Origin of the sequence: Streptomyces sp. E-08 (genome assembly GCF_049913095.1) — a bacterium.
Classification (GTDB): Bacteria; Actinomycetota; Actinomycetes; order Streptomycetales; family Streptomycetaceae; genus Streptomyces.
Genome location: NZ_CP183971.1, coordinates 8262507 through 8374301, shown reverse-complemented (window position 1 = coordinate 8374301; position 111795 = coordinate 8262507). Strand labels below are relative to the sequence as shown.

Below are 111795 nucleotides of genomic sequence, written 5' to 3'. Positions count from 1 at the left end.
GCGACCAGCTGATCGGCAAGGCGCTGCACGGCATCGTCGGCGCGGGCTACTACCGCTACGGCGCGGACAGCGACGTGACCCACCGCTACCTGGAGGCGCTGGCCGCCGTTCGGGCGGACACCGCGGCCACCGCGCTGCCGGGCCGGCTGCACTTCGACCTGCCGTCGCTGCCCTACAGCGGGCTGCCGTTCGTCTCGCTCCTGGACGACCCCGCCGCGATCGCCTACCGGGCCGTCGCGCCCGGCAGCGACCCGGCCCACCGGGCGGCCCTGTTCGGTGTCCTCGACAGCATCGACGAACTGGGGCTGGCCTCGACGGCGGCCTCGGCCGGTCACTGGCGCCGGGTCCTGGTCCATCTGACGTCGCCTCACCTGCACACGCCGGACGGACAGGAGCGCAACGCGTCGCACCGCAGTGTGCTGCCCCTGGGCGGCGGCGCGGCGCTCGGCATCACCGAGCACCATGCGAGCGTCGCCGACGGGCGGGAGTTCGGTGCGCTGCTCCACGATCCCAGCGGCCGTTTCGAGGTGCCCGGCCCCTACACCCTGCGCGGTGCCGCGCCGGTGGGCGACCGGGTGCGCGGAGCCGACTGGCTGACGCTCTTCCTGCGGGAGGCGCGCTCCCGTGCCGAGGCTCCCTTCCTGCCGGAGGCCGCCGACGAGTTCAGCCGCCTCACCGGTGCCTCCGGGGCGCTGGCGAGGATCGTCCTCGCGGGCATGCCCGACGTGGACAGCTGGGAGAACAACTTCCTGCCGACCGAGCTGCGCAAGACGCTCGGTCTGAAGGTCGCCGAGGCGGGACACGCCCGGGACGAGCTGCGTGCGGTCGGGGTCGAGGTGCGCCGGGCGGTGCTCGCGGCTCTGCTGCCCGACGACCCGGCACGGCTGTGGACCGAGGGCCCGGACGTGGCAGCCGCGGCGGCCGTGTGGAACGAGAAGGTGGGACGGCGCCGACAGGTGCCCGACTGGCTCGCGGCGGAGGCCGCGCGCGGCGCGCGCAGCGGCTGGCCCGTACACCGGGCGCTGTCGGCGATGCTGGACCCGGCGTCGTCGCCGGAGCTCGGTGTCGACGTGGCGTGGCGCATCGAGGGCGACCGCCCGGCGACGGTGGCCCCGGCCGACGCGCCGTTCACGTCGGCGGTGCTGGCCGGCTCGACGAGCCTGTCGGCGTGGCTGGCCCACCGGCTGCCCGCGGGCGATCCGGTACGGGCGGCGCTGCCGGGTGCCCTCACCGCCGTGCGGCAGCGGCTGGCGGGTCCCGAACTGCTGCTCTCCGTGGGCCACTACACGAGCCTCGCGGACTTCCGGAAGGTGGCCGGCGCTCCGACGGAGACGGCACCGGACCACGAGCGGTACGGCGCGGTGCTCATGGCCACGCAGGACGGCCAGCCGCAGCCCGCGGTCCGGCCCGCTCTGCTGGACTCCACCGGGTCCGACCCGTATCTGGTGGCGCTGCGCGGCGCCGATCAGCAGCCGACCGGGGTCGAGACGGCCCTGCGGCGCGTACACGACCCGGCGTTCGCACGGCTGCTGGCAGATCCGGGCGCGCCCGTGGCCGGCGAGACGGACGACGAGGGTATGTGGTGGCCGCAGGATCCGTCGCGTTCGGTGCCGGAGCTGGTGGCCGAGGTCGCCGGGACCCACGGTCTGGGCGCCGACGCGGCGACGCTCTACCTGATGCTGCTGGCCATGCCGGACCCGACGGACCGCAACACCGCGCGGTGGACGGGGTGGAAGCCGGCCCGTCTCAAGGCGGCGCGGGCGGAACTGGCGGAGGGCGAGCTGGTCGTGTCGGCCGTGCGGACTCGGGCGGGACGCTCCCTCTTCCTCCCCGGCGCCTGGGCCGAGCAGAGCTCGCCGCTCCTGCCCGTCGAGCAGTGGAAGCTGCCGATGTACGGCGTGGTCACGGGCAGTCGGCCGTCCCTGGGCGCCCTGGTGCCGATCGAACCGGCCGCGGAGCTGTTCGCCCGGGCGTGGCGGCGGATCCTCGACGGCGACGTCCCGCGCTTCGAGGAGCTGAAGGTCCGGCGCACGAGGCGCCGCCGGTGAAGCGCCGCCGCGGAGCGGCTCCCGCTGAGGCATAGCCGCAGGGGAGCCACGGCTAGGGCGCCACAGCTGAGGCACCTCTCGCAGGGCCCTCCGCCGAGGCACCGCCGAACCCCACCTGAGCCGCCGCTGACCGGCCGCCCCGTCGTCAGTACGGTGCGGCGCGCCCACCCCGGGAGCGCCGCACCGGCCCCACCCCACCCACCCGTACACGCACGTCGCACCACGACGAAGGACACCCGAATGACTGTCACCGAACAGACCACCCCCGTCCGGCAGGGCATGCCCGTCGAGGAGCGGCACACGGTCGAGCTCGCCTTCCTCGCCGCCCAGGACCCCGGCCCGCGGCCGCCCGGCTGGGCCCTCACCCCGCGTGCGGTCGTCACGTTCGTCTGCGGCAGCGACGGCGTGGAGCTGACCCTGCCCGAGCGTCACGCGGACCTGCCGTCCACGCTCGTGATCCCGCCGAAGTTCGTCGGCGAACGCGCCCTGGTCGAACGGTGTGTGGTCACCCTCGCCGGAGAGCGCGGGCTGCTGCTCACCGGAGAGCCCGGTACGGCCAAGTCGATGCTGTCGGAGCTGCTCGCGGCCGCCGTCAGCGGAACCAGCGCCCTGACCGTGCAGGGAACGGCCGGCACGACCGAGGACGCGTTCCGCTACGGCTGGAACTACGCGCTTCTCCTCGCCCAGGGCCCCACCCCGCAGGCCCTGGTGGACTCCCCCGTGCTCGCCGCCATGCGGGCCGGGCGAGTGGTCCGGATCGAGGAGATCACCCGCTGTCTGCCCGAAGTCCAGGACGCCCTCGTCTCCCTCCTGTCGGACCGCCGCATCAGCGTGCCCGAGCTGACCTCCACCGAGGACGCGGTGGTCCGCGCCGCCCCGGGCTTCACCGTCATCGCCACCGCCAACCTCCGCGACCGGGGCGTCTCCGAGATGTCCGCCGCGCTCAAGCGCCGCTTCAACTTCGAGACCGTGGACCCGATCGCCGACGCCGACGCCGAGGCGGTCCTGATCCGCCGCCAGGCCGTCGCCGCCGTACAGCGGGCGGGCGCGGCCTTCGCCGTCGACGACGCCGTCCTCGACGCCCTCGTCACCGTCTTCCGCGACCTGCGCTCCGGCCGCTCCACCGAGGGCTGGGACGTGGAACGCCCGGGCACGGTCATGTCCACCGCCGAGGCCGTGCAGGTGGCGGCGTCGCTGGGGGTCTCGGCCGCGTACCTGCCGGGCGGAGACGTGCTGGACCTGCTTCCGGGCCACCTGCTCGGCGTGGTCCGCAAGGACGACCCGGCCGACCACGCGCGGCTCCTCGGCTACTGGGACGGCCCGGTGCGCCGCCGCGCCGAGGGCGGCTCGGCGATGTGGCGCCGGCTCTGGGACCTCCGCGGGAGCCTGCGTTGACGACGACCGTCGATCCCCGAGCCGCCGTGGACGCGCTGGCCGCGTCGCGCGCCCCGTACCTGCTGGGAGTACGCCACCACAGCCCGGCACTCGCCGCGGTCGTGCCCGCCCTGCTGGACGAGGCACGGGCCGAAGTGGTCTGCGTCGAGCTTCCGGCCGACTTCCAGCCCTGGCTGGAACACCTCGCGGACCCCGAGACCGTCGCCCCGGTCGCCCTGGCCGGGGCGGGCGGGGGCGGACGGCTGTCCTTCTACCCGTTCGCGGACTTCTCGCCGGAGCTCGCCGCCGTCCGCTGGGCCCGGGAGCGAGGGGTGGAGGTCGTGTGCTGCGACCTTCCCCTGGGCGACCCGGGATGGTCGGCGGAGGACCCCGGACCGATGCGCGAGCCGGACGTGAGTGACGACGTTCGCCGGGACGTCGAGACGTCCGGGGGGACATCGGGGGCATCGGGGGCCGCCGATTCACCGGGCCCCGGCACGGACCCCGGCCTGGTTGCCGGTCCCGGTGACGGGTCGCCGCAGCGGCGGGGCTCGTACGCCGACGGGCTCGTCGCCGCCGGGACCGGCCGTGACGGGGACGACCTGTGGGACCGCGCGGTGGAGGTGCTGGCTCCGGGGTGCGCCCCGGACGCGGTGCGCCGAGCCGCACTGGGCGTGGGCTGGGCCCTGCGTACCGACGCCGTCGTACCCGCCACCGACCTCGCGCGCGAGGAGCGGATGCGGCAGGTCGTCGCCACCGCCGCAGCGGGCGGCCGCCGGGTGGCAGCCGTGATCGGCGCCTTCCACGCACCCGCGCTCCTCGCGCCCACGGAGGAGACGGGCGCACCGTGTGAACAGGTCTCGGCGGCCGTCACCGCCGAGACCGGTCCGGCCCCCGCGCACGGCACAACCGGCCCGGCGGCAGGCACGACCGGGGTCGGCAGCCCCGCGACGCACGACGACTCGGCCGTCACCTCGCTCGTCCCGTACTCCTTCGACCTGCTCGACTCCCGGTCCGGCTATCCCGCCGGCATCCGCGACCCGCTGTGGCAGCAGGCCGTGCTCGGCGCGGCCGGCGACCCGGAACGGATCCTGAAGGCGGCCGCCGACGCGGTGACCGCTCTGTGCCGGGAGATGCGTCGCGCGGGTCACACCGCGGGCACCGGCGAGGCCGCCGAGACACTGCGCCTGGCCTGCGACCTGGCCACCCTGCGCGGACTGCCCGCCCCCGGGCGCGGTGAACTGCTGGAGGCCGTCACCACCGTCCTCGGTCAGGGCGAACCCCTCGGCCGGGGCCGGGCCCTGGCCCGCGCACTGGAGGCCGTGTTCATCGGTACAGCGCGCGGCCGGATCAGCCCGCACGCGCCCCGGTCCGGTCTCGGCCCCTCGGTCGAGGCCGAGCTCGCGGAACTGCGGCTGCCCCGCCCGGACGACCCCGACCGGCGCGACCTGCGTCTCGACCCGCTCCGTTCGCCCCTGGACGGTCGTCGCGAGGTGCTGCTCCAGCGACTGCTGGTGATCGGCGCCTCGTACGGAGAACCCCTCACCGTGGCGAGTACGGGCGACGGCACCGCGCTCGGCACCAAGTGGCGTCTGACGTGGACGCCGTCCGTGCCCGCGCGCCTCGATCTCGCGGGAGTGCGCGGGGTCACCGCGGCCCAGGCCGCAGCCGGCACGCTCGCCGCGACCGCGCGCCGCGAGGTCGCCGAGGGCGGTCCCACCCCGGACCAGATCCTGACCGGGTTGGTCGCCGCCGCACGCTGCGACCTTCCCGAGCTTGTCGACGCGCGCCTGCACGAGGCCTCCTCCGTGCTGTCCGACAGCGCCGACCTACCGGAACTCCTGCAGGCTCTGGACCTGCTGGAGGGACTGCGGCGTGGCCACTACCCCGGCACGACGCAGGACGCCCGCGCGACGGCCTGCGCGCTCACGGAGGAGCTGCTCGAAGCCGCCGTCCGCTCCCTGCCCGGTCTCGCGGGGAGCGACAGCGCCGACGACGCCGGGGCGCTCGTGGCGCTGGCGGACCGAACGGCCGCCCGGCACCTGGGCCTCCGGCTCGATCGGGCCCTCACCGGGTTGGCCACCGACGGCTCCCCGCTCATTCAGGGAGCCGCCCTGGCGGTGCGGGTGCTGCTCGACCTGGACGACGCGACCGGGCTCGGCCACCGCACGGCCGGCTGGATCGACGGTGCCACGACGCCCGAGGCGCGCCGTGCGCTGTCGAAGCGTCTCGTGGGGCTGCTCACGGCCGCCGGGCCCCTCCTCCAGTCGTCACCGGACGCGCTCGCCCCGCTGATGGACCGGGTCGACGCGCTGGCCGACACGGAGTTCCTCGATCGGCTCCCGGCTCTGCGCGGGGGTTTCGACACGCTGGCGCCGGCCGCTCGCGACCGCCTGCTCACGACGGTGACGGAGCGGCTCGGCGAAAGGCTCGACCTGTCACTCGACGCCCCCTCGGAACTGCTCGCCCTGTGGGCGGCGGCGGACGCGGCCGGATCGGCCGCGCTGAAGGCCCTGGGCCTTTCGGGGACGGACGAGGCCGACGGCCCCCGACCCGGGACCCCCGCCCATGGCACCGTCCCCGGATCGACCGACGAAGTCCTCACCACTGGACCCGCGGACGAAGGCCCCGTCACCGGATCCACGGACGATGCGACCACCGCCGCACCCGCACCCGCCTCGTACACCGCGCCCTCGGGCCACGGGGACCGGCGGCTCGGGCCCACCGACCGCTGGCGACTGCTGCTCGGCCGGCACAAGGAACGGCTCACCGGAGAAGCACGCCGCTACGCCCACGCCTTGGACGAGCTCTACGGTCGCGGGCGCGGCGAGGGCGCGCAGGACCTGGACGGCGGCGCACCCGGTCAGGGCGGTGGTCAGGACCCGTCCTTCCCCACCGCCCGGGAGTGGTCGCAGGAGCTGGAGGCCCTGTTCGGCTCGGACGTGCGCGAGGAGGTCCTCGCGGGGGCCGCCGAAGCAGGTCGCGTCGACGTGCTCGCGCAGCTCGACCCGGAGGCGGTACGCCCGTCGGTGGAGCTGCTCGGTTCGGTACTGTCCCTGGCCGGAGGCATGCCCGAGTCCCAGCTCGCCCGGCTGCGTCCGCTGGTGAAACGGCTCGTCGACGAGCTCGCCCGGGAACTGGCCACCCGCCTGCGCCCCGCGCTCTCCGGCCTGTCCACACCACGCCCCACCCGACGCCCCGGCGGACGCCTCGACCTCGCCCGTACGCTCCGGGCCAACCTCGCCCACACCCGCCGCACCCAGGACGGCCGGGTGGTGGTCGTGCCGGAGCGCCCGGTGTTCAGCACGCGGGCGAGCAAGGAGGCGGACTGGCGGCTCGTCCTCGTCGTGGACGTCTCCGGTTCCATGGAGGCCTCGGTGATCTGGTCGGCACTGACGGCCGCGGTCCTGGGCGGGGTGCCTACCCTGTCCACACACTTCCTGGCCTTCTCGACGCAGGTGATCGACCTGACCGACCGGGTCGAGGATCCGCTGTCGCTGCTGCTGGAGGTCCGGGTCGGCGGCGGGACGCACATCGCGGCCGGTCTCGCGCACGCCCGCTCGCTGATCACCGTGCCGAGCCGCACGCTCGTCGTCGTGGTCAGTGACTTCGAGGAGGGCGCACCGCTCGCCGGGCTGCTGGGCGAGGTGCGCGCCCTGGCGTCCTCCGGCGCCCACCTGCTGGGTTGCGCGGCGCTCGACGACACCGGCACTCCGCGCTACTCGGTGCCGGTGGCGCGCCAACTCGTCGCGGCCGGCATGCCGGTGGCCGCACTCAGCCCGCTCGCCCTCGCCCGCTGGGTGGGCGACCGCCTCCGTGGAGAACCCCGTTGAGCATCGGACCCCTGCCTCCCGTCGCCCCCGATGTCCTTGCCGACGCCGTCGAGCAGCTCAGCGCACGGCTGCGCAAGAAGCTCGACGCGGCCGTCGCGGACTGCGCCGACCGGGCCGCCGCCGCGGCCGACGGATCGGTCGAGGTCTGCTTCGGCGAGGACGCCACGGTCACCCTGCGCCCGGGCCCGTCCGGCGCGGTCACGAAGGCGGAACAGGCCGTGTGCACGTGCCTGTTGGCTCCTCGCTGCCTGCACCGGGCCGCGGTCCTGGGGGCGGCTCCCCTCGATGACGGGGAGGCTGACGCGTACGGAACCGACGCCCCGGCCACGGACGGGGCCGCCGGCGCGGGCGCAGGCTCCGGAGAGGACTCGGCCGCCGGCGACGGTCCGGCGGCCATCGCCCCCGGGCAGCCCGTCGACGCACCTACGGACGACCCGCGCCGTGCGGCTGACGCGGCGGGGTCCCAGGTCGGGGCCAGGGTGGCCGAGCCGACTGCTCCGGCCGCCCTCACCCCCGCGCAGGTGCGCGCCGCAGAGGCGCTCTGGGCAGTCTCCGCCGAGGCCCTGGCCGCCGGCGTCACGGCGGGTGGCGCGGTGGTGCAGGCCGAGCTGCTCCGCGCCGCCCACACCGCTCGGCTGGCCGGGCTTCCGCGTGCCGAGGCCGCCGCGCTGCGTGTCGTGCGGGGCCTGAGAGCGGCGCGGGAGCGAAGTCAGGGGCAGCGTCTGAGCGATCTCACGGAGGCCTTCCGTGAGCTGCTGGCCGGCGCCGCGGCGCTGAGTTCCGGGTCGGCCGACGCGGGTGTGACGGGATCCGTGCGCCGGGTCTACGAACAGGGCGGCAGCCTGCGGGTGTACGGCCTGTGCCGGGAGCCCGTGCTGTCCGCGACCGGGTACGGCGGTGTGACGACGCATCTGATCGGTTCGGACCGTGCCGGATACACGGTGTCCGACGTACGGCCCGGCGGCCTCGCCCGCGCGAAGGGCGCGGGGTCCGCGCCCGTGGCACTCGGCGGCGGGGCCCTGGACCACGCCGGGCTGGCGCGCGGGGGTCTGCGGATCGTCGGCGCGAGCGTCTCCGCGGACGGACGGCTCGGGGCGGGGCGGGGTGTCAGTGCGACACCGCTGCGAGGAGTGGACTGGTCCGAGGAACCCGTCGCCGCGCTCTTCGCCCGTCCGGTGCGGGAGGTGATGGCCGCCGTGCCGGCCGACGACGCGTCCGGGGCGGGTGAGGCCGGCCGGACGGCGACGAGCCTGCTGGGCTGCGACGTCGAGGTGATCGGGGCGGCCGGTGACGGTGTCGTCGTTCGCGTCGCCGGGGAGGGACCGCTGGTGCGGCTGCGTGCCGCGCACCCTCATCCGGAACTGCCGTACGCCGCCAACCTGCGCCGGATCGCCCAGTACCCCGGGCTCGCGCTGCGCGTGCTGGGCCGTCCCGACCTGGACCGGGCGGCGACGCTTCGGCCGCTGGCGGTCGGGCCGGTGCCGGGGGCGTCGGCCACGCTGCGGCTGCCGGACGGGTGGAGCGGACGTGCCGACCTCGGCTACGACCGGCTCCAGGGCGAGCACTTCCCCCGCGAGAGGGCGGGGGCCGCAGCCTCCGAGCCGGTGACCGCGGGTCCCGACCCGTTGGCGGACGCGCCGCTGTGGCGCGTACGGCGCCTGCTGGAAGCGGGCGTGGCGGGCGGTCGCCGTGCCGTGGCGGAAGCGGGCCGCGGAACGGACGCGGCCTCGCTCGCCACCCGGCTGACCCGGGCGGGACTCGGCGGAGCGGCACACCTCGCCCAGGCCCTGACCACGGAGGCGGGCCGCCGCCCCCGCGACGCCTTCGGCCGCCTCACGGACGCCTCGGCCGACGGCTACGCAAGGGCCTGGCTCGCCTCGGCCGTCCATCTGGCAGCAGCGGAACGCTCGCTGGTGGCCTGGTCCTGGTCCTGAACCACAGCGAGCGCCCCCCGGGGCCACCCGGCGGGCGCTCGCGACCGCTCGAACACCGGGGGTCCGGGTGAGGTACGCCCCCTCGAGCCGGCCGCACCCGAGGGCGGCGGCCTACCGCCGCCAGACAGGGCTAGCCGGCCACCGCCCGGGTGAAGACGTCGGGGTTGTCGAACATGATGTTGTGGCCGGCGCTCGGGACGGTCACGACGTCCACTCCGGCTGCCCGGAGACCGTCCGCGCCCTGGAGGTCGCCGCTCAGCTCGCCCTGCAGGTAGACACGCGGCACGCGCGCGTGCCGGAACATCTCGCGCATCATGGGGTCGGTGCCCCGCACCAGGTGGGCGGCGGATCGGTGCAGGGCCAGCGGGTCGGCCAGGCGCATCGTGGCCGCCCAGCCGGGGCCGACTCGTTCCAGGACGCGGGCGAAGCCCCCGCCTCGTACGAACTCCTCCTCCGTGTACGACGCGATGCCGCTGCTGCCCGCCGTGGGCACCGGGAACGGATCGAGGTTGCCCTCGGTGACGACGAGCCGCCCCACCAGGTCGGGCCTGCGGTGGGCGAGGACGATGGCGACCGCTCCGCCCATGCTGTGTCCGGCGATCACCGCACCGCGCACGCCTGCCACGTCCAGCGCGGCGGCCAGAGCGTCCGCGTGTTCCTCCAGCGAGTAGCCGAAGTCGGCGGGCCGGTCGCTGATGCCGTGTCCCGGCAGGTCGACGAAGAGCACCTGTCGGCCCGCGAGCTCGGGCCGGGTCCCGATGTGCGCGTGGTACACGGTCGACGCGGCGCCCAGACCGTGGACGAACACCACCGCGGGCCCCTCCCCTGCCGCCTCGGTCCATCGGATGACGCTGCCCCGCTCGTCGAATCGCGCTTCGCGCACAGTCCACTCCCCTCTCGAATACTTCGACATCACAGTACTACGTTGACGTAGTACTACGGCATCGTCGTCATGAGAGAGAATGCGGGCATGCTGGAACTCTCGATCCTCGGCTTCCTCTACGAGGCACCGCTGCACGGCTACGAGCTGCGCAAACGCATCACCGCCCTCACCGGTCACGTACGCCCCGTCGGCGAATCCACGCTGTACCCGGCGATCAAGCGCCTGGAGAAGGCCGGCCTGCTCGTCCGGGAGTCCCAGCCCGGTCCGGCCGCCGCCCCCCGACAGGTCCTCACCCTCACCGCCGCCGGCCGCGACGAGCTCCGGCGCCGCCTCGCGGACGCCGACGGCCCCGAAGTGACGGACGAGAACCGCTGGTTCACGCTCCTGGCCTTCCTGCGCCACCTCGACGAGCCGGCCGCCCAGGCCGCCGTCCTCCGCCGCCGCCTCGCCTTCCTGCAAGAACCCGCCAGCTTCTTCTACGACGGTGAGCGCCCCTTGCGCGCCGAGGACCTGGACGACCCGTTCCGCCACGGCATCCTCACCATCGCCCGCGCCACGACCCGGGCGGAACTCACCTGGCTCCGGTCGACCCTCACCGACCTGGAGGGCGCGTAGGGGCGCCGCCCCTCGCGCCCAAAGTCGCAAGAGGCAACGACTTTGGGCGACACATACGAGCCCTTCGGCCGACGTGCCACCGACCGCGCTCCGAACAGACTCACGACATGACAACAGCACGAATCGCCCGTCGGACCCTGCTCGCGGGCGCCGCGGCGCTCTCCACCGCCTGTGTCGCCGGCAACGTCCATGCCCGGACGACGTCCACCGACGCAGCCCCGTCGCGACGGACCCCCGCATCGCTCACCTACAAGGGCGTCAACTTCGATACGGACCGGGACGTCTGGCGGACGGAGTACGTGCGCCGGGAGATCGGCGCGATCAGGCAGCAGTTGCACGGCAACGCGGTCCTGCTGCTCGGCCACGACCTCGACCGGCTGACGGAGGCCGCGTCCATCGCGGCCGCGCACGGCCTGTTCGTCTGGTTCGAGCCACGGCAGTTCGACAAGGACCCGGAGCAGACCCTCGACTTCCTCGGCTCGGTGGCGCGCGCTGCCGAGCGGCTGCGCGCGCGACGCTCCGGCGTGGGCGTCTCGGTCGGTACCGAGCTGACCATCTTCATGTCCGGCTTGGTGCCGGGCAGCGACTACAACGAGCGCGGCCAGGCGCTGACGCGCCCGGAGTCCGCCGGATTCCAGGAACGGCTGAACGCCTTTCTGGACCGGTCGCTGAAGACCGTACGGCCGCTGTTCGCCGGACCGGTCACGTACAGCTCAGGGGACTGGGAGGAGGTCGACTGGCACGGCTTCGACGTCGTCGGGGTCAATCTCTATCGGAACGCGGAGAACAAGGCCGGCTACGTCGAGCGCCTGCGTTCCCTGAAGCGGCACGGCAAGCCCGTCGTCGTCACCGAGTTCGGCTGCTGCACGTTCACGGGGGCCAGGGAGCAGGGCGGGTCGGGGTTCAACGCGGTGGACTGGGAGCGGGAGCCTCCGCTGGTCCGGGACGGCTTCACACGCAACGAGCGGGAGCAGGCCGACGAGGTCGGGGACCTGCTGGACCTCTACGCGGCCGAGCGGCTGCACGGCGCGTTCGTCTACAACTTCATCGCCCCCGACTCGCCCTACTCCCCGCAGCGCCGCCTCGACCTGGACATGGCCAGCTTCGCACTGGCCAAGACCTTCCCGACCGGCACGCCGCGCGGCTACGCGGAGACCGGGCAGTGGGAGCCCAAACCGTCCTTCCGGACGGTGGCCGCCCGGTTCCGGTAGGGCGGGGACGATCCGGACGCGGGTGCCGCGTGCCGGCGACGCTGACGGGCATCGGCAGCGACGTCTCGCACAGTCCTCCGGAGCAAGATCCGATGAACGGGTGTAGGCACGGGGGTGTGCGGGCAGGACTGGTTCGGGCGTCCGAAGGGGACGCCCGGGGTGGTCCTCATCCGGGCCACCGCTGAATTGACCAGAAGGACGAGCATGGCCAGCGGCACCGTGAAGTGGTTCAACTCCGAAAAGGGCTTCGGCTTCATCGCCCAGGACGGCGGCGGACCGGACGTCTTCGCCCACTACTCCAACATCTCCGGCAACGGATACCGCGAACTGACCGAGGGCGAGACGGTGACGTTCGACATCACCCAGGGCCAGAAGGGCCCGCAGGCGGAGAACATCATCCGCGGCTGAGGCCTGCTCCGGCTGCCGTTGGCGCCTCCACACCGTGGAGGCGCCAACGGGCCTCCGGCCCACCTAGTCCCGTACCGGCTTCAGCCGCAGCTCGTGGTCCTGCCACCGGCGGCGCAGCCATCGGTCGTGGCTCGCCAGAACGATCGCGCCCGGGCCGCTGCCCAGTGCCGCCTCCAGTTCGTCGCACAGGCGTGGTGAGAGGTGGTTCGTGGGCTCGTCGAGCAGGAGCAGTTGGGGTGGCCGGGCCATCAGGAGCGCCAGCGCGAGGCGGCGGCGTTGCCCCACCGACACCTGCCCGACGGGCTTGTCGAGGTCCGCTTCGGCCAGCAGCCCGAGGCGCGTCAGCGGCATCCGCTCGGCTTGCTCCGGGCCCACCGTCCGTGTGTACGTGTCCCGTACCGTGCGATCGGGCCGGGCGAACACAGTGTCCTGCGTCAGCAGTCCCACTGTCAGCCCGGGCCGCCTGCGTACCTCGCCCTCGGCGGTAAGGCGTCCGGCGAGCACCGCGAGCAGGGTCGATTTTCCGGCTCCGTTGACGCCGGTGACCAGCAGCCGCTCGGCCGTCGACACCTCAAGGCCGGGCAGTACGAGCCGTCCCGGCACACGTACGTCCGTCAGGGACACCAAGGGGTCCGTGCCGTCCGGAGCGGGCGTCGCCGGGCGGGGCGCCGCGAACCGCAGCGGGGTCGGCGGACGGGCGACCTGCGTGCGCTCCAGTTCCCCCAGCCTGCGGGTCGCGTGTCGCACGCGGCGGGCGATCTGGCTCTGGACGCGGCCCGCCCGGTGGCCGTACCCCATCTTCTCGTGGTCGCGCGGCCCCCGGTCCGGCGCCAGCCGGTGTGCCGTCACCCCCGCCGCGTGCCGTGCCGCCTCCAGCTCCTCCTGTTCCTCCTCGTACCGGCGCTCCCAGCGGTCACGCTCGGCGTGCTTCTCGCGCACGTAGGCGCTGTAGTTGCCGCCGTAGCGGACCGGTCCGTCGACCGCCGGATCGAGGTCGATCAGGTCGGTGCACACGGCGTCGAGGAAGGCCCGGTCGTGGCTCGCGAGGATCACGGCTCCGGGCAGGCCTCGTACCTGTTCCTCCAGGAAGGCTGCGGCGCCGTCGTCGAGGTGGTTGGTCGGCTCGTCGAGCAGCAGCGCCCGTGGACGGCGCACGAGGAGCGCCGCCAGGGCGAGACGGCCGCGCTGGCCGCCGGACAGCGAGCCCAGTGTGCGGTCGTGGGCGAGTGCCCCGAGACCCAGTCCGTCGAGGACCAGGGCGGCCCGACGGTCGGCGTCCCAGGACTCGCGGTCCTGGGCCTGTTCGAGGAGTCTGCCGTACGCGGCGAGCAGCGCCGGGTGGCGCGGATCGTCCTCCGGGACGCGCGCCAGTTCCTCGCCGAGCCGTTCCAGCCGCGCGAGGTCCTCACGGGCCTCGTGCAGTGCCTCGTCGAGCACGGTGGAGAGGGTGGATCTGGTGTCGTAGGGCAGCTCCTGGTGCAGGAAGCCGAGGTCGGCCGGGCGCGAGACGTTCCCGGCGTCGGGCTCGTCCACACCCGCCAGCACCCTCAGGAGGGTGGACTTTCCGGTGCCGTTCTCCCCGATCAGGCCGATGCGGTGGCCGGGGGAAGCGGTGAGGGACACGCCGTCGAGGACACGGCGGCCCCCCAGGTCACGGACGAGGTCATGAGCGAGCAGAGCGGGCTGGGGCACGGGGAACCTTCCCATGTGTTCGGGGGCAGGCCCGCCGGGCACGAGGCCTCGGACGCGGGCCGCGGCACACACCGGCGGCTCACACGCCAGGAGCTCCTGTCGTCCCGAGCGCTCCGTCGGCCAGCCGCAGCCAGCGGTTCACCCCGATCCCGGCGAGGAAGCGCTCGTCGTGACTGACCACCAGGAACGCGCCCTGGTAGGAGTCGAGCGCGCTCTCCAACTGGCCCACGCTGACCAGGTCGAGGTTGTTGGTCGGCTCGTCGAGCAGCAGCAGTTGCGGGGCCGGTTCCGCACACAGGACGCAGGCCAGGGTGGCGCGCAGCCGTTCGCCGCCGGAGAGCACGCCGACGGGCAGGTGCGCCCGGGGGCCACGGAAGAGGAAGCGTGCGAGCAGGTTCAGGCGCTCCGCCTCGGGCCGCGCGGGCGCGGCGGTGGCGAAGTTCTCGGCCACGGTGCGCTCCGGGTCCAGCAGGTCAAGGCGCTGGGACAGATAGGCGACGCGACCGCCGCCGCGCCTGATCTCGCCGCCGGTCGGCGCGAGTTCGCCGGTGATCAGCCGCATCAGGGTGGTCTTGCCGGCGCCGTTGGGCCCGGTCAGGGCGATGCGTTCGGGCCCGCGTACGGAGAGGTCGACGCCGCCCTGCGCGAAGACGTCCTTCCCACCGTGCCGTACCTGCATCCCCTCGCCGATGAAGAGGTCGCGCCCGGCGGGCACCCGGGTGTCGGGCAGGTCCAGCGTGATGCGCTGCTCCTCGCGCAACGCGCGTCCGGCCTCGTCGAGACGGGATTTCGCCTCGCCGACCCGGGCCGCGTGCATCTGTCCGGCCCGGCCCGCGGACTCCTGCGCGCCCCGCTTCATGGTGCCGGCGAAGATGCGGGGCAGCCCGGCGCTCTTGAGGTTGCGGGCGGCGTTGCTCGCCCGGCGGTCGGCGCGTTCCCGTGCTTGCTGCAGCTCCCTCTTCTCCCGCTTCAGTTCCTGCTCGGCATTGCGGACGTTCTTCTCCGCGACCTCCTGCTCGGCGCGTACGGCCTCCTCGTAGGCGGTGAAGTTGCCGCCGTAGAACCGCAGCCGGGAGCCGCCGAGTTCGGCGATGCCGTCCATGCGGTCGAGCAGGGCGCGGTCGTGGGCCACCACGAGCAGGAGGCCCTTGAAGTCCGACAGCACGTCGTACAGCCTGTGCCGGGCATCGCGGTCGAGGTTGTTGGTCGGTTCGTCGAGCAGCAGGACGTCGGGGCGCTTGAGCAGTTGGGCGGCGAGCCCGAGCTGGACGACCTGACCGCCGCTGAGGGTACTCAGGTGGCGGTCGAGAGCGACGCCGTCGAGGCCGAGACGGTCGAGCTGGGCGCGGGTGCGTTCCTCGATGTCCCAGTCGTCGCCGATGGTGGTGAAGTGCTCCTCGCTGACGTCCCCGGACTCGACGGCGTCCAGGGCGCGGATCACCGCAGCGACACCGAGCACCTCGGCGACCGTGAAGTCACCGGTCAGAGGGAGTTCCTGGGACAGGTGGCCGAGCGTGCCGCTGACCGACACCGAGCCGGTGGAGGGCCGCAGTTCACCGGCGATCAGCTTGAGCAGGGTGCTCTTGCCGGAGCCGTTGGGAGCGACCAGGCCGGTGCTGCCGGAGGTCAGGGCGAAGGACAGGTCGTCGAAGACCGGGGTGTCGTCGGGCCAGGCGAAGGACAGGTTCGAGCAGACGACGGTGACGTCGGACATGGTGAGACCTCAAGAGGGCTGGGGGTGGAGACAGCTCCGCCCCGGGCAGGTGTGGGAGAAGGAGGTACGACGGACGAACCACTCCGGCGGCGCTTCCTCAGCACGCCCAGTGGCCGTCAGATCCGGGTCTCACCCGGAGATGTCGTCGTCACCCACCACGTCTGCGACTCCTCGATACACGGTCTACGTCTCCTGCAGCCTAACAGTCGGCTGGTCCGTCCGGCCTTCGAATTCAGCCCAGGCGTGTCGCCACCGGCCCCGGCCACGTGGCGACGGGCGGCCTGTTCGCAGCCGCACCGAGCGGTCACCGGTCGCTGTGCGCCGCTAGGGCGTACTGCCATGACCGGCTCCGCGCGGCTTCCGCTGCTCTTTCTCGACGTCGACGGGCCGTTCTCCTGGTGGTGCCCTCGCGGACCCGAGTCCGGTTGGTGTCCTGGGACGTGTTTCGAGAGGCATGCGCGGGTGGCGCGCGTCGACAGCGCCGGCACGTGACTGTCAGTGTGTTCGGGTAGGTTCCGTCCGTTCGGCCTGACAGGTGGGTCGTTCGAGTCGAGGGATTCGTCGTAGTGAGCATCCACCTTCACTTTCGTGCCGTGGCTGAGTCTGTGATCAGGGACGACCACACCTGGCTCGCCGCGTTCATGTCTGAGGCTTGGGAAAACCACGAAGACGAGTACGCGGCAGGCATCGCCCACTCGATCGACAAGAGCTGGGACGCCGTCAACGACCTCTGTGCCGCGGCCGATGCCCTCTCTGCGGACGCCCAGGATTCCGGGAACCTGCCGATCTACGGCGGCCGCCCTGTGCCCCACAGCGCCGACGCCGACCCCTCGGATCCCCCGATGATGCTCCTGGAGCCGGCCGGGGTGTCACAGGCCGCGCGGTTCCTCACGTCTGCCTCTTTCGACGAACTGTGGAACGTCGTCGGTGCCAGGTTCAGCGCCCTCGGCCGGCCCAGGCAGGAGTACCTCGAACATCACCGGGACCTCCAGGGGTTCTACGAGCGGGCGGCATCGGCGGGTCACGCCGTGGTCAAAGTGGTGTGGGCTTGAGAGTCGGGATGCCGCCCAGGCGTGATCCGAGAAGAGAGACGGCCTAACCCCGCTTCGTAGCGCGGCGGGCCCGGACGGCGAGGGCCTGGACGGCCCAGGCGAGAAGCGTGCCTACGGCGGCTGTCTTGAGGGCCAGGCTGAAGTGGACCGCCCCCGGGAGTGGTTCGCAGGGGGCGGGGCCCGGGGCGAGACAGCCCAGGAGCCTCACCAGTACGCCCCAGGCCGACATCCCGAGCAGGCCCGCGCCGAACGCGGCCACCGCGCCGCGGGCGAGCGGGAGTGGTGCGTGTCCCCCGCCCGCCCAGAGGGCCGCCGTCACCTGGCCGGCGATGAGCACCCCCACCGTCATCAGCTCCGGGGCGGGGACGCCGGTCCACACGACCAACAGAGCCACCACGGCGGACACCGGCGCCACCGGGATGCCGAAGCGGACGAGGAAGCCCGGCGGTGGCCCCGGCGGGCCGAATCCGGTGAAGGTGTGCCGGGCGCCGGGACGCCACGACACGTACTGCCCGACCAGCGGCAGCACCGCGGCCGTCAGCATCGCCGGCATCAGCTGCGACGTGATCCGGGTGAGCGCCAGCACGCCCGCGCCGCCGACGAAGACCACCGCGCCCGGCAGCGAGGGCGCGATGAACACCGCCGCGTACAGCGTCATCGCAGGAAGCGTCAGGAGGAAGCCCGCCCAGGGCAGCACCCCGGCCGTGGCCACCGCGAGGACCGTCCACAGCACGCGCCGCGGACGGCGGTTGCGGCCCAGGACCGGTTCCCACGCCGTCGCGACGAGCACCAGCCACCGTACGAGTGCCCACCCGCAGACACTCGTCAGGACGAGGTACGGGAGGGCCAGGGACGCCCCGCGCCCGCCCACACTCACCAGGCTGAAGGCCTCCGACGGGGACAGCAGCCGGAACACGCCCAGGCCGAGGCCCAGGCCAAGACCCGCCTGCCGGATCCGTGCCGGGGTCAGGGAGCCGGGGGCGTGCGCCACCGCCTGCCAGAGCACCGTCCCCGCCGCGCCGACCACCAGGGACCCGGCCAGGACCGTCGCGGCGAGCTCCGTCAGCGGTCCCGCCTGGCTGCCTCCGCCGATCGGCCCCAGTCGCGCCATGTCGTAGAGGAAGGCGCCCGCCGCCCCGACCGCGCACATGTCCCAGAACCCGATCTCGTACAGCACCCCGCGGTCGGCCAGTGCCCGGGCCCGCCGCGCGCGCGACGGGTGGACGCGCAGAAGACCACGGCCGTACCGCGCGCCCTGCTGGGCGGGAACGTCGCCGAACAGCCTGCGCAGTCCGTCGGCCGAGCCCTCCCACTCCGTCACCCGCGCGTCGGCGTACAGCTCCCGGCTGCGCAGCACGGCGTTCTTGAGCAGGGTCACCACGGCGCCGAGCAGCACGATCTGGACGGCGAACGCCAGGACGGAGCCCGCGAGCGCGGCCCCGAGGAAGACAGCGGACGGGACCGCGACGACGGTCAGAGCGCCCAGTGTCGGCAGGCTCGCGCGCCACAGGAACAGCGTCAGGAAGGCGATGTCCAGGTCGCGGTTCCTGATGTGTGCCAGTTCATGGAGGACGATGCTGCGGAACGCACCCCGGTCGAGGGAGTACAGCGTGAGCAGCCCGCCGCTCAGGACCACCCGGCGTCGCCCGAGGCGGCCGAAGGCCAGGGCGTGGACCATCGGATTCAGTGGTTCGGCGAGGAAGCCGACCCGTGCGTGCACACCCGACTCGACGAGCAGGGCCGCCAGGTACGCCGACAGCTCGGGCATTCCGGTGAGCGGGCGGTAGCCGCGACGCCGGATCCGGTACCGGGGCAGGGTGACGTAGGCGCCGAGGAGGCCCAGCAGCAGGCTCGCGGAGACGCCGGCGGTGACCAGTCGGCCGGCACCGGCGCGTGGGTCCTCGCAGTCGCCCATGTCGAGTTCGGTCGGGATGCGGATGCCGGAGTCGGAGCCGCGTTCACGGGCCGCCTTCTCCGTCGCCCGCGCATTGCAGTCGCCGTACTCCTGGAGCTCCTCCCACCGGACCGAGGACAGGAGGACGGACGAGGTTCCGTTCACCAGGAGGGCCGATACGGTGGCCATCGCGGCGATCAGCAGAGCGAAGCGCACTGCCGTGCCGGACGGAAGCGTGAACGGACCCGGCCGGCCGCCGGGCTGCGGTCCCGGCGTCCACCGCTTCACCTCGCCGCCCCTTCCGGCCCCTCCCCGCCCGGCTCGTCGGCGCCGCGCGCGTGAGTGTCCCGCTCGTCGGCGTTCGGCCTCGCCTCGGACAGGGTGGCGAGCTCCGCGGTGATCCCGTCCGCGATCGCCCGCGCCTGCGGCTCGGGCACCTGCCAGCGGAGCACCGCCCGCAGGGCCACCTCGCGCAGCCGGGTCAGCTGTTCGACGGTCAGACGCTCCGGTTCCGCGGACACGGCGGCCGGCTCCACGGACGCGGTGGCCGGTCCCGCCTCCGCTTCAAGGGTCCGTCGGGTTCGGGTACGGCGGCGGAGCAGCCTCGGCAGCAGCCGGTTCCGGGTGGTGTCCACGGCGTCCGCGGTGGACTGCTGGGCGAGGTGGTCGAGGACCTGCACCGCGGCGGAGAGCGCCGCGGTGCTGATGAGCGCGGCGACCACGTCGAGGCCTATCGCCAGCGGCTCGTCCCGGTGGACCGGCCACAGGCGGTCCTTCGCCGGCGACTGGTGGAAGGCCTCGGCCGTCATCGGGAACTGGGGCAGCTCGTGCGGTGCCGCCGCGGCCACCGCGCGGCGCGCCAGCCGGGTCGCCGTCCCGACGTCGTAGCGTGCTTCGTACCCTCTCCGGTGCCCGTGTCCCCGCATGTGATCAGACGCCTCCCCCGTCATCCGATCTCGTCAGCAACTCACCATGATGCCAGTGAAGTTGGAGACGGCACGAGGGTGATTCGAGGCACCGGCGTCAAGGAGCGCGACGATCGCCCTCCGCCGCGCCGGTACCGGCGCCGAGGTACGCCTCCCGCACCGCCGGGTCCGTCTGGACCTCGGCCGCCGTCCCTTCGGCGAGCACCCGGCCGAGGTCCAGCACCACGACGCGCGAGCACAGCTCCATCACGAAGGTCACGTTGTGCTCGACGAGCAGCACCGCGCACCCCTCTTCGTCGGCCATGTGGCGTATGACGGCGGCGAGCTCGCGGCGCTCCTGAGGGGTCGTCCCGGACGCGGGCTCGTCCAGGAGCAGGACCCGGGGCGGATCGGCGAGCGCGCGGGCCAGCTCGACCATGCGGGCCTGGCCGACGGGCAGGGCGCCCGCGTACGAGCCGGCGAGCGCGTCGAGCCCGCACTCGTGGAGCACGGCGGCGGCCCGTTCCCGGCGGAGGCGCGGAGCGGGCCGCACTCCGCCCCGCCAGTCCTGTGCCACGACGAGGTTGTCCGTCACGGTCAACTGCTCGAAGAGCTGCTGGCGTTGGAAGGTCCGGCGGATGCCGTGCCGGGCCCTCCAGACGGGGGATCGGCGGGTGATGTCCGTACCGTCGTACGAGATCGCTCCCGCGTCCGGCCGCCGCATCCCCGACAGCACGTCGAAGAGGGTCGTCTTGCCCGCGCCGTTCGGCCCGATGAGGCCGCAGATCTCACCGGGGCCGACGGAGACGGTCACGTCACGCAGGGCGTGGACGCCGCCGAAGCGGACGCCGATCCCGCTCGCGCGGAGCAGCGCGTCGCTCATCGGCGGACTCCCTTCCCGAGGTAGGCCTCGGCGAGCCGGTCCCGGTCCACGTCGGACCGGGGCCCTGACCAGGCGATCTCGCCCTGTGCGAGGTAGGCGACCGTGTCGGCTATGCCGAGTGCCTCGGCCGCCTTCTCCTCGACGAGGACGAGCGCGGTGCCGTGGTCGCGGAGTTCGGTCAGGAGGTGGAAGACCTCGTCCACGACCCGCGGCGCGAGGCCGAGGGAGGGCTCGTCGGCGACGAGGACCGCCGGGGGCCGCTGGAGGAGCGGGGCGAGGGCGAGGAGCTGCTGCTCGCCGCCCGACAGGGACCCGGCGGCGACGGCGCGGCGAGCGGCGAGCGCGGGGAACCGGGCGTACACGGCGTCGCGGTCCTCGGCCTCCGTCAGCTGCAGTGCCAGGTTCTCCTCGATGGAGAGACCGGCGAAGATGCCCCGACCCTCGGGTGCCAGCCGCACTCCGCGGCGCGCACGGGTGACCGTGGCGTCGCGGGTGGCGTCCTCGCCCCGGACCCGCACGAGACCGCCGGCCGGCCGCAGCAGTCCCGCGGCGACCCGGCAGAGGGTGGACTTTCCGGCCCCGTTGAGCCCGAGGAGGACGAGCACCTCGCCGCCGCGCACCGCGAGATCGACGCCGTGCAGCACGGGCGCGCCGCCGTACCCGGCGCGTACTCCGCTCAGTTCGAGCGCGGCCGGCGCCTCGTGGGGGTCGTGGCCCGTGCCTGGGGCGGTGGCCCCAGCACGGGCGGAAGCCGGCTCCGGGGCGTGTGCGTCCCGCCGCACCGTGCGCGGCGCGGGGACGGCACTCACCATGGGTCCGCGCTTCGCGGCGCGCCGGGCCGCGCGCCTCGACGGGAGCGCGGCGCAGTACCCGTCCGGGTCGTTCGCGAGGGCCAGCCCCGCCAGGCCGAAGAGGATCACGGGCAGATGCGCGGAGTCCGTCACGTACGTCGTCAGCAGATGCGGGGCCACCGCGAAGACGAGCCCCGCCACCACCGCGTACTGCGGCCTGCGGACCCCCGCCGCGACCACGACCGCCAGCCACACGAGGCCCGTCATCGCCGTGAAGTCCGTGGCCGTGATCCTGGTGTTGTACGAGGCGTAGAGCACCCCTCCGAAGCCCGCGAGGCCCGCCGACACCGTGAAGAGGAGGAGCTTCGTCCGTACCACCGACACCCCCGACGCCGCGGCGGCCTCCGGGGCCGAGCGGACCGCGAGCACGGCCCTGCCCCAGCGGGAGCCGCGCAGCCAGGTCAGGAGCGCGACCAGGACCGCGCTGAGCAGCACGAGGGCGAGCCCCAGCGCCCGGTCGTCGCCCAGGTCCACCGGTCCGGCCACCGGCCTCGGGATCTCCCACCCGGTGTCGCCGTTGCGGAGCCCGCCGAGCTGGAAGAGCACCTGGTCCGCGAGGAAGGCGAGCGCCAGGGTGGCCAGGGCCAGTGATCTGCCGCCGAGCCGCAGTGCGGGCAGCGCGACCACCGCGCCGAGGAGCGCCGCCGCCGCGGTGCCGGCGGCCGCCGCGGCGACGAAGGGCCAGCCGTGACTCATCAGCAGCCCCGCGACCAGGGCCGCGCCGGTCACGAACGTCGCCTGGGCCAGCGACACCATCGCACCCAGTCCGGTGACCACCGTGAACGACATGAACACGAGCCCGATCGCGAGCCCTTGGGCCAGGATCCCGCTCCAGAAGGGCGTGGTGACGGTGTAGAACGCCGTGCCGAGGAGGACTCCGGCCAGCAGCCACGGACCCCAGCGGCGGCCCCGTCCCTTCCCGGCGAGGTACTCGACCGGCGGTGGGTCCGCGGCCGCCGTCCCGGCAGCGCGGCGGCGGCGCCGCCCCAGGAGGACGAGTCCGGCGAAGAGGATGAGGAACGGTACGGCCGTGCGGAAGCCGGTGATGTCCTCGGCGAAGGACGCGTACCCCGCCACGAGGTTCTGGAGCACTCCGAGACCGAGGCCACCGGCGAAGGCGAGCGGCACCGACAGGAAGCGTCCGAGGACCGCCGCGGTGGCCGAGACGAACAGGAACAGCGTGTAGTCGTGCGCCGAGAGCCCGAGGAGCGGGGTGGCCAGGACCCCGGCGAGGCCCGCGAGACCGGACGACAGCATCCACGCGATCGAGGACAGCCGGTCGGCGCTGATGCCCCGCAGTTCGGTCAGGGCCCGGTTGTCGACCGCCGCCCGCAGCCGGAGGCCGAGCCTGGTGTGCCGCATCAGGACCCACAGGGCGGCTGCCGCGAAGGCGGTGGCGATCCAGGTGATCAGCTGGTCGGAGTCGATGCCGACGCCGTCGAGCGGCTGCCAGGACACGGCGGGGCTCGGCCCGACGCCCGGCAGCCCGTACTGGTTCTCGGCGGGCTCGACCGGGGCGCCCGCCCGCTCCAGGAGTTCGACCGTCCACAGTCCGGCTGCGGGCAGTGCGACGAGCAGCCCGATCGTGGCCACGATCTGTGCCGTCTCTCCGGCCCCGGCCAGCTTTCTGAACATCAGCCGGTCCAGGCCCCAGCCGAGGCCGGGCGCCACCACGCACACCAGGAGCAGGGCGGTGGGGACGGCCGGCCAGCCGAATCCGGAGTGGAGCTCGTAGAAGGCCAGCGCGCACAGGTAGGCGGTGGCGCCGTGCGCGAAGTTGAAGAGCCCGGAGGCGGAGTAGGAGAGCACGAGGCCGGTCGCGAGCAGCGCGTACAGCGCGCCCGAGACCAGCCCGCTCAGGACGAAGCCCAGCAGGTCACCCACGTGACGCGCCCCTCAGCCGAAGGGGATCGGCGGGTAGCACGTGAACGGCACGGCCACCTCGTACCGCCCGTTCCTCAGCCGGACGAGCGCGCCGCAGCCGAAGCTCTCCTTCTTCCCCTTGGGCAGCGCGCGGTCGCCGACGAGCGTTCCCCTGTCGGAGAACCCGTCGGCGGCCTTCTGGAAGGACTCGACGGTGAGGTCCTTGCCGGCCTTCGCGGCGACGGAGAGGAAGAGGTCGGCGCTCATGTACCCCGTCATCATGTGCATGTTGAGGGGGACGTCCTTGCCGCCGGCGGCCTTCTTGATGTCGGCCTTGAACTGCCGCATCGCGGGGGTGTCCGACTCGAAGGGCTGGAACTGCAGCAGCACGTGCACCCCGTCGAGAGCCTGCTTCGTCGCGTCCTTCGCGAGCAGCCCGGGGTCGTAGTCCGTCGGGTCGGAGATGACCCCCTTGTAGCCGGACCGCTTGAGCGCGGTGAACAGACCGATGTTGTACGGGGTCTGCATCACGGAGACGACGGCGTCGGGCGCGGCGGCGCCGGGGCCGGAGCGGAGGATCTCCTTGGTGTACGCCGACCAGTCGCTCGGCATCGAGGTCGCCGGAACCACGGCCTTGGCGTACGCGACCTGGAAGCCCGCGGCCTTGAAGCCCTGGGTGAAGGTACGGATGCCGAACTTGCCGGCGTCGTTGTCTCCGGCGATCAGCGCGACGGACTTGCCGCGCGAGCCGCCGAGGACGGACGCGAGGCCCTCGGGCCAGGTCTGGTTGAGCGTGCCGCCGGGTGTCGGGACGAGGCAGCCGTTGAAGCCGTAGAGGTGCGCCGGCCCGCAGAACGAGGGGAGCGTGCCCCAGCCCACCGTGGGCACCTTCTGGGCATCGAGGAAGTCGGCCCCGGCGAAGGTGACCGAGCTCATCGGAGAGACCGCGAAGACCTTGTCCTGCTGGACGAGCTTGCGGGCCGCCGCGAGGTTCCTCGCGGGGTCCTGGCCGTCGTCCTCGGCCCCCAGGTACTCGATCTTCCGGCCGTTGATCCCGCCCTCGGCGTTGGCCCGGTCGTAGCGGGCTCGGGCGCCGAGGTCGGTGTCCTTCTTGGAGTAGCCGCTGGCGGACGTCATGGAGACGATGCCGCCGACCCTGATCGCGTCGGCGGTGACTCCGCGTACCGAGGACGTGCCGCTTCCTCCGGTGGAGGCGGAGTTACAGGCGGTGACGAGGAGCAGGGCGAACGCGGCGACTGTGACGCGCAACGGTCGAGGCACGGGCGATCCCTCCGTCGGGTGACCGCATTCTGTGACCGGACCGATGAACCGTCAATAACTGATGCAGCGTCAATTGACGATACGTCAGGGAGCTTGCGCATCAGTCCGCCGACGCCACGCCCTCCGTGAGGGCCCGCCGGCGGGCGTAGGTGAAGAGGTGCTCCTCGGGAGCGGCGCGGTCGTCGTCCGGGGCGAAGACCGACAGCGCGTGGTGCAGCACGTCGAGGCCGCAGTCCTCCCGCTGGAGGCGCAGGTACTCCTCCACCGAGAAGCTGGAGACCCTGACCGTGCGCTCCATCCAGACGATCTCGACGTCTTCCACGTCCGCCGGCACGGTCGCGGTGACCAGGAACCCGCCCGGCGCCAGCCAGCCCGCCATGCGCCGGAGGGTGGCGGCCGCCTCGGCCCTGCTCATCATCATCAAGGGGAAGAAGGCGCACACCGCGTCGAAGCCGCCCGCCGGCGCCTCGAAGGCACGGACGTCACACTGTTCGAAGCGGGCCCCGGGCACCTGTGCGCTCGCGAGTTCGACCATCTCGCGGGACACGTCGATGCCGGTCACCTCGCAGCCGGCGCGCACCAGGAGGTCGGCGACGGGGCGGCCCGTACCGCTGCCGACGTCGAGGACCCGGGCCCCCGGGCCGAGACGTGCGGTGAGCCACTCGACCGCCGCCAGCTGGGCCGGCAGCCGCACGAAGGCGCGCTCGTACTCGATCCCCAGGCCGTCGAACAGTTCCGCCGCCGAGACCGTCCGCCCCTTCGTACCGTCGTGGTCCATTCCGATTCCCTTCCGTCGCGGGGTGCGTACGTGGGGTTCGTACCACGGGCGAGCCCGTCCGGCCGAGGCTTTCCGGCGACACGGACACCTGGTGAACAACCTGCGGTCCTCCAGCGGAAGCAGGCCGTGGAAGGGGCCGGCGCCGCTGCGTCCGAGTTCGACGAGGAACTGTCGGTAGGCCGGCCGCTCTACCGACGTCCGGACGCCTCCCCCCTGTGTGCGGGGGATGCGGCACGAAATCGGAGTGCCCGGGACGCCGTCGTCCTGTGATACTGCCGCGATGATCAACGTTCCTGCCGCCGCCCTCGACTCGCTGTCCGGACTCGCCTTCGGTGATGCCTTCGGCGACCGCTGGTTCGGCATCCTGCGCCGCGAGGGCACCGCGGCCCTGGAGGCGCGGGCGCTGCCCCCGGAGCCGGTGTGGCGGTGGAGCGACGACACCGCCCAGGCGCTGGTCCTCGTCCGGGAACTCGCCGAGGGCGGCGGGGCCGTCGACCAGGACCGTCTCGCCCTGCGCCTCGCCGAGGCGTACGCCGACGACACGCACCGCGGCTACGGAGCCTCGATGCACGACGTGCTCCGCCGGATCGGCGCGGGTGAGCCCTGGCGGGACGTGGTGGCCGGGCAGTTCGCCGGCCAGGGCTCCTGGGGCAACGGCGCGGCCATGCGCGTCGCCCCGCTCGGCGCCTGGCACGCCGCCGACCTCGACGCCGTCGCCGAGCTGGCGGCGCGCCAGAGCGCGGTGTCCCACCACCACCCGGAGGCGGTCGCCGCCGCGGTGGCCGTGGCCCTCGCCGCCGCGCTGGCGGCACGCAGCCGCGGGGGGCCCGCGCCGGCACGACCGGACTTCCTCCACGCCGTCGCCGCACGGCTCCCGGACAGCGACGTCCGGTCGGGGCTGCGGATCGCGGCCCGGATGCCGGCGCACACCTCGGTCCGGCACGCCGCGGAGGTCCTGGGCTCCGGCTACCGGATGTCCGGCCCCGACACCGCCCCCTACGCCCTCTGGTGCGCGGCGGGGCACCTCGACGACCTGCACGAGGCCCTGTGGACCACCGTCGCGGGGCGGGGCGACATCGACACCACCTGTGCCGTCGCGGGCGGGGTCGTCGCCGCCCGTTCGGGCACCGGCGCTCTCCCGCCCGCCTGGCACGCGGCCCGCGAGCCACTGCCCCCGCTCGGGCCCGACGGCCCCTAAGGGAGGCTTCAGAGGGGGCCAGTCGCACGGGTCGTGGTCTCACCTGGTCACGGGGTCACCCGACCGCCGGGGCTACCGGGAGCCGGCGGCCACGGCGACGATCGCCCTGACCTGGGCGATGATGTCGAGCCGGTTCCGTACGAATGCGGCGTCGGTGACCGTGCCCGTCGCGGGGTCGGTGTTTCCGGGGCCGAACTCGAGGACCGGCGTGTGCACATGGCCGCCGCGCAGCCGCGTCAGGCCGAGGCGGTCGCGCAGCAGGGTCGCCCGGTAGGCGATCTCGTTGGACAGGTAGTTCCCGCCGCCGCCCGCCCGGGCCGCGGAGCCGGGCGTCGGTCCTCCGGGGCGGACCACGGGGGTGTCGGACCCGGCCGGCAGCTCGGTCACGGAGGTGTTGTCGTACACCGGGTAGCGGCCGGTGGAGGCCGCCGTGATCGCCGCGTACGGAAGGGTGGTGGACGTCCACTGGGGCTGTGTACCCGGATCGGTGACGGGCACGGTCTCCGTGCGGGCCAGATTCTCGTTGTCGGGGAACCCGCCGCGCCAGGCGCCGTTGGTCCGCTCGATGTCGAACCGGCCGGGCCGGCCCTGGCTCACCGTGGTGAAGAGGTCCACCTCCGGCAGGTGCGGACGCAGGGTCCGCTCGACCGTGCCGTCGGCGAAGTCCTGCCAGCGGACGGGGAAGACGGCCGTCTCCACCCGGGCGAGGGAGCCGTCGGAGGTGCGCAGCCAGGTGCCGTCCAGTGCGAGCGCGGTGGCCCCGGAGGGGTTGCTGATCCGGGTGTCGCGGTCGAGCGTGAACGGGTCGAAGCCGGTCAGCAGGATGCGCTTCACGCCCTTCCCCGCCGGGTAGCGGATCGAGTCCTGGCCGCGCGAGGAGCGTTCGAGCCGGTCGAGCAGCCGGGTCCGCCCCTCCTCGGTGATCCCGAATCCGGGCTGCCAGGAACGGAGTTCACGGGTGAGGGCCAGTCGCGACCAGTACAGCGGCCGGTCGTCGTCCCGGGAGAGGCCGCCTCCCGCTCCTCCCCTGCCCTGGGCCCGGTCCACGGCGCGCCGCCAGAGCCCCGATCCGTACCGGACGACCGTCCGCTCGGCCGCCGCGAAGGAGCCGGCGTCGGTGAGGGCGTCGGCGAACCGCGGTGCCAGGGAGTCGAATCCGCTGAGCCGCAGGATCTCCTGGGGTGCTGACCGGTCGAGCCGGGCCTCTTCCACGGAGGCGGCGGTGGCCGTCCCGGCGGCCTGGCCGGGCGGGGTCGCCAGGGCCAGGGAGACGGCGGCGAGAGGGAGGGCGAGTGCGCTGCGTATCGAGGGCACCTGAGTCCTTTCGTACGAACATGGCGTTCCGTCAGAAGCGGACTTCCGCAAAGGAACTCAGGCTACGGCGTCAGGGGCATGCCCGGCGGTTCGTCCGGGGGCGGGTTCAGGACGATTCACCGAGGTGGGCGGCGGGCCCTTCGCCGGGGGTGGCGTCGCCGTCGCCCGCGAGGCGTACGACGTCCGTCGTCAGGTTGGCCAGCCAGGACACGGTCGCGTAGTACGCGCGCGGTGCGCCGGGCGGATCGTCGGCGGCGGCGGTGGCGGTGACGGCCGTGATGGCGGAGACCGTCGGGGGGTGGGACCCTGCCGGTGCCTCCGCGGTGTCCCCGGTGGGATCGATGCGAGCGGAGGTCAGCAGCATGGCCGCCGCGACCCGGTCGCCCGCGCGGACGACGGACTCCGCGGCCTCTCTCCCGAGCGGCGGAACCACGACCGGCTCGGGCGGTACGAGGAGCCGGTCGGCGCCCCACAGCGTGTGGTGCCCGGTGATCAGCGCGGCCTGCCAGTCCTGACCGGCCGGCGGGCGCCCGGGCCCCTTGGGTTCGCTCTGGTACTGCGCGTACGCCGACTCCGCCATGACCAGGGCGTGCTGCAGCGACCGGTGGCCCGGCGCGGTGACCACCGGCACGCGCCGCCCGCCCGCCGCGATCTGCGCCGTCGTGGCCACGACGATCTCCGCGGCGATCCGCAGGAGGACCGCGGCCGACCGCCGCAGCTCGTCGTGGGCGCCCCGGGGCCAGGCCAGCAACCCGAACACCGCGCCGATCGCACTGCCGGTCAGCACGTCGAGCAGCCGGAACTCGGCGAGCTGCCAGGTGGCGGGTGCGAGCTGCGCGAACACCAGGGCGACCACCACCGTGAACAGCGCCTGCGCCCATCCGACGCCCTTCACCGGCCCCAGGGTGAAGGTGACCAGCATGAGCGGCGGCAGTGCGACCGCGTAGACCTCGATGTCGGTGCCGACCAGCGCGAGCAGGGCCGCCGCGACCAGCGCGCCGACGAGAGTGCCGGTCAGCGCGATCCGCTCCGTCCTCCGGGTCTCCCGTACCGTCGTGCGGGTCAGGGTCAGGGTGGCCAGGAGCACCCAGAAGCCGTGCGGGAGCGTGTCGATGCCCGCGATCAACCGGGCCGCTGCCAGGGCGAGGCTGATCCGTACGGCGTTCTGGAAGAACACCGACCGGCCGCCGACGTGGCCCGAAAGGCGCCGCCACCAGAGTCGCGGTGCCCGCATCCGCGCGTACCAGAACCGGCCGGGCGCCGGTGCGTCGGCCGCTCGTCCCCGTACGGCGATGTCGGCGGCTGTGGACATCGCGAGCGCCGCGTCCGTCACCTCCAGGAGGGCCGCGTTGCGCCGTAGCGCGGCGGGGGTGGTGCCCTCGGCCGCCGCCAGTGCCTCACGGGCCCGGCGCAGACGGGCGTGCGCCCGGCCGTCGGGGGCTCCACCCCGCAATCGGACCGCGGTCTCCCTCGCCGCGTCCGCGACCGCACGCAGGGGGTCCATGCCCCCTGGACCCGGCTCCTCGTCCGCCCCGGGCGGAAGCACCACAGCCGCCGGCGGCGGCATGACCGCGAGCCGCCCCAGCAGGGTGCGGGTCGCGAGGCCCGTGTGGGCCAGCGCCCTCGGCCGCACCCCCGCCCCGGCCGGCCGCTCGGCCTCCGGGACCTGGGAGGAACGGAGCCCCGTGCTCAGGGCCCGGGCGGTGCGCAGCACGGCCTCCGGCAGTGTGTACGGGGCGGACCGCAGCCGGTCCGCGCAGTCCGCCGCGCCCTCGGCGGCCCGGGCGGCCCGCTCGCGGTAGGGCAGGGCCGCAGGCTCGGGCATCAGGGTCGCCTCCGCGATGATCAGCAGGACGAGCCCGAAGGTCGCCCCTCCGAGGCGTTCACCCAGCGAACCGGGATCGTAGGGCGGGAACGACGGCAGGATGTACATCAGCTGCAGGCCCGTCGCCGCGCCCGCGAACCGTGGTCCTCCGACGGCCATGAACGCCAGCGCGAACCCGACGACCAGCATGCCGACCACGGCGCTCCACGTCCGCACGGACAGGTAGGTGCCGAGCGTGATCAGCACCCAGCACACCGGCACCACGCCCAGGAGCACCGTGGCCCGCTGGCGTCCGGATCCGGGGATGTGCGAGAGCCCGGCCATGGCGATCGCGCCGAACAGCGCGTACGTGGCGCCGATCGCCGAGTCGAAGCCGTAGAGGAGCACGTAGAAACCGGCCGCGGCGGTGAGCGTGACGCGCAGAGCCTCCCGCGCCGCCGCCCTGTAGGCGGCCGGCAGCCGGTGCGGGAACGCGCCACCCATGCCCCCAGGATCACCCGGCCCGCGGGACCCGGCACGGCGGAGCGCACGGGCCGGCAGGAACCGGGCACCCCGACCTTGGCCAGGGGTGCACACTTGTTTACCCTGGGGGTGAACGCATGTGCACCCCTCCTCTCTCCCGCCTTCGCACCGCCTCTGGAGCACGATGACCGTCGCCGGATCCGCATCGGAACCCCTCTCCGCGTCCCCGCCCGGCACGCCGTCCGGACACACCGGTTCCCGGTTCGTCGTCCCCGTCCTGGCCTTCTGCGGCATGGTCGTCGCCGTCATGCAGACCCTCGTCGTGCCGCTGCTGCCGCACGTCCCCGAGCTCACCGGGGCGAGCGCGGGCGCCGCGGGCTGGCTCGTCACCGTCACCCTGCTCACCGGCGCGGTGTTCACCCCGGTGCTCGGCCGGGTCGGTGACATGTACGGCAAGCGGCGGGTGCTCCTCGCGTCGCTCGGGGTGCTCACCCTGGGTTCCGTGCTCTGTGCACTCAGCTCCGACATCGGCGTACTCATCACCGGCCGGGCGCTCCAGGGCGCTGCTCTCGCCGTGATCCCGCTCGGCATCAGCATCATCCGCGACGAACTCCCCGCCGAACGCGTCCTGCCGTCGATCGCGCTGATGAGCTCCACGCTCGGCATCGGCGCGGCGATCGGACTGCCCATAGCCGCCGTCGTGATGGAGAACTTCGACTGGCACACCATGTTCTGGGCGTCCGCCGCGCTCGGCCTGCTCGACCTCCTGCTCGTGCTGGCGATCGTGCCGGAGTCGGGCGTGCGCTCCCCGGGACGCTTCGACGTGCCGGGCACGCTGGGCCTCGCCGTCGTGCTGGTCGGTCTGCTCCTCGCGATCACGCAGGGCTCCGAGTGGGGCTGGACCTCCGTGCCGACACTCGGCCTGCTCGGCGCCTCGGTGGCCGTCGGGCTGCTCTGGGGCTGGTACGAGCTGCGCACCCCGTCCCCGATCATGGACCTGAGGGTGTCCGGCCGGCCCGCCGTGCTCCTGACCAACGTCGCGGCCCTGCTCATCGGCTTCTCGTTCTACGCCAACTCCCTGGTCACCGCCCAGCTCGTGCAGGAGCCCACGAGCACCGGATACGGCCTCGGCGCCTCCCTCGTCGTCAGCGGCCTGTGCCTGCTGCCCGGCGGCCTCGCGATGGTGGCCCTGTCGCCCCTCTCGGCGCGGATCTCCGCCGCGTACGGTCCCCGCACGGCGCTCGTCGTCGCGGCCGTCGTCATGGCCGTGGGCTACGTGGTGCGCTTCTTCACCAGCCACAGCCTGTGGCTGATCGTCGCCGGCGCCACCGTGGTCGCCTGCGGCACCGCCATCGCGTACTCCGCGCTGCCCGCCCTCGTCATGCGGGCGGTGCCGGTGAGCGAGACCGCGTCGGCCAACGGTCTCAACACCCTGATGCGCTCCGTCGGCCAGGCCTGCTGCAGCGCCGTGGTCACCGCCGTGCTGGCCCGTGTGACGTTCGTGGCGCACGGCCGCACCGCGCCGACGCTCCACGCGTACCTGCTGATCTTCCTGATCGCCGCCGGAGCGGCCCTCGCCGCCCTCGCCGCCACCCTCCTGCTGCCGTCCGACCGGCCGAGCCGGGACAGCGCGCGCGACGGCGACCGGCCGGGCGGTACGGTCACGGTGTCACCACCCACCAGCGCCGCCCGAGGGAACGCATGAGCACCGCCCACGAAGCCACCTCCCCGGCCACCGCCGACGCGGATCGAACCGTCCGCCGGAAGGCCGCCGGCTCTCCCGCGCACCGAGGGGAGGAGGGACCGGACACCGGACGGCACGGAGGGGAAGCCGGCCCGGAGACCGGACGGCCCGGAGGGGAGGAGGGCCCGGAGACCGGACGCGACGCCATCATCCGCGCCGCACGGCGGGCGTTCACGCTCAAGCCGTACGCCGAGGTCACCATGCGCGGCATCGCCGCGGCGGCCGGGGTGAGCCCCTCCCTGATCGTCAAGCGCTTCGGCACCAAGGAAGCCCTCTTCAACACGGTCGTCGACTTCCGCCCGGCCGCCGCCGAGCTCTTCGGCGCTCCGCTTCCCGGTCTCGGCCGGCACCTCGTCCTGACCATGGTCGACCTCCGTGACCGGCTCCGCGGCGACCCGCTCCTGCGCGTGGTCTTCTCCCTCGGCATCGAGGACGAGCGCACCCTGCTGCGCGCCCGATTCCGCGAGCAGGTCACCGACCACCTCACCGGCCTGCTCACCGGCCCCGACGCCCGGCTGCGCGCCGAGCTGATCGCCGGGCAGCTCCTGGGCCTGGGTGCAACGCTGAGTCTCCACCGCCCCGACGGCGCCACCGCCCACACCCCCACCGAACGGCTCGCGGACCTCTACGCCCCCGGCATCCAACACCTCGTCGACGGGCGGTGAGAGGCTCCGCTTCCCCCCTCTCAGGACGTGGAGGGCCTCCCGCCGGGCGCGACCAGCCCCGTTTCGTACGCCAGCACCACGGCCTGCGCCCGGCTGTTCAGGTCGAGTTTCGCCATGGTGCGGTTGAGATGCGTCTTGACGGTCGCCTCGGAGATGAACAGCCGTTCCGCGATCTCCGCGTTCGACCTGCCGGTGCCCGCCAGGCGCAGCACCTCCGTCTCACGGGCCGTGAGCTGCTCGATCTCCGGTCGCCGCTCGACGGGTTCGCCGGGTGCCGACGTACGGGTGAAGGCCTCCACCAGGCGCCGCGTCACGCTCGGCGCGAAGAGGGCGTCGCCTCCCGCGACCGCCGCCACGGCGGCGAGCAGGCGCTTCGGACCCGTGTCCTTGAGGATGAAGCCGCTCGCGCCCGCGCGCAGTGCCCGGTAGACGTACTCGTCGAGGTCGAAGGTGGTGAGCATCAGGATCCGGGGCGGCGGCCCGGCCCCTTCGGCGGCGTCGGCCAGGATCCGCCGGGCCGCGTCGATGCCGTTCATCCGGGGCATGCGGATGTCCATCAGGATGACGTCGGGCCGTAGCCCGGCCGCCTGGGCGACGGCTTCCTCGCCGTCGCCCGCCTCTCCGACGACGGTCATGCCGTCGGTCGCCTCCAGCAGTCCCACGATGCCGGCGCGTATGAGGTACTGGTCGTCGACCACGAGTACGCGGGTCGTCACGGCCGGCCGCTCCCCCTTCATGTGTCGGCCGGCGTCTCTCCTGCCGTGGCGGTGGAGGTCGGCAGTGTCAGCCGTACGTGAAAGCCCCCTTCGGGGCCCGGGCCTGTCGTCACGGCACCGCCGTAGAGCTTCGCGCGTTCGTGCATCCCGATCAAGCCATGACCGCCCCTGGCGTCGACTCTGGCCGGATCCAGGCCCGGTCCGTCGTCCGTGACGCTCACCAGGAGGCGGTGGGGCTGGTACCGCACCTTCACCACGGCACCGCCCGGCCGCGCGTGTTTCAGTACGTTGGTGAGGGCCTCCTGCACCACTCGGTACGCGCACAGCTCCACTCCGGGCGGCAGCGTCCGGGGCCGTCCCTCCACGATCAGCTCGACGGGCACTCCCCCGGCGCCCATCCGGGCGGCCATGTCCGCGAGCCCGCCCAGCGTGGGCATGGGGGCGTACGAATCGGGGGCGCTGTCCCCCGCGCGCAGCAGGGTCAGCATCCGCCGCATCTCCTCCAGCGCCTCGCTGGAGGTGTCGGCGATGGTCCCGAGGGCTTTCCGGGCGGTGCCGGGATCGGTGTCGAAGACGTAGTCGGCCAGCCCCGACTGCACGGCGATCACCGATATGTGGTGGGCGATCACGTCGTGCAGCTCGCGGGCGATCCGCGCCTGTTCCTCGGCCACGGCCCGGAGCGCCTTGGCGTCGCGTTCCTCCTGGAGTTGCGCGGCGAGCTCGGCCAGTCGCTCCCCGCGGCGTTCGGACTCGCGCGCGGACTGGCCGAATCTCACCAGTACGGCGGGGACGACGATCCCCAGTGCCGCGGCCGCCGCCACCGAGCCTTCGGGGGCCACGAACCCCCCGTACAGCCAGATGACGCCGAGCCCCGCGCCGGCGGTGACAGCCGTGCGCGGCGGGCGGGTGGACGCGAGGGTGTAGAGGGCCAGTTGCGCGGCGAGGCTGTTCACCACCGGCCAGTAGCCGAGCGCGATGTACACCGTCCACAGCAGGAAGACGCCGCCCGTCACCGCGTCCGGATGGCGGTGCCGCCAGCACAGCAGCAGGTGGACGGCGAGCGTCAGCAGGCCGCCGGACACGTCCAGCGGCGGGTACCCCTCGCCGGTGTCCTGGCGGCCGAGCAGCAGCGCGCACCCCAGGACCGCCGTCGCGATGCCGGTGTCGAGGAACAGGGGGGATCGGGGGATCGGCACCCGCGGACGCTGCATCGGCGCAGCCTACTCGCGGCCCGCCGGGCCGGCGTCAACCGTACGCCGTACCACGGCCGGTGGAGGCGACGGCCGTGCCGGGCCGGTTCCGCTGCCACGCGGGGCCTACCGCCAGGGTTTACCCGGTGTCCACCAGCGGGTTGACGCCGGGGCGGACGGCTCCCGCGTAGCGTCACGGCCACCGACTTGGCAGATCACCGACAAGCTTGGATCCCCTGTCGACGCCGAGGCGAGTCGATCCACCGGCCGCGATGCCGGCTCCGGCACCACAACCGAAGGAGACCCATGTTCAGCCTGCGTCAGTCGAACCGGACCCGGTCCGGCAGCAAGACCGTCCGCAACGCCCTCGTCGTGGCGGCCGCGGCCGCGTCGGCCCTCGTCCTGGCCGCCCCCTCCGCCGGAGCCGCGGGCGTGCCGGGCGGCGCGGGCAGCGCCACGTGGTACTCCAACGGGGACAAGCTCACCATCTGCGACAACGCCGCGGACGGGAAGTCCGTGGTCGTCCAGGCCAGCTTCACGAGCACCCTGAAGTGGCACACCAGCGGAGCCGGCAAGTGCACCGACCGCTCCTACGGCGACCTCGCCGAGGGCTTCTCCTTCTCCTTCAGGGTCTGCCTCGGCGACTACAGCGAAGGGATCTACTACCCGGCCACGTGCAGCGGCTGGGCCGGAGCCGTCGCCTGACGGTGACACACGGGGGCGGGCGGCCCCGGCGGTCACGACGAGAGCTCGTACGACGAGGCCGGCCCCCTCCAGTCCAACCGGCACGCCGTCGCCACGCTCGCGCCGGGCGGGAAGGATCGACGTCCCGCTGCCCGACGGGAGTCCCTTCCTGAACATCGGCCCCACGCCCGGGGTCACGTTCTGGGACACCGACCTCAAGTCCGTCCGGAGGTTCACCTTCGCGAGGTGACGAGGGGGACGCGGTCGCCGGTGCCGGTCACGCATGACACGGGGCATGACGTGACCGGCACCGGCTTTCCGATGCCCCGGCGGGACCGGAGTTCCGGCGACCCGGTTGGTAGCTTGCGGGCGTGGACGCATTCACATGCTCGTGGACCGCACTGCGCGAGGCCGTCGCCGGTCTCGCCGACGAGGACTTCGCCCGGCCGTCGGGCTGCACCGGCTGGCTCGTACGCGACCTGGTCTGCCACCTCGTCATCGACGCCCAGGACGTCCTGATCACCCTCGCGACGCCCGCCGGAACACCGCCGACACGCGACGCCACGAGCTACTGGGAGGTCGCCGACGCGCCGCCGACCGGGGACGACCCCCTCGACGCGCTGACCGTTCGGCTCGCCGCCGCGTACGAGGATCCGGGACTCCTGAGGTTCCACCTCGACGACGTCGGCTCCGCGGCCGGAAGAGCCGCGGCACTCGCCGCCCCCGGCCTCGCGGTCGGCACGCGGGGAGAGGTGCTGACGGTCGGCGACTACCTCTCCGCGTACGTCCTGGAGTGGACCCTGCACCACCTGGACCTCGTGGCGCGGCTGCCAGGGACACCACGACCGCCCGCGGAGAGCCTGGCCGCCGCGCGTGACCTTCTCGAGCGGATCGCCGGAGTGCCTTTCCCTGCCGAACTGTCCGACACGGATGCCCTGCTCGTGGGAACCGGCCGTCGCGTACCGACCACGTCGGAGCGGGCCGTACTGTCCAGGGCGGAGGCGCGTTTCCCCCTCTGGCTCGGATGAACGGACCGCGCACGGCGCGGACGTCCCGTACGGTCGCTCAGTCCCCCGTCACTCCGTCGGTCCGCTCCCGCAGGAAGTCGGCGTGGCCGTTGTGGCGTGCGTACTCCTGGATCATCAGCGTGTAGACCCAGCGAAGGCTGAGCGGAGCTCCGCCCGGCGAGACGAAGGTCTCGTCGAGCCCGCGTCCGGCCGCCACCGCGTCGCAGGCCTCGACCTCGTCGCGGAACCGTCCGAAGTCCCGCTCCGCTTCGGCCGCGTCGACCCCGGCCAGCCCTTCGTCGCCGTCCGACGGACCGGTGAACACCTCACCGACGACCTCACCCGCGAAGCTTCGCCGGAACCACCACCGCTCCACCTCCGCCATGTGGCGCACCAGGCCGAGGAGGCTGAGTCCGGAGGGCTCCACGGTCGTCCGGGCCAACAGGGCCGGAGAGAGCCCGGCGCACTTGACGAGCAGGGTCTCCCGGTGCCAGCGAAGCCAGCCCTCCAGCATCTGGCGCTCGGTCACGGTTCCCAGGTCGCGCAGCTGCTGTGTGCGTACGACCGACGGCGCTGTCCATGTCATGACCCCACGGTGCCCTGCCGTACGGAACGGATCAAGCGGGCCGCGCGCCGCCGAACCGCAACCTGAACCTGCTCGAACTCTCCGAACTGCGCCCTGACCAGCCCGGCACACCGAACGGCCCGCTCTCGGTGCGAGAGCGGGCCGCTGCCGCGAGCCGTGCGCGAGCACGGCATGCGTGGGTCCTTCCGAGCCGCACCCGTCGCCGGGCGTGGAGCCGAAGGTCAGTGGGCGCCGAGGTAGGAGAACTCCGCGCCCTCTTCCCAGCCCTTCTCCGAACACGAGGCCGTGAAGATCGTTCCGTACACGGAGGGAACGCCGGTCAGCGCGCAGTGCGAGCTGAAGCCGGCGCCGCCCTCGGAGAAGCTTCCGAGTCCGACGCCGTCGTGGGCGAGCGCGGCACCGGCGCCACCGAACAGAATGCCCACGGCCAGAACAGACGCGGCCAGAGAACGCATAACCACTCCTCAAGATGTCTGAATGACGTGCCAGAAATGGCCCGTCGTGCGATCAAACGCCCCATCGGACACCTGGTCACGCATTCTCACTCCAATGCCGGACAGCCGGTCAGGAGCCTGTGGGGGTGCAGAAACGATGCACTTCAGTCGCCCGCTGAAAAACGCCACAACCCCCGAAACGTGAATTCACCACCGCCGCTCAGCACCTGAATGACAAGTGGTATTTGTTCGGGGGTGAAAGGAAGAAGAATCACACTTCGGCCGGTGGCGACGGCGGCTTCGGGAGGCTCTTGCGCAGACGGTCGAGGAGTACCCGAGCCGCGGGGCTCGACGGTCCGGCGGCCCGCCACGCGAGCACGACGCGGGCGCGCATCTCGGGCTGGTCGATCCGTAGGGTGCGGAGCTGTCCACCGAGGGGGGAATCGTCCTCTCCGGCGGGCAGCACAGCGATGCCGAGTCCCCTCGCGGCGAGCTGCGCGAGCAGCTGCGGGGCCGCCGCTTCGAAGGTGACCCGGGGCCGGAACCCCGCCCGTGCACAACCGCGTTCGAGCGCCGCGCGCACCCCCGTTCCGCGAGGGAGGCAGATCAGCGGCCGGTCACGCAGATCGGCGAGCGGGACGCTCGCGCCGTCGGCACGGTCGAGGAGCGGATGGTCGGGCGCGACAGCGGCGACCAGCGGGACGTCGATCACGAGCTGGAACGCCGCTCCCGGCGGGGGCACCTCCTCCGCGGTCCCGAGAAGGGCGGTGTCGAGTTCGCCGGACAGGAGCGCGGCCTGCATGCGCTCCGTGGTGTCCTCGGTGAGTGCCACCTCCACCGACGGGTGGTCCTCGTGGAAGTCCGCGAGGAAGGCGGCGATGTCGAAGGTGTGCCCGGTGGCTCCGGACACCAGCCCGAGGGTGACCCGACCGCGTAGCAGTCCCGTGTACGCGTCCACCGTCTCCCGCACCGCGTCCGCCGCGGCCAGTGCGGCGCGAGCGAACGGCAGGACCGCCCGGCCCACCTCGGTCGGCGTCACCGAACGGCCGGAGCGGTCGAGCAGCGGTTGCCCGAGTTCGTTCTCCAACTGGCGGATCTGGGCGCTGAGGCCCGGCTGGGCCAGATGCAGGCGGGCCGCGGCGCGCGTGAAGCCGCCCTCCTCGACGACGGTCACGAGGTAGCGCAGCTGGCGAAGCTCCATAACCATTGATTCTAGATCGCAGCAGAACTATCTACTGGAACTATCGTTCGGCAGACCGCAGGCTTGATCGCATGGAGAACGCGACGACCCGCAAGGGGAAGCTCACCGTGGTCAGGGACGCGATCGCGGCGGAGCGCCGAGAACTGGCCGATCTGTTCGACACCCTGCGCGACGAGCAGTGGAACGAGCAGAGCCTGTGCGGGAGATGGCGGGTCCGCGAGGTGGCGGCGCACATGTCGATGGGGTTCCGGCTCTCGTTGCCCGCGACACTCGGCGAGTTGGTCAAGGCGCGCGGGAACCTTCATCGCATGACCGACCGGGTCGCGCGCAGGGACGCGGCCGCCCATTCCACGCCGGCACTCGCGGCCTTCCTGCGGGACAATGCCCACCACCCGTGGACACCGCCGGTCGGCGGTCTCGCGGGAGCACTCGGCCACGACGTGGTGCACGGCCTGGACATCACCGTCGCGCTCGGCCTCGACCGGCGCGTGCCCGAGGACCGGCTGCGCATCCTGCTCGACCAGATCCGGCCCAGCGGCCTGAGGTTCTTCGGCGTCGATCTCGACGCGGTGCGGCTGAGCGCCGAGGACCTCGACTGGTCGTACGGATCGGGCTCCCCCGTGTTCGGCACCGCTCAGGACCTCCTGTTGCTGGCGTACGGTCGCAAGCTCCCCGCCGGCCGGCTCCGGGGCGAGCCGAGCGGCCGTTTCACCCGTCGGGCGGACGCGGCATGACCCGTACCCGACCACGCGGAGATCCTGCGCCGCTGGGAGCTGTTCAACGATGCCCGTACCGTCACCGCCATCGCCGCCTTCGCCATCCTGATCTCCGTCGCCCTGCGCCGACAGGCGCACGATCGGCCCACCACCGACGAGTGACGCACGCCGGAAGCGGAGCGTCCCGGGCCGGGACCCGCGCGCCGGGCCGGTCGTCGGTGCCGCCCCGCCGAGAGCGAACATCCTTGGATCCGGGCCCTGTTGTGTGAAAGCTGGGAGGACACATCCCGGATCACGGAGGCCTTCCATGAGCGCCGAGCACACGAACACCCTGTACGAGGCCGTGGGAGGCGCCGACGCGCTGCGCCGGCTCTCCGAGACGTTCTACGAGGGGGTCCTCGCCGACCCCCTCCTCGCGCCCGTCTTCGCCGACTTCACCGCCACCCATGTGAAGCACGTGGCCGTCTGGCTGGCCGAGGTCTTCTCGGGGCCGGCCGAGTTCACGGCACGGCACGGCGGGCACCAGGCCCTGCTCCGCGCCCATCTCGGGCTCGCCATCACGGAGGAGCAGCGCCTGCGCTGGATGGAGCTCATGACGGCGGCCGTGGAGAAGGAGCTGCCGGACGACGCCCTGCTGCGCCGCCGGGTGGTGGAGTACTTCGACTGGGGCACGCGTATCGCCAAGGACGTCTCGGCCTCGGCTCCCGGCACGGACCTCGGCGAGCCCGGCCCCACGCCGCGCTGGGGCTGGGACGGCCTCGCCTGACGGCGCTCCTGCGCCCGACGGCCTTTCGCGTTCGCTCGATCGGCGCGTGACCCGTACGGACCGGCCCGGGCGGGCCGTGGCAGCGGGTGACCCGTGTGGCCGAACATCGGCATGTCGCCTTGAGCCGGCCCGTCCCGGGTCCGAGCGTTTCCTCGCCGCGACCGTGCACCTGATCGGAGAACTCCTTTGGACGCCCCGCCGCTGATGGTGTTCGGTCCGGACCGCTCGGCGGAGCGTGTGGTGCGGCCACGACGTGCTCTCCGTGCGGGTGTCTCCCAGGTGTTCGCGGCCGTCGTGGGGCTGGCGCTGGGACTGCTCCTGCCCGGCATCGACGGCGGGTACCAGGTTGCGGCCGTACGAGTCGTCGACGTGCTGAAGGTCTCGGGCGTGGGCGTGCTGAGCGTCGCGACGCTGATCTTCTCGCTCCTGTTCCTGGTCGTGCAGTGGGCCGCCGGGAACTTCAGCCACCGGCTCATCCTCTTCCGGTCCGACCCGGTGATCTGGCGCGTCTTCGCCCTCGTGGTGGGGCTCCTCGTGTACTCGGTCACCGCGACGCTGGCCATCGGTTCGCACCGAACGGTGTCCGTGGCCGTGCCCACGACCGCCCTGGTCCTGACCGGGGCGGCGCTCGTGCTGGTCCGCAGGCTCCTGCTGAACGCCCTGCGCTCCATCCAGCTCGCCCACGTCCTCGCCGACGTACGGCAGCGGGGACAGAAGGTCCTGCGGGCCCTGTACCCGGACGACTCCGAGGGCGACGCCGGTGAGGCCCGCCGCCTGCCGGACGTCACGTCCAGCGTGGTCTGGGCCGGAGACACCGTCCTCCTGGCTCAGGTGGACGTGCTGCGGCTGGTGCGGACGGCGACGCGTGCCGACGCGGTGGTGGTCCTGAAGGTGCCGGTCGGGACCGCCCTCCAGGCGGGGGACGTGGTGGCCGAGGTGCGCGGTGGCCGTGTGCCGGACGCGGAGGTGCTCACGGCGGTGGTGGGCGAGGTCGAGCGCGTGTTCCACCAGGATCCGATGCTCGCGTTCCGGCTCCTGTCCGACATCGGACTGCGTGCCCTGTCCTCCGCGATCAACGATCCCGCGACGGCAGTCCAGGCCCTGGACGCCACGGAGGGCCTGCTGCGTCTGATCGCCCCGGCGGACCTGGGCGACCGGTCGATCGCCGACGAGGCGGGCGCCGTCAGGGTGGTGATGCGCCTTCCGTCGTGGGAGGACTTCCTCCGGGTCGGGCTCGACGACCTGTGCCGTGCGGCCTCGGACGCGCCGATGGTGCTGTCCCACGTACGGGAGCTCCTCGTCCGGCTGCGCACACGGGCGCGGGAGGATCGCCGTCCTTCCCTGGAGGAGCGACTCGTCTGGGTGGAGGAGGAACTGACGGCACGGCATCCCCCCTTCCTGGGCGGCGGCACCGACCGGTGAGCTGTGGTCGGCGGCGCCGGGGTCGCTGCCGGGGCGCAGGGCGCCGGACTGGATGCGGGCCTGGCCGTCAGGGTTCGGTGCGGTGCTCCGTCGTCGGCAGGAGCGAGGTGGCGGCGAGGACGGCCGAGACCGCGGGCCGGTCGAAGTGGCGGGCGAGCAGGCGGGTGAACTCCTCTTCGCCGAGCTCGGCACGCTGCATGCGCAGGCCGGTGACGTTCAGGACGGAGTTGCCCGGCCTGAACCGCTGGTTGAGGAAGAGGGCCCGTACGAGCAGCGGCACCGCCTCCTCGGGAAGCCCCTGTTCCGCCCGCAGGTTGCCCAGTTGGCCGTAGTCGAGCGCCACCTCCGCCCACGCCCCTTGTGCCTCGTCGATCGCGAGGCACGTGCGGTAGCACTGCTCGGCCAGCTCGCTGTCCCCGCGCAACTGGGCGACCTGGCCCAGGTGGTACGTGCTGTTGGAGACCCCGGCGTCGTTGCCCAGCCGTCTCTTCACGGCCACCGAGGCGCGGAGGTACTCCTCCGCCTCCTCGTAGGCGCCGCGTTTCTGACAGACCATGCCGAGCTGGTGGAGTGTGATGGCCCGGTTGGTCTCGTTGCCCAGCTGTCCGTGGAGGGCGAGGGCCGTCAGATAGCTCCGCTCGGCGGCCTCCAGGTGGCGGGTCTCCAGGTTCACGAGGCCGAGGTCTTCGTGGCACTTGGCGACGGCCTCGGTGTGGCCGGCCGCCTCGCACACCGGCAGCGCGCGCGTCAGCAGCATCCGCGCCCTGCCGTACTCGCCGCGCGCGCTCGCGGCGATCGCCAGCTGTACGTAGGCGCTGCCCAGCGGCGACCGGCTCGCCGAGGAGACGACCAACCGGGTGCACCGCGCGGTGAGGTCCGTGACCTCGTCCGCCGTCGGGGCGTCGACGTGCCGTCGTACGATCCGGTCGAAGGCCTCGGCACCCAGCTCAAGGCGCTGGACGACGAGCCAGTCGAGATCCTCCTGCCCTCCCTCGCCCGGGTGCCCTCCGCACCAGGCGTCGACCGTGCACGGCACCGCGTCCTCCACGCGCCCCAGGACGGTCCGTACGGCACCGAGACTCCGGTTGCACACGGCGAGGTTCTCCCGCTCCCCCAGCGCGGCGAACACGGCGCTCGCGCGGGAGAAACACGACTCCGCCCAGGTCATGTCCCCGAGATCGCGGGACATCTCCCCGAGCAACTGGCAGGTCTCGGCGATGTGCGTGGCGCTCCCGATCTCCTCGAAGATCTCCAGGGCGGTCCGCGCGTGCGTCTGCGCCGCCGCGTGGTCGAATCGCGCGAGGGAGATCCTCGCCATCCTGACCCAGCCGTTTCCCTCGTTCACCCGGTCGCCCAGGGTGATGTGGTGGGAGAGCGCGGCACGCGTGCACCGCTCCGACCTGGTGTAGTCCTTCGCGCGGAACGCGAGGATGCCGATCTGGTGCTGCGCGGCCGCGATCCCCTCCAGATCACCCAGTTCCTCACAGATGCTCAGCGCCTCGATGTACTGCTGTTCCGCGCCGCGGTCGTCGCCCCTGCGGCTGGTGTGGCTCGCGAGCTGGTGCAGGTTGATGGCCACCCGACCGCGCTCGCCGATGCGCTCCGAGATCGACATCGACTGCCGGTAGAGGCGTTCGGACTCGTCGTGGTCCCCCCTGGTCTCGGCGAGCAGGCCCAGGTTGTGCAGCACTCCCGCGACCAGGTCCTCGGCCCCGAGCTCCGCGAAGCGGGCCAGTGCCTCGCGGTAGCGGCTCTCGGCCCGTACGTACCTGCCCCTGCGCGTGTCGAGGCCGCCGAGCCCCGACAGGCACTCCGCGGCGATCAGCGACCCCGGGACGGCCAGCGCCAGTGCCTCGTGACGCAGTCGCTCCTCCCGGGCCCACTGGCCGCTCCGTGCGAGTTCGCGGCAGGCGTGTTCCGTGTGCTCGATGGCCTTGGGCACGCGGGCGCCGGCCAGCTCGTGGAACCTCGCCTCGAGTGCGTAGCCGATGTACGTGTCCCGTGCCGTCGTGGTGCCGCACTTCCACGCCCAGTACGCGCCGGCCCTGCGATGGGCCTCGGTCAGCCGTTCCGGTCCGGCGATGCGCGCCAGGGCGGCGGCGGTCCAGCGGTGCACCAGGTATCCGTCGCCCGCGGGCGCGAGGAGCCCGAGGTGCAGCAGTCGTGCGACGGCCGCGTCCAGGGCGTCCGGCGGCGGGGGCGGCGTCGAGGCGTCGGACGGGCCGGGCTCGGCGGGATCGTCCGAGGTGCCTTCTGCCGCCTCCGCCATCTGCCACGTGAGGCCCGTGCGGTCCACCGGCAGCCGGTACACCGCCGCGCCCAGCAGCAACCGCCGTGCCGCGGGCACGTCGTCGAGCCGGGCGAGCAGCTCCGGCAGGAGCACGTCCTGCGCGATCAGCGCACCGGTCTCCTGAAGCACCCGCCCCAGCCCGCCGCCCGGACCACCGCCCGGCGGGCCGGGCGGCGCGGCCTCACGGCCTGCCAGCGCCGCGCCCAGCCGGGCGCTGACCTCGTCGAAGCGCGCCACACCGTCCCGCAGCAGCGCGTCGAGGTACTCCAGGGACCGGGGATGGCCGCCGAGACGCGCCCACACCTGAGCCTGCTCGGACCGCGACAGGGCGTCGACGCCCGGCAGGCGCCAGAACAGCTTCCGGGTCTCCTGCCAGGTCAGCGGGCCGAGATGAAGGTTCTCGACGCCCGCGACGGGGAAGGGGTACCGGCTGGTCAGCAGGGTGCTGTGGCGCTGGGCCCAGGCATCGAGGAACTCCGCGAGTTCCGTGTCGAGGAGCCGGTGATCCGCGTCCAGGTTGTCCTCGGCGTTGTCGACCACGAGGAGCAGAGGTACGGATACTCCCGCGGGCGTACCGAGCAGCCCCCGCCAGTCCCGCCCCGGCTCATTCAGGGCGATGACCCACTGGTGGAGCGGATGGGTCTCCGTGAGCCCCTTCCGGGCGCAGTGGGCGGCCAGGCCACGGCGCAGCTGCTCCATGATCGTGTCGGTGTCGGTCTCACCGGCCACGGCCACCACGACGCCGTCCGCCGCGGTCGCTGTGAAGCGGCGGACGAGTTCGGCGGCCAGGCTCGTCTTTCCGACGCCGCCGATGCCGTGCAGCAGGACCCGCGGCTCGGTGCCGGCCAGCTGCCGCAGCGTCCTTCGGCGGCCGACGAAGTCGTGTCGCCCGCGGACCGTGCCGTCGACCACGACGGCCGGTGGGCCGGGTTCGGGAGAGGAGGGGGCAGGCGTTTCGGCGGGAGCACCTCCCGGCCGTAACGCCGGATCGGCGAGGAACAACGCCGGCGTCGCCCACTCGGGAAGCGGACGCGGTTCGCGCGCGAGCTCGCGGCGTACCTCCGAGAAGACGGTGAGCAGGTCCTTGTCCGGGGCCGGGGCGAGGGGCGTGTCCGGGTGCGTGTCCGGGTCGGCCTCCGGGCGGCTCGCGAGTCCCTCGTACAGTCGTGCGCACAGTTCGATCGCGTAGTCGTCGCTGACGACGCTGTTCATCGCCAGCACCGCCTGGGCCCCGTGGTCCAGCAGACTCCTGGCCAGTCCCGGCAGCTCGGCGGCCTGCCCTTCGAGGGCCGTGGAACACCCCGCCAGGACGATGAGCGGCACCCCGCCGTCGGCCGGCATGACGTCCCGCACGAAGCGGGCCGCGTCCACCGCGTCCTCCTCACCCGTGGAGGTCTCCAGGAGCAGTGCGCCGGGGCGGGCATGGCAGGAGATGTGCAGCACGTCGCAGGGCTCTGCTTCGAGCGCGGCCCGGATCGCCGCGGCGCTCCCCCACTCCAGGACGCGTACCCGGTGGCCCGTGCGGCGACCGGGCTCCACGGCGTCCAGGATGCGCGCCCATTCCCTTTCGTAGTCGAGGAGTTGACCCGCGCTGTCGTCGGGTGCGGCGACAGCGGCGACGATGCGCAGGGGGCCGCCGGGTGCCGCGGGGGCCGGCGGCCCGCCGGTGTGGGGGGTCGACCGGTACAGGTCCACGCACGGGTCCAGCGCCAGCGGGACGTCGCGACCGGGTGGTACGAGCGCCTCCCAGGGCAGGTCCGCGTCCGCGGGATCGCTCACCTCGACGCCGATCCGGTGCCGTCCCGGCCGGCTCAGCTCTTCCGACAGCGCCTGGCCGGCGTGGCCGTCCAGGAAGCGTTCGGCGAGCGCGACCCCCGTCTCCCGCAGGAGGTCGTCCGACGGTTCTCTGCGGAGCCGCCAGAGAAGATCGGCCGTACGCTGACTCAGCGGCTTCGATGGGTGTGAGGTGCTGACGCCCTCGATGTCACACGTCACGTTCGTGGTGCTGATGGACAGCTTGATCACGTGAGCCCCCGTCGTGTGCGCACCCGCGCCCGGTCGTGTTCGCTCGTACCCCGTCCTGCTCGTGGCCAGGATCTCGGGCGGAGGCCTCCTAGACAATCACGCCAACTGCACTCCCTGTCATACTGAGTTCATGACCGACACCCCGGAAGAGCCCCCGCAGCCGAACGAGACGCGGGTCAACGAGGGCGTGTTGGAGTTCTTCGACGGGGAGGTCTGGGCGGCGTACGTGGACCTGCCGGACGACGATCCCGGTCCGCTGGGTGTATTCCGCAGGGAATCGCGGTGAGCGCCCCGCCGACGGCCGGGGACGCCGGTGGTACGGTCCTCGACGCCCTGCCCTCGCCGCTCGACTCCGTCGCCGACAGCCGGGAGGCCGCGCGGTGGACCCTCGCGTCCGCCGGCGCGGTGGGCGCGCTGCTGCTCGGCGGCGGCCCGCTGCTCGCCGTGGGGCGGATCGAAGACTGGACGCACGCGCTCTGGGCCGGCGGCGGCCTGCTCGTGGCACTGGTCGGCATCGCCTGGGCGATGTGGCAGACCAGCGAGGTGCTCGTACCACTGCTGACCACCCCCGCGATGCTCGCGTCACCGGCCCTGCGCGGCCTGCACGAGCAGCTCGACGCCGCGCCCGACTACTACTTCGGCTCCATGGCCACCGATGTCGAGGGCCTGCTACGGCACCGCCGGGTGGCCCTGGAGATCTCCCGGCGGCTGCCGACCGCCGAAGCGGCCGAACGGGCGGCACTGGAACGGGGACTGGCCACGGCCCACCGCAACATCGCGCGGACGGACCCGTACCTGCGGTGGCTGCTGGCGACGGCTCACGCGTGGATCGTGCGGGAGAAGCTGCGCAAGGCCCGACGGCATACCTTCCTGTCCGCCGTTCTGGTCATCACGGGCGCGGTGGTGTTCCTGGGCGCGACGGGCCGCTGAGACGCCGCGCCGCCCTTCCGCTCCGGGGCCGTTCACGCCTCGGGGCGGAACGGCGGGAAAGTCGGGGGGAAGCGGTCCTACGGATCGGGGGCAGGGCTGTCATCATTGATCAACCACTCGACGAGAGGAACGGCGCGATGCTCGGCTACTGTCTGGCGGTCGTGCGCCGACTGGCCCTGCCCGCGCTGGCGACTGGCATGGCGCTCGCGGCGGCCATGACCGCCGCGGTGGTCCTGGGTGACGGCGCAACCTGGACCGGGGCCGCTCCCGACGCCCTGGCCGCGGGCGCGACGGTCGCCATCGCCTTCGCCGCCGTACTGACCACCACCACAGCAGTGGGCGCCGCCCGCACGGCTCGCCGGTACGGGCTCACGCTCGGCCCCGAAGCCGTGGCCCTGCCCTCCGTCCGCGAAGTGCGGGTGCCCACCATAGAGGGCAGAACCGCCTTCCAGCTGACGGACAGCGTGCGGCACGTGGTCGAGAGCGACCCCGTCCTGCGCGTGGACGAGGTCACCGCATTCGGGCACGGCATCCTGAATCTGACCCTGCGCGGACCGTCGGACACGACGGTCTCCGTACAGGTCCGCGTCACGACCGGGCCAAAGGAGACGGCCGCCGTCGTGGAGGCGCGTCCTGAGGCCACCTACAAGCGGCTCGACGCGGGGGCCTGCTGGGCCGTCGCCCGCGTCGTCGAGGAGCGCGTGGCGCAGGCCCTGCGTGCCGAGGCCGCGGAGGGCGGCACCGCCCACTGACGCCGGTCCACCCCGCAGAAGACTCCGCCCCGGGCTGTGGGCCCGGGTTCGTCGGTGGCTGTGACCAGCACAGTCGTCTCGTAGCGGACCGCGACTTCGTCGAGCCGGGTCGCGACGGCACGGTTCCTCCCTGCTCGACGCCCAGGTGCAGATCGGGCGTGATCAGCACGCACGGAGCGATCGGTCCAGATCCCCGCGCACGCGTCGCATCAGTCGTCCGCGGGTCCGCCGGTAGCGGGGGCAGCCCCTCCGGCCGCCGCGCGCCTCTTGCTTCGTTCTGCCTGCAGCGCGGCTCTCGCCGCGGCAGCCTCCCGTTCGATCCGCTCCCTCAGCAGGCGTAGGCGGGCCTCCCTCTCCGCACCGGACAGACCCGTCAGGCCCAGCCTGGCGTCACGTTCCTCCTGGGACACAGCCCCTCCTTCCCTCGTTGGAACTCCATGCTCCTCGCCGTGACCCCGCCTGCGCCAGCCGCTCGGTGACGGGCCGTCGCCGCGGGTCAGGGGCTCGTGGCGGCTTCCGTTCCGACGGCCGCGGCCCGCAGAGCCGCTTCCAGGCGGCGGACGGCTTCGGTGGGCGGCTGGGGCAGCCGGGCGACGGACAGGCGCCGCAGCTCCTGCGGCCCTCCGCGTACTTCCAGGATGCGTACGCCCGGCGGCGCCGCGGAGACCAGTGAACGCGACACGGTGGTGAGCCCGCATCCCGCGGCCACGAGGTGCAGCTTGGCGAGCCAGTCGCGGGCCGTGTGGACGATCTCGGGGCGTTCGTCCAGGCCCGGCCACACTCCCATGAGCCGGTCCTCGCCGGCGGACTGACTGGCGATCCACTGCTGTCCGCGCAGGTCGGTGACGTCGACGAAGTCCGCGCGGGCCAGCGGGTGTTCGGCGGGGACGGCCAGGCACAGGGAACGTTCCGCGAGGGTCCGGAGCACCAGCGGGGGCGACTCGTCGTCCGGTGCGCGGAAGGGCGGCGCCGATGCGAGGAGTGCGAGGTCGATGCTGCCGGCCCGCAGGGCGCGGGCCAGTGCCGGGGTGGTGCCTTCGCGGCTGATCACCCGCAGGCCGGGGTCGCTGCGACGGAGCGAGGCGAGGGCTCCCGGAACCAGGTGCGCGCCCGCGCTCGGCACCCAGCCCAGGCGCGCGGTGCCGCCGGATTCGGGCAGGCCCGACAGTTCCCGGGCGGCGGCGTCGATCTCGTCGAGCACGACCGTCGCGCGGCGCATGACGACGCGGCCCGCGGCGGTCAGCCGTACGCCCTCGCGCCGCCGTTCCAGCAGTTCGGCGCCCGCGGCCCGCTCGATCGAGGCGATCTGCCGGGACACCGCCGACTGGGTGTACCCCAGCGACAGCGCCGCCGCGGTGAAGGTGCCTCGCTCCGCGACCGTACGGAACACCCGGAGCGAGGTGAGGGACACATCCGTGAAGTCCATGACGTTTACGCATACCACGCGTGCGGAACTTTCGTTGGACTCATGGACCGACCCGTCCCTACCGTTGCAGACATGACAGCTACGAACGCTCCTCGCATCGCCCTCGTCACCGGCGCCAACCAGGGTCTCGGCCGGGCCCTCGTCGAAGGTCTCGCGGCCCGCATGGGCAGCGACGACCTGGTCCTTCTCACCGGCCGCGACGAGCGCCGCGTCACCGAGGCCGCCGGCGAGGTCGAGGGACTGCCGGCCACCCGCGCCCGGGTACGGGGTCACGTCCTCGACGTCACGGACACCGACGCCATCGGCCGACTCGCCGACGAACTGCGCGCCCGGTACGGCGGAGTCGACGTGGTGATCTCGAACGCGGTCGCCCGCCTCCTGCCGGACGAGTCGCAGGCGGAGCGCGCGGACGAGTTCATCGACGTCTCGAACACGGCCACCCACGCCGTCCTGCGCGCCTTCGGTGCCGTCCTCCGTCCGGGCGGGCGGCTCCTGGTGGTCGCGAGCAGCCTGGGCACCCTCGGCCACCTCGACCCGCGCCTGCACCACCTCTTCGACGGCGCGAGCCTCGACCAGGTCGAGTACGCCGTCGAGTCCTGGCGCTCCGCCGTGCACCACCGGACCGCGGAGGAGGCGGGCTGGCCGCGCTGGCTGAACGTGCCCTCCAAGGTGGCCCAGGTCGCCGCCGTACGGGCGGTCGCCGCCGAGCGCCGCGCCCGCGACCTCGCGGCCGGCACCCTGATCGCCTCCGTCTGCCCCGGCATGGTGGACACCGCGACCTCCCGGCCGTGGTTCAGCGACTACGGCCACGCCCAGTCCCCCGCCGAAGCGGCCCGTGCCGTGCTCGACCTGGTGTTCGCCGAGCGGGTCGACCCCGCCCTGTACGGCGAACTGGTCCGCTTCGGCGCGGCGTTGGACTGGCACAGCGGCAAGCCCCCGGTGGAGCAGGACCGCATCCTCACTCCCTGATCCCGTCGCTCCGCTCCCTCGGCGCGGCCCGGGAAGTACCACCGTGAGGACTTCTCCACCACCGCCGCCGACGTCTCCCTCCTGGTCCTGAGGGGTGCTGGAGGAAGGATCAGTGCGGGGGTCTCACGGTGGACGCGAGCGCGTTGCGTGGCCTCAGGCCCTCGGACGGGGCGTTCCGAGGATCGGGGCGAGGGCGGTGAGGAGCCGGGCGCCGAGGTCTCGTCGGGCGGCCAGGGTGTCCGGGTGGGTCTCGTCGAAGCCCGTCCAGTCGACCTCGCGTACCGCGGTCTCGAACATCCCCTGGTTCAGCGGTTCGTTCGGCTGCCCCGGCCACTCGTCCGCCTCGCGCAGCACCGTCTCCAGGAGGTCGCGCGGCAGGGCGCAGCTCTCGGCGAGGAGGACCGCGTCGTACAGGTCCTTGGCCTGCGGGTACAGGTCGCAGCTCAGCCACAGGAGCTTCCAGGCCAGGGACAGTTCACGGTCCGCGGCCTGAAGGCGGACGCCGGCGACCTCGGTCGGGCGGGGCGGGGTCGGGAGGCGTTCCTGGAAGACGAAGTCGAGCTGGACCTGGCCTCCGGGCAGTCCGGGGGCCTGCCACGGCAGGACCAGCCGGTGGCCGGGCACCCGCTCGTACGTCCAGATGTACTCGGACACGGCTCCGGCCGCCGAGAGGGAGAGCCCTGTGCCACTCTCCTCGGCGACGCGTTCGGCCGCCTCGGCGATGCCGTCCAGCATGGCGCGGGTGCGCGGCTCCTCGATGCGCCAGGTCTCGGGGACGACGACGAAGTCGATGTCCTTCGGGGCGCGGGCGGCGTCGCCGAACCACGCGGACATCAGCATGCTGCCCCGCAGCACGAGGGAGCCGGCCCACGGCGAGCCCGCGACGGCCGCGAGGACGAGCTCCAGCGCCGTGCGCCGGGCGGCGCGCCAGCGGGCCAGCAGCTCCGGGTCCTCGACGACGCCGTCACCGGGCCGGTAGGCGTCGTCGAAGTGCTTGAGGGCCGGGTCGAAGACCCGGTGCCGGACGGCCGCGCCGCCGATGCCGGCGGTCAGGGTGCGCGGGAGTTCGGCCTTGCGGCGCACGTAGTCGGCGCGGGGCTCCCCACCGCTGCCCGGCCCGTCCGGGATCGTCGGCGTCGACGGACTCTCGTTCATGCGGTCTCCTCCAGCCAGCCTTCGTCCCATGACAGGTCACTGTCGGAGAGGACGAGTTCCCTCTCCTCCGCGACCGGCTCGTACCCTGCGGCGACCAGCGCGGTGACGAGCGCGTCGCAGGCGCGGCCCGCCGCGTCGGCGGGCCCCGGGTGCCGCTGGGTCACGAAACGCTCGTGCCGTCCGCCGGGGCCCGCCAGGACGCGCCGGGCGTTCCAGGAGACGTGTGCTCCGTGCGGGACGACGAGGGCCTCCAGCGCGGTCCGGTCGTACGCGGCGGGCAGCGCGAGCTTGAGGTGGTGCTCGTAGTAGCCCCCGCCGGGTCCCACAGGCTCCGTGCTCCACGGCACCGTCTCGACCTTGACCCGCACCGGCTCGAAACCGGCCTCGCGCAGCCCGGCGACGACCGCCGGGTGACCGGTCCGGTCGGGCAGCGTCAGCATCGGCTGGACCGGCGTCCGGCCCCGCGCGAGGACGATGGTGGTGACCTTCAGTCCCCGGTCCGCCGCCCAGGCGCCGAGCCGGGCCTGTTCCCCCTCGGTCCGGCACCGGACCGTCACATGCGTCTCGTAGACGCCACCGACCGCATGGTCGTCACAACCCTCGTACACCGCAGCGAGTGTGCCAGACGGGACGCCGGGCGATCATCCGGGTTTCGGGCCCGGGCGGCGGCGTGGAGCCGCCTCGCGCCGGGCCCGTCGGTCCAGGAACTCGATCAACGCGGGCTCGCTCCCCTCCAGGCGTTCCCGCTGGTCGTCGGGGAGCGAGGCCAGCGCGTCGACGAGGACGCGCTTCCGGGGGACGTACACCATCGAGCCGCGGAAGATCCGGCAGCCGGAGCACCACGCGAAACCGATGCACCGCTCGAACAACGAGGACTCGGGCGGGTGGTAGCGGTACTGGTACGAGCGGACAGAGGTCCCACAGGCGGCGCACACGCGCCTGTCTCCGTCGGGGACGGTCTCCCAGGTCCCGACCTTGAGCCATCGCTGACGGTCGTCTCGTGCTCTTCACATCGTCATGTCGAGGATTCTGCCCATGACACGGTTGTCGGAGTCAAGTCCCCCAGGACCGGTTAGTCTGCGCGCCCATGGGTGAGCTGATGGTGATCCGGCACGGTCAGACCGAGTGGAGCCTGTCGGGCCGTTACGCCGGACGGACCGACGTTCCACTGACCGGCGCGGGCGAGGACGCGGCCAGGGCTCTCGCTCCGCGGCTGGCCCGCCGCCGTCCGACGCGTGTGTTCAGCAGCCCGCTGGGCCGCGCCCTGCGCACGGCCGAGCTGGCCGGTCTGACCGGAGTCGAGCCCGATCCCGATCTGCTGGAGTGGGACTACGGCGGCTACGAGGGCCTGACCGCCGAGCAGATCCGCGCGGCGAGGCCGGGCTGGGACCTGTGGCGGGACGGTGTGGTTCCGGGCGGCGCCGGCCGTCCCGGCGAGCGGCTCGCGCAGGTGGCCGCGCGGACGGACGCGGCGCTGGACCGGATCCGTCCGCTGCTGGACGACGGCGACGTCGCCGTCGTCGCGCACGGGCATCTGGCGCGCGTGCTCGCCGTGCGCTGGCTCGGGCTCGACGCCTCGGCGAGCGGGCTGCTCGGCCATCCGCATCCGGGCACGCTCGGCTTCCTGTCCGTCGAGGACGGGCAGCCGTGCGTCTCCGCCTGGAACGTTCCGTAGCGGACCCGGCCCACGGGAGCCGTACGGGACCGGGCCGGCCTACGGGCCCGTCCGGTCCCGCCCGGTCACCGGGCCTACCGCGTCATCAGTTCGCGTTCACCAGGTCGTGCGCGGGGACGGTGACGGTCCGTCGGCCGGGCGTGCCGCCGAGGACGACCTTCCGCAGGGCGCTGTTGTTGTCGAGGTTGGTCTCCTTCAGCCGCTTGGCCGGGTTGGCCAGGACCTGGATGTAGTAGGTGCCGTTGGGCACGTCCGTGATGTCGAAGGACTGTCCCGGCAGGTCCTGGGTGTAGGTGTCGCCGGAGCCGACGTCCAGGACCTCACGGACGGAGATGGAGTTCTCCTGGCCGCAGGCGGTGGAGAGGTCGGTGTTGTACGGGTGCCAGTTGGCGTTCTTCACCGTGTAGTCGACGGCGTCGGTGTTGGCCAGGCAGAAGGCCTCCTTGCCGCTGCGCACCGCTTCCTTCTTGTCGGCCTTCAGGAGCCGGTAGCTGGCGAAGTCGGTGAAGTGCCAGTGCACGTGGCCGGGGCGCGGGTCCCACTCCATGGTGCCGGTCGGGGTGTAGCCGACCTGCTTGCCCCGTGCGTCGTAGAAGTACTGGTACGCGTCCATCTTGGCCTTGCCGGGCGAGCGGAAGCCGTCCACCACGAGCTGGGCCGGGCCCGCGTTCCACACGTTGGCGCTGAAGGCCAGGTAGTCCTTGCCGGGGATGTCCTGGGCGCCGTCGCTGATGGTGATGCCGTAGGCGGGCAGCGAGCGCAGGTCGGGCTTGGGGACGTTCGGGACGGAGGGGGTCCCGGTGGGCCGCCTGGTCTGCGGCGCGAGGGCGGGTGCCTGGCGCGAGCCGTCCGTCTGTCCGGCGGTGTCACCGGCCTGCGCGTCGGCGCGTGCGGCCTGCTGCTTCTTCGTCGCCCAGGGCAGGGCCGGAGGCGCGGCCTTCAGCGGGCCGTGGCCGACGTTGTACGAGGGGCCCGCGCCGCTGGTCTCGGGTGCGCCGGCCTGGGCGGGCGTCGGGGCGTGCCCCGGCCCGTGCCCGGAGTGGGCCGCGGGGGCATGGTGGCCGGCGCCGTGCCCGGCGTGATCCCCCGAGGCGGCCGACCGGGCGGGGGCGGCGCCCTCCTCCCAGCTGCGCTCCTGGACGGTGACCTTCACGGTGGCGGGCCTGTCGGCGATCCCGAAGAGGTCCCGGTACTTCTTGGCGACCCTGACCTTGGCCGTGTAGGTGCCCGCGGCGAGCTTCACCGACTGGGTGTAGGAACCGGCGTAGGTGTTGGCGGCCCACCCCTTCTCGACGCCCCACACGGAACCGAGGGTGAAGGGGTTGGTGGGGCAGCTCTCCGGATACTTCGAGGTGGAGGGCGCGTCGGGCCGGACCCGTCCGCTGGCGTTGTTCGGGCAGAAGCTCTCCGACTTGCTGACGACCACCTTGCCCGTCCTGTCGGTGAGGGTGATCTCGGCGAAGCCGGGCAGTCCGGAGAAGTCCTTCACGGTGCCCTTCGGCAGCGTCTTCGTCCTGGCCTTTCCGCCCTCGAACACGGTCTGCGTGATGGTCACCGGGTCCTTGTAGGACTTCCGGGTGACCTTGAGCTCCAGCGGTGTTCCCTCCGCGGTCAGGTAGGTGCCCAGGTCCAGGTAGACGCCCGGGTCCTCCTTCCAGGAGGTGAGCGTGACCGAGCCGGTCGCCGCGATGAGGCTCAGCTTGGGTCCGGTCGCGGCCTTCGCCTGATCCGGCGTGGCGGCCATGAAGCCGACGGTCACGGCCATGGCGGCGACGGCCGTGGTCCCGGCGAGCAGCGGACGCCGTAGCCGGGTGGTGCGCGTAGTGGTCATCGTTCCCTCGTCCTCCGGATGCTGTGAGAAGAAATCGGGTCGCGGCCCGGCGGGACGGGACCGCCGTCCGGCCCGCGCGCCATGAGAGGGGCGCCGCGCCCGTGGGGAGAGAGGGAAGGGACCGGACGCCCGGTTGTCCGGGGCGTGGAAATCATCCTGATGTTGGCCGAATGACGCCCCTGTGGCGAAAGGTGGTCTGCGGGTGCGACGGGGAAATATGACGAGATCCTCCCCGCCGGGTGCGTCCCGCTGACAGCGGTGACCGGCGGTCGTAATGTCGGATACGTTCCCGAGGAGGACTTCTGATGCGCAGCGTGACCTATTCGATGAACGTCTCGCTCGACGGATACATCGTCGGGCCGGACGGCGGGTTCGACTGGACGGCCCCCGGGGACGAGGTCTTCCGCCACTGGATCGACGAGATCCGGGACGTCGACGTCCACCTGTTGGGGCGGCGGCTGTACGAGACGATGCTGTACTGGGAGACCGCCGCCGAGGATCCCTCGCTCGGCGAGGACGACCGGGAGTGGATCGCGCTCTGGAACCCGCTCCCCAAGGTGGTCTTCTCGACCACGCTGTCGGCGGTGCAGGGCGACGCCCGTCTGGCCTCCGGCGGTCTGGCGGAGGAGATCGAGCGGTTGCGGGCCGAGCCGGGCGAGGGCGAGATCGCGATCGGCGGCGCGACGCTCGCGGCCCAGGCCGCCGCGCTGGGGCTGATCGACGAGTACCGCGTCATGGTCTATCCGGTACTCGTCGGCGGCGGCATTCCCTTCTTCCCCCGGGACGAGCGCCGCGTGGATCTCGAACTCGTGGAGACCCGTACCTTCGGGCGGGTCGTGTACCTCCGCCACCGCGTGGTCCGCCGGGAGGCGTGAACGGCCCCCTCCTCGGACAGGCCGTCAATGCGCCACACCGGAGTCGTATGGGACACCGTGGAGAGTTCTACGCGCGATGAGATGAGCGCCGGTATATCGGAAGACACCAGGCGGAATCCTCCGCGTTGGAGTTATACCCACAACCGTTCTGCAAGGGGCGCCATATGCCCTGGACCGGGAGATGATTTCGGACGCACTGTCCAAAAAAAGCAAGAGGAAAAATCCATGCGACCAAGACTCTTTCGCATGACCACTTCCATAGCCGCATGCGGGCTGCTGGGCTCCCTCGTCACCGCCTGCGGCTCGTCCGGAAGCGAGACGACGACGCTGCGCCTGGTGGCCCCCGAGTACGGCACCAGCCCGGCGACCGGCTCGAAGGCGTACTGGGACACGCTGACCGCCGCCTTCACCGCGGCCCATCCCGGCAAGAAGATCGAGGTGACGCTCTACCCCTGGGCCGACATCGACCGCGAGGTCACCCGCATGGTCGAGCAGGACAACGCCCCCGACGTGGCACTGATGGGCGCGTACTCCGACTTCGCCGCGCAGGGCCGCCTCTACTCGGCCAGCGATGTGATGTCGGTCAGGTCGGAGGCGAACTTCCTGCGGCCGCTCGCGGCGGCGGGCTCGGTCGACGGCAGCCTCTACGGCCTGCCCTTCGTGGCCAGCAGCCGGCTGCTCTTCTACAACGAAGAGCTGTTCGACGAGGCCGGGGCGAAGCCGCCGAAGACCTGGTCGGAGCTGAAGGCCGCGGCCGAGGCACTGAAGAAGGACGGCGTCCTCTACCCGTACGCCCTGCCGCTCGGCCCCGAGGAGGCGCACGCCGAGGCCCTGATCTGGGAGCTGAGCAACGGCGGCGGGTACACCGACGACAGCGGCGGTTACAACCTCGCCTCCGAGCAGAACACGGAGACGTTCGACTGGATCAAGGAGAACCTGGTCGTACCGGCCCTGACCGGCCCGGTCCCGCCGGCCGAGCTCAACCGGCAGGACGCCTTCACGGCCTTCCTGCGCGGCGACGTCGGCATGGTCAACGGCTACCCCTCGCTCCTCCACGAGGCGAGGGCGAAGGGCATGAAGGTCGGCACGCTGCGCATGCCGGTGTCGGACGCGCTGGGCGACACGCAGACCCCGCCGGCCGCGGGCGTCGCCGACTGGATGATGGCCTTCAGGCACGACGGAAACCGCGACCTGGTCAGCTCCTTCCTGAACTTCGTCTACGAGGACAAGAACCTCAACGAGTTCGCCGGGCGCTACCACCTGCTGCCGTCGACGGTGTCCGCCACGGAGGCGTCCCGGTACGCGGCGACGGACCCCAGCGCCGAGCAGTTCCTCACGGCGCTGCGCAGCGCCCAGCTCTACCCGGTCGACGAGCCGTCCTGGCTCCAGGTCAGCGACACCATCAAGCGGAACATCGGCCGGGCCGTCGCGCCCTCCGCCGACCCGAAGACCGTGCTGGAGCAGATCGCCCAGCAGGCCAAGGACGAGACGCAGAAGTAGCGGCCTCCGGAACCCTCGGAGACCGGCGCGGCGTCGACCGGACGCCCCTGTCGTCGCTCGCGGGACACCCACAAGGTGCGCGACGCGACGACCGCCCCCGTCCCGGGCCGCCGGGAAGACCGGCGCGGGGACCCGGCGACGAGCGGGCACGAGACGTTTCCCGGGTCTTCACGCGGAACACCTTCAAAGTTGACATGCGCACTTCTAACCTGCCGGTTGCACCGCTCCCGTAGTCATCACCCTCAATCGGAGGTAGTCGTGTCCGGCGCGCCCAGAAAACGCCGCACCGCCCTTCTGTCCACCCTCGGCCTCGCCGCCGCGTCGATCGGCCTCTGGGCCGGTTTCGGCGGCACCTCGCAGGCCCAGGCGGCGGCAACCGTCCCCACCCCCGACCACGTGGTCGTCGTCGTCTTCGAGAACCACGCCTACAGCCAGGTCATCGGGAGTTCCAGCGCCCCGTACATCAACTCGCTGAAGACCGGCGGCGCCAACCTCACCCAGTCGTACGGTGAGACCCACCCCAGCCAGCCCAACTACTTCGCGATGTTCTCGGGCTCCACCCAGGGCATCACGGACGACAGCTGCTACACGCCGGGCTTCTCGTCGGCGCCGAACCTGGCCTCCGAGCTGATCGCGGCCGGCAAGACGTGGAAGAGCTACAACGAGACCCTGCCCAGCCAGGGTTCGACCACGTGCAGCAGCGGCAAGTACGCGCGCAAGCACAACCCGTGGTTCGGCTTCTCGAACGTCCCGACCTCGTCGGCGTACACCTTCGCGCAGTTCCCGACGGACTACAGCACGCTCCCGCAGGTGTCCTTCGTGGTCCCGAACCTGTGCAGCGACATGCACGACTGCTCCGTCGGCACCGGTGACACCTGGCTGAAGAACAACCTGGGCGCCTACGCGACCTGGGCCAAGACCCACAACAGCCTGCTCGTCGTGACCTTCGACGAGGACAACCGGCTCGCCGGCAACAAGATCCCGACCGTCCTCTACGGCCAGCAGGTGGTCCCGGGCTCGACGTCCGCGACCACGTACAACCACTACAACCTGCTGCGCACCATCGAGGACATGTACGGCACCACGCACGCCGGCCAGGCCGCCAACGCGACCCCGATCACCGGCATCTGGACGCCCTGACGTGTACGTAGCGGACAGTCGCAGCACCCCCGCGACGGCCGCCGCCCGGGACCTCGGTCCCGGGCGGCGGTCCGCCGTCGCCCCGACCGTACTCGCGCTCGGCACCGTCAGCCTCGTCACGGACGTGTCCTCGGAGATGGTCACGGCCGTGCTGCCGCTCTACCTGGTCGCCGGGCTGGGGCTGTCGCCGCTCGGCTTCGGCCTGCTCGACGGCGTGTACAACGGTTTCAGCGCGCTCGTCCGGCTCGTCGGCGGCCATCTCGCCGACCGCGGTGGCCGGCACAAGACCGTGGCGGCGATCGGTTACGGGCTCTCCGCGCTGTGCAAACCCCTGCTGCTCCTGGCGAGTTCGCTGCCGATGATCGGCGCGGTACTGGCCGCCGACCGCACCGGCAAGGGCCTGCGGACCGCGCCGCGTGACGCGCTGATCTCACTGGCGTCCCCCGAGGAGTCGCGCGGGCGGGCCTTCGGCGTGCACCGCGCGATGGACACCGCGGGCGCGCTGATCGGCCCCCTGGTCGCCTTTCTGATCCTCCGGCAGGCGACGGACGGTTACGACGCCGTGTTCACGGTCAGCTTCTGCGTGGCCGCGGCCGGCGTGCTCGTCCTGCTGCTCTTCGTACCCTCACGCCCCCGCCAGGTGACAGCCACGGCGGCCGACGGACCGCCGCGCGCCTCGCTCAAGGCAGCCCTCGGCCTGCTCCGGATCCCCGGTGTACGCCGACTCGCCCTGTGCGCACTGCTGTTGGGGCTCGCGACGATCAGCGACTCCTTCGTCTATCTGCTGCTGCAGCGACGCCTCGGCGTCACCGACCAGTGGTTCGCCCTGCTGCCGATCGGGACCGCCGCCGCCTTCCTGCTGCTCGCCGTCCCCCTCGGACGGCTCGCCGACCGGGTCGGTCGCCGCCGCATGTTCCTGGGCGGCCACGTCGCCCTGCTGCTCGTGTACGTCGCACTGCTCAGCGGCTGGCGGAGCCCGGCGCTCCCCTTCCTCGTCCTCGCGCTGCACGGCGGGTTCTACGCGGCGACCGACGGCGTCCTGATGGCCGCGGCGGCCGGACGCATTCCGGCCGAACTCCGCTCGTCCGGGCTCGCGTTGATCCAGACCGGGCAGGCACTCGCCCGGTTCGGCTGCTCGATCTCCTTCGGCGCGGCCTGGACCGCGTGGGGCGACCGCTGGGCGACCGGCGCGGCGGCGGCCCTGCTCGCGGTGTGCGGTGCGGCGGCGTTCGCCCTGCGGCCCACCGGCCACGACGACACGCCCCCGGACCCGGCCACGACCCCGCCCACCGCGACCGTTTCGGAGGAAAAGCCCGTATGACCCCGCTGACCCTGCGCGGCAAGCTGCTCGTCCTGCTCGCGGCGCTCGCCGTGCTCGGCGCCGTGGCCGCCGCGTCCCTACTGCACGCGGCCGACCGGGCGGCCGAGAAGAACCGACCGCAGGCGGGCGGTCCGTCGATCGGATCCGGGCGGATCTCGCTCGCTGCCGGTGCCGACCGCCGGATCGTCTTCCGCAACATGGCCTGGGGTCCGCACCGCGACGAGCTGGTCACCGTGCCCGCCGGCTCCCCCACCGGCCCGCGGACCGCGTCCGGGGTGAAGTGCCTGCGCTTCCACGCGGCCGGCGGTACCGGCATCTGCCTCCAGGCCGTGCGCGGCGCCGTGGACGACACGTACCGCGCGGTCGTCCTCGACTCGGCGCTCAGGGAACGCGCCCACTACGCGCTGCCGGGCATCCCGACCCGCGCCCGGGTCTCGCCGTCCGGCCGGCTGGTCGCGTGGACGGTGTTCGTCGGCGGCGACTCGTACGCCGGCGCGAGCTTCTCCACCCGTACCGCCGTCCTGGACACCACGACCGGCCGGCTCACCACGTCCCTGGAGGAGTTCCGGGTACTGAAGGACGGCAAGGAGCACCACGCCGCCGACACCAACTTCTGGGGCGTCACCTTCTCCCGCGACGACCGGCACTTCTACGCGACCATGGCCACCGGCGGCCGGACCTACCTGGTGCGCGGCGACCTGACGGCCCGTACCGTCACGACACTCCACCAGAACGTCGAGTGCCCCTCGCTGTCACCCGACGAGACCAGGATCGTCTACAAGAAGCGCGTCGCGGGCGCGCCCGCGGACGCGCCCTGGCACGAGTACGCCCTGGACCTCGCCACCCTGCGGGAGACCGCTCTCGCCGAGCCCCGCAGCGTCGACGACCAGGCCGTCTGGCTCGACGACCACACCGTCTCGTACTCCCTGCCGGGCGACTACGGCGCCGACCTCTACAGCGTCCCGGCCGACGGCTCGGGCGCGCCGAAGCGGCTCATGACGGCGGCGCTGGCACCGGCGTTCCTGGAGTGACGGGCCGGAACCCGAGCCTTCGACGGCAGAGCCGTCACGCCGTCCCGCGCACGGTGACGACAGGGCAGTGCGCGTGCGTCATCACGGCCTGGCTCACCGAGCCCAGGAACAGGCCCGCGATCGCGCTGCGCCCTCGGGCGCCGACGACGAGCAGCTGAGCCGCCTTGCTCGCCTCGAGGAGGACCTCACGCTCGGTGCCTTCCACCACGTCGCGCCGCGCGACGACGTCCGGGTAGGTGTCGGCGCGCCCGGCGATCACCTGGGCCAGGAGGCGGTCCGCGGACTCGGGCCCCGTGCCGGGCGCGGCCTTGTCCGGCTGCCACGCGTGCACCGCCACGAGCTCGGCGTGCCGCCGCGCCGCTTCGGCGAAGGCCACGTCGACGGCCTGATCACTGTCCGGGGAGCCGTCGACGCCCAGAACGACCGGCCCCGCGGCGGCGGATGACCGGTGTTCCTCTCGTACCGTCATCACCGGGCAGTGACTCCGGGCGGCCAGGGAGACCGGCGTGGAACCGAGAAGAAGGCCTTTGATGCCGCCCATGCCACGCGAGCCGACGACGATCAGGTCCGCTTCCGCCGACTCGGCTTCCAGCACGTGGACCACGTCGCCCCTCACCACGGCCTTGGTCACCACGACCCCGGGCACGACCTCCAGGGCGTGCGCCGCCGCTGCGTCGACCAGTGTTCTGGAGGCCGGGTCCGGCACCGTGTGCCGGGGCTTGACCGGGACGTCCGCGTGCACCACCCGCAGCCGCGCACCGCGCCGTACCGCCGCGTCGGCGGCTGCTTCCACGGCGGCGAGACTCATCGACGAGCCGTCCACCCCGACCACGACCAGATTGCCCATTGCCGGCTGCTCCCCTTCACGCTGTGGATTCTCAGCGTCGCCCGTTCGGCAGGGCCCTGCAATTCCTGCGCGTTCCCACGGGCCACACCGTCGTGGTCGGTCCCCTAGGCCCTGTCGTCAAACTCCCGCCTGCCCCGCGGGCGACGACGGGAGTTTGACGACAGGGCCTAGGATCGTTCGGCATGCGAGCGTGGACGTTGCCGGCCGCCGGGGCCGCTCTCCTGGTCTGGGGCGAGTGGTTGAACCGGCGCTGGTCGAAGACACTGGTCAACGCCGACCGTGACGGTTCCAGAGCCGTGGTCGTGCTCGGCTACCGCAACCCGTCCGAGTCGATCAACTTCGTCAACCGGTGGCGGGTCCGTGCCGGGCTCCGCTCCGTCGGCACCGGTGCCGGGCCCGGCACCGTGGTCGTCTTCAGCGGTGGACCGGTGGGCAACGACATCGCCGAGGCGAGGCTGATGGCCGACCACGCCCGGTCGACGCTCCACTACACGGGACGCGTGCTCGTCGAGGACCGGTCCAGGAACACCTGGGAGAACATCACGCACGTGGTGCCGCTCATCGAGGACGCCCGGCAGATCGTGATCGTGTCCCAGCCGGCGCACGCGCTCAAGGCACGCGCGTACCTGCGCCGCCAGCGGCCCGATCTCGCCGACAGGCTCGTCCGGGCGGACGACTACCGCCTCGGGGAGTGGACGCTGCTCAAGCCCTTGCTCGCCGCGTACGGACTGTGGTCCCTGCGCGGCCTCACCCCGGCCGAGCGCAGGCCGTCCCCGGCCGGCCGGGCGGACGGCGTGGGCGTGCGGCGCCGGTAGTAGTGCACGGGTGACGGCGGCCGAGCGGACCCCCGAGGAGCAGCGGGGCGTACACGAGGTTGAGCAGCCACATGCCCCACGTGGGGGCCTCCATCCGGACGTGGACCGTCCTGGTGAGTGCCGCGCGGCGGTGGCGCACGCGTGATCCGCGTCGCCGAGGCCGTGGGCTCGTGGTCCCCGGGGACCGTGCCGTTCAGGCGGGGGTGAAGGCGCGCACGTAACGGCGCTGCCAGGGCGTCTCGACGGCGTGGCGGTCGTAGTGGCGGCGGACGTAGGCCACGGCTTCGGCGGGCGGGACCCCGTCGAGCACGGCGAGGCAGGCGAGGGCGGTGCCGGTACGGCCCCGCCCGCCGCCGCAGGCGAACTCGACGCGCTCACCGGCCGCCCTCCCCCAGGCCTCGGCGAGGACCTCGCGCGCCTCGGCACGATCTGCCGGCAGCCGGAAGTCGGGCCAGCGGAGCCAGACCGACGGCCACGGGACCTCGGGCGGCCGGCGCCCGAGCAGATGGACGGCGAAGGTGGGGTCGGGCCCCTCGGGCAGGGGCCGCCGCAGACCGCGCCCGCGCACCAGACGCCCGGAGGGCAGCCGCAGCACTCCGGGGGCGCTCGTGGGCCAGGAGTCGGTCATCGCGCCACTGTACCGACGCCTCCGGGCGGTGTCCGTGCGTTGTGCGAGGCCGTGCCCCCGGATCACCACTCGACCGGAGCCGGCGACGCCCCTACCCTCACCCGGAGCGGGGCGCGCGTCCCCGCAGGCCGCGGTGCCGTGGCAGAGGGGCCCCTTGCGATCGCCGTGAGCGAGGCTCCGCTCACGGCGACTGACGGTGACGGGGCGGGCCTGCCCCCCATCCGTCCGCGGGTTCGAATCCCGTCGGCACCGCAGTCGACCTGACCGTGGCTCAGGAAGGCCTGTTCGGCGCAGGTCCGATGGCCCGGAGCGCCGTGCCGTCGGAGGGTGGGTACGAGGACCGCCTTCCGCCGACCGAGCCCGCGAGGACGCCGCCGATGCACCGCTACCCGCCGATCGCCGACCACGGACTCATCGGAGACCTGCAGACGTGTGCGCTGGTCTCCTCCGAAGGGGTCGTGGACTGGTTCTGCTCGCCGCGGTTCGACTCGCCCAGCGTCTTCGGCAGGCTGCTCGACAGCGAGCGCGGCGGTCATTTCTCGATCACCGTCGACACGCCGGGCACGACCGTTCGCCAGCTGTACCTGGCCGACACCGCGGTGCTGCTCACCCGCTTCCTGACGCCCGACGGGGTCGGCGAGGTCGCCGACTTCATGCCGCTCGCCGACGACCCGACCGCGGCCTCGGACCGTCACACCCTGGTGCGGGTCCTGCGGGTGGTGCGGGGCACGGTCCGCTTCGCGCTGGAGTGCCGGCCGCGGTTCGACTACGGCAGGGAGGCCCACGGGCTGGTCCTCGACGGCACCACCGCGCACTTCACCGGCGCCACGGCCGCCGCACACCTCCAGGTGCTGGGCGCCGTCGCCCTGGAGCGTGACGGTGAGGACGTCCGGGCGGAGGTGGAGCTGAGTGCCGGTCAGCGGGCGGCGGCCGTGCTCACCGTGGCCGCGTCCGGCGCCGAGGCGCCCACGCCGGCGGACGAGGCGAGCCTGACGGCGGCCTTCGACTCCGTGCGCGCCTTCTGGCACGAGTGGATCAGCCGTTGCGGGTACCGCGGACGCTGGCAGCAGCAGGTCAACCGCTCGGCGATCACCCTGAAGCTGCTCACGTACGCACCGTCGGGCGCGCCGGTCGCCGCAGCCACCATGGGCCTGCCCGAGCAGGTCGGCGGCGAACGCAACTGGGACTACCGCTACACCTGGATCCGGGACGCGTCGCTGTCGGTGCGCGCCATGGTCGACCTGGGCTTCACCGAGGAGGCGGACGCCTTCCGCCGCTGGCTGGGCGCCCGGCTCCAGGCCGGTGGCACGGTCAGCGGCGAGCCGTTGCAGATCATGTACCGGGTGGACGGCGACCCGCACCTGCACGAGGAGGTGCTCGACCATCTGGAGGGGTGGCGCGGGTCGGCGCCCGTCCGCGCCGGCAACGGTGCCGCCGACCAGCTCCAGCTCGACATCTACGGCGAGGCCGTCTTCGCCTTCGCGCAGGCCCGCGGCCTGGCGCAGCTGGCCGGCTATGACGGCTGGCTGCGGTTCGCCGCCACGGTGGACTGGTTGTGCGACCACTGGGACCGCCCGGACGAGGGCATCTGGGAGACCCGGGGCGGGCGCCAGGACTTCACGTACAGCCGGCTGATGTGCTGGGTCGCGTTCGACCGCGCCGTACGGATGGCCACGGAGCTCAGCCGCCCCGCCGACCTGCCGCGCTGGACCGCCGCCCGGGACGCGGTGCTGCACCAGGTGATGGAGCGCGGCTGGTCCACGGAGCGCAACGCGTTCGTGCAGCACTACGGCAGTGACGTACTGGACGCCTCACTGCTGCTGATGCCGATCGCCGGCTTCATCGCGCCGCGCGACCCGCGCTGGCTGTCCACCCTGGACGCGATGGACGACGAGCTCGTCTCCGACAGCCTGGTCTACCGCTACGACCCGGCCGCCTCCCCCGACGGGCTGCGGGGCTCCGAGGGCACCTTCTCCCTGTGCAGCTTCCTGTACGTGGACGCCCTCGCGCGCGCGGGCCGCCTGGAGCAGGCCCGGTACGCCTTCGACAAGATGCTCACCTATGCCAACCATGTCGGACTGTTCGCGGAGGAGGTCGGCCCGACCGGCGAACAACTGGGCAACTTCCCCCAGGCCTTCACCCACCTCGCACTGATCACCGCCGCGATGACCCTGGACGCGGCGCTTGATCGCTGAACGGTCACGGCGCCCCCGCCGCGGAGTGTTCCGGTGCGGGGGCGCCTGGTGTTCCGGGTTCGGATGCGGGTTCAGGTCACCAGGAGGCGGAGGCCGAGTTCGGCGGCGTCGAGGGCTGTGAGCTGGCGGTTCCGTTCCGCCCAGCGGCCCGAGGCGACGTCCTCGCGCAGCGCGTCCACCGCGCGCCGTTCGGCCTCCGGCCCGACTCGGTGTAGGTCTCCGACCTCGGGGAGGTAGTCGCGGCTGAGCCAGAACCGGTTCAGCCGGCCCGTCTCGCTGTCGTCGTGCGTGAACACCACCACCCGCCGGGCCACGCGCCGCAGTTCGCGCAGCCCGGCGATCGGGTCCTGCCAGTGGTGAACGGTGCTGAACGCCGGCGCCGAATCGAACGACTGGTCCTCGAAAGGGGGGTTCTCCGCCTCGGCGGCCACGCACGGCGCCGCGCCCGCCGGACGCGGCGCCCGCATGACGGCGGACGGTTCGACGGCGGTCACGTCGCGGTCCGGGGGCTCGTACGAGCCCGTTCCGGCGCCCACGTTCAGTACCGTCCGCGCGTCCCCGAGCGCCTCCCGGACCCGCGCGGCGATCCGCGGGTCGGTGCGCCGCGTCGACGGGTAGGCCGATCCGATGGTCTCGTACAACTGCGGCCCGAACACCTTCGGTTGCTCCTCCGGTGTCGTACTGATCCCCCTTGCGCGTGCCTCCAGCTCCCTGTCGATGGCCATCACCATGGCGGTGGCGCGGTCGCGCAGGTCCCCCAGCAGGCCGCGGAGCCTGTGCGGGTGCGCGACCGCGTCGGTGGCCGGGTCGTCGACGAGATCCGCGATCCCACGCAGTCCGAAACCCAGCCGCCGGTAGGCGAGCTCAGTCCCACTGCTGGTCGGACAGGGACTCGACGGGCTGGGGCTTGCCGATCAGGGCCAGGGCGATGAAGAAGTTGATCTGGCCGATCGCGATCGTCAGCGTGGCGAGCGCCTTGTCGTCGTAGTGCCGGGCGGCCTCCGCGTACACCTCGTCGGTGACGCGCTCGCGGCCGTGCGGGGCGGGCTGGAGGGTGGCCTCGACGAGCGCGAGGGCGGCCCGCTCGGCGGGGGTGAAGTACGGGGCGTCCTGCCAGGAGGAGACCGCGGTGATCCGCTCGTCGGACTCCCCGGCCTTCCGCAGGAAGCTCGTGTTCAGGATGGTGAGGTACGTGTTGTGGACGATCTGTCCCGCCCGCAGGTGGATCAGGTTGATCGTCGTGCGGGGTACGGACCGGTTGCCGGTGGCGCGGAACAGCGCGGCACTGACGTCGGCCAGCTCGGGCACGAACTCGCCCGGGTTCGGCATGCGGGAGATCGAGGCAGCGGCGTCGTTCGTCATGGGGGTCTCCGTCTTCCGTTCGGTGAGCGGCGCCGGCGCTCTCGCCGGCGTCTCACTGCTCTGACGGAGCCGCGGAGGGGAATGTGACAGGCAACGGGGAACGACTTTCGCCGGATCAGCGGTCGAGGGCGGGCAGGAGGGCCAGGCCCGTCTCGATCATGAGCCGGTCCACGGTCTCTTCCAGGCCGCTGTCGGCTCCGATGACGGTCTCGAGCCCGCCGGGCAGCAGGTCACCGGGCCGGTACCAGTCGCGCAGCTGTGCCTCGTCCACGTCGTCGGCGATCGGCTTCGTGGCGTGCCGGGCGAGGGTTTCACGGAAGGGCACGTCCAGGTAGTAGGCATGGGTCCGGCCGCGGTGGTCGGCGCTCAGCCGGCCGAGCATGTCGCCGTAGTGGTCGGCGTGGAGGATGCCTTCTACTACGACGTGGTAGCCGGCGTCCAGCGCGTAGCGGGCCGTCAGGTCGATGAGGCCGATGTTCGCGGCGCCGGGCCGGTCGCGCTCGCGCAGGACGACGCGGCGGAGGTTGTCCTGGCCGACGAGGGCCAGGCCGCGGCCGAACCTCTCGCGCAGGCCGGCCGCGACGGACGACTTCCCCGAGGCGCTGTTGCCCCGCAGGACGACGAGCCGGGTCTCCTCTGTTCCCACCTTCATGGCGGTCAGGCTACCCACGGCGGGGGCGGGCACCGCTCCTCGGCCGGGGGCGGGCACCGCTCCTCGGCCGGGGGCGGGCACCGCTCGCTCGGCGGCCGCTCCCTCGGTCGCGTCAGGCGCGTACGTGCAGCCCGAACCCCGTGCGGCCCGTCGGCTCCAGGCCCTCCTTCAGGTGCAGCGAGGGGATCTCGTAGTCGCCGAAGTTCTGCCGCCGGAACGCGATCGGCTCGGTCGACTCCAGGCTGAGGAGGCGCTCCTCCCACGCCTTGGCGACGGTGGCGTAGTCCTCTTCGGACATGCGGTCGGTGCCGTGCAGGACGAACGGGGGCAGGACGTCGACGCCGGGGTAGTAGAGGATGCCGTGCTGGATCGGGAACAGCAGGTCGTCGATGGGACCGTTGATCCCGCGGGCGGCGTAGTGCGACTCCGGGCCGCCGACGGTCACCGACAGCAGGGCCCGCTTCCCGGCCAGGGTGCCCTCGCCGAAGCGCTCGCCGTACTTGGTGTCGCTGTGCTCGCCGACGCCGTACGCGAAACGGTAGGTGAAGACGCGGTCCACCCAGCCCTTGAGGATCGCGGGCATCGAGTACCACCACAGCGGGAACTGGAAGATGATCGTGTCGGCCCACAGCAGCTTCTCCTGCTCGGCCAGGACGTCCGGGGTGAGCGTCCCGGCCTCGAAGGCGCGGCCCGAGTCGAGGGCGACCCTCAGGGGGGTGGAGGCGGCGGGGCCGTAGTCCTCCGCGTCCACGACCGCCTTCCAGCCCATCGCGTACAGATCGCTCACGCGCACCTCGTGTCCGGCGGACTCCAGCGTGGACACCGCGAGGTCCTTCAGCGAGCTGTTGAGCGACCTCGGCTCCGGGTGGGCGTGGACGATGAGCGTCTTCATAGGGACTCCTTCGGATCGGATGTCTTCGATCCTGGGCCCCGTGGCCGCAGTTGTTCAGGGGCGCCGCTTCCGTAGGACCGGGCTTCCTGGTACTGGCAGGGCCACCTTCGCGGGCCTCGCCGCGGCCATACTGGAGGGCATGGACGATCTCGCGGGATTTCTGCGGACCCGGCGCTCCCGGGTCGATCCGGTGGCGGTCGGCATCCCCACCGACAGCCGGCGCCGGGTCGCGGGGCTGCGTCGCGAAGAGGTCGCGCACCTGTCCGGTGTGAGCGTCGACTACTACGTACGCCTGGAGCAGGGGCGGGCCACACAGCCCTCGGAGCAGGTCCTCGACGCGCTCGCGCGAGTCCTCGGACTCGACGAGACGGAACGCGGGCACCTGTACCGGCTCGCGCGGCAGCGCCGGCGACCCGCGAGGACTCCGGGCGGGCGCCTCCGGCCCGAGCTGCTGCGGATGCTCGACCTGGTCACCGACGCGCCCGCGCTGATCATGAACCACCGTCTGGACGTCCTGGCCGGCAACCGTCTCGCCCATCTTCTGTACGGGCGGCCGATTCCCGGCCTGAACACCGCACGGCACATCTTCCTCGAAGAGGCCGAGCGCGGGCTCTACGCGGACTGGGAGACGTGCACCCTCGATGTCGTCGGGCACCTGCGCCTGGCCGCCGGGAAGCATCCCGACGACCCGCGCCTGGCCTCGCTCATCGGCGAGCTGGCGATGGGCAGCGAACGGTTCCGCCGTCTGTGGGCCCGCGCGGACGTCCGCGCCCGCACGCACGGCCGCAAGGCGTACCGGCACCCGCTGGTCGGACTCCTCGAACTGCACCAGGAGAACTTCGCGTTGCCCGACGAGTCGGGAACGGAGCTGCTGGTGCTGTCCGCTCTCCCGGGCAGCCCCTCGGAGGACGGGCTGCGCCTGCTGGCCGGCCTGGGCGCGGCGGGAGACGTCGCGCGTCCCCCGGTGGAGGGCCCTCGCGCGGAGCGGCTCGACGGGACCCGCCCGACGCCGCGCGTCCCTCGGGACTGACGGGGCCGGGTCCGGGAGGACCGCTTCAGCATGGCCGTCGTCACAGTGCCGTGGACGGGGGTGCCGCGAGATGATCCCCGGCATGACGAAGGATGCGACGCCGGGCGACGACGACGCCCGGGCGTGGGACGCCCGACTGGGGTGGGCGTTCGGTCTCATAGCGGACGACCCCGCCACCAGGGCAGCGGCGCTCCGTCACCTCGACAGGGCCTCCGAGAAGGCGGACCAGGCCCTGGAGCGGTCCAATGAGCTCTGGTATCTGACGTTGCCGCTGGGGCCGGAGGAGCAGTTCAGGGAGTCGGCCTTCAAGAAGGCACGTGAGGAGTACGCACACCTCGTCGACCACACCCTCCCCGGCGGACTGTGGGCGCAGCCCGTCGGGGCGGACGTCACCGCGTGGCCGGGACTGCCGTACGCGCTTCTCTTCCTGGAGTGGGAGGCGCGATACCCGCGGGAATGGACGGAGCACGCGAAGTGCTGGTCGACGAAACAGTCCCTCATCCGCCGCCTGGCGGTCCCCGTCCACGACGACGCGGTGCGCGCCCGGCTCACCCACCTCGTCGAGATCGTGGTCCGGCGGGCCCACCGGTGCAAGGACCGCGAGTACGTCCGCATGGCCCGGGCCCTCGACGGCGAGGACCTGCGGCGGCGACTCGGCGGGGCGGCCCGGTCGGACAACCCCTGGGCCCGGGTCCACGCGGGCTACGTGCTGTGGCTCCTCGACCGTCCCGGCGTACCGAACACGCGCCACGTCTGGCGGTCCTGGCTCGCCTCGGAAGGCGCCGCGTAGGGGGTCGGGCGCCGGTGCCGACCGAGGTGACGCGGGCGCGGGCGGCGTGGTCGGATTCGGCAGGTGCCGTGCGACCGCTCCGGCCATGCGCCGGGCGGCGGGCGGCGGGCGGCGGCCGGCCGGGGGTCGGTAGGCTCGGGGTGCCGCGCCGGGTTCAGCAGAGGAGAGACACGTGTTCGTCAAGGTGTGCGGGCTCGGGACCACCGCCGACATCGATGTGGCCGTCGCCGCCGGCGCGGACGCGGTCGGCCTGGTGATCAGCGGTACCAGTGTGCGCGGGCTCGACCGGGACCAGGCGGTGCGCCTCGCCGCGCACGTTCCGCCGGGCGTCCTGTCCGTCCTCGTGGTCAACGACACCCCTGCCGTCGAGGCCGCCCGCATCGCCGCCGAGCTCGGCTTCGGCGCCCTCCAGCTGCACGGAACCGCGTACGGCGAGGAGGACTTCGCGGCCGCCGCAGCGGTGTTCCCGCGGCTGTGGCGGGCGACGTCCTTGAGCGACCGGCCCGACACGCGTGTCGGCGCCTACGGCGAGGAGGTCCTCCTTCTCGACTCCCCCCGCGCGGGTTCCGGCGAGCCGTGGGACCTGTCGCTGCTCGAATCGGCCCGCCCCGAGGGCGCGTGGCTGCTCGCGGGCGGGCTCGCACCGCACAACGTCGCCGAGGCGATCGGGAAGGCGCGGCCCTGGGGCGTCGACGTGTCCAGCGGCGTCGAGTCCGCCCCGGGCGTCAAGGACCACGACCTGATCCGTATCTTCGTCACCGCCGCGAAGCAGGCCGCCCCCCGCGCGGTCTGACCGCGGCGCGTCTCAGGACTCGTCGCCGGCGTCGTCGCCCAGGTCGTCCTGGACCCGCAGCCCCGCCACCCACAGCGGCATCATCCAGTGCACGGCGAGCACGCCGACGAGGACCGGGGTCACGGCCGCCCGCAGGGGCGCGTCCGTCAGGACCCCGTAGGCGCCGACGCCGCCACCCACTCCGGTGGCGGTGAGGGCGACGTGTGCCCCCACCAGAAGGCGGCGCCGGGTCGCGGTGGCGTAGGCCGCCGCCCGGCGGTCGTTCATCACCGCGTACATCCGTCGGTCGCAGCGCGTCGCGGTCATCACTGTTTCCTCCCGTAGACCTCGTCGGTGAGCGGCTGGCACCCGCCGCTTCTGACGGGGCCGGTGATCACGGCGGAGGGGTCGGCACGCCAAGGCCGTTTTTGGTCTGGACCTGACAATCAAAGGACGTTAGCGTGACGCACGGCGCTCTTGAGAGCGCTCTCAAGCGTTCGACTCCCCACCCCAGGAGGACTCGTGAAACGCACCACCCCCCTGCGCGCCGCCCTCGCCGCGCTGCTCATGACGGTCGGACTCGGTGCCGCCGCCGGCGCGGCGGACGCCGCCCCGCCCCCGGAGCCTTCCGTCACCGCGCCCGCCGCCTCGGCCGGACTGCTCGACGCCATGCGGCGGGACCTCGGGCTCACCGCCTCCCAGGCGGAGGAGCGGCTGCGCGCCGAGAAGACGGCCGCGGCCGTGGAGCAGGCCGCCCGGCGGGCCGCGGGCAGCGCGTACGGCGGCTCGTGGTTCGACCCGGCCACCGGTCGGCTCGTCGTCGCCGTGACCGACCCCGCCCGGGAGTCGGAGGTCCGCGCGCTGGGCGCCGACACCCGCCTGGTGCGGTACGGCGCCGCCGCGCTCGGCCGTGCCGCGGCGCGCCTGGACGCGCTCGACGCACCCGCCGGTGTCGCCGGCTGGCACGTCGACCCCCGGTCCGACAGCGTCGTCGTCACGGTCGTACGGGCCGAGCGCGGGACTCCCGCCGTACGGGCCTTCGTGGACCGGGCGCGGGCCGGCGGCCCCGTCACCGTCGCCGAGACGACCGGGGCGCCGCGCACGTACGCCGCGGGCACCGTCGGCGGCGACCCGTACTACACCGGCAACGTCCGCTGCTCGATCGGCTTCTCCGTGTACGGCGGCTTCGTCACGGCGGGGCACTGCGGACAGGCGGGGGCCGCGGTGCGCGGCTGGGACGGGTCCGCGATGGGCACCTTCCAGGGCTCGTCGTTCCCCGGCGACGACTACGCGTACGTCGGCATCCACAGCGGCTGGTGGACGGTCCCGGTGGTGCTGGGCTGGGGCACCGTCCCCGACCAGCTGGTGCGGGGCTCCGCCGAGGCGCCGGTGGGCGCGTCGATCTGCCGGTCGGGGTCGACGACCCACTGGCACTGCGGGACCGTCCTCGCGAAGAACGAGACGGTCAACTACAGCCAGGGCGCCGTGCACCAGATGACGAAGACCAGTGTCTGCGCCGAGGGCGGCGACTCGGGTGGGTCGTTCCTCAGCGGCGACCAGGCGCAGGGCGTCACCTCCGGCGGCTGGGGGAACTGCTCGTCCGGCGGCGAGACCTGGTTCCAGCCGGTCAACGAGATCCTCGGCCGCTACGGCCTGACGCTGCACACCACCTGACCCTGCACACCTCCAGACGCGGCACCCTCCTGACCCGCGTGCGGTGCCGGACATCCGGCACCGCACGCGGCTCTCCCCCGGACGGACGTCGGGCGACGGCCCGGCGGCCCGTCCGGCCGCGCCGTCGGCGCGGAGCACGGCTCCCCGTGTCGCGAGCGTTTCGATCATGCGAACTACGCGCGTCGACCAGGGCGTTCGCCGTTGACGCCCCCTCCCGGCCGGGCAAGACTCGTGCCCCATGCAGCCCTCGCGTGACCGCTCGGTCGCCCTCGTCCGACGCCGCCACGTGGACCTCGTCCGCATCGCCGGCGCGGTCTGTCGCTGCCCCTGACGGCCGGATCCGCTCACCCCGCCGTACCCGCCACGCTCCTCCGCACGCCCGCCCGCGGCACCGTCCCCCGCCCTCCGGGCCCGCGGAGGCATGCCCGCACGTCCGCACGCCCTTCTGGAGACCCGTATGTCCACGCCCCTGTCCCGCCGTGCCCTCGGCGGGATCGCCGCCGGCGCCGCAGCCGCGGCCGCCCTCGGCGCCGCCGCGCCCGCCGCACAGGCGGTCCCCGCGACCGACGCGCAGGAGCGTCCGTTCCGGGCCGCGCAGCCGCGCCGCCACTCGCGGCGCCCCAACATCCTGTTCATCCTGGGCGACGACCTCGGCTGGGCCGACCTCTCCGCGTACGGCTCCCCGCACATCCGCACGCCCCACCTGGACCGGCTCGCCCGCGAGGGCGTCCGCTTCACCGACGCCTACTCCGGCTCCGCGACCTGCTCCCCCACCCGCTTCAGCCTCTACACCGGCCGCTACCCGGGCCGTACGAAGGGCGGCCTCGCCGAGCCGATCGCCGACCGGTCCGTCGGCCTGGAGCCCACCCACCCCACGCTCGCCTCGCTGCTCCGCGACTCCGGCTACGCGACCGCCCTCATCGGCAAGTGGCACTGCGGCTACCTGCCCGACTACTCCCCCACCCGCTCCGGCTGGGACGAGTTCTTCGGCAACTTCGGCGGGGCCCTGGAGTACTACTCCAAGCTGGGCCTCGGCGGCGAGTACGACCTCTACGAGGGCGACGCCGAGTACAAGGACCTGCGCTACTACACCCGGATCCTCACCGAGCGGGCGAGCGAGTACATCGCCCGCGACCACGAGAATCCCTGGCTGCTCAACCTGAACTTCACCACTCCGCACTGGCCCTGGATCGCGGATGGCGACAAGGAGGCGAGCGACGAGATCGTCCGCCGCATCAAGGCCGGCGACGGGTCCGCCCTCTGGCACCAGGACGGCGGCTCCGTGGAGAAGTACAAGGAGATGGTGGAGGACCTCGACCGCTCCGTCGGGCAGGTCCTCAAGGCGCTGAAGCGGTCCGGTCAGGAGCAGGACACCCTCGTCTTCTTCGGCAGCGACAACGGCGGCGAGCGGTTCTCCTACAACTGGCCGCTCGCCGGCAACAAGGGCTCGCTCCAGGAGGGCGGCATCCGCGTCCCCTCGATCCTGCGCTGGCCCGCCCGGATCGACGGCGGCCAGGTCAGCGACCTGCCGGTGTTCTCGCCCGACTGGACGGCGACCCTGCTCGACCTGGCCGGGGCCCGCCCCCACCCCGCGTACCCCCTCGACGGCACCAGCCTCGCCGGGCATCTGCTGCGCGGCGCCGAGGTGCCCGAGCGGGACCTGTTCTGGCGGGTGCGCGGCGAGCGGGCGCTGCGGCGCGGCGACTGGAAGTACTACCAGGGCAGGTCCGGCCGCGACCAGCTCTTCCACCTGGCGGAGGACTCCCGCGAGCAGGCGGACCGGGCACGGTCCGAAGGGACCCGGCTCGCCGAACTGCGGTCCGCCTGGGAGCGGATCGACGCGGGCCTGCTCCGGTACTGATCCCGGGGTGTCAGACGGGTCCCGGGGTGTTAGACGAGTCCCTGTGTGAGGGCGACGGAGTCCGGGACCGCGACCACCTCCCGTACGGTGCGGGGCATGACGCCCAGGATCTGCTGGGTGACGTACTGGGCCGACATCATGGCTCCCTCCTGCCAGCCGGGCAGGGGGGAGATCTGGTCGCCGGTGACGTAGAAGACGTCCCCGCCCTCGGGCTGGAGCAGCCGGTGGTAGACCGTGCGGTGGTCCTCGCGCGCCGGGTCCCATTCGGGCCAGCCGCCGAGCTGGTACGGGACCTTGTGCCAGGCGATGGTGATGCCCTTGTCCTGGGGGACGAGGGTGCAGTCCGCGAACTCGGGGTGGAGTTCGGCGCCGCCCGCGCGGGCCAGGGCGAGCCGCTCGGCGACGGGCAGGGCGCCGAAGTGCGCGGCGTCCGCGGCGAAGTTGTAGGCGCCGGTGAGGGTGCCCTTGGTGGAGAAGTAGCCGGTGGACGGTTACCAGATCTGCGTGATGGGGTGGGAGGTCCAGCTGCTGCCTCCGTAGACGCAGCTCGGGTCGTCCTCCCAGAAGCGCCGTTCGGCCTGCCAGCCCGCCTTGCAGGTCTTCTCGAACTCGACGACCCGGACGGCGGATTCGAAGGCCGGGGAGAAGCCCGGGCGGCCGATGCCCCGCAGCACCGGCACGGGGATGCTGCTCACGCAGTGGCGCGCCTCGGCGGCGCGGCTCCGCCCGTCCCGCTCGTGTACCAGGGAGACGTCATCGGGCAGCTCCTGGTCCCGCCGCGCCACGGCGAGCTCGCCCTCGACCACCAGGACCGGGAGGCGGTGCGCCTCCTCGCCGACCACAGCGCACCCGCCGTCGCCTCCCTTCGGCTCTACGAGGAGCTCCAGACCAGCCGCGAGCAGATCGTGCCGGCCCGGGAGGAGGAGCGGCGGCGCCTGCGGCACGACCTGCACGACGGTCTCGGTCCGGCGCTCTCGGGGCTGCGGCTCCAGGTCGACGCGGTCAGGTCGGCCATACCGACCGAGCCCAAGGCCCTGCGGTCGCTGACGGCCGTCTCCGAGGGCATCGGCCGGGCCATCGACGAGCTGCGCAGGACAACCGGCGGCCTGGCCCCGGCCGCCCTCGACACCGCCGACCTGCCGCGGGCCCTGGAGCGGCTCGCCGAGCAACTGGGCCGCACGGTGCGCATCACGGTGGGGCTGCGCCCGAGCCGTTCCCCCGGCTCCCGGCGGCGGTGGAGGTCGCCGTGTACCGCATCGCGGCCGAGGCGCTCAACAACACGGTCCGGCACGCGCACGCCGACCGGGCCGAGGCCACGGTGGTCCTGGCCGGCGAGGCGGTCACCGTCGAGGTCCGCGACAACGGCGACGGCATCCCGGCGGAGCGCGGCGAGGGCGTCGGACTCTGCTCGATGGCCGAGCGGGCCGAGCTGGTCGACACGGGTGCGGGCACCCTCGTCCGGGCGGTCATGCCGTGCGGTCAAGCCGGGACACAGGTGGGACCTGGGGATCAGGCGCCTGGGACAGACCCCTGAGCACACTGGGGTATGTCCGTACGGCCGCCCGGCCGCTCCCACCACCTGGAGGACCGACATGCCCCAGGCCAAGTCCGCTCTCCGCACCACAGCGAAGGCGCTCATCGCGGCCGCCGTCGCGGCCTTCCGGAAGTTCCCGGGAGGCGGCACACCGGCCGTCACCGAGGCGGCCCGGTTCCCGGGCGGCGGCACTCCCACCGCGACCGACGCGGCCCGGTTCCCCGGCGGCGGCACCCCCACCGCCGACGGCGAGCAGCGCCGCTTCCCGGGCGGCGGAACGCCCGCGTGACCCTCGCTCCGCGTCCGTGAGCCCCGGCCCGCCCTCGGGCCGGGGCTCCTCTGTCACGGGTTCGGTTCGAGCAGGACGCCCTCCTGGGCGAGCCACCGCGCGAAGGCGTGCGGCCGCGTGCCCGGCGGTCGTGGGGGACGGCGGGCGAGGGCGGCCGGGCGGGGTGTGCCGGCCCGGTTCCCCACGCGGCTCCGGGGCCGGAGGCGTTGTCAGTGCCTGATGGCACCATTCGAGCATGAGTGACGAGTCCTTCAACTGGCACGATTTCCTGCGGCGTTGGCAGGAGGAGTGGGTGCCTCGCGCCGACGCGGACGACGAGGAGGCCGACAGCGTTCTCGGTGCGCCCGGGGCGGGCGAGGAGGCGATCGTCGCGGCCGAGAGACGGCTGGGGCTGCGGCTGCCGCCGTCGTACCGGGAGTTCCTGGCCGTCAGTGACGGGTGGGTCGTGGAGCAGACGGCCGCGATCCACCGGCTCGGCGGTGTCGCGGACATCGGCTGGTTCGGGGATCCGTACGACATGACCTCGCTGTACGAGGAGGGTCTGGGCGAGGACCCGGGCGAGGAGGAGGTCCTCCTCGCCGGGATGTGGCGGCGGGCGCTGCGGCTGGAGACGGAGTCCGACATGTCGCACGCCCTCCTCGACCCGGGCGACCGCGACGAGGACGGCGAGTGGGCGCTGTACGTGTACAAGGGATGGGGCGGCGAGGTGCCCAAGCGCTATCCGTCCTTCCGCGCGTACATGGGGGACATGTACCGGGAGTTCCACGGTGACCGGGCGGGCAGCCCCGACTTCGTGAACGCGACCACGCGCGCCCATGACTCCCACGTGGAGTCGGCCCGCCTGCTCGCCCTGCGCGGACGGTACGAGGAGGCCGTGCCGCTGCTCGAAGAGGCACGCGCCTTCGGGCGGCCGGGAGGGCGCGTCCTCCTCGACCAGATACGGCACCTCCTGGCTCCGGGCAGCTCACCGGACTACGGGAACCTGGCGGCCGACCCGCGGTATCGGCCCGAGGTCCTCCCCGTTCAGGCCCTGACGCCGGCTCATGGGGAGTGGCGGCTCGGCGGGGACGACCACTGGCTCGGGATGATGACGGCCCGGGGGCACTCCCGGGAGACCCTCGAGACGGTCCTGAGCACGATGCGGGACGGCACCCATCGCTACGCCCCTCCCGGGCCGTGGGGGCGGGCCGTCGCCGAGGCCCGGGAGTCCGCCCGCTGGGGGCCGACCGACGCCGCCTGGCGGATCCTGCGGGGGGCGTTGCCGCTGTGGGAGGCGCCGGGCCCCTGGCTCATCGCCCCGGTCGGGCTGCTCGCCGATCCCGTTCTGGGCGCGCTGGTCACCCCCGAGCGCGGGCGGGAGATCCTCGCGACCCCGCGGTCAGGGGAGTCGGGGCCCGTTCCCGAACCGGTCCCGGACCTCGACCCTGCGGGCCTCGTCTGGCTGACGGAGGCCGTCGCGCACCAGCAGCCCTTCGACGGATTCCGCTGCGTCTGGGCCCAGGGGGCCGACCCGGCCCTGCTGCCCGCCCTGATCGGCGAGGAGGGCGCGGAGCTGAGCGGGCCGGTCGATCCCCGCACGGCATCCTGGCGGGCGCCCAGGCCCCACCAGCGGAAGGGGGTGGAGCTCTGGGAGGACCGCGCGGTGGTGGCCGTCGGCCGCACGGACGAGGGATGGGCGTTCGCCTTCGACGGCTACTCCCCCGCGCGCGTGAGCGCGTTGTCCCGGTCCCCCGCCGTGGCCGCCTCCGCGTCCGGCCGGGCGGTCGCCGTGTGGTGCGACCCCTGGCGCTCGTCCCCCGGGGACCGCCGGGGCGCGTTCCACCTGTCGGTGGCCGAGCACGGCGTGGAGCTCTGCTCCTTCACCGTGCGGGGTACGGAGGTCGAGCGCTCCGGCGTCCTTCCCGAGGCCCTGGACCCGGCGCGGCTCTTCCGCCCGGAGGACGGCGAGGGGGAGGGCGAGCGCAGGGCCCTTCAGGCCCTGCACACCGCACTCGGGCTCTCGTTGCCCCGGCTCGCCCTGACCCGGAGCAGGCTCCGGACCTTCACCACCCGCTCCTGGACCCGTGCGCCGCAGGACGGCGAGGGGTACGCCTACCTCCGTTTCCAGCGGCACCGGCCCTGAGCCCGGGAATCCTCCGGGGGCGTGACGCACTGTCGGTCAGCGCTCCTCGCGCAGCCCCCACGGGGACCCGTACGCGCCCAGCAGGTCCAGGAACGGGCGGGGCGGGAGCGCCTCGGGGCCGAGGACCCCGCTCGCCTTCCAGGTGCCGGCGGCGATGAGCTCCAGGGCGATCACCGGGTTGAGGGCGGTCTGCCAGACCACGGCCTGGGAACCGTACTCGCGCATCGTCCACTCGTTGTCGACGACGTGGTACAGGTACACCTCGCGTGCCGCGCCGTCCTTGGTCCCCTTCACCCAGGTGCCCGCGCAGGTCTTGCCCTTCATCCGGTCGCCGAGTGTGGCCGGGTCGGGCAGGCACGCGGCGACCACGTCGCGCGGGGAGACCTGGACCGGGCCGTCCGCGCCGGGGACGGTGACCTTCGCCGTGGAGTCGAGGCCCAGGTCGTGGAGGGTCTTCAGCTTGGCGATGAAGTCGTCGCCGAGGCCGTACTTGAACGTCACCCGGCGCGCGTCGACCCAGCGGGGCATGAGGAGGACCTCCTCGTGCTCGACGTTCACGCACTCCACCGGGCCGATGCCCTCGGGGAAGTCGAAGACCTCCGGCTCGCTGAAGGGTGCCGTGGTGAACCAGCCGCGGTCCTTCTCGTAGACGACGGGCGGGTTGAGGCACTCCTCGATGGTGGTCCAGATGCTGAAGGAGGGGGCGAAGTCGTACCCCTCGACGGTGAGGTTCGCGCCGTCTCGGACGCCGATCTCCTCGATCTCGTCGAAGAGCTCATCGGCCGCGTAGCGGGCGAACACGTCCGACAGGCCCGGTTCGACGCCCATGCCGACCAGGGCGAGGCGGTCGGCGTCCTCCCAGGCCCCGGCCAGGGCGAACTGCTCGTCGCCGAGCTTGACCCCGCACTGTTCGTACGGGGCGGTCTGGTGGGGCACGGACAGCGACATCGCCATGTCGACGTAGTGCGTGCCCGCGGCGAGCGCCGCGTTGAACAGGGGCATCACGAAGCGAGGGTCGGTCGCGTTCAGCAGGACGTCGCAGTGCTCCTCGACGAGGAGGCTGCGGACCGCGGCCTCGTCGGAGGCGTCCACGCGACGGGCGACGAACCGGCCGTCCGGGTCGTCGAGCGCGGCCACGGCGGCCTCCGCGCGGGCCGGGTCGTAGTCGGCGACGACCATGTGGGTCAGGAAGTCACGGCGGGCCGCGATACGGGTGACGGCGGTTCCGACGCCGCCCGCACCCACGAGAAGTACACGCATGTCACACACCCATTCGTCGAGTCCGTCCCGGCGAACGCCCGGGGACGCCTCGATGGAACACGACCCCGGCGGTTAACGTCTACGACGTTGGCATAAGGACACGCAGGTGGGCGAAGGGGTGGTGGCGCGGTGCCGAAGAAGGTGGTCCCCGAGGCGGAGCGGCGCAGACGGCGGCCGACCCGGCAGGGCACGGTGCTGTCGGAGCGGCTGATCGTGGAGACGGCGCTGCGGATGCTGCGCGAGCACGGGAGCGCGGGGCTGACCGCCCGCCGGCTCGGTGCGGCGCTCGGCGCCGACCCGAGCACCGTGTACCGGTACTTCGCCGGTCTGGACGGTCTGACGCGGGCCATCGGCGAGGAGCTGATGGGGCGGGCCCTGGACAGCTGGACGGCCACCGGGTCGTGGCGCGCCGACCTGCGGTCCCTGGGCCTGGCCATTCACGCCTCGTACCTCGCCCATCCCCAGGCGGCGCTGCTGACCGCCAGCCGGGTGACGGGCCGTCCCCGGGAGATCGAGGTGGACGAGACGATCCTCGGCATCCTGCGCGGCGCGGGCTTCGGCGACGCGGACGCCGTCGGCGTCTACCACGCGTTCATCGACCTGGCGCTGGCCTTCGCCGCCCTGGACGCGGGCGCGCTGGCGATCAAGGACGAGGTCCGGGAGGCGGACGAGGAGATGTGGACCTCGACCTATGCCCGGCTGCCCGCCGGGACGCATCCGCACATCGCCGCCACCGCGCATCTGCTGGCGGGCCGGATGAACGACACCGCCTATCCCGTCATGCTCGACACGCTCCTGGACGGGGCGGAGGCACGGTTGGCCGCGACGACGTGAGCAGGGAGGCCCGGGCCTCCCTGCTCCGCGGAGGGCGTGCCGGTCAGCTCCCGGTGCTCGCCCGGCGTCGACGAAGCCGCCGTCGGAACCCCAGGCATCGCGCGCCGAGGGGCCCTCGCCGTCGGTTCGGCGAGGGCCCCTCGGGGGTGTTCGGGGTGTCAGGCGACCGCGTACTCGGTGTGGCAGTCGTACTCCGCGGCGCCGTCCGTCTGGCAGGACTCCAGCGTGATCTTCGTGCCCTCGGCGAAGCTCAGGTTCCAGACGTAGCCGGTCTGGTTGCCCTTGGTCCAGTAGTACGGGGTGCCGTTGACGTACGCGACGACGCCCTCGCCGTTCGCCTCGTAGTCGGAGATGTGGAGCTTCTCGCCGTACGCCTCGAAGTAGACCATGTCGACCCGCCCGCCGCTGCTGTTCTCGTGGTAGATCCAGCACGACTTCCCGCCGTCGTCACCGTCGTTGAACGTGCAGTACGACTCCAGGGCGAAGGCGGAGCCCTGGTTGAGGCCGAACAGGGCTGCCAGGGCGGCGAAAACGACGGCGAGACGTCCGAACTTACGCATGGGTGAACTCCAGGTCGACGGGGCGTGCCGAACCGATCTTGTAGCCGGGCGGGGGAAAGCGGACCGCCCCGTGCCTCTTTGTGATGCGTTCGAGACGCGCCCTCGGCGGATAAGGACCCGGGGCGCTCCCGGGGCGGCCGTGGCCTAGAGTGCCCGTGTGCCGTCGTACAGCATTGGGCAGGCCGCGCAGCTGCTCGGAGTGAGTTCGGAGACCGTTCGCCGGTGGGCGGACGGGGGCAAGCTGGGCATGGAGCGCGACGGGGCCGGCAAGCGCGTCATCGACGGGGTGGCGCTGGCCCGCTTCGCGGCGGAGCGCGGGGCCGGGCTCCACGCCGTGCCGGAGGACGACGTGCCGACGTCCGTGCGGAACTCGTTCGTCGGGATCGTCACCGCGGTACGGGTCGACGACGTCGCGGCGCAGGTCGAGGTCCAGTCCGGGCCGCACCGCCTGGTGTCGCTGGTGACGCGCGAGGCCGTCGAGGAACTGGCCCTGGACGTCGGGGTCACGGTCACCGCGCGCGTGAAGTCGACCAGCGTGCACATCGACCTGCCCTGACCGACCGAGCCCCGCTCAGCGGCAGAGCAGCGCCGCCCGCAGGTCGAGCTTGTGGTCGAGGCGGGACAGGTCCCGTCCGGTGAGGGCCTGGATGCGGTCGATGCGGTAGTGGACGGTGTTCACGTGAGGTGCAGGGCCTCCGCGGTCCTGGCCCAGGAGCAGTTGTGCGCCAGGAAGACCTCCAGGGTCTCCAGGAGGGTGGCGTTCGATCCCTTCCCGGCGCGCAGCAGTGGCCCGAGGACGGTGTCCAGGTACACCGCCCGCACGTCGGCCGGGACGCCGGCGAGGAGCGTCCTGAGGTCGGCGAGATCGGCGAGGCGCGCCACCCTGGCGGCCCCCGGCGCCGTCGAGCGGGCGCCCTCGAGGGCGTAGCGGGCCTGGGCGAGGGCGCCCCGGAGGTCGGCCGGCCTGCGGACGGGGTCGCTGACGCCGGCGTGCGGCGCGGCGCCGGGCCGGCAGGCGTGGAGCAGCGGCCACACCTCGCGGAGCCGTGCCGGCACCTCCGCGCCGGGGCCCGGCTCGTGGGCCAGCACCGCGACGGCCTCCCCCTCGCCGAGCGCCGCGGCGGCGAACGTGACCGGCTTCTGGTGCCGCAGCGCCTCCGCGAGCGCCGCGGCGGCGTCGCCCCGCTCTCCCGAGCCGCCCGAGGCCGCGACGACCACGGTGTACGCGGGGGCGTCGCCGAGCCCGCACGAACGGAGCGCCCCCTCCAGGCCGTTCACGTCCCCGTACGCCGCGCACACCCGGCTCACGAGGCCCTCCTGGGCCTGTCTGCGGGGTGCCGTCCGCCGGCCCTGGCGGCCGACGAGCTCGCCGATCTCGTGCAGGATCCGGGGAGGCGCCTGGCCGTCCTCCGGGAGGTGCAGGTACCAGGCGTCGAACACGCTGTCATCGGCCTCGATCCGCACGGTCGTGCCGTGCCGTCCGCGCAGCGTCTCCACCGCGCGCCGGGCCGGGAGTTCGGGCGCCGTCGTGGTCCGGGCGACCGTTCGTCCGCTGCCGCTGAGCAGGTGGGAGGCGGGGGTGCCGAGGTGGGCGAAGGCGAGGTCGAGCAGTTCGCCCGGCGGCGCGCCGCGTTCCAGGGCCCGGTCGAGGTCGACGCGGACGTCCTCCGGAAGCGCGTAGTGATCCGTGGGGCGGCGGCTCAGTTCACCCCACTGCCGCAGGTAGACGGCTTCGGTGATCGCCCGGAAGCTGGTGTGCGCCGGGACGCCGAGCAGGGCGACGCGGGGGCTCCGGCAGGCATGAGTTCCGCCGGCACCTCTCCGTGCGTCTCCTCTCCGGCGAGCAGGGCGACCGCGCCCGCCTCGCTGAGGGCGGACACGAACCGGTCGGACTTGGCCGGATCGCCGTCCCGCGCCCACCAGACGAGGCCGCTGAGCACGATCTCGCCCGGCTGGAGGAACCTCGCCGGGTCCTCCAGATCGGTCGACGTCACTCCGCCGATCTCCTGCCCGAGGAGCGCCTCTCTCCCCCCCCCCCAGACCAACGAGAGGTCGAGACGGTCGAGGCGGAGAAGGTGATCGACCTGCATGCGGAACTTCCTTGTGTGCTCACGGGCCGGGCCCGCCCCCCACATTCACCAGGTGAATACGAGTTGCCACATCGTAGGTGCCAAGACAATGAGGCGAAACACCTCTCGGATGCCCCCCAGGCACGGGACGGTCGGGCTGGAGGTACTCCACGAGCCCCAGGGGCCCGTCACACCCCACCCCGTACGTTTCTCCAAGGGCTCTCGCATTCGCGATGGAGGGTCCTACGGGGTTGTTGCAGATGAGAGGAAGAACGCCCTACGGTGTCGCACATGCAGTCCTACACGATCGGGCAGGCCGCACGGTTGCTGGGCGTCAGCCCCGACACCGCGCGGCGCTGGGCGGACGCCGGCCGGGTCGCGACGCACCGCGACGAGAGCGGTCGGCGCGTCATCGACGGCAAGTCGCTCGCCGCGTTCTCCAAGGAGATCGCCCAGAGCGACGACGACGCGTCCTACACCTCGGCGCGCAACGCCTTCCCGGGCATCGTGACCGGGATCAAGCTCGGTGACATCGCGGCCCAGGTCACCATCCAGGCCGGACCGCACCGCCTGGTCTCCCTCCTCACCCGTGAGGCCGTGGAGGAACTGGGACTGGAAGTCGGCATGCAGGCCACCGCCCGCGTGAAATCGACCAGCGTGCACATCGACCGCACCTGACCACCCCTCACGCAGTACCGCAGCACTTCGGCCGTCGGCGCGGCCGGCCTCCCACCGCACCTTCCCGTTCGTCCCCAAGGAGACTCAGACCCTCATGTCCCTCACCCTCACGCCCGCCAGACGCCGTACGGCCGCCGCCGTCCTCACCGCGGCGCTCCTCGTCCCGCTCGCGGCCTGTTCGAGCGACGACACCAAGAAGGGCACCGCCGGTTCGACGGCGTCCGGCTCCCCGAGCGCCGCGCCCCGGGCGAACCTCACGGTCCTCGCCGCGGCCTCCCTCACCGACGTCTTCAAGACGGCCGGCGCCGCCTACGAGAAGTCCCACCCGGGCACGAAGCTCACCTTCTCCTTCGCCGGCTCGCAGGAGCTCGTCGCCCAGGTCGCGCAGGGTTCCCCCGCCGACGTCCTGGTCACCGCCGACACCAAGAGCATGGACAAGGTGAAGGCCGACACGGGCACCCCGGCCGTCATCGCGAAGAACCGGCTCGTCATCGCCACCGGCAAGGGCAACCCCTTCAAGGTCGACGAGCTGAAGGACCTCGCGGACACCAAGCTCAAGGTCGTCCTCGCCGCGCCCGAGGTCCCGGCCGGCAAGTACAGCAAGAAGGTCCTCGACGCCCAGAAGATCACCGTGAAGCCGGTCTCGCAGGAGCCGAACGTCCGTGCGGTGCTCAGCAAGGTCGAGCTCGGCGAGGCCGACGCCGGTCTCGTCTACAAGACGGACGCGGAGAGCGCCAAGGACAAGGTCGAGGCCGTCGAGATCCCGGACGCGCAGAACGCCATCGCCCAGTACCCGGCCGCCACGCTGAAGGACTCGAAGAACGCCGAGGCCGCCGCCGCGTTCGTCGCCTGGCTCTCCTCGTCCGAGGGCCAGAAGATCCTTCAGGACGCCGGCTTCCAGAAGCCGTAGCGGATCCCGGCTCGTTCGGGTCACGGGGGTCTGTCCGTCCCGGGGGAACGGACAGACCCTCGTCCTCATGTCGTCGTCTCTGCGGGGTCACTCGATGAAACACACAGGCACGCGCAGGCCCGGTGCCCGTCCGCCGCTCACGCTGGTGCTGCCCGCGCTGCTGGCCGTGGCGTTCCTGACGCTGCCCCTCGTCGGGATCCTCGTACGGACCGAGTGGAGCGAGCTCGCCGGACACCTGAGCTCGCCGGGCACGGTCGAGGCGCTGAAGCTCTCGCTGCTCGTCTCCTTCTGGGCGCTCGGGCTCTCCCTGGTGCTCGGGGTGCCGCTGGCGTGGCTGCTCGCCCGCGTGCGCTTCCCCGGCAAGGCGCTCGTCCGCTCGCTGGTGCTGCTGCCGATGGTCCTGCCGCCCACCGTCGGCGGTGTCGCGCTGCTCCTCGCCTTCGGGCGCCGCGGTCTCCTCGGTCCCTGGCTGGAGTCGACGTTCGGGATCACCCTCCCGTTCCACACCTCCGGCGCCGTCCTGGCGGCGACCTTCGTCGCCATGCCGTTCCTGGTCATCAGCCTGGAGGGCGCGCTCGGCGGACTCCGGCCGCGGTACGAGGAGACGGCCGCCTCCCTCGGCGCCTCACCGGTCCGCGTCTTCTTCACCGTCACGCTGCCCATGGTGGCGCCGGGCGTCGTCGCCGGCGCCGCCCTCACCTGGGCGCGGGCCCTGGGCGAGTTCGGCGCGACCATCACCTTCGCCGGCAACCTGCCCGGCACCACTCAGACCCTTCCGCTCCACGTCTACCTGCTCCTCCAGGACGAACCCGAGGCGGCCACCTCCGTCTCCCTCCTCCTGCTCGCCATCGCCATGGCCGTGCTCGTCGCCCTGCGCGGACGGTGGACCGGCACCCCGGCGGGCCGGAAGCCCCGGCCCGCCCCCGAACCCGGCACCGACGCCACGCCGGCACCGGACGCGGAGCCCGCGGGCGCCTCCCCGGAGGTGGAAGGGTCCGGGGAACGCTGGTCCCTGCACGCCGAGGTCACCGGCTTCACCCGGCTCACCCTCGACGCCGATCCGGGCACCACGATCGCCGTAGTCGGCCCCAACGGCGCCGGCAAGACGACGCTGCTCCGCGCCCTCCTGGGCCTCACCCCCCGGGCGCACGCGGACCTCACGCTCGGCGGCACGGACGTCACCGGCCTGCCCCCGCACCGGCGGCGGGTCGCATGGGTGCCCCAGGACGGCGCCCTCTTCCCGCACATGTCGGCACTCGCCAACACCGCCTACGGCCTGCGCGCCCAGGGCGTCGCCCGTGGCCGGGCACGGCGCGAGGCCCAGCGGTGGCTCGACCGGCTCGGCGTCGGTCACCTCTCCCACCGCCGCCCCGGACAGTTGTCCGGCGGCCAGGCCCAGCGGGTCGCCCTGGCCCGGGCCCTCGCCGCCCGCCCCCGGCTCCTCGTCCTCGACGAGCCGCTCGCCGCCCTCGACCAGACCACCCGCGGCCACGTGCGCCACACCCTGCGCACCCACCTCGCGCGCTTCGGCGGCGTCTGCCTCATCGTCACCCACGACCCCGTCGAGGCCGTCTCCCTCGCCGACCGCGTGCTCGTCCTCGAAGAGGGCCGCGCCCTCCAGGACGCCGGCCCCGCGGAGGTCACCCGCCACCCCCGCTCCCCCTGGGTGGCCCGCATGCTCGGCCGCAACGCCTGGCCGGGCACCGCCACCCCCGAGGGCCTCGCCCTGAAGGACGGCGGCACCCTGGTCGCGGCCGACCCGCCGCCCGCCGGCACCCCGGCGCTCGCGATCGTGGCGCCCGAGGCGGTGTCCGTCCACCGCGAGAAGCCCTCCGGCAGCCCCCGTAACGTCTGGCCCGGCACCGTACGCGAGATCACGGCCAGCGGGAGCAGGCTGCGGGTGCTCGTCGCCTCCGACGTCGCCCCCGACCTCGTCGCCGAGATCACCCCGCAGGCCGCGGCCGAACTCGGCCTCGCCGAAGGGGTGTCCGTCTGGACCAGCGTCAAGGCGACCGAGGCGACCGTCGTCGCCCTCTGACCACCACCCGCAAGGAGAGGGGGAGAAGCCCGTACCCGAGAACGACTCCCCGACCGTGCGCGACTGGCTCCGCGGCATCGAGGTCTTCGACCGCCCGATGCCCGGGTTCGCCCCCGCGTACAGCGTGCACCGGTGGAGCGACGTCACGGCCGGCCTGCGGGAGCTGCGCCGCGTCACGCGCCCGGTCACCGTCCTCACCTGCGACCCCGCGCTCGTGCGGGACTTCCGGCTGGGCCTTCAGGGCCGTCAGCGGCCGAACGTGTCGATGTTCTCGACGAGCCAGCGGCCGTCGCGGCGCACGACGTCCAGGGCGAACATGGCGCCCGCGTAGACACCCTGGTCCTCGGCCTTCGGCTTCTGCTTCCCCCCGCCGGTCCTGCCGGTTCCGGCCGTGCTGACACTGCTCTGGTCGGCGTAGACCAGGACCCGGGCGCGGTCCCCGTCGATCCGCTCGACCGCGCTGTCGGTGACCGTCGTGGTGATCACGGTCTTCTGCCGGGCCGCCTGGGCGAGGACCCCGGCGAACAGCGCCTTGTGCTGAGCCACGGCCTTGCCGGTGAGGAGGGTCTTCCCGGCCCGCTCGAAGGGACCCGTGTCGGCGTGGTCGTACGAGAAGAGCGCGGCGACGGCCGTGGCGGTCTGCCCCTTGATCTCGCTGGTACGGGCGAGGTCGGTGAGTGCCGTGTTGCCGCGTGCCGGGTCGTCCCGCAGCTCCCCCGCCCTGCTGTGCGCCCACCCGGCGAAGCCGCCGAGGAGGAGCGTCAGGAGGCAGAGGACCACCAGGGGGGCGAGGTGCCGCGGAGCCGCCCCTCCCGCCGTCGCCGTCGGTGCTCCCGCCGCTTCTCGTACGGGCTTCGCCGACGGCCGCCGGCGCGGTCCGGTGCCGGGCTCGATGTCGGGGGCGGTGCCGGGCTCGGTGCCGGGCTCGGGCAGGAGACCTACGGACGCGTGGGCCCTCGGTGCAGGGGCCGACTGGTCGGCGAGGGCCTGGCGGCGGCGCTGGCGGTTGAGGTGGTGGCGGGGCGTCGGCATCGTGCGTGTCCTTTCGGGTGCTGGTGGCTCGCGCGTACGGGACGGGCCGGTCAGCCGGTCGCCGTACCGCCCACGGGGGCCTGCCCCAGTGCACTGAGCTTCCACTGGCCGTCGGTGCGGGTGAGTTCGCCCAGCATGCGGCTGTCCTTCTCCGAGCTCTTGCTGTCGGGCGTGGTGACGGTGATGCGCAGTGCGACCAGCAGCCGGGCACGCCCCGCGCGGTCGTCGAGTTCGGTGACGGCCCCCGAGAGCACCCGGGCCGTGGTCACCGTCTTCGCCGTCTTCACCTGACTGGTGAACTCCGTCCGCCCGTCCACCAGTTGCTTGTGCAGCTCGCCGGTCGTCGAGCTCTCCCAGAGGTCGAGCCCCTGGTCCACGCGCCGGTGGTCGAGCGTGTTGAGGTTCTGCACGGCCTGCTCCCCCGCCGCGAGGGCGCGGTCACGCTGCACGGCGTACGCCGCGGAGTCGTCGTGGGCGGCGGCGTACCAGCTCCGGCCCTCCCAGGCCGCGAAACCGCCCGCGACGAGCGTGAGCACGAGGGCCACGGCCAGGGCCGGCCGGTTGCCCGCCGAGGCGCGGACCTGGCGTGTCATGGGGTTCTCCTGTCTCCCGCGCATGGTCAGCGGGCCTTGATGTCGACGATCTGCCACCGGTCCCCCTGGAACTTCGCGGTGACGGTGAGCTGGGCCGCTGCGGACGAGGCGGCGGCCTTGTCGCGGCGCGAGGTCTGGTCGAGGAACACGAGGAGGCGTGCGCTGTCCCCGTCGAGCTCGATCACGCCGGTGCGGACTGCCTGGGTGGAGAGGGTGATGCGCTGCTCGACCAGGTTGGCGCGGACCTGGGCGAGCAGCTCGCCGTACTGGCGGGCGGCGCGCCCGGCGAGCACCGTGCGGGAGGACCGTTCGGCGGCGTCCGTGTTGCCCGGGGTGTAGGAGAAGACCCGGGCGAGGCCGTCGGCGACGTCGCCGCTGACGCGGTCGGTGGCGGTGGTGTCGGTGAGCGCGTGGTTGCGGGCCGACGGGGTCGTACGGAGCTGGTGGGCGGCGTGGAAGAACCAGCTCCCGCCCAGGAGGAGGGCGGCGAGGCCGACGGCGACGGCGATCCGCCGCCACGGGGTGGTGGAGCGGCGGGCGGTCCGGGGCGAGAGTTCGGCGCCGTCCCCGTCCGAGGCGGAAGACGCCTCCCCCTCGGCGGATGCGGACGCCTCCGGGATGGTGGAGCTCGCCGTCTCCGGACTGAGGTCCGCCGTGGCGTTCGGGGTCTCTCCGCCGTCGGTCTCGGCGGCGTCGGCGCTCCCGGCCGTCCCGCCGGTCGTCTTGCGCAGCAGTCGTGTCACTCGTCCCCGCCCTCCTCGGCCGTGCCGCCCTCGTTCCCGCTGTTCTCCGCCCCGGCGACGGGCACCGCGCTCAGTGCCGCGACCCGCCAGGTGTTGTCGCCCGTGCGGGTCAGGACGGCCTCCAGGCGTTTGCGGTCGGTCGTCGCGGCGGAGGCTCCGCGCGGGGTGACGTCGACGCGTACGGTCGCGATGAGCTTCGCCGTACCGGCCCGCGCGTCCAGCGCCGTGAGCGCCGCCTCGGTGACCGTGGCGCGTGCCGAGGCGCCCACCGCGGGCTCGGTGCGGCCGAGTTCGGTGCGGAGCGGTCCGGTGGAGGCCTCGCGCCAGGCCCGGATGCCCGCTTCGGCGCGTGCGCGGGTCGAGGCGTCGAGCGTGTTCAGGACGGTGATGCGGCTGCGGCCCTCGGCGAGCGCGGTGTCGCGTTCCCGGCTGAAGCCGAGCTCCTCGTCGGTGCGGGCCTGGGCGTAGGTCCAGGCGCCGGTCCCGCAGAAGCCGAGGGCGACGACGAGGGCCGCGGTGCCCAGGACCTTCGCGCGGTTCATCGGGTGCTCCCGGTGTTCAGGCCGAGCAGGCCGGCCATGTCCGTCGGGCCGCCGGTCTCGCCGGTGAGGGCGAGCGCGCCGGGCAGGGCTTGCTGCGTGCCCGCCGTGGTGCGCGCGCTGCCGGAGGGCAGGGAGCCGGGCCGGGCCGGGGTGGGCACGCTGCCGCTGCCGGGTGCGTGGGCCGAGCCGCGGACGTTGACCCCGGTGGAGGCCGGGGACGTGCAGGCGGCGCCGGTGTTGAGGGCGGGCGCGGTCCCCAGGTCGAGTCCGTTGCGGTAGCGCGTGCCGCCGTATCCGGCGGTGCAGGGCAGCGGCTTGAAGAAGGTGACGGCCATGCCGAAGTTCACGTGGCCTCCGTCGACGGTGGTGGCTCCCGCCGAGACGGCCGCCGGGAACTTCACGAGGAGTTCCTCCGTACCCCGCTGGCGGGTGACGGCGATCTCCGAGGTGGTGAGGAGGTTGGCGAGGACGACGCTGAGACTGGGGTCGAGGTCGCGCAGGAGGCCGCTGACCTGGCCGGTCGCGTCGGGGGTGACGGCGAGGAGGCGGCGCAGGTCGGCGTCGGAGCCCTTGAGGGTGGCGGCGAGGTCGCGGGCGCCGGTGGCGAAGTCGCGGATGGCGCGGCTCTCGTCGGCCTGGGTGCGCAGGACGGTCTCCCCGTCGTCGATGAGCCGGGTGGTGGCGGGCAGGGAGCGGTCGGCGGCCTGGACGAACCTGCTGCCGCTGTCGAGGAGGATCTGGAGGTCGTCGCCGTGTCCCTCGAAGGCCTTGCCGAGTTCGTCGACGACCGTGCGCAGGGACTCCAGGGGTACGGAGCGGGTGAGGTCGTTCATGCTCGCGAGCACGTCGGTGACGGGTGCGGGGACCTCGGTGTCGGTCTGTTCGATGCGGGCGCCGTCGGCGAGATAGGGGGCGCCGTCGCTCTCGGGGCGCAGGTCGATGTACTGCTCGCCGACGGCGGAGAGTCCGGCGACGACGGCGCGCGCGTCGGCGGGGATGAGGGGCGCCGAGTTCTTGATCCGGAGTTCGGCGACGACTCCGTCGGCGGTGAGGTCGATGGCGCCGACGCGGCCCACGGAGACGCCCCGGTAGGTGACGTCGGAGTGGGTGAACAGGCCTCCCGTACGGGCGAGGTGGACGCGGACGGTGTAGTGGTCGGCGACGCCGGCGTAGCGGCCGAGGTCGGCGTAGCGTACGCCGACGAAGCCGAGGACGAGTACGGCGATGACGAGGAACGCGAGGTTCTTCAGCCGTACGGTGCGGGTGATCACCGCTTCTCGCCTCCGTCCTTGGGTGTGGTGGCGGGTGCCGGTGGGGTGCCGGTCGTGACGGGGGGAAGCGGCAGAGCCGAGGCGGCGCCGTTCGTTCCCGCTCGCCCGCGCGCGGCGGAGCCCGGGGTGGTCGGGGCGGGGGTCGGGGTGGGTTCGGTCGCCGGGATCAGGGGCGGGATGACCTCGGTGCCGGGGGCGGCGGCGAGGTGCAGATAGGCGTTGAGGTAGTCGCCCTTGATGCCGCGCATCACCTCGTCGGTGAAGGGATACGTGACGAGGACCTGCAGCGAGTCGGGCAGGTCGGCGCCGGCGTCCGCGAGGGCCGTCAGGGTGGGTGCGAGGGCCTTGAGGTCGGCGATCATGTCCTTCTTGCTCGCGTCGACGGTGGAGACGGCGACGCCGGAGAGGGTGTCGAGGGCGCGCAGCATGGTGAGCAGGGAGCCTCGCTGGTTCTCCAGCGTCTTGAGGCCGGGTGAGAGGCCCGTGAGGACGGTGTCGACGTCCTTCTTGCGTCCGGCGAGGGTGGCGGAGAGCCGGTTGACGCCGTCGAGGGCGCGGGTGATGTCGCCGCGGTGGGCGTCCAGGGTGGTGACGAGGGTGTTGACGCGGTTCAGCATCGAGCGGACCTCGGGCTCGCGTCCGCCGAGGGCCGCGTTGAGTTCCCGGGTGATGGTCTTGAGCTGGTTGACGCCGCCTCCGTTGAGCAGCAGGGACAGGGCGCCGAACACCTCCTCGACCTCCGTGTTGCGGCTGGTGCGCGCGAGCGGGATGACGCTGCCGTCGGTGAGGCGGGTGCCGGTGTCCTTCCGGGGTGCGACGAGCTGGATGTACTTCTCGCCGAGGAGGCTGGACTGTTCGAGGCGGGCGCCGGCGTCGGCGGGCAGCCGGACGTCGCCGTTGATCTTCAGGGTGACGCGGGCGGTCCAGGTGCCGGTGCCCAGTTCGATGGCGGTGACGCGGCCGACGGCGACGTCGTTGACCTTGACCGCGGACTGTGGGACGAGGCTGAGGACGTCGTCGAGTTCGGCGGTGACCGTGTAGGGGTGGGAGCCGAGGTCGGCGCCGCCGGGCAGCGGCAGGTCCTCGATGCCGTCGAACCGGACGGGGTTCGCGGGGACCGCGCCGAGGACGACGGCGATCCCGAGGCCGAGGGCGACGGCTCCGACGGCTCCGGCTCCGACGGCCTTCCGGGAGGGCAGGGCGTCTCGTCTCACCGCTCCCCCTCTCCGGTGCTCGCCGACGCGGCGCCGGTGACCGGCAGGGGCAGCAGCGGTCCGCCCATGCTGATCTCGTTGAGGTTGGCGCGGCCGTCGAGGGTGCGGGTGTCCTTGTTGTAGGCGTTGACGACGTTGGTCACCGCGAGCGGGGCGACGTCGAGCGCCTCGGCGAGGGAGGCCCGCTGGTCGACGAGGGTCTGGGTGAGGGGCACGAGCCGGTCGATGTTCTTCTTGAGTTCGCCGCGGTTGTCCTTGATGAAGGTCTTGACCTGGGCGAGGGCCTTGCCGAGTTCCTTGAGGGCGCCGGCGAGGTCGTCCTTGTTCTCGGCGAAGTAGCCGACGACCTCGTCGAGGCGTTCCTGTGCGGTGCGGACGTCGCCGTCCTTCTTCTTGAGCATGGTGGTGAAGGTCTGGAGCTGGCTGAGGCTGGTGAACAGGTTCTCGCTGCTGCCGTCGAGGGTCTTGGCGGCCTTGCCGAACTGTTCGATGGAGGTGCCGATGGCCGTGCCGTTGCCCTTGAGGTTCTTCGCTCCGGTGTCGAGGAGTTCGGAGAGGGCTCCGGCGGAGTTGGCGCCGTCGGGGCCGAGTGCGTCGCTCAGTTCGGTGATCGAGTCGTAGAGCTGGTCGATCTCGACGGGGGTGCGGTTGCGGGCGGCGGGCAGCTGGGCGCCGTCGGCGAGGGCGGGTCCGGTGCTGTAGGCGGGGGTGAGCTGGACGTACCGGTCGGCGACGATGCTCGGTGCGACGACGAGGGCCCGTGCGTCGGCGGGGACGCGGACGCCTTCGTCGAGGCGGAGTTCGACGCGGACCCTGGTTCCCTGCGGTTCCACGGATTCCACCTCTCCGACGCGGACGCCGAGGACGCGCAGGTCGGATCCGGCGTAGATGCCGACCGCCCGGTCGAAGTACGCGGTGACACGGATGCCGTCGTCGTCGAGGACGCGGACGGCGATGAGACCGCAGGCGGCGAGCACCGCGAGGGCGACCCCGGCGACGAGCGGTTTCCTGGGCTTGGTCATCGTTCACCGCTCCCCTTGGCCTTCGCCGTCTGTTTCGGCGGCAGGCATCCGGTCTTGGGCTGCGAGGCCTCGGGCAGATAGGTGCGGGGCACCACGCCGCACAGGTAGCTGTCGAACCAGCGGCCGCTGCCGAGGGTGTTGCCGACGAGCCGGTAGTAGGGGCCGATGAGCGCGAGCGTCTTGTCGAGCTGGCCGCTGTTCTTCTCCAGGACGCCGGTGACGCGGCTGAGGGCCTTCAGGGTGGGGCCGAGCTGCTTGTTGTTGTCGCCGACGAGGCCGCTGAGCTCGGTGCCCAGGTCCCGGCTGCCCTTGAGCAGGGCGCGGATGGCCTCGCGGCGCTTCTTGAGCTCGCCGAGCAGTGAGCCGCCGTCCTCCAGGAGGATCTCGAAGCTGGACTTCTTGTCCTCCAGGGTCTTGGTGAACTTCTTGCTGTTCTCCAGGAGCCGGGCGAGCTGGGTGTCGCGCTTGGAGACGGACTTCGACAGCTCGGAGAGGCCGTTGGCGGCGTTGCGTACGTGCGGGGGCGAGTTCTTGAAGGTGTCGGAGATCGTCCGGAAGCTCTCCTCCAGCTTCTCGGTGTCGATGGCGTCGACGGTGCCGCTGAGGTCCTGGAAGGCCTGCGTCACGTCGTACGGGGACGTGGTGCGGGACTGCGGGATGCGGGTGCCGGGATCCTGCGGGGCGGAGCCGAGCGGGTCGAGCGCCAGGTACTTCTCCCCCAGGAGGGTCTTGATGGCGATGGCGGCGGTCGACCGGTCGCCGATCCAGGCGTCGCCGACCTCGAACGTCACCTTGACCTTCGGGCCGTCGAGGGCGACCTCGGTGACCTTGCCGACCTTGACGCCGGCGATGCGGACCTCGTCGCCGGTGTCGAGTCCGGCGGCCTCGGTGAAGTCGGCGCTGTAGGCGGTGTCGCCGCCGACGAGGGGCAGCCGTTCCACGTTGTACGCCAGGGCGGCCATGAGGGCGAGGAGGAGCAGTCCGACGAGGGCCACGGCGACGGGGCTGCGCTCCTTGACCGGCTTGAGCCGGGGGCGCGGGCTCATGCGCGGCACCTCGGCTCCGTGACGGCGATGCCGGTCGGGGGCTTGGAGCCGTCGGAGGTTCCCACGCCGCTCACGCGCGCCTCGCAGAGGTAGAGGTTGAACCACGATCCGTACGAGGAGAGGCGGGCGAGGGCCGTCATCTTGCCGGGGGTGTTGGCGAGGAAGTTCTCGATGCTGGGGGTGTGGTCGCCGAGGGTGCCCGAGAGCCGGCCGAGTTCGCGGATGTCCTTCTTGAGGGGGGCGCGCCCCTCCTGGAGGAGTCCGGCGGTCGTGGTGGTGAGGTCGCCGATGGCCTTGACCGCCTCGCCGAGGGGCTTGCGGTCGGTGTTGAAGCCGGTGACGAGCTTCTGGAGGGTGACGACGAGGTCCCCGAAGGCGGCCTCGCGGTTGTTGAGGGTGGTGAGGACGGTGTTGAGGTGGGTGACGACCTCGCCGATCACCTTGTCCTTGGCGGCCACGGTCGTGGTGAGGGAGCCGATGTGCCGCAGGAGGCTGTCGACGGTTCCGCTCTCGCCCTGGAGGACCTGCACGAGGGAGCCGGCGAGGTCGTTGACGTCGGCGGGCGACAGCCCTTCGAACAGCGGCTTGAATCCGTTGAACAGCAGGGTCAGGTCGAGTGCGGGCGTGGTCCGGTCGAGCGGGATGGTGTCCCCGGGCTCCAGGGTGCCGGTGAGGTCGCCGGTGCCGCGGTCGAGGGAGACGTACCGCTGGCCGACCATGTTGAGGTACTTGACGGCGGCGGTCGCCGACCGGGGCAGGGTGCGGTCCTCGCGGACCGAGAAGGTGACCTGGGCGGTGCGCCGCTCGACGACGCGGACGTCGGTGACCTCGCCGACCTTCACTCCGGCGATGCGCACGGAGTCGCCCTCGACGAGGCCGGTGACGTCGGTGAACAGCGCCTTGTAGGTGCGGGTGGCGGAGCCGACCCCGGTGTTGGCGATGCTGAAGCCGAGGACGGTGGTGGCGAGCGCCGTGACCAGGACGAACGCGAGGGACTTCAGGACGGTCCCGGTCAGGCCCCGTCGCGTGTGGGTGGGCCGTGTCGTCATCGGATGGTCACCTCCGCGCCGCGGAACGCGGGGCCGGCGAGGAGGCTGCTCCAGTCCGGAAGGTCGCCGGGCGCCTTCTGCGCGGCGGGGGCGAGGAGTTCGTTGACGAGGTCGTTCTCCTGCGGGGAGTTGGCGGGCCCGAGCTGCTGGTCGGCCGCGGCGGTCGCCCGGGCGGCGGGTGCGGCCGGGACGCCGAGGTAGGGCACGGGGTAGCAGTGCGGGCCGCCGCCGGAGCCGTACGAGGGCGTGTCACGGCCGGGGGTGTAGGCGCCGCGGGCGGGGACGGTGGTCACCTCGACGTGGATTCCGGGCTGGTTCGTGCCCTTGCCGAGCGCCTTGTCCATCGCGGGCACGAACTGGGCGAGGGTGCGCAGGGTGCAGGGGAAGGAAGGGGAGTACTCGGCGAGCAGTTGCAGGGTGGGTCGGCTGGTGGCGCTGAGCCGGATGATGTTGCTCTTGTTCTGCCGCAGGAAGGTGGTGAGGTCCTGGGCCGTGCGGGTGGTGGCGCCGAAGGTCCCGGCCAACTCGCCCTCCTTCTCGGCGAGGGTGCCGCTGGTGGTGGTGAAGTCGGTGAGCGCCGTGACGATGTCCGGGGCGGCGTCCGCGTAGAGGTGGCTGACCTTCACGAGTTCTTTCAGGTCGCGGGTGAGGGCGGGCAGGTGGGGGTTGAACTCGCGCAGGTGGGCGTCGAGTTCGGCGAGGGTCTCGCCGAGCTTGTCGCCGCGCCCCTCCAGGGCCCGGGAGACGGCGGACAGCGTCGCCGACAGCTTCTGCGGCTGGACGGCGGTGAGCAGGGGCAGGACGTTGTCGAGGACCTGCTGGAGTTCCACGGCGCTGCTGGAGCGGTCCTCGGGGATGACGTCTCCGGGGCCGAGCGGCTCCGCGGAGGCGTCGGCCGGCGGGACGAGGGCCACGAACCGTTCGCCGAAGAGGGTCGTGGGCAGCATCTGGGCGCGTACGTCCGAGGGGACGTGGCGCAGGGTCCCGGGCCGCATGGCGAGGGTGAGCCGGGCTCCGCCGTCGGTGGCGTCGATGGCACGGACCTCGCCGATGACGACGCCGCGCAGTTTCACCTCGGCGCCGAGGTGCATCTCGTTGCCGACGCTGCCGGTCTCGACGGTGATCGGGTCGGAGTCGGTGAAGCGCTTGTCGTAGACGGCGACGGCGAGCGAGGCGAGCAGGACGGGGACAAGCAGGAACGCGACGCCGGCGAACCTGCGGCGGACGGTCTCGGCACGTGAGTCGCTCATCTCACCCCGCCACCTTCACGGTCGTGGTCGCGCCCCAGAGGGCCAGCGACAGGAAGAAGTCGGTGACGCTGATCAGCACGATGGCGTTGCGTACGGAACGGCCGACGGCGATGCCGACGCCGGCGGGTCCGCCGGAGGCGCGGAAGCCGTAGTAGCAGTGGGCGATGATCACCATCACGCTGAAGATCAGCACTTTCAGCACCGAGAGGACGACGTCCGTCGGTGACAGGAAGAGGTTGAAGTAGTGGTCGTAGGTCCCCTGCGACTGGCCGTTGAACAGGACCGTGATGTAGCGGGAGGCCAGGTAGGAGGAGAGCAGGCCGATCGCGTACAGCGGGACGATGGCGACGACGCCGGCGATGATGCGGGTGGTGACCAGGTAGGGCATGGAGCGGATGCCCATGCCTTCGAGGGCGTCGACCTCCTCGTTGATGCGCATGGCGCCGAGCTGGGCGGTGAAGCCGGCGCCGACGGTCGCGGAGAGGGCGAGTCCGGCGACGAGCGGTGCGATCTCGCGGGTGTTGAAGTACGCGGAGACGAATCCGGTGAAGGCGGCGGTGCCGATCTGTTCGAGGGCGGCGTAGCCCTGGAGCCCGACCACGGTGCCGGTGAACAGCGTCATCGCGATCATGACGCCGATGGTGCCGCCGATGACGCCGAGGCCGCCGGAGCCGAAGGCGACCTCGGCGAGCAGCCGCTGCACCTCCTTGAGGTAGCGGCGCAGGGTCCGCGGGATCCAGAGGAGGGCGCGGACGTAGAACAGGAGCTGGTCGCCGGACCGGTCGAGCCACACGAAGGGGGAGGCCATCGGTCAGCCTCCCTTCGGCGGGACGATCTGCAGGTAGATGCCCGTGAGCACCATGTTCACGAAGAACAGCAGCATGAAGGTGATGACGACGGACTGGTTGACGGCGTCGCCGACCCCCTTCGGGCCGCCGCGCGGGTTGAGTCCCCGGTAGGCGGCGACGATGCCGGCGATGAACCCGAAGATCAGGGCCTTGAGTTCGCTGATGTAGAGGTCGGGCAGCTGGGCGAGGGCGGAGAAGCTGGAGAGGTACGCGCCGGGGGTGCCGCCCTGGAGGACGATGTTGAAGAAGTAGCCGCCCAGGGTGCCGACGACGGAGACCATGCCGTTGAGGAGCACGGCGACGGCCATGGTGGCGAGCACGCGCGGGACGACGAGCCGCTGGACGGGCGAGACGCCCATGACCTCCATCGCGTCGAGTTCCTCCCGGATCTTGCGGGAGCCGAGGTCCGCGCAGATGGCGGAGCCGCCGGCGCCGGCGATCAGGAGGGCCACGATGAGCGGGCTGGCCTGCTGGATGACGGCGAGGACGCTGGCCCCGCCGGTGAAGGACTGGGCGCCCAGCTGCTGGGTGAGGGAGCCGACCTGGAGGGCGATGACGGCGCCGAACGGGATGGAGACGAGCGCGGCGGGCAGGATGGTGACGCTCGCGACGAACCAGAACTGCTCGATGAACTCCCGGAACTGGAAGGGCCTCCGGAAGACGGCGCGGCTCACCTCGGCGGCGAGCGCGAAGAGGCGGCCGGTCTGCCGCAGCGCGCCGGTGATCACGAGCCGCTCCCGGTGGCGGGCAGGGTCAGGGTCGGCGCCGTGGCGGTGCGCGCGTAGGTGTCGCGGATGGCGGTGCGGGCGGCGGGCGGCAGCTGGTCGAGCATGCCGAGGACGCGCTCCCGGCGTCGGGTGACGGCCGCGCGGGGCGGCAGTCCGGGGGAGGGTTCCAGCTGCGGGACGATGACGCGGGGTGCCGTCGTGTGGGCGGCGGGGTTCCCGGCCTCGGCGGCGAGGAGGGCGGCGTCCTTCTCCTCGGACATGCCGATGGGGCCTTCGCGGCGGCCGGCGAGGAACTGGGTCACGACCGGTTCGTCGCTGGTGAGGAGGACCTCGCGGGGGCCGAAGGTGACGAGCCTGCGCCGGAAGAACATCCCCATGTTGTCGGGGACGGTGGCGGCGATGTCGAGGTTGTGGGTGACGATCAGCATCGTCGCGTCGATCCGCGCGTTGAGGTCGATCAGCAGCTGCGACAGGTAGGCGGTGCGGACGGGGTCGAGCCCGGAGTCCGGTTCGTCGCACAGGACGATCTGCGGGTCGAGCACGAGCGCGCGGGCCAGTCCGGCGCGCTTGCGCATGCCGCCGCTGATCTCGCCCGGCAGCTTGTCCTCCGCGCCCAGGAGGCCGACGAGTTCGATGCGTTCCATGACGATGCGCCGGATCTCGGACTCCCGCTTGCGGGTGTGCTCGCGCAGCGGGAAGGCGATGTTGTCGAAGAGGCTCATGGAGCCGAACAGCGCGCCGTCCTGGAACATGAGGCCGAAGAGTTTCCGGGTCTCGTAGATGTCGCGTTCGGGACTGCTGACCATGTCGACACCGTTGATGAGGACACGGCCCTGCTGGGGTTTCAGCAGTCCGATGAGCGATTTCAGGAAGACCGTCTTCCCGGTTCCCGAGGGGCCGAGCATGACGCTGACCTCTCCGGCCGGCAGGGTCAGCGATACGTCCTGCCAGATGTTCTGCTTGCCAAAGGACATGGTCAGACCCTCAACGACTACTTCGATTCCCATCCCACCTCCAGCAAGCGTGCGTCGGGTGTGCGCCGCGGGCGCACGTTAAGTCGGTCCGGATCATCCGGACAATAGGCGGGTGCCACTTTTCTTGATCCGCTCCCGTTATTTGTCACCGCGGAGACAAGGTCGGGGTCGGCACTTGTCTCCGTGGAGACACAGAGCTGCGCCGACCTGCAACGGTCCGCCGCCCCGGGAACGCTACGGCCGAGTAACCTCTCGCGGCAATAGCGGAATCCGAGTTTTCCCGGTACGGAATCAGACAGCGGGGCGGTTGTCAGACGGGAGACAATTCCGCCGCCTCTTCTATCACCGGAGAGAGCAGAGGGGAGCCCCGGCGATCGATCAGAATTGTCGACATTGCGCACCCCGGAACCAAGGGGATTCTCGCCATCGCTCACCCACTTGACAGGCAATGCGCAATCTCCAAAGAATCTTGGACCCCGCCATTGTTCAGCTAAGTTTCCCGCAAGTAACGTCTCGTTTCGCGGCCGAGAAATGTCGGGCCGCCGGCCGCTCGACCCCCACCGCGGCCACCCCTCTGCCGGTCAATCCCCAAGGAGAGTCCCAGAGCCATGAACAAGCCGATCAGAAAGCTCGCCGTCGTCGCCGGAGCCGCCTCGGCCGCGTTCGCCCTCGCGGCGGCGCCCGCCTCGGCGGTGCCCTCGACGGTCTGGACCGTCAACCCCACGCCGGCCAGCTTCACCGCGGCCAACAGCGGGAACGTCGTCCTCAGCGTCAACGGCATCGCCATGACGTGTACGAAGTCGACCGCCGCGGGCACGATGGCGAGCGCCACCGGCAACCCCGCCACCGTGGCCTCCATCAGCTCCATCGCGTTCGGCGCCACGGGCGCGCCCTGCACCAGCGTCCTCGGCAACGTGAGCACGGTCGCGACCACGCCGTGGACCGTGGTGGCGCAGGACTACACCGCGGCGACCGGCGTCACCAAGGGCTACGTCGGCAACGTCGACGCCAAGGTGACCGTCGGCGCCTGTGTCTTCCGCGTGACGGGCAAGGCCTCCGGCACGTACACCAACTCGACGGGCGCGCTGGCCGTCAACAGCGTCGCGGGCGAGCTCACCGTCGTCTCGTCGACCAACTGCGGTTCCGCCGTGCCGGTCGGTGCCAAGCCCACCTTCAAGGGCACCTACCTCGTGAAGTCGGGCACCGTCATCCCGACGATCGTCGGTTCCAACCCGTAAGGACGCAGGACCCGCGTCCGCCCGGCCGGCGACCCCGGCCGGGCGGACGCGGCCTGTCCGCGTACGAACGACCCGAGCGGAGCAAGAAGATGAGAGGCCCCGGGCCCACCCCTCGACCCTCCCGCGCCCGCGTGCGCGGCGCGACGATCGCCGCGTTCGTGGCGCTCGCGCCCCTGCTCCCCGCGGCGGCGGTCGCCGTGGGGACGCTGAAGGTCGACGCCTCGCTGCCCTATGTGTGCACCCTGCCCTCGGGACAGCAGGCCGCGACGGTACGGATCACGGCGGCCTTCCCCGAACGGGCGGTCCCGGGCGAGGAGATACGGCCCACCGACGTCACCACGACCGTGGAGCTCCCTGCCGCGGCCGTGGCCGACCTCACCGCGCTCAAGGCGACCACGGTACGGGCGGAGAGCCTGCTCACCGTCGGAGCGGCCCAGAACCGGCAGCGCACGGAGGCCTCGTGGCGCGGAACGGCACAGCCCCTCGACGTACCCGCCGAAGGACCCCTCACACTCACCACGAGCGGCGACGTGCCGTCCCTGACGACGGACACCGCCGGCGACCTGACCCTCACCGCCGAGGGCCTCACCGTCCACCTCGCCCCGAGCACGGCCGACGGCGCGCCGACCACCCCCGCGTCCCTCTCCGTCACGTGCGTCCCCGGCCAGGACGCCGAGGGCCGCACGCTGCTGGCCACGGTCCCGGTCGGCACCCGCACGCCCTCCCCGGAACCGAGCGGCCCTCCGCCGTCGTCGGCCGGCCCCCGGCCGGCCCCCTCCCCGCTCTCCCCCCGGCCCCAGCTCCCCGGGGACCGGACGGCCCCGGCGCGCCCGGGCACCACGAGCGGGCCGGGCGGGACGAACGGTACGGGCGGAACGGCTGGGGTCCCCGGCGTCCCGGCGGCCGGGGAACCGGCGGACCGGGGCCTCACGACGACCGGCGAGGAGGAGTCCGGCACCCCCGCGGCGCGGCCGGCCGCGCCGCCCTGTGTGACCGAGAAGCCGACCCCGACGTCGCTCTCCGCGTACATCACCGGGTACTCCAACGTCCGGAAGCTGAACGGCGCCAACGTCATCCCGGTGTCCTGCGTCCTGATCGAGCAGGGGCAGCCGGAGTTCGTGATCCTGCCGGACGGCAGCATGCACCTCTTCCAGACGTCGACCGGCAACCTCTCCCACGGGGGACGCAAGCAGACGCCGCCCTTCAAGGCCACCTTCCTGACGTTCGGCTTCGCCCCGACGACGGCGACCCTCGTCCTCGAACAGGCGGGTCCCCTGACCGTCACGTCGGACGTCCTCCTGGTCTTCCCCGACAACCTCGCCGAGACCTACATCCGGGTCCCCCTGGTCCTGCGCGTCCTCGACGTCGAGGTGAACGGCACCCGGCTGGACGTCGGCCCCTCGTGCCGCACGGCGACGCCGCTCAGCTCTCCCGAGCCCGCCCCCGCCAAGTACCCCGGAGACCATCTGGTCCTCCTCGGCAAGGGCCAGCTCATCAACGGCACCGACGCCACCGGCTATCTCCTCACCAGCGGCGGCCCGCTCACCGGTGAGGTGACGATCCCCGCCTTCAAGGGCTGCGGCGCCGGCGGAGAGAACCTCGACCGGCTGCTCACCGCCTCCATCTCCGGCCCCGGCAACCACATCAAGCAGATCCAGGGCCAGACCTGCTCCGTGGGTGTCGAGACGCCCCCTCCGGACCAGTGCACCGAGGACCGCCAGCCCCTCGTGGTCCCCAAGCCCGCACGCTGAACCGCCCCACCCCCTCTTTCCCGACGGAAGGCTCCCGCCATGTCCCTCGCCTCCTCCCGCACGAGACTCGCCACCCTCTCCGCGCTGACCGCGCTCGGGGCCTTCGCCTCCGTCGGCACGGCGACCGCCGCCACCCCCCAGCTGAACGGCGGGTGGGCGCCGTTCGACCGCTGTCCGGTCGACGCCCCGGCGATGCTCGCCACGGACGGGCTCGACCAGTCGCCCCAGTGCGTCTCCTCCAGCTCGGCCTCCGGCTCCATCAAGCTCGGGAACACGACCGTCATCACGGGGAGGACGAACCTCCAGATCGGCGTCATCCAGAACGCCGACGGCACCAGCTCCGTCGTCGCCCCGCCCGCCGGCTCGATCATCGCGGACTCCGCCACCGTCCCCGGCGGCCTGCTCGGGCTGATGTGCCCGAGCGACATCCCGTTCATCACCGACATCTGCCGGCAGCTGTCCGACGCCAAGCTCAACAAGATCACCGCGACCATGGAGTCGGTCGGCACGCCCTCGGACTTCGACCAGATCGCGGGCGTCCTCACCGACATGCCGATCGTGAACATCCCGGTCCGCATCCACCTGGAGAACCCGTTCCTCGGCAGCAACTGCTACATCGGGACGAAGGCCAACCCGATCATCCTGCGCCCGAACAACAAGACCTCGCCCGACTTCTCCGTCGAGCGCTACAACGGCGACGGCTCCCCCAACGAGGAAGGCGACCTGAGCCGCCTCAACATCCTCGGCTCCACCCAGGTCGACACCACCTTCGCCGTCCCCGGCGCCAGCGGCTGCGGCCTCGGGCTCGGCCTGGTCAACGGCGCGGTCAACCTCAAGACCGGACTGCCCTCCGCCGCCGGCAGGAACAGTCTCACGCTCAACAACACCCAGACCTACCTGACCGGCCTGTACGCCCCCGGGGTCTCCGCCCCCGACGCCGGCAAGGTGCTGTCCCAGCACTGGCACTCGGCCGTCAGGTAACGGCCACCCAGGGTCGATTCCCGGCCTAGTCGGCGGCCCACGGGCCTCCGCGAACACCAACTCTTGCGCAAGTTGTGTACAGCACACAGCAGTTGATTTAGCTTCAGCAGTCCCCGTTGGTACGCACCTGACGGCCATGGCGGCGCCCACCACCCAGGGAGGGCGCCGCACTGCCGCTCCCCACCGGTCGCGCAGGAGAGCAAGGGATCGGTCCATGCCCGCAATCGCACAGTCACCGAACATCGGCGAGCCGCTCGACCCGCTCCCCAGGGAGTTCGCCGACCTGATGAGGCCGGAGATCCCAGGCCTCATCAAAGAGATCGGTATCGAGGTCCAGCGGGCCTACCCCGTGTACGCCCACCTCTTCAACGGACCGCACTCGGACGCCATCCGCCAGGGCGTGGAACAGGCCCTGGCGGCCTTCGTGGAACGGGTCGCCGCCCCCGGGGCGAAGTCGGCACTCCGGGACGAGCTGCTGCGCAAGTTCGGCCGCGTCGAGGCCTACGAGGGCCGCGACCTCGGCTGTCTCCAGGGCGCCTACCGCCTCGGGGCGCGCATCGCGCTGCGCCGGGCCAAGAGCATCGGACGCACCTACAACCTCTCCCCCACCCTCATCCTGGCCTTCGCGGACGCCCTCTTCGCCTACGTCGAGGAGCTCGAAGCCCTGTCGCGCGAGGGCTACGTCACGGCCCAGGCCCGCGCCGTGTCCGACGTGGCGGCGCGGAGGAGACAGTTACTCCACCTCGTCGTCGCGGGTCCGCCGCTGCCCCGGGCGACGATCGCCGAGCTGTGCGAGGAGGCGTCCTGGCAGCTGCCCTCCGAGTGCACCCTGGTGGCCCTCCGCCCTCCGGTCGCCGAGCTGGTCCAGGCGGGGCTCGACCGGGACGTGCTGGCCGACCTGACCCTCCCCCAGCCGCACCTGCTCATCCCCGGCCCGCTCACCCCGCAGCGGCTCACGATGCTCGAATCGGCCCTGGCCGGGACGTCCGCCGTCGTCGGTCTGACCGTTCCGCCGGTGCAGGCCGCGCACTCCATCCGCTGGGCGCGGCGGGTCCTTCAGCTCGTCGACGACGGCATCGTGCCGGACGCCCCCCTCGTGCACTGCGAGGAGCACCTGACAACGTTGTGGCTGCTGTCCGATCCCGCCCTCACGGCGCATCTCGCCGCGCGTGAGCTGGCCCCGCTCGACGAGCTGTCCGGCACCCGGCGCGAGCGGCTGATCGAGACCCTGCGCGTCCACATCTCCACGCGCGCCCCCGCCGAACAGGTCGGCGAGTTGCTGGGCGTGCACGCCCAGACGGTCCGCTACCGGCTGCGGAACCTGGACACCCATTTCGGCGACCGGCTCCTTGACCCGGACCACCGGTTCGCCCTCGAAGCGGCCCTGCGCTCGCTCCACCTCCACGGCAGGAAGCGGGCGGACTGATCCGCGTACGCCTCCCCCGCGCGAGCCTCAGTCGCGGCTCCAGTCGGGGTGCAGGCGGATCTCGATGTCGTCGGACGACGGGTCCGGTGCGGGGTCGGCCGTCACTCGGACGCTCAGCGGCCGGCCGCTTTCCGCCTCGACGAAGGCCAGGGGCGGGCGGCCGTCCTGGAGGTACGTGTCGCCCCACCGGACCAGCGAGAGGAAGACCGGCAGCAGGTCCTCGCCGGCCCGTGTCAGGCGGTACTCGTCGCGCGCCCGCTTCCCCGGCTCCTGGTAGGGAGTGCGTGTCACGACCCCGGCCGACTCCAGCTGCTTGAGCGCGCGGGAGACCGAGGGCGCGGAGGTGCCGATCCTCGTCACGAAGTCCTCGAACCTGGTCGTGCCGTAGAAGCACTCCCGCACGACCATGAAGACCGTCCGGGTGCTCAGCAGGTCGAGCACCCGGCCGGCCGAGCACCCGTCTCCGATCGACCACGCGTCCCGGTCGCCCAACCGCTTCTCGAACCTCATCGCCACCCGCCCATTGTAACTAATGCTTGCGTTACTCAGCCCTGGCGTGCTTGCATCTGACTAACGAAGTCGTTAGCCAGATCGGGAGTGTGGGTGCCATGGTTGCGGTGGCGGGCAAGGTGGTCGTGGTGACCGGAGGGCGGCGGGGACTCGGCGCCGCCCTCGTGGACGAGGTGCTGGCGCGCGGGGCGAGCAAGGTGTACGCCACCTCCCGCTCGCCGTACACGGACGAACGCCCACGCGTGGTGACGGTCCCGCTCGAAGTGCGTTCGGCCGAGTCGGTCGCCGCGCTCGCGGAGCTCGCCGCCGACGCCGGGATCGTGTTCAACAACGCCGGGGTCCTGCTGCCCGGGCCGCTGCTCACGGGCGACGTCGAACAGGCCGCGGAGACCTTCGACGTCAACGTCCTCGGGCCGTTGCGGGTGGCGCGGGCGTTCGCGCCGGTCCTCGCCGCGAACGGCGGCGGGGCGCTGGTGAACATGCACTCCGTACTGTCGTGGCTCGCGGGCAGCGGAGCCTACGGAGCCTCCAAGGCGGCGGCGTGGTCCCTCACGAACTCGCTCCGGCTCGAACTCGCCCCGCAGCGCACCCAGGTCGTCGGCGTGCACGCCGGATTCATCGACACGGACATGGTCGCCGCCCTCGACCGGAGCAAGGCGAAGCCCGCCGACGTGGCCGCGCGGATCGTCGACGGGCTGGAGGCGGGGCACGCGGAGGTGCTCGCCGACGACGTCAGCGCCGCCGTCAAGTCCGCACTCTCCGGGCCCGTGGAACACCTGACCTTCTCGGCCGCCGGCTGATCCCTCACCAAGGAGACACGAACCGCCATGCCCCTGTGGACCGTTCACCACACCCCGGGAGTCTTCTCCGACGACGAGAAGCACCGGCTCGCCTCGTCCGTCGCCGACCACTACGAGAAGGCCGGCCTGCCGCGCTTCTACGTGGTCACCCTGTTCCAGGAGACCCGGCCCGAGGACTTCTACGTCGGCGGAGAGCCCGCCCCCGTCGGGGTCCGGATCACCATCGATCACATCGCCCGGCGCAACCCCGACGAGGACAGCAGGCGCAGGACCGCCCGCTGGATCAGGCAGATGGTGCAGCCGCACCTCGAACGGCACGCCGGGCTCCACTGGGAGTTCCACGTCGACGAGACCAGCGAGGAGCTCTGGATGATCAACGGGCTCGTCCCGCCGCCGGGCGGCTCCGACACGGAACGGCTCTGGGCGGAGCAGAACGCGGCGACCCCCTACTGACCGGGTCACCCCGCCGGGACGGTGATCTCCCTCTTGAGGATCTTTCCGCTCGGCCCCAGCGGCAGCTGGTCCACGAGCCACACCCGGCGCGGGTACTTGTAGGCCGCCACGCGGTCCTTGACGTACTCGCGCAGTTCGTCGGGGGTGGCCTCGGCGGCGGGGCGCAGCACGACCGCGGCCGCGATCTCCTCGCCGAGCTCGGGGTGCGGGAAGCCCACCACCGCGGCGAGGGCGACGGCCGGGTGCTCGTGGAGGACCTCCTCGATCTCGCGCGGGTAGACGTTGTAGCCGCCCCGGATGACCATGTCCTTCTTGCGGTCGACGATGTACAAGTAGCCGTCCTCGTCGGCGCGGGCGAGGTCGCCGGTGCGCAGCCAGCCGTCGGGGATCGCCGCCTCGGTCTCCTCCGGGCGGTTCCAGTACCCCCGCATGACGTTGGGGCCCCGGACGGCCAGTTCGCCGATCTCTCCGGGGGCCACGTCCTGGCCCCTGTCGTCGAGGAGCCGTACCTCGACGTCCCGGATCGGGGTGCCGATGGAGCCGGCCTTGCGGGGCCGGTCGGGGTGGTTGAAGGTGACCACCGGGCTGGTCTCGGACATGCCGAAGCCTTCGAGCACCGGACAGCCGAAGCGCCGCTCGAAGCCGTGCAGGATCTCCACCGGCAGCGAGGCACCGCCGGAGATGCACATGCGCAGCGTCGACACGTCCGCGTCCGAGGGGTGCTGGAGCAGCGCCGCGTACATGGTCGGGACGCCCTCGAAGACGGTGGCGCGCTCGCGGGCGACGGCCGTCAGGACGGCCTGCGGATCGAAGCGCGGGATGAGGACGAGGGACGCGCCGCTGCGGACGGCCGCGCTCATGGTGCAGATCTGCCCGAAGATGTGGAACAGCGGCAGACAGCCCACCACCACGTCCTCCGGCGTCATCTCCTGGATGTGGACGCTGTTGACCTCGGTGTTGTGCCGCAGCCCCGCGTGGGAGAGGACCGCGCCCTTGGGGCGGCCGGTGGTGCCGGAGGTGTACAGCAGGACGGCCATGTCCTCGCCGTCCGTGTCGGCGACCTCGGGCAGCGGCTCGTGTCCGGCCAGCGCGGCGGCGAACGCGGCGGGTTCGACGGCCGAGTGCCGTACTCCCGCGGCGGCCGCGCCCTGGGCGCCCTCGCCCGGCGCCTGGTGCCACTCGAAGAGCCGCACCGCGCCGGAGTCGGTGAGGTGGAACTCGGTCTCCCGGGTCTTCAGGAGCGGGTTCATCGGGACGACGACCGCTCCGGCGCGCAGGACGCCGTAGTACAGCACCACGAACTCGGGAACGTTCGGCAGCATCAGCGCGACCCGGTCCCCGGGGCGCACCCCCTCGGACCGCAGCAGGGCGGCGGCGCGGGCGCTGCGCTCGTCCAGCTCCGCGTACGTGATGACCTGCTCCCCCAGGCGCAGTGCGGGCCGCTCGGGCTGCCGCCCGGCCGTCTCCACGAGAAACCCTGCCAGATTGGCCATGACCCGCCTCCGTTACACGGAATCACCGAATGTTTACATCGCCGACATCTTGCAGGGGTATGCGCTCACGGCCTATGGCCGGGGCGACAACGCGGGGCGTCGCGGATTGTTCCCGCTCACAATCCGAGGGCGCTAGGCTGCACTGATGATCCTTTCGGGTGTGGCGGCGGCGCTTCTGGCCAGACTTCCGGAACTGGGCGAGCACATGGCGCTGCGGATCCGCGCGAACGTCGAGGCGTACGAGGACGAGTCGCTGATCTCCCTGGATTCACTGCGCCGTTCCTGCACCGCCAACGCGGACCTCATCCTCACCCACCTCCGCGTCGGGGGTGCTCCGGACGCGAGTTCGGCCCGTGAGACCGGGCGGCTCCGCGCGAAGCAGGGGGTTCCGCTGGCGGACACGCTGCACGCGTACCGCATCGGCTCCCAGTTCCTGTGGACCGAGATCCTCGGCGAGGCCCGCGCGCGCCCGGAGGTCTCCGACGATCTCCTCCTCTCGGAGTCGACCGAGTTCTGGGCGCTGTCCGGTCTGTACGCCGAGTCGGTGGCGGTGGCCTACCGCGAGGCCGCCGCCGAACTCACCTCACAGGGGCAGGCGAGGCGCTCCGCCCTGGTGGAGGCGCTGTTCACCGGCATCGTCGCCGACCGCACGCTGTGGGAGACCGCCCGCGAGCTGGAGCTGCCCGAGCACGGCCCGTACGCCGTCGCGGCGGCGAGGGCGGGCACACCCGGCGAGGAGCCCCTCACCGGTGCGGAGGCGGCGCTGCGCCGGGCGAACCTGCCCTCCGCCTGGAGGCTCCTTCCGGACCAGCAGCTCGCCCTGATCGCCCTCCCGACGGCGTCCGCGGAAACAACCTGCCTGGGCATCCTCCGCCGGACCCGCGCCCGAGTGGGCTTCAGTCCGCGCTTCCACTCCCTGCGGGACACGCCCCAGGCCCTGCGCTTCGCCCGGCTCGCCCTCGCCGGCCTCGAAGGCTCCGGACCCGGCGTGGCCCGCTTCGACGACAACCCGCTGGCCATGGTCGTCGCCGCCGCGCCCGCCGAGGCCGCGCACCTGGTGGAGGTGGTACTGCGGCCGCTGCTCGACCTTCCGGTCGCGGAGCGGTCCCGGCTCCTGCGCACCCTGGAACACTGGTTCGCCGCCGCGGGCTCGGCCGCCGACGCGGCGCGGAGCCTGTTCGTGCACCCCAACACCGTCCGTTACCGGCTGCGCCGTGTGGAGGAACTGACGGGCCGCTCTCTCTCCGATCCGCGGGCGGTGGCGGACATCGGTGCCGCGCTCCTGGCGGTGCGCGGGCCGGGACCCGGGCCTGGGCCGGGCTGAGGAGTCCCGCCGGTCTTCACGCGCACCGGCCGGGGGCGTCGCGTCATTCCTCGTCGACGATGTGCATCGCCGCTTCCTCTGCGGAGGCGGCGCCGCCGTCGATGCCCAGGTCCCGGGCGTTCAGTTCCGACGTGACGCCACGCGTTCCCTCGTCCTCGGACACCAGGCGCCCCGCGCGCCGTGCGCCGACCTGGTCGTCCAGGAGCTCCCCGTCGGTGTCCGTCGCGTCGCCGAGGCCGTCGCCGTCGGGGGCGGCGGGCTCGGGTTCCTCCTCCGCCAGGCGCTCGTCGAGGGTTTCGCCCCGCTGCCGTTCGGCCGCGGTCACGCCCGCGCGCTCGGCGCCGAGAGGCCGCTCCGGTGGCGAGTACCCCGCGTCGAGCGGATCGCCGGGCGGCCCCTCAAGGGTGTCCTCGTAGTCGAGGACACCCGCGTCGTCCTGGACCTCGCTGCCGTCGGGCTGGTAGACGTCATCCCCCCACGCTTCCGTCTGGGTCATGCGGAGCTCCGTTCCTGACCAGGTCCACGACGGCTTTCGCCCGGGCTCACTCCTCCCGTTCGAAGTCGGCCTCGGCCCGCTCGGCGTCGAGGTCGGACTGGGCCTTCGCGTACAGCTCGTGCACGAACTTCCGGGCTTCGTCGGGCGAGATGCCGACACCGAGGCGGAGCAACCGACCCGTCCAGTGACCGAGCGGATCATCAGGCATGGCGCCTCCTGAGGGGAGTGCGGTCGGTGCCGGCCGTATCGGCTGCGGGGCGGGGCGGTCGGATCCCCGTTCTTGATTCCATGGTCCCCGCCTGCGGGGGGAGCGCAACCCGATGTGGACAGGGTGGCGACCCCTGGGAACGGCGCCGCGACCGACCGCGCGGCCCCGCGTGCCGGGCGTCGCGGGGCAGACGGGAAGGTGCAGACAGGCCCTAGCCCACCCAGCCGCGCAGCAGCTCCTCCCGCTGCGCCCCGCGAGGTGTCCCGCCCTCCCGCGCGCGACCCCACTCCGACATCGCCGCCAGGGTGGTGGCCATCGTCGCGGCGCCCTCCGTGAGGCGGGACAGGAGGGTGTGGGAGAGCTCGGCCTCCGTCGGTGTGTAGCCGACGGCGGCGGCCACGTAGACCTTCAGCTCGTGTGTGCCGTCGTGTGTCTCCAGACCCACCGTCATCAGCGGCGGGGCCTCGCCCGACAGGCCCGGGCCCAGGGTCATCCCCAGGTTCATCACCACGTCCAGGGCCACGTCCGCGACGACGCCGACCTGCCGCTTCAAGGACTTCACGGGCACGTCCGCCACGGTCAGGGCGCGTACGTCCTCCCAGAGGTGGAGGCCGGACTGCCCGTCACCCAGGGCCACCACGCCGTCGGGGGTCAGGCGTATCCCGGGAGCCGAACCGGTCGGCTTGGCCCCCACGTACACGTCTCCCTCGGCGATCCAGAACAGACCCACCATGGCCATCGGTTGCTCACTTCCCCCGACGGCGGCACACCGCCGCCGTGTCACACGTCAGAACGATCAGGTCGCCATCCGGAACGCGTGCGCGGGCGGGGAAGTTCCCCCTCAGCGGCCGGTGGACAGCCAGGCGCGGTAGCCGCGCAGGGCCACGCGCTGCTTCCGGTACTCGGAGACGAGGGCGACCGCCGGGTGCGTACCGGGCCTGGGGTCGGCGCCACGGGCGAGCCGGCGCATCTGGTGGCGGACCTTCGCCATGCCGGCGGCCGAGGCGAGGGTCTTGTCCGACCACGTCACCGGTGCCATCTGCCGGTCGGCCTCGCGGCCGCCGCGCCAGCGGTCCGGCAGGTCCGGGGTGACGGCGAGGGCGGTGCCCACCCCGACGACCGCCACTCCGCTGTCCAGGACCTTCTCGGCCGTCGCTCGCCTCGTGATGCCGCCCGTGAGCATGAGCGGGACGGGGCTCGTCCTCACCAGGTCCTCGGCGAGGTGGAGGAAGTAGGCCTCGCGGGCCGTGGTGCGGTCGTCGGCGGGGCGGCCGGTCATGGCCGGGCTCTCGTAGCTGCCGCCGGACAGTTCGACCAGGTCGACGCCGAGCGGTTCGAGCATCCCGATCACCTGGCGGGCGTCGTCGGCGTCGAAGCCCCCGCGCTGGAAGTCGGCGGAGTTGAGCTTCACCGCGACCGCGAAGGAGGGCGAGACGGCCGCGCGGACGGCGCGGACCACGTCGAGGAGCATCCGGGCCCGGTTCTCCAGTGACCCGCCCCACCGGTCGGTGCGCTTGTTGACGAGCGGCGAGAGGAACTGCGACAGGAGGTAGCCGTGCGCGGCGTGCACCTCGACGCCGTCGAAGCCCGCCTCCTCGGCGCGGCGGGCCGTGACGGCGAACCGCGCCACGGTGTCCTCGATCTGCTGCGGGGTCATGGCCGTCGGGCGGCCGAAGCGGCCGCTGTGCCTGCCCAGGTCGACGCCGACGTCGGAGGGGCCCCAGACGACGCCGGGCATGTCGGACGCCACCTGACGGCCGGGGTGGTTGATCTGCATCCAGATCCGGCCGCCCCCGGACTTGCCGGCCTCGGCCCATGCGGCGAACGGCTCCAGGGGCGCGTGCTCGTCGAGGACGACTCCGCCGGGGCCGGTCAGCGCCTCGGCGTGCACCATCACGTTGCCGGTGATCAGCAGGCCCGTGCCGCCGGCGGCCCAGCGCCGGTACAGCGTCGGCAGCCGCCGGTCGGGGAGCTGGCCGTCACCGGCCATGTTCTCCTCCATGGCCGCCTTCGCGATCCGGTTGTCCAGTACCTGCCCCGAGCGCAGGGGCAGTGGCGAGAACAGCTCAGTGGTCATCCCGGTTCCCTCTCCCAAGGTCCATCACCTAAGATGTATGCACCACAAACATAAAGGGCCATGTAAGCGGCGCAAACATCAAAGAGTGTGACCTATGTCGCAAACCGGTACGTACCATCACGGCGATCTGCGCGCCGCCTGCCTGCGCGCCGCGCGGGAACTCCTGGAGGAGGACGGCAGCGCCGGGCTCTCGCTGCGCGCCGTCGCCCGACGGGCCGGCGTGTCCGCCACGGCCCCCTACCGCCACTACGCGGACCGTGACGCCCTCGTCTCCGCCGTCGCCGCGGAGGGGTACCGCGAACTCGCCCAGCACCTGGCCGCGGTCCACTCCGCGCCCTCGACGCCCGACGACCTGGCGGCGGTCGCCGTCGTGTACGTGCGGTTCGCGCTCGACCACCCCGCCCTGTTCCGGGCGATGTTCGCCGAACCCTGCGACCCGACCAGCGAGGAACGCGTCGCCGCGACCGCCGTCATCACGGAGTACGTCCACCGCATCGTCCGCGACGCGTTCCCCGGCACCGACCCGTCGGGGGCCCTCCCGACCACCGTGTGGGCCCTCGTCCACGGCCTGGCGTTCCTGCACCTCGACGGCAAGCTCGACGCCTCGTCGCCCGAGGTCGTGGCCGCGCGGGTACGGGGGGCCGTAGTCGCCCTGTTCACCGCCTCCCCCGCGCTGCGGGCGGCGGCCACGCCCTCACCGCCCCAAGGAGACACACCCCGATGAGCACGCCACCCTCCCCGTCGGGAGCGCACCCGGACCGCCCGCCCGTCCGCCTGGGCGCACTCGTCCCGCGGACGCGGCCCGGCTGGGTCGAGGCGGGGCGGCACCTCCTCGCGGGACTCGA

105 protein-coding genes, 1 tRNA gene and 2 pseudogenes (2 of these 108 running past the window's edge) are annotated in these 111795 nt (G+C 72.9%); 54 read left to right on the top strand and 54 right to left on the bottom strand.

What is annotated here, in order from left to right; all coding sequences use genetic code 11:
- From ACN9MM_RS38340 to ACN9MM_RS38325, 4 genes are all read left to right on the top strand, one after another.
- Positions 1-2048: the 3' portion of a DNA-binding protein gene (locus tag ACN9MM_RS38340; protein ID WP_426368447.1), read on the top strand. The gene continues 2866 nt to the left of window position 1, outside the view; 2048 of the gene's 4914 nt are visible here — the last part of the coding sequence; its start codon lies off the left edge, out of view; its stop codon occupies positions 2046-2048.
- Between the two features lie 240 nt (positions 2049-2288).
- A complete protein-coding gene (locus tag ACN9MM_RS38335; RefSeq protein WP_426368445.1) occupies positions 2289-3443 on the top strand; it encodes an ATP-binding protein in 1155 nt (384 codons plus the stop codon).
- Positions 3440-7255, top strand: a complete 3816-nt coding sequence (locus tag ACN9MM_RS38330; protein ID WP_426368443.1) for a vWA domain-containing protein — start codon at positions 3440-3442, stop codon at positions 7253-7255. The genes ACN9MM_RS38335 and ACN9MM_RS38330 overlap by 4 nt, the downstream gene beginning before the upstream one ends.
- Positions 7252-9189: a hypothetical protein gene (locus tag ACN9MM_RS38325; RefSeq protein WP_426368442.1), complete on the top strand. Its 1938-nt coding sequence runs from the start codon at positions 7252-7254 to the stop codon at positions 9187-9189. Before ACN9MM_RS38330 ends, ACN9MM_RS38325 begins: the two co-directional genes overlap by 4 nt.
- A gap of 130 nt (positions 9190-9319) precedes the next feature.
- On the opposite strand, the gene ACN9MM_RS38320 is transcribed toward ACN9MM_RS38325, so the two are convergent.
- The gene (locus ACN9MM_RS38320) at positions 9320-10072 is read right to left on the bottom strand and encodes an alpha/beta fold hydrolase (RefSeq protein ID WP_426368440.1); all 753 of its coding nucleotides are present in this window, start codon (positions 10070-10072) and stop codon (positions 9320-9322) included.
- 87 nt (positions 10073-10159) lie between these two features.
- On the opposite strand from ACN9MM_RS38320, the gene ACN9MM_RS38315 reads away from it, so the two are divergent.
- The 3 genes from ACN9MM_RS38315 to ACN9MM_RS38305 all read left to right on the top strand — a co-directional run bounded on the left by ACN9MM_RS38315 (position 10160) and on the right by ACN9MM_RS38305 (position 12306).
- The gene (locus tag ACN9MM_RS38315) at positions 10160-10687 is read left to right on the top strand and encodes a PadR family transcriptional regulator (RefSeq protein ID WP_426368439.1); all 528 of its coding nucleotides are present in this window, start codon (positions 10160-10162) and stop codon (positions 10685-10687) included.
- A 107-nt stretch (positions 10688-10794) separates the two neighbouring features.
- On the top strand, positions 10795-11898 hold the full coding sequence (locus ACN9MM_RS38310; RefSeq protein WP_426368437.1) for an abortive infection protein: 1104 nt from the start codon (positions 10795-10797) through the stop codon (positions 11896-11898).
- Positions 11899-12102: 204 nt separating this feature from the next.
- Positions 12103-12306, top strand: a complete 204-nt coding sequence (locus tag ACN9MM_RS38305) for a cold-shock protein (protein WP_147981444.1) — start codon at positions 12103-12105, stop codon at positions 12304-12306.
- Between the two features lie 63 nt (positions 12307-12369).
- Here the strand turns inward: ACN9MM_RS38305 and ACN9MM_RS38300 are convergent, their stop codons facing one another.
- Positions 12370-13998 carry an ABC-F family ATP-binding cassette domain-containing protein gene (locus tag ACN9MM_RS38300; protein ID WP_426368435.1) on the bottom strand — a complete coding sequence of 543 codons (1629 nt, stop codon included), beginning with the start codon at positions 13996-13998 and terminating at the stop codon, positions 12370-12372.
- Positions 13999-14077: 79 nt separating this feature from the next.
- Positions 14078-15712 carry an ABC-F family ATP-binding cassette domain-containing protein gene (locus ACN9MM_RS38295; RefSeq protein ID WP_426368434.1) on the bottom strand — a complete coding sequence of 545 codons (1635 nt, stop codon included), beginning with the start codon at positions 15710-15712 and terminating at the stop codon, positions 14078-14080.
- 593 nt (positions 15713-16305) lie between these two features.
- On the opposite strand from ACN9MM_RS38295, the gene ACN9MM_RS38290 reads away from it, so the two are divergent.
- Entirely contained in the window at positions 16306-16764 is a 459-nt protein-coding gene (locus ACN9MM_RS38290; RefSeq protein WP_426368433.1) for a DUF1877 family protein, read from the top strand.
- Positions 16765-16807: 43 nt separating this feature from the next.
- On the opposite strand, the gene ACN9MM_RS38285 is transcribed toward ACN9MM_RS38290, so the two are convergent.
- The 6 genes from ACN9MM_RS38285 to ACN9MM_RS38260 form a co-directional block, all read right to left on the bottom strand.
- On the bottom strand, positions 16808-18946 hold the full coding sequence (locus ACN9MM_RS38285; protein WP_426368431.1) for a M48 family metalloprotease: 2139 nt from the start codon (positions 18944-18946) through the stop codon (positions 16808-16810).
- Complete coding sequence (locus tag ACN9MM_RS38280; RefSeq protein ID WP_426368430.1) at positions 18943-19584, bottom strand: hypothetical protein; 642 nt, start codon at positions 19582-19584, stop codon at positions 18943-18945. Before ACN9MM_RS38280 ends, ACN9MM_RS38285 begins: the two co-directional genes overlap by 4 nt.
- A gap of 97 nt (positions 19585-19681) precedes the next feature.
- Complete coding sequence (locus tag ACN9MM_RS38275) at positions 19682-20446, bottom strand: ABC transporter ATP-binding protein (protein ID WP_426368428.1); 765 nt, start codon at positions 20444-20446, stop codon at positions 19682-19684.
- A complete protein-coding gene (locus ACN9MM_RS38270) occupies positions 20443-23181 on the bottom strand; it encodes an ABC transporter permease subunit (RefSeq protein ID WP_426368427.1) in 2739 nt (912 codons plus the stop codon). The genes ACN9MM_RS38275 and ACN9MM_RS38270 overlap by 4 nt, the downstream gene beginning before the upstream one ends.
- A gap of 12 nt (positions 23182-23193) precedes the next feature.
- Positions 23194-24441 carry an ABC transporter substrate-binding protein gene (locus ACN9MM_RS38265; RefSeq protein WP_426368426.1) on the bottom strand — a complete coding sequence of 416 codons (1248 nt, stop codon included), beginning with the start codon at positions 24439-24441 and terminating at the stop codon, positions 23194-23196.
- 100 nt (positions 24442-24541) lie between these two features.
- Positions 24542-25219: a class I SAM-dependent methyltransferase gene (locus ACN9MM_RS38260; protein WP_426368424.1), complete on the bottom strand. Its 678-nt coding sequence runs from the start codon at positions 25217-25219 to the stop codon at positions 24542-24544.
- A 280-nt stretch (positions 25220-25499) separates the two neighbouring features.
- Between ACN9MM_RS38260 and ACN9MM_RS38255 the strand changes: the two genes are divergently transcribed.
- The gene (locus ACN9MM_RS38255) at positions 25500-26417 is read left to right on the top strand and encodes an ADP-ribosylglycohydrolase family protein (RefSeq protein WP_426368423.1); all 918 of its coding nucleotides are present in this window, start codon (positions 25500-25502) and stop codon (positions 26415-26417) included.
- Positions 26418-26489: 72 nt separating this feature from the next.
- On the opposite strand, the gene ACN9MM_RS38250 is transcribed toward ACN9MM_RS38255, so the two are convergent.
- Together ACN9MM_RS38250 and ACN9MM_RS38245 are read right to left on the bottom strand one after the other, a co-directional pair.
- Complete coding sequence (locus ACN9MM_RS38250; RefSeq protein ID WP_426368422.1) at positions 26490-27731, bottom strand: pyroglutamyl peptidase; 1242 nt, start codon at positions 27729-27731, stop codon at positions 26490-26492.
- Positions 27732-27837: 106 nt separating this feature from the next.
- The gene (locus ACN9MM_RS38245) at positions 27838-30039 is read right to left on the bottom strand and encodes an FUSC family protein (RefSeq protein WP_426368421.1); all 2202 of its coding nucleotides are present in this window, start codon (positions 30037-30039) and stop codon (positions 27838-27840) included.
- Between the two features lie 163 nt (positions 30040-30202).
- On the opposite strand from ACN9MM_RS38245, the gene ACN9MM_RS38240 reads away from it, so the two are divergent.
- Entirely contained in the window at positions 30203-31723 is a 1521-nt protein-coding gene (locus ACN9MM_RS38240) for an MFS transporter (RefSeq protein ID WP_426368419.1), read from the top strand.
- Positions 31720-32427, top strand: a complete 708-nt coding sequence (locus tag ACN9MM_RS38235) for a TetR family transcriptional regulator (RefSeq protein WP_426368418.1) — start codon at positions 31720-31722, stop codon at positions 32425-32427. The genes ACN9MM_RS38240 and ACN9MM_RS38235 overlap by 4 nt, the downstream gene beginning before the upstream one ends.
- A 20-nt stretch (positions 32428-32447) precedes the next feature.
- Here the strand turns inward: ACN9MM_RS38235 and ACN9MM_RS38230 are convergent, their stop codons facing one another.
- Both ACN9MM_RS38230 and ACN9MM_RS38225 read right to left on the bottom strand, forming a co-directional pair.
- The gene (locus ACN9MM_RS38230) at positions 32448-33164 is read right to left on the bottom strand and encodes a response regulator (RefSeq protein WP_426368417.1); all 717 of its coding nucleotides are present in this window, start codon (positions 33162-33164) and stop codon (positions 32448-32450) included.
- Entirely contained in the window at positions 33161-34339 is a 1179-nt protein-coding gene (locus ACN9MM_RS38225) for a sensor histidine kinase (RefSeq protein ID WP_426368416.1), read from the bottom strand. Before ACN9MM_RS38225 ends, ACN9MM_RS38230 begins: the two co-directional genes overlap by 4 nt.
- 300 nt (positions 34340-34639) lie before the next feature.
- On the opposite strand from ACN9MM_RS38225, the gene ACN9MM_RS38220 reads away from it, so the two are divergent.
- Positions 34640-35038: a hypothetical protein gene (locus tag ACN9MM_RS38220; protein WP_426368415.1), complete on the top strand. Its 399-nt coding sequence runs from the start codon at positions 34640-34642 to the stop codon at positions 35036-35038.
- A gap of 350 nt (positions 35039-35388) precedes the next feature.
- Entirely contained in the window at positions 35389-36045 is a 657-nt protein-coding gene (locus ACN9MM_RS38215; RefSeq protein WP_426368413.1) for a maleylpyruvate isomerase N-terminal domain-containing protein, read from the top strand.
- Positions 36046-36082: 37 nt separating this feature from the next.
- On the opposite strand, the gene ACN9MM_RS38210 is transcribed toward ACN9MM_RS38215, so the two are convergent.
- The 3 genes from ACN9MM_RS38210 to ACN9MM_RS38200 form a co-directional block, all read right to left on the bottom strand.
- Complete coding sequence (locus ACN9MM_RS38210) at positions 36083-36610, bottom strand: DinB family protein (RefSeq protein WP_426368412.1); 528 nt, start codon at positions 36608-36610, stop codon at positions 36083-36085.
- Between the two features lie 221 nt (positions 36611-36831).
- Positions 36832-37065 carry a hypothetical protein gene (locus tag ACN9MM_RS38205; protein ID WP_426368411.1) on the bottom strand — a complete coding sequence of 78 codons (234 nt, stop codon included), beginning with the start codon at positions 37063-37065 and terminating at the stop codon, positions 36832-36834.
- 250 nt (positions 37066-37315) lie between these two features.
- Positions 37316-38245 carry a LysR family transcriptional regulator gene (locus ACN9MM_RS38200; protein WP_426368409.1) on the bottom strand — a complete coding sequence of 310 codons (930 nt, stop codon included), beginning with the start codon at positions 38243-38245 and terminating at the stop codon, positions 37316-37318.
- A 71-nt stretch (positions 38246-38316) separates the two neighbouring features.
- On the opposite strand from ACN9MM_RS38200, the gene ACN9MM_RS38195 reads away from it, so the two are divergent.
- The 3 genes from ACN9MM_RS38195 to ACN9MM_RS38185 all read left to right on the top strand — a co-directional run bounded on the left by ACN9MM_RS38195 (position 38317) and on the right by ACN9MM_RS38185 (position 41149).
- Positions 38317-38979, top strand: a complete 663-nt coding sequence (locus tag ACN9MM_RS38195; RefSeq protein ID WP_426368408.1) for a maleylpyruvate isomerase family mycothiol-dependent enzyme — start codon at positions 38317-38319, stop codon at positions 38977-38979.
- Between the two features lie 289 nt (positions 38980-39268).
- Entirely contained in the window at positions 39269-39727 is a 459-nt protein-coding gene (locus ACN9MM_RS38190) for a group II truncated hemoglobin (RefSeq protein ID WP_426368407.1), read from the top strand.
- A gap of 279 nt (positions 39728-40006) precedes the next feature.
- Positions 40007-41149 carry a DUF2254 family protein gene (locus tag ACN9MM_RS38185; RefSeq protein WP_426368406.1) on the top strand — a complete coding sequence of 381 codons (1143 nt, stop codon included), beginning with the start codon at positions 40007-40009 and terminating at the stop codon, positions 41147-41149.
- Positions 41150-41216: 67 nt separating this feature from the next.
- Here ACN9MM_RS38185 and ACN9MM_RS38180 read toward each other — a convergent pair whose 3' ends face one another.
- Positions 41217-45464, bottom strand: a complete 4248-nt coding sequence (locus ACN9MM_RS38180) for a tetratricopeptide repeat protein (protein WP_426368405.1) — start codon at positions 45462-45464, stop codon at positions 41217-41219.
- 130 nt (positions 45465-45594) lie between these two features.
- On the opposite strand from ACN9MM_RS38180, the gene ACN9MM_RS38175 reads away from it, so the two are divergent.
- The 3 genes from ACN9MM_RS38175 to ACN9MM_RS38165 all read left to right on the top strand — a co-directional run bounded on the left by ACN9MM_RS38175 (position 45595) and on the right by ACN9MM_RS38165 (position 47146).
- Positions 45595-45750 (top strand): hypothetical protein, encoded by a 156-nt coding sequence (locus ACN9MM_RS38175; RefSeq protein ID WP_426368404.1) that lies wholly within the window; start codon positions 45595-45597, stop codon positions 45748-45750.
- Positions 45747-46394 carry a hypothetical protein gene (locus ACN9MM_RS38170; protein ID WP_426368403.1) on the top strand — a complete coding sequence of 216 codons (648 nt, stop codon included), beginning with the start codon at positions 45747-45749 and terminating at the stop codon, positions 46392-46394. Before ACN9MM_RS38175 ends, ACN9MM_RS38170 begins: the two co-directional genes overlap by 4 nt.
- A 137-nt stretch (positions 46395-46531) precedes the next feature.
- Positions 46532-47146 carry a hypothetical protein gene (locus ACN9MM_RS38165; protein ID WP_426368402.1) on the top strand — a complete coding sequence of 205 codons (615 nt, stop codon included), beginning with the start codon at positions 46532-46534 and terminating at the stop codon, positions 47144-47146.
- A gap of 496 nt (positions 47147-47642) precedes the next feature.
- Here ACN9MM_RS38165 and ACN9MM_RS38160 read toward each other — a convergent pair whose 3' ends face one another.
- A complete protein-coding gene (locus ACN9MM_RS38160; protein WP_426368401.1) occupies positions 47643-48572 on the bottom strand; it encodes a LysR family transcriptional regulator in 930 nt (309 codons plus the stop codon).
- Between the two features lie 72 nt (positions 48573-48644).
- Between ACN9MM_RS38160 and ACN9MM_RS38155 the strand changes: the two genes are divergently transcribed.
- Entirely contained in the window at positions 48645-49541 is an 897-nt protein-coding gene (locus ACN9MM_RS38155; RefSeq protein WP_426368400.1) for an SDR family NAD(P)-dependent oxidoreductase, read from the top strand.
- A 153-nt stretch (positions 49542-49694) separates the two neighbouring features.
- Here ACN9MM_RS38155 and ACN9MM_RS38150 read toward each other — a convergent pair whose 3' ends face one another.
- The 3 genes from ACN9MM_RS38150 to ACN9MM_RS38140 are packed head-to-tail and all read right to left on the bottom strand — an operon-like array spanning position 49695 to position 51631.
- Positions 49695-50696: a nucleotidyl transferase AbiEii/AbiGii toxin family protein gene (locus tag ACN9MM_RS38150; protein WP_426368399.1), complete on the bottom strand. Its 1002-nt coding sequence runs from the start codon at positions 50694-50696 to the stop codon at positions 49695-49697.
- The gene (locus ACN9MM_RS38145; RefSeq protein WP_426368398.1) at positions 50693-51304 is read right to left on the bottom strand and encodes a hypothetical protein; all 612 of its coding nucleotides are present in this window, start codon (positions 51302-51304) and stop codon (positions 50693-50695) included. Before ACN9MM_RS38145 ends, ACN9MM_RS38150 begins: the two co-directional genes overlap by 4 nt.
- Before the next feature lie 33 nt (positions 51305-51337).
- The gene (locus ACN9MM_RS38140) at positions 51338-51631 is read right to left on the bottom strand and encodes a hypothetical protein (RefSeq protein WP_426368397.1); all 294 of its coding nucleotides are present in this window, start codon (positions 51629-51631) and stop codon (positions 51338-51340) included.
- A gap of 152 nt (positions 51632-51783) precedes the next feature.
- Here ACN9MM_RS38140 and ACN9MM_RS38135 point away from each other — a divergent pair, with 152 nt between their 5' ends.
- Positions 51784-52371, top strand: a complete 588-nt coding sequence (locus ACN9MM_RS38135) for a histidine phosphatase family protein (protein WP_426368396.1) — start codon at positions 51784-51786, stop codon at positions 52369-52371.
- Positions 52372-52456: 85 nt separating this feature from the next.
- Here ACN9MM_RS38135 and ACN9MM_RS38130 read toward each other — a convergent pair whose 3' ends face one another.
- Positions 52457-54202, bottom strand: coding sequence for a lysyl oxidase family protein (locus tag ACN9MM_RS38130; protein ID WP_426368395.1), 1746 nt, complete (start codon positions 54200-54202; stop codon positions 52457-52459).
- 305 nt (positions 54203-54507) lie between these two features.
- Here ACN9MM_RS38130 and ACN9MM_RS38125 point away from each other — a divergent pair, with 305 nt between their 5' ends.
- The 5 genes from ACN9MM_RS38125 (at position 54508) to ACN9MM_RS38105 (ending at position 60069) form a co-directional block, all read left to right on the top strand.
- On the top strand, positions 54508-55077 hold the full coding sequence (locus ACN9MM_RS38125; protein WP_426368394.1) for a dihydrofolate reductase family protein: 570 nt from the start codon (positions 54508-54510) through the stop codon (positions 55075-55077).
- A gap of 246 nt (positions 55078-55323) precedes the next feature.
- Complete coding sequence (locus tag ACN9MM_RS38120; protein WP_426368393.1) at positions 55324-56577, top strand: extracellular solute-binding protein; 1254 nt, start codon at positions 55324-55326, stop codon at positions 56575-56577.
- Between the two features lie 258 nt (positions 56578-56835).
- Positions 56836-57717: an alkaline phosphatase family protein gene (locus tag ACN9MM_RS38115; protein WP_426368392.1), complete on the top strand. Its 882-nt coding sequence runs from the start codon at positions 56836-56838 to the stop codon at positions 57715-57717.
- A gap of 1 nt (position 57718) precedes the next feature.
- Entirely contained in the window at positions 57719-59038 is a 1320-nt protein-coding gene (locus ACN9MM_RS38110) for an MFS transporter (protein WP_426368390.1), read from the top strand.
- On the top strand, positions 59035-60069 hold the full coding sequence (locus ACN9MM_RS38105) for a TolB-like translocation protein (RefSeq protein ID WP_426368389.1): 1035 nt from the start codon (positions 59035-59037) through the stop codon (positions 60067-60069). The genes ACN9MM_RS38110 and ACN9MM_RS38105 overlap by 4 nt, the downstream gene beginning before the upstream one ends.
- Before the next feature lie 34 nt (positions 60070-60103).
- Here ACN9MM_RS38105 and ACN9MM_RS38100 read toward each other — a convergent pair whose 3' ends face one another.
- Complete coding sequence (locus ACN9MM_RS38100; protein ID WP_426368388.1) at positions 60104-60916, bottom strand: universal stress protein; 813 nt, start codon at positions 60914-60916, stop codon at positions 60104-60106.
- Positions 60917-61098: 182 nt separating this feature from the next.
- On the opposite strand from ACN9MM_RS38100, the gene ACN9MM_RS38095 reads away from it, so the two are divergent.
- Positions 61099-61731: a YdcF family protein gene (locus tag ACN9MM_RS38095; RefSeq protein WP_426368387.1), complete on the top strand. Its 633-nt coding sequence runs from the start codon at positions 61099-61101 to the stop codon at positions 61729-61731.
- A 193-nt stretch (positions 61732-61924) separates the two neighbouring features.
- Here ACN9MM_RS38095 and ACN9MM_RS38090 read toward each other — a convergent pair whose 3' ends face one another.
- Entirely contained in the window at positions 61925-62359 is a 435-nt protein-coding gene (locus ACN9MM_RS38090) for a protein-tyrosine phosphatase family protein (RefSeq protein WP_426368386.1), read from the bottom strand.
- 132 nt (positions 62360-62491) lie between these two features.
- On the opposite strand from ACN9MM_RS38090, the gene ACN9MM_RS38085 reads away from it, so the two are divergent.
- Together ACN9MM_RS38085 and ACN9MM_RS38080 are read left to right on the top strand one after the other, a co-directional pair.
- Positions 62492-62611: transfer RNA gene (locus tag ACN9MM_RS38085), tRNA-Arg, on the top strand.
- 125 nt (positions 62612-62736) lie between these two features.
- Positions 62737-64554 (top strand): glycoside hydrolase family 15 protein, encoded by a 1818-nt coding sequence (locus tag ACN9MM_RS38080; protein WP_426368385.1) that lies wholly within the window; start codon positions 62737-62739, stop codon positions 64552-64554.
- Between the two features lie 71 nt (positions 64555-64625).
- Here ACN9MM_RS38080 and ACN9MM_RS38075 read toward each other — a convergent pair.
- The 4 genes and pseudogenes from ACN9MM_RS38075 to ACN9MM_RS38060 form a co-directional block, all read right to left on the bottom strand.
- A pseudogene (locus tag ACN9MM_RS38075) lies at positions 64626-65417 on the bottom strand (class I SAM-dependent methyltransferase); the annotation flags it as partial.
- Between the two features lies 1 nt (position 65418).
- Positions 65419-65916: a carboxymuconolactone decarboxylase family protein gene (locus tag ACN9MM_RS38070; RefSeq protein WP_382862348.1), complete on the bottom strand. Its 498-nt coding sequence runs from the start codon at positions 65914-65916 to the stop codon at positions 65419-65421.
- A gap of 115 nt (positions 65917-66031) precedes the next feature.
- A complete protein-coding gene (locus ACN9MM_RS38065; RefSeq protein WP_426368384.1) occupies positions 66032-66568 on the bottom strand; it encodes an AAA family ATPase in 537 nt (178 codons plus the stop codon).
- Between the two features lie 112 nt (positions 66569-66680).
- Positions 66681-67460, bottom strand: a complete 780-nt coding sequence (locus ACN9MM_RS38060) for an NAD(P)H-dependent oxidoreductase (RefSeq protein ID WP_426368383.1) — start codon at positions 67458-67460, stop codon at positions 66681-66683.
- Between the two features lie 139 nt (positions 67461-67599).
- On the opposite strand from ACN9MM_RS38060, the gene ACN9MM_RS38055 reads away from it, so the two are divergent.
- From ACN9MM_RS38055 to ACN9MM_RS38045, 3 genes are all read left to right on the top strand, one after another.
- A complete protein-coding gene (locus ACN9MM_RS38055; RefSeq protein WP_426368382.1) occupies positions 67600-68490 on the top strand; it encodes a helix-turn-helix transcriptional regulator in 891 nt (296 codons plus the stop codon).
- A gap of 82 nt (positions 68491-68572) precedes the next feature.
- Positions 68573-69280, top strand: a complete 708-nt coding sequence (locus tag ACN9MM_RS38050) for a hypothetical protein (protein ID WP_426368381.1) — start codon at positions 68573-68575, stop codon at positions 69278-69280.
- Positions 69281-69452: 172 nt separating this feature from the next.
- The gene (locus ACN9MM_RS38045; protein ID WP_426368380.1) at positions 69453-70073 is read left to right on the top strand and encodes a phosphoribosylanthranilate isomerase; all 621 of its coding nucleotides are present in this window, start codon (positions 69453-69455) and stop codon (positions 70071-70073) included.
- Positions 70074-70085: 12 nt separating this feature from the next.
- Here ACN9MM_RS38045 and ACN9MM_RS38040 read toward each other — a convergent pair whose 3' ends face one another.
- Positions 70086-70379, bottom strand: coding sequence for a hypothetical protein (locus ACN9MM_RS38040; protein ID WP_426368379.1), 294 nt, complete (start codon positions 70377-70379; stop codon positions 70086-70088).
- Positions 70380-70574: 195 nt separating this feature from the next.
- On the opposite strand from ACN9MM_RS38040, the gene ACN9MM_RS38035 reads away from it, so the two are divergent.
- From ACN9MM_RS38035 to ACN9MM_RS38025, 3 genes are all read left to right on the top strand, one after another.
- Entirely contained in the window at positions 70575-71726 is a 1152-nt protein-coding gene (locus tag ACN9MM_RS38035) for a S1 family peptidase (protein WP_426368378.1), read from the top strand.
- A 238-nt stretch (positions 71727-71964) separates the two neighbouring features.
- Complete coding sequence (locus tag ACN9MM_RS38030; RefSeq protein ID WP_426368377.1) at positions 71965-72057, top strand: putative leader peptide; 93 nt, start codon at positions 71965-71967, stop codon at positions 72055-72057.
- A gap of 126 nt (positions 72058-72183) precedes the next feature.
- On the top strand, positions 72184-73587 hold the full coding sequence (locus ACN9MM_RS38025) for a sulfatase family protein (RefSeq protein ID WP_426368376.1): 1404 nt from the start codon (positions 72184-72186) through the stop codon (positions 73585-73587).
- A gap of 491 nt (positions 73588-74078) precedes the next feature.
- Here the strand turns inward: ACN9MM_RS38025 and ACN9MM_RS38020 are convergent, their stop codons facing one another.
- Positions 74079-74540: an FAD-dependent oxidoreductase gene (locus tag ACN9MM_RS38020; protein WP_426368375.1), complete on the bottom strand. Its 462-nt coding sequence runs from the start codon at positions 74538-74540 to the stop codon at positions 74079-74081.
- Between ACN9MM_RS38020 and ACN9MM_RS38015 the strand changes: the two are divergent.
- The 4 genes and pseudogenes from ACN9MM_RS38015 to ACN9MM_RS38000 all read left to right on the top strand — a co-directional run.
- Positions 74493-74651, top strand: a pseudogene (locus ACN9MM_RS38015) (histidine kinase); the annotation flags it as partial. The gene ACN9MM_RS38020 and the pseudogene ACN9MM_RS38015 overlap by 48 nt on opposite strands.
- Positions 74652-74833: 182 nt before the next feature.
- Positions 74834-75121 (top strand): sensor histidine kinase, encoded by a 288-nt coding sequence (locus tag ACN9MM_RS38010; protein ID WP_426368374.1) that lies wholly within the window; start codon positions 74834-74836, stop codon positions 75119-75121.
- Between the two features lie 58 nt (positions 75122-75179).
- Complete coding sequence (locus tag ACN9MM_RS38005) at positions 75180-75410, top strand: hypothetical protein (RefSeq protein WP_426368972.1); 231 nt, start codon at positions 75180-75182, stop codon at positions 75408-75410.
- A 235-nt stretch (positions 75411-75645) separates the two neighbouring features.
- On the top strand, positions 75646-77532 hold the full coding sequence (locus tag ACN9MM_RS38000; protein WP_426368372.1) for an SMI1/KNR4 family protein: 1887 nt from the start codon (positions 75646-75648) through the stop codon (positions 77530-77532).
- 36 nt (positions 77533-77568) lie between these two features.
- On the opposite strand, the gene ACN9MM_RS37995 is transcribed toward ACN9MM_RS38000, so the two are convergent.
- Positions 77569-78792 (bottom strand): saccharopine dehydrogenase family protein, encoded by a 1224-nt coding sequence (locus tag ACN9MM_RS37995; protein ID WP_426368371.1) that lies wholly within the window; start codon positions 78790-78792, stop codon positions 77569-77571.
- Positions 78793-78921: 129 nt separating this feature from the next.
- Here ACN9MM_RS37995 and ACN9MM_RS37990 point away from each other — a divergent pair, with 129 nt between their 5' ends.
- The gene (locus ACN9MM_RS37990) at positions 78922-79626 is read left to right on the top strand and encodes a TetR/AcrR family transcriptional regulator (protein WP_426368370.1); all 705 of its coding nucleotides are present in this window, start codon (positions 78922-78924) and stop codon (positions 79624-79626) included.
- Positions 79627-79784: 158 nt separating this feature from the next.
- On the opposite strand, the gene ACN9MM_RS37985 is transcribed toward ACN9MM_RS37990, so the two are convergent.
- Positions 79785-80186, bottom strand: a complete 402-nt coding sequence (locus ACN9MM_RS37985) for a hypothetical protein (protein ID WP_426368369.1) — start codon at positions 80184-80186, stop codon at positions 79785-79787.
- Positions 80187-80343: 157 nt separating this feature from the next.
- Between ACN9MM_RS37985 and ACN9MM_RS37980 the strand changes: the two genes are divergently transcribed.
- Positions 80344-80742: a TOBE domain-containing protein gene (locus ACN9MM_RS37980; protein WP_382862305.1), complete on the top strand. Its 399-nt coding sequence runs from the start codon at positions 80344-80346 to the stop codon at positions 80740-80742.
- Positions 80743-80757: 15 nt separating this feature from the next.
- On the opposite strand, the gene ACN9MM_RS37975 is transcribed toward ACN9MM_RS37980, so the two are convergent.
- The 3 genes from ACN9MM_RS37975 to ACN9MM_RS37965 form a co-directional block, all read right to left on the bottom strand.
- Positions 80758-80865, bottom strand: coding sequence for a helix-turn-helix domain-containing protein (locus ACN9MM_RS37975; protein ID WP_426368367.1), 108 nt, complete (start codon positions 80863-80865; stop codon positions 80758-80760).
- Positions 80862-81683 carry a PucR family transcriptional regulator gene (locus tag ACN9MM_RS37970; protein ID WP_426368366.1) on the bottom strand — a complete coding sequence of 274 codons (822 nt, stop codon included), beginning with the start codon at positions 81681-81683 and terminating at the stop codon, positions 80862-80864. Before ACN9MM_RS37970 ends, ACN9MM_RS37975 begins: the two co-directional genes overlap by 4 nt.
- Positions 81684-81886: 203 nt before the next feature.
- A complete protein-coding gene (locus tag ACN9MM_RS37965; protein ID WP_426368365.1) occupies positions 81887-82276 on the bottom strand; it encodes a PucR family transcriptional regulator ligand-binding domain-containing protein in 390 nt (129 codons plus the stop codon).
- A 270-nt stretch (positions 82277-82546) separates the two neighbouring features.
- On the opposite strand from ACN9MM_RS37965, the gene ACN9MM_RS37960 reads away from it, so the two are divergent.
- The 4 genes from ACN9MM_RS37960 (at position 82547) to ACN9MM_RS37945 (ending at position 86212) form a co-directional block, all read left to right on the top strand.
- Positions 82547-82933, top strand: a complete 387-nt coding sequence (locus ACN9MM_RS37960) for a TOBE domain-containing protein (RefSeq protein WP_383670405.1) — start codon at positions 82547-82549, stop codon at positions 82931-82933.
- A gap of 94 nt (positions 82934-83027) precedes the next feature.
- On the top strand, positions 83028-83843 hold the full coding sequence (modA, locus tag ACN9MM_RS37955) for a molybdate ABC transporter substrate-binding protein (RefSeq protein WP_426368364.1): 816 nt from the start codon (positions 83028-83030) through the stop codon (positions 83841-83843).
- A gap of 94 nt (positions 83844-83937) precedes the next feature.
- The gene (locus ACN9MM_RS37950; protein WP_426368363.1) at positions 83938-85881 is read left to right on the top strand and encodes an ABC transporter permease; all 1944 of its coding nucleotides are present in this window, start codon (positions 83938-83940) and stop codon (positions 85879-85881) included.
- Between the two features lie 55 nt (positions 85882-85936).
- Positions 85937-86212 (top strand): hypothetical protein, encoded by a 276-nt coding sequence (locus ACN9MM_RS37945; protein WP_426368362.1) that lies wholly within the window; start codon positions 85937-85939, stop codon positions 86210-86212.
- Here ACN9MM_RS37945 and ACN9MM_RS37940 read toward each other — a convergent pair.
- Genes ACN9MM_RS37940 through ACN9MM_RS37880 form a run of 13 tightly spaced genes read right to left on the bottom strand, consistent with a single transcriptional unit; the run spans position 86128 to position 98226 of the window.
- Positions 86128-86913 (bottom strand): hypothetical protein, encoded by a 786-nt coding sequence (locus ACN9MM_RS37940; protein WP_426368361.1) that lies wholly within the window; start codon positions 86911-86913, stop codon positions 86128-86130. The genes ACN9MM_RS37945 and ACN9MM_RS37940 overlap by 85 nt on opposite strands.
- Positions 86914-86963: 50 nt before the next feature.
- The gene (locus ACN9MM_RS37935) at positions 86964-87506 is read right to left on the bottom strand and encodes a nuclear transport factor 2 family protein (protein ID WP_426368360.1); all 543 of its coding nucleotides are present in this window, start codon (positions 87504-87506) and stop codon (positions 86964-86966) included.
- A 26-nt stretch (positions 87507-87532) separates the two neighbouring features.
- Positions 87533-88249, bottom strand: a complete 717-nt coding sequence (locus ACN9MM_RS37930) for a hypothetical protein (RefSeq protein WP_426368359.1) — start codon at positions 88247-88249, stop codon at positions 87533-87535.
- Positions 88246-88791 (bottom strand): hypothetical protein, encoded by a 546-nt coding sequence (locus ACN9MM_RS37925; RefSeq protein ID WP_426368358.1) that lies wholly within the window; start codon positions 88789-88791, stop codon positions 88246-88248. The genes ACN9MM_RS37930 and ACN9MM_RS37925 overlap by 4 nt, the downstream gene beginning before the upstream one ends.
- Positions 88788-90062 (bottom strand): MCE family protein, encoded by a 1275-nt coding sequence (locus tag ACN9MM_RS37920; RefSeq protein WP_426368357.1) that lies wholly within the window; start codon positions 90060-90062, stop codon positions 88788-88790. Before ACN9MM_RS37920 ends, ACN9MM_RS37925 begins: the two co-directional genes overlap by 4 nt.
- Complete coding sequence (locus tag ACN9MM_RS37915) at positions 90059-91276, bottom strand: MCE family protein (protein WP_426368356.1); 1218 nt, start codon at positions 91274-91276, stop codon at positions 90059-90061. Before ACN9MM_RS37915 ends, ACN9MM_RS37920 begins: the two co-directional genes overlap by 4 nt.
- On the bottom strand, positions 91273-92298 hold the full coding sequence (locus tag ACN9MM_RS37910; RefSeq protein WP_426368355.1) for an MCE family protein: 1026 nt from the start codon (positions 92296-92298) through the stop codon (positions 91273-91275). Before ACN9MM_RS37910 ends, ACN9MM_RS37915 begins: the two co-directional genes overlap by 4 nt.
- On the bottom strand, positions 92295-93344 hold the full coding sequence (locus tag ACN9MM_RS37905; protein WP_382862266.1) for an MCE family protein: 1050 nt from the start codon (positions 93342-93344) through the stop codon (positions 92295-92297). The genes ACN9MM_RS37910 and ACN9MM_RS37905 overlap by 4 nt, the downstream gene beginning before the upstream one ends.
- Complete coding sequence (locus tag ACN9MM_RS37900; protein WP_426368354.1) at positions 93341-94393, bottom strand: MCE family protein; 1053 nt, start codon at positions 94391-94393, stop codon at positions 93341-93343. The genes ACN9MM_RS37905 and ACN9MM_RS37900 overlap by 4 nt, the downstream gene beginning before the upstream one ends.
- Positions 94390-95643, bottom strand: coding sequence for an MCE family protein (locus tag ACN9MM_RS37895; protein ID WP_426368352.1), 1254 nt, complete (start codon positions 95641-95643; stop codon positions 94390-94392). The genes ACN9MM_RS37900 and ACN9MM_RS37895 overlap by 4 nt, the downstream gene beginning before the upstream one ends.
- Before the next feature lies 1 nt (position 95644).
- Complete coding sequence (locus tag ACN9MM_RS37890; protein ID WP_426368351.1) at positions 95645-96451, bottom strand: MlaE family ABC transporter permease; 807 nt, start codon at positions 96449-96451, stop codon at positions 95645-95647.
- Positions 96452-96454: 3 nt separating this feature from the next.
- Positions 96455-97219 (bottom strand): MlaE family ABC transporter permease, encoded by a 765-nt coding sequence (locus ACN9MM_RS37885; protein ID WP_030212814.1) that lies wholly within the window; start codon positions 97217-97219, stop codon positions 96455-96457.
- Positions 97216-98226, bottom strand: a complete 1011-nt coding sequence (locus ACN9MM_RS37880; RefSeq protein WP_426368350.1) for an ABC transporter ATP-binding protein — start codon at positions 98224-98226, stop codon at positions 97216-97218. Before ACN9MM_RS37880 ends, ACN9MM_RS37885 begins: the two co-directional genes overlap by 4 nt.
- 575 nt (positions 98227-98801) lie before the next feature.
- Between ACN9MM_RS37880 and ACN9MM_RS37875 the strand changes: the two genes are divergently transcribed.
- The 4 genes from ACN9MM_RS37875 to ACN9MM_RS37860 all read left to right on the top strand — a co-directional run bounded on the left by ACN9MM_RS37875 (position 98802) and on the right by ACN9MM_RS37860 (position 103589).
- Positions 98802-99431: a hypothetical protein gene (locus ACN9MM_RS37875; protein WP_352019393.1), complete on the top strand. Its 630-nt coding sequence runs from the start codon at positions 98802-98804 to the stop codon at positions 99429-99431.
- A 131-nt stretch (positions 99432-99562) separates the two neighbouring features.
- A complete protein-coding gene (locus ACN9MM_RS37870) occupies positions 99563-101182 on the top strand; it encodes a DUF6801 domain-containing protein (protein WP_426368349.1) in 1620 nt (539 codons plus the stop codon).
- Positions 101183-101221: 39 nt separating this feature from the next.
- On the top strand, positions 101222-102163 hold the full coding sequence (locus ACN9MM_RS37865) for a hypothetical protein (protein ID WP_426368348.1): 942 nt from the start codon (positions 101222-101224) through the stop codon (positions 102161-102163).
- A 214-nt stretch (positions 102164-102377) separates the two neighbouring features.
- Positions 102378-103589 (top strand): helix-turn-helix domain-containing protein, encoded by a 1212-nt coding sequence (locus ACN9MM_RS37860; RefSeq protein WP_426368347.1) that lies wholly within the window; start codon positions 102378-102380, stop codon positions 103587-103589.
- Between the two features lie 27 nt (positions 103590-103616).
- Here the strand turns inward: ACN9MM_RS37860 and ACN9MM_RS37855 are convergent, their stop codons facing one another.
- Positions 103617-104099 carry a winged helix-turn-helix transcriptional regulator gene (locus ACN9MM_RS37855; protein ID WP_426368935.1) on the bottom strand — a complete coding sequence of 161 codons (483 nt, stop codon included), beginning with the start codon at positions 104097-104099 and terminating at the stop codon, positions 103617-103619.
- Positions 104100-104197: 98 nt separating this feature from the next.
- On the opposite strand from ACN9MM_RS37855, the gene ACN9MM_RS37850 reads away from it, so the two are divergent.
- Positions 104198-104899, top strand: coding sequence for an SDR family oxidoreductase (locus ACN9MM_RS37850; protein WP_426368346.1), 702 nt, complete (start codon positions 104198-104200; stop codon positions 104897-104899).
- 27 nt (positions 104900-104926) lie between these two features.
- Complete coding sequence (locus tag ACN9MM_RS37845) at positions 104927-105352, top strand: tautomerase family protein (protein WP_426368344.1); 426 nt, start codon at positions 104927-104929, stop codon at positions 105350-105352.
- 5 nt (positions 105353-105357) lie between these two features.
- Here the strand turns inward: ACN9MM_RS37845 and ACN9MM_RS37840 are convergent, their stop codons facing one another.
- Complete coding sequence (locus ACN9MM_RS37840; protein WP_426368343.1) at positions 105358-106845, bottom strand: long-chain-fatty-acid--CoA ligase; 1488 nt, start codon at positions 106843-106845, stop codon at positions 105358-105360.
- A gap of 160 nt (positions 106846-107005) precedes the next feature.
- On the opposite strand from ACN9MM_RS37840, the gene ACN9MM_RS37835 reads away from it, so the two are divergent.
- Entirely contained in the window at positions 107006-108169 is a 1164-nt protein-coding gene (locus tag ACN9MM_RS37835; protein ID WP_426368934.1) for a PucR family transcriptional regulator, read from the top strand.
- A 43-nt stretch (positions 108170-108212) separates the two neighbouring features.
- Here the strand turns inward: ACN9MM_RS37835 and ACN9MM_RS37830 are convergent, their stop codons facing one another.
- From ACN9MM_RS37830 to ACN9MM_RS37815, 4 genes are all read right to left on the bottom strand, one after another.
- Positions 108213-108665, bottom strand: coding sequence for a DUF5709 domain-containing protein (locus tag ACN9MM_RS37830; protein WP_426368342.1), 453 nt, complete (start codon positions 108663-108665; stop codon positions 108213-108215).
- Positions 108666-108711: 46 nt separating this feature from the next.
- Positions 108712-108873, bottom strand: a complete 162-nt coding sequence (locus ACN9MM_RS37825; RefSeq protein WP_426368341.1) for a hypothetical protein — start codon at positions 108871-108873, stop codon at positions 108712-108714.
- Between the two features lie 211 nt (positions 108874-109084).
- Positions 109085-109612, bottom strand: a complete 528-nt coding sequence (locus tag ACN9MM_RS37820) for a hypothetical protein (protein WP_426368339.1) — start codon at positions 109610-109612, stop codon at positions 109085-109087.
- A gap of 102 nt (positions 109613-109714) precedes the next feature.
- On the bottom strand, positions 109715-110950 hold the full coding sequence (locus tag ACN9MM_RS37815) for an NADH:flavin oxidoreductase/NADH oxidase family protein (RefSeq protein ID WP_426368338.1): 1236 nt from the start codon (positions 110948-110950) through the stop codon (positions 109715-109717).
- A gap of 94 nt (positions 110951-111044) precedes the next feature.
- Between ACN9MM_RS37815 and ACN9MM_RS37810 the strand changes: the two genes are divergently transcribed.
- Together ACN9MM_RS37810 and ACN9MM_RS37805 are read left to right on the top strand one after the other, a co-directional pair.
- A complete protein-coding gene (locus ACN9MM_RS37810; protein WP_426368337.1) occupies positions 111045-111674 on the top strand; it encodes a TetR/AcrR family transcriptional regulator in 630 nt (209 codons plus the stop codon).
- Positions 111671-111795, top strand: the beginning of a protein-coding gene (locus ACN9MM_RS37805; protein WP_426368336.1) for an ABC transporter substrate-binding protein. It continues 985 nt past the right edge of the window; 125 of the gene's 1110 nt are visible here — the first part of the coding sequence; it begins with the start codon at positions 111671-111673; its stop codon lies beyond the right edge, outside the window. The genes ACN9MM_RS37810 and ACN9MM_RS37805 overlap by 4 nt, the downstream gene beginning before the upstream one ends.

Bases quoted from the DNA above. Each gene is read 5' to 3' on its own strand.
- ACN9MM_RS38165 (WP_426368402.1), top strand. From the start codon at position 46,532: ATGCTCGGCTACTGTCTGGCGGTCGTGCGCCGACTGGCCCTGCCCGCG.
- ACN9MM_RS38080 (WP_426368385.1), top strand. From the start codon at position 62,737: ATGCACCGCTACCCGCCGATCGCCGACCACGGACTCATCGGAGACCTG.
- ACN9MM_RS37810 (WP_426368337.1), top strand. From the start codon at position 111,045: ATGTCGCAAACCGGTACGTACCATCACGGCGATCTGCGCGCCGCCTGC.
- ACN9MM_RS38025 (WP_426368376.1), top strand. From the start codon at position 72,184: ATGTCCACGCCCCTGTCCCGCCGTGCCCTCGGCGGGATCGCCGCCGGC.
- ACN9MM_RS37845 (WP_426368344.1), top strand. From the start codon at position 104,927: ATGCCCCTGTGGACCGTTCACCACACCCCGGGAGTCTTCTCCGACGAC.
- ACN9MM_RS37925 (WP_426368358.1), bottom strand. From the start codon at position 88,791: ATGAACCGCGCGAAGGTCCTGGGCACCGCGGCCCTCGTCGTCGCCCTC.
- ACN9MM_RS38120 (WP_426368393.1), top strand. From the start codon at position 55,324: ATGACCACTTCCATAGCCGCATGCGGGCTGCTGGGCTCCCTCGTCACC.
- ACN9MM_RS38070 (WP_382862348.1), bottom strand. From the start codon at position 65,916: ATGACGAACGACGCCGCTGCCTCGATCTCCCGCATGCCGAACCCGGGC.
- ACN9MM_RS37935 (WP_426368360.1), bottom strand. From the start codon at position 87,506: ATGACACGCCAGGTCCGCGCCTCGGCGGGCAACCGGCCGGCCCTGGCC.
- ACN9MM_RS38040 (WP_426368379.1), bottom strand. From the start codon at position 70,379: ATGACCGCGACGCGCTGCGACCGACGGATGTACGCGGTGATGAACGAC.
- ACN9MM_RS38055 (WP_426368382.1), top strand. From the start codon at position 67,600: ATGGACGATCTCGCGGGATTTCTGCGGACCCGGCGCTCCCGGGTCGAT.
- ACN9MM_RS38125 (WP_426368394.1), top strand. From the start codon at position 54,508: ATGCGCAGCGTGACCTATTCGATGAACGTCTCGCTCGACGGATACATC.
- ACN9MM_RS38305 (WP_147981444.1), top strand. From the start codon at position 12,103: ATGGCCAGCGGCACCGTGAAGTGGTTCAACTCCGAAAAGGGCTTCGGC.
- ACN9MM_RS37830 (WP_426368342.1), bottom strand. From the start codon at position 108,665: ATGACCCAGACGGAAGCGTGGGGGGATGACGTCTACCAGCCCGACGGC.
- ACN9MM_RS38175 (WP_426368404.1), top strand. From the start codon at position 45,595: ATGACCGACACCCCGGAAGAGCCCCCGCAGCCGAACGAGACGCGGGTC.
- ACN9MM_RS38155 (WP_426368400.1), top strand. From the start codon at position 48,645: ATGACAGCTACGAACGCTCCTCGCATCGCCCTCGTCACCGGCGCCAAC.
- ACN9MM_RS37860 (WP_426368347.1), top strand. From the start codon at position 102,378: ATGCCCGCAATCGCACAGTCACCGAACATCGGCGAGCCGCTCGACCCG.
- ACN9MM_RS38280 (WP_426368430.1), bottom strand. From the start codon at position 19,584: ATGCGGGGACACGGGCACCGGAGAGGGTACGAAGCACGCTACGACGTC.
- ACN9MM_RS37840 (WP_426368343.1), bottom strand. From the start codon at position 106,845: ATGGCCAATCTGGCAGGGTTTCTCGTGGAGACGGCCGGGCGGCAGCCC.
- ACN9MM_RS37960 (WP_383670405.1), top strand. From the start codon at position 82,547: ATGCAGTCCTACACGATCGGGCAGGCCGCACGGTTGCTGGGCGTCAGC.
- ACN9MM_RS38030 (WP_426368377.1), top strand. From the start codon at position 71,965: ATGCAGCCCTCGCGTGACCGCTCGGTCGCCCTCGTCCGACGCCGCCAC.
- ACN9MM_RS38000 (WP_426368372.1), top strand. From the start codon at position 75,646: ATGAGTGACGAGTCCTTCAACTGGCACGATTTCCTGCGGCGTTGGCAG.
- ACN9MM_RS38135 (WP_426368396.1), top strand. From the start codon at position 51,784: ATGGGTGAGCTGATGGTGATCCGGCACGGTCAGACCGAGTGGAGCCTG.
- ACN9MM_RS37865 (WP_426368348.1), top strand. From the start codon at position 101,222: ATGTCCCTCGCCTCCTCCCGCACGAGACTCGCCACCCTCTCCGCGCTG.
- ACN9MM_RS38245 (WP_426368421.1), bottom strand. From the start codon at position 30,039: ATGGGTGGCGCGTTCCCGCACCGGCTGCCGGCCGCCTACAGGGCGGCG.
- ACN9MM_RS37895 (WP_426368352.1), bottom strand. From the start codon at position 95,643: ATGAGCGACTCACGTGCCGAGACCGTCCGCCGCAGGTTCGCCGGCGTC.
- ACN9MM_RS38065 (WP_426368384.1), bottom strand. From the start codon at position 66,568: ATGAAGGTGGGAACAGAGGAGACCCGGCTCGTCGTCCTGCGGGGCAAC.
- ACN9MM_RS38105 (WP_426368389.1), top strand. From the start codon at position 59,035: ATGACCCCGCTGACCCTGCGCGGCAAGCTGCTCGTCCTGCTCGCGGCG.
- ACN9MM_RS37820 (WP_426368339.1), bottom strand. From the start codon at position 109,612: ATGGCCATGGTGGGTCTGTTCTGGATCGCCGAGGGAGACGTGTACGTG.
- ACN9MM_RS38205 (WP_426368411.1), bottom strand. From the start codon at position 37,065: ATGCGTTCTCTGGCCGCGTCTGTTCTGGCCGTGGGCATTCTGTTCGGT.
- ACN9MM_RS38160 (WP_426368401.1), bottom strand. From the start codon at position 48,572: ATGGACTTCACGGATGTGTCCCTCACCTCGCTCCGGGTGTTCCGTACG.
- ACN9MM_RS37900 (WP_426368354.1), bottom strand. From the start codon at position 94,393: ATGACGACACGGCCCACCCACACGCGACGGGGCCTGACCGGGACCGTC.
- ACN9MM_RS38130 (WP_426368395.1), bottom strand. From the start codon at position 54,202: ATGACCACTACGCGCACCACCCGGCTACGGCGTCCGCTGCTCGCCGGG.
- ACN9MM_RS38195 (WP_426368408.1), top strand. From the start codon at position 38,317: ATGGAGAACGCGACGACCCGCAAGGGGAAGCTCACCGTGGTCAGGGAC.
- ACN9MM_RS38190 (WP_426368407.1), top strand. From the start codon at position 39,269: ATGAGCGCCGAGCACACGAACACCCTGTACGAGGCCGTGGGAGGCGCC.
- ACN9MM_RS38060 (WP_426368383.1), bottom strand. From the start codon at position 67,460: ATGAAGACGCTCATCGTCCACGCCCACCCGGAGCCGAGGTCGCTCAAC.
- ACN9MM_RS38295 (WP_426368434.1), bottom strand. From the start codon at position 15,712: ATGTCCGACGTCACCGTCGTCTGCTCGAACCTGTCCTTCGCCTGGCCC.
- ACN9MM_RS37905 (WP_382862266.1), bottom strand. From the start codon at position 93,344: ATGAGCCCGCGCCCCCGGCTCAAGCCGGTCAAGGAGCGCAGCCCCGTC.
- ACN9MM_RS38050 (WP_426368381.1), top strand. From the start codon at position 68,573: ATGACGAAGGATGCGACGCCGGGCGACGACGACGCCCGGGCGTGGGAC.
- ACN9MM_RS38100 (WP_426368388.1), bottom strand. From the start codon at position 60,916: ATGGGCAATCTGGTCGTGGTCGGGGTGGACGGCTCGTCGATGAGTCTC.
- ACN9MM_RS38235 (WP_426368418.1), top strand. From the start codon at position 31,720: ATGAGCACCGCCCACGAAGCCACCTCCCCGGCCACCGCCGACGCGGAT.
- ACN9MM_RS37890 (WP_426368351.1), bottom strand. From the start codon at position 96,451: ATGGCCTCCCCCTTCGTGTGGCTCGACCGGTCCGGCGACCAGCTCCTG.
- ACN9MM_RS37825 (WP_426368341.1), bottom strand. From the start codon at position 108,873: ATGCCTGATGATCCGCTCGGTCACTGGACGGGTCGGTTGCTCCGCCTC.
- ACN9MM_RS38200 (WP_426368409.1), bottom strand. From the start codon at position 38,245: ATGGAGCTTCGCCAGCTGCGCTACCTCGTGACCGTCGTCGAGGAGGGC.
- ACN9MM_RS38275 (WP_426368428.1), bottom strand. From the start codon at position 20,446: ATGAGCGACGCGCTGCTCCGCGCGAGCGGGATCGGCGTCCGCTTCGGC.
- ACN9MM_RS38315 (WP_426368439.1), top strand. From the start codon at position 10,160: ATGCTGGAACTCTCGATCCTCGGCTTCCTCTACGAGGCACCGCTGCAC.
- ACN9MM_RS37875 (WP_352019393.1), top strand. From the start codon at position 98,802: ATGAACAAGCCGATCAGAAAGCTCGCCGTCGTCGCCGGAGCCGCCTCG.
- ACN9MM_RS37850 (WP_426368346.1), top strand. From the start codon at position 104,198: ATGGTTGCGGTGGCGGGCAAGGTGGTCGTGGTGACCGGAGGGCGGCGG.
- ACN9MM_RS37950 (WP_426368363.1), top strand. From the start codon at position 83,938: ATGAAACACACAGGCACGCGCAGGCCCGGTGCCCGTCCGCCGCTCACG.
- ACN9MM_RS37880 (WP_426368350.1), bottom strand. From the start codon at position 98,226: ATGGGAATCGAAGTAGTCGTTGAGGGTCTGACCATGTCCTTTGGCAAG.
- ACN9MM_RS37910 (WP_426368355.1), bottom strand. From the start codon at position 92,298: ATGACCAAGCCCAGGAAACCGCTCGTCGCCGGGGTCGCCCTCGCGGTG.
- ACN9MM_RS37965 (WP_426368365.1), bottom strand. From the start codon at position 82,276: ATGCAGGTCGATCACCTTCTCCGCCTCGACCGTCTCGACCTCTCGTTG.
- ACN9MM_RS38090 (WP_426368386.1), bottom strand. From the start codon at position 62,359: ATGACCGACTCCTGGCCCACGAGCGCCCCCGGAGTGCTGCGGCTGCCC.
- ACN9MM_RS37995 (WP_426368371.1), bottom strand. From the start codon at position 78,792: ATGCGTGTACTTCTCGTGGGTGCGGGCGGCGTCGGAACCGCCGTCACC.
- ACN9MM_RS38095 (WP_426368387.1), top strand. From the start codon at position 61,099: ATGCGAGCGTGGACGTTGCCGGCCGCCGGGGCCGCTCTCCTGGTCTGG.
- ACN9MM_RS38220 (WP_426368415.1), top strand. From the start codon at position 34,640: ATGTTCAGCCTGCGTCAGTCGAACCGGACCCGGTCCGGCAGCAAGACC.
- ACN9MM_RS38260 (WP_426368424.1), bottom strand. From the start codon at position 25,219: ATGGACCACGACGGTACGAAGGGGCGGACGGTCTCGGCGGCGGAACTG.
- ACN9MM_RS38310 (WP_426368437.1), top strand. From the start codon at position 10,795: ATGACAACAGCACGAATCGCCCGTCGGACCCTGCTCGCGGGCGCCGCG.
- ACN9MM_RS38335 (WP_426368445.1), top strand. From the start codon at position 2,289: ATGACTGTCACCGAACAGACCACCCCCGTCCGGCAGGGCATGCCCGTC.
- ACN9MM_RS37855 (WP_426368935.1), bottom strand. From the start codon at position 104,099: ATGAGGTTCGAGAAGCGGTTGGGCGACCGGGACGCGTGGTCGATCGGA.
- ACN9MM_RS38005 (WP_426368972.1), top strand. From the start codon at position 75,180: ATGCCCCAGGCCAAGTCCGCTCTCCGCACCACAGCGAAGGCGCTCATC.
- ACN9MM_RS38240 (WP_426368419.1), top strand. From the start codon at position 30,203: ATGACCGTCGCCGGATCCGCATCGGAACCCCTCTCCGCGTCCCCGCCC.
- ACN9MM_RS38230 (WP_426368417.1), bottom strand. From the start codon at position 33,164: ATGAAGGGGGAGCGGCCGGCCGTGACGACCCGCGTACTCGTGGTCGAC.
- ACN9MM_RS37940 (WP_426368361.1), bottom strand. From the start codon at position 86,913: ATGCCGACGCCCCGCCACCACCTCAACCGCCAGCGCCGCCGCCAGGCC.
- ACN9MM_RS38150 (WP_426368399.1), bottom strand. From the start codon at position 50,696: ATGAACGAGAGTCCGTCGACGCCGACGATCCCGGACGGGCCGGGCAGC.
- ACN9MM_RS37815 (WP_426368338.1), bottom strand. From the start codon at position 110,950: ATGACCACTGAGCTGTTCTCGCCACTGCCCCTGCGCTCGGGGCAGGTA.
- ACN9MM_RS38255 (WP_426368423.1), top strand. From the start codon at position 25,500: ATGATCAACGTTCCTGCCGCCGCCCTCGACTCGCTGTCCGGACTCGCC.
- ACN9MM_RS37985 (WP_426368369.1), bottom strand. From the start codon at position 80,186: ATGCGTAAGTTCGGACGTCTCGCCGTCGTTTTCGCCGCCCTGGCAGCC.
- ACN9MM_RS38210 (WP_426368412.1), bottom strand. From the start codon at position 36,610: ATGACATGGACAGCGCCGTCGGTCGTACGCACACAGCAGCTGCGCGAC.
- modA (WP_426368364.1), top strand. From the start codon at position 83,028: ATGTCCCTCACCCTCACGCCCGCCAGACGCCGTACGGCCGCCGCCGTC.